The sequence below is a fragment of the Burkholderia sp. LK4 genome (assembly GCF_001043615.1).
Taxonomy (GTDB): domain Bacteria; phylum Pseudomonadota; class Gammaproteobacteria; order Burkholderiales; family Burkholderiaceae; genus Burkholderia; species Burkholderia cepacia.
In genome coordinates this window covers 1-93810 of sequence record NZ_LDUL01000043.1, presented here as the reverse complement: position 1 = coordinate 93810, position 93810 = coordinate 1, and the positions used below count along the sequence as shown (strand labels likewise).

91 protein-coding genes, 1 pseudogene and 2 riboswitches are annotated in these 93810 nt (G+C 65.9%); of the genes and pseudogenes, 34 read left to right on the top strand and 58 right to left on the bottom strand.

The window, feature by feature from the left end:
• The first annotated feature begins 226 nt into the window (after positions 1–226).
• Together VK92_RS22550 and VK92_RS22545 are read left to right on the top strand one after the other, a co-directional pair.
• On the top strand, positions 227–2338 hold the full coding sequence (locus tag VK92_RS22550) for a TonB-dependent receptor family protein (RefSeq protein ID WP_048024588.1): 2112 nt from the start codon (positions 227–229) through the stop codon (positions 2336–2338).
• Positions 2339–2388: 50 nt separating this feature from the next.
• The gene (locus VK92_RS22545) at positions 2389–4506 is read left to right on the top strand and encodes a TonB-dependent receptor (RefSeq protein WP_048024467.1); all 2118 of its coding nucleotides are present in this window, start codon (positions 2389–2391) and stop codon (positions 4504–4506) included.
• Between the two features lie 70 nt (positions 4507–4576).
• On the opposite strand, the gene VK92_RS22540 is transcribed toward VK92_RS22545, so the two are convergent.
• From VK92_RS22540 to VK92_RS22525, 4 genes are all read right to left on the bottom strand, one after another.
• Positions 4577–4942, bottom strand: coding sequence for a copper resistance CopC family protein (locus tag VK92_RS22540; RefSeq protein ID WP_048024469.1), 366 nt, complete (start codon positions 4940–4942; stop codon positions 4577–4579).
• A gap of 16 nt (positions 4943–4958) precedes the next feature.
• Entirely contained in the window at positions 4959–5876 is a 918-nt protein-coding gene (locus tag VK92_RS22535; protein WP_053076284.1) for a hypothetical protein, read from the bottom strand.
• Between the two features lie 108 nt (positions 5877–5984).
• Complete coding sequence (locus tag VK92_RS22530) at positions 5985–6368, bottom strand: DUF2946 domain-containing protein (RefSeq protein ID WP_048024471.1); 384 nt, start codon at positions 6366–6368, stop codon at positions 5985–5987.
• A gap of 193 nt (positions 6369–6561) precedes the next feature.
• A complete protein-coding gene (locus VK92_RS22525; RefSeq protein WP_048024473.1) occupies positions 6562–7806 on the bottom strand; it encodes an NADH:flavin oxidoreductase/NADH oxidase family protein in 1245 nt (414 codons plus the stop codon).
• 77 nt (positions 7807–7883) lie between these two features.
• Between VK92_RS22525 and VK92_RS22520 the strand changes: the two genes are divergently transcribed.
• The 3 genes from VK92_RS22520 (at position 7884) to VK92_RS22510 (ending at position 9683) form a co-directional block, all read left to right on the top strand.
• Positions 7884–8348 carry a MerR family transcriptional regulator gene (locus VK92_RS22520; RefSeq protein ID WP_048024475.1) on the top strand — a complete coding sequence of 155 codons (465 nt, stop codon included), beginning with the start codon at positions 7884–7886 and terminating at the stop codon, positions 8346–8348.
• Positions 8349–8451: 103 nt separating this feature from the next.
• Positions 8452–9150, top strand: coding sequence for a hypothetical protein (locus VK92_RS22515; protein ID WP_048024477.1), 699 nt, complete (start codon positions 8452–8454; stop codon positions 9148–9150).
• A gap of 212 nt (positions 9151–9362) precedes the next feature.
• Entirely contained in the window at positions 9363–9683 is a 321-nt protein-coding gene (locus tag VK92_RS22510; protein ID WP_048024479.1) for a DUF1330 domain-containing protein, read from the top strand.
• 28 nt (positions 9684–9711) lie between these two features.
• On the opposite strand, the gene VK92_RS22505 is transcribed toward VK92_RS22510, so the two are convergent.
• Positions 9712–10548 carry an NAD-dependent epimerase/dehydratase family protein gene (locus VK92_RS22505; protein WP_021160051.1) on the bottom strand — a complete coding sequence of 279 codons (837 nt, stop codon included), beginning with the start codon at positions 10546–10548 and terminating at the stop codon, positions 9712–9714.
• 82 nt (positions 10549–10630) lie between these two features.
• Between VK92_RS22505 and VK92_RS22500 the strand changes: the two genes are divergently transcribed.
• Positions 10631–11734, top strand: a complete 1104-nt coding sequence (locus VK92_RS22500; RefSeq protein WP_048024481.1) for a LacI family DNA-binding transcriptional regulator — start codon at positions 10631–10633, stop codon at positions 11732–11734.
• Between the two features lie 109 nt (positions 11735–11843).
• Here VK92_RS22500 and VK92_RS22495 read toward each other — a convergent pair whose 3' ends face one another.
• A complete protein-coding gene (locus VK92_RS22495) occupies positions 11844–13136 on the bottom strand; it encodes an MFS transporter (RefSeq protein WP_048024592.1) in 1293 nt (430 codons plus the stop codon).
• A 438-nt stretch (positions 13137–13574) separates the two neighbouring features.
• Between VK92_RS22495 and VK92_RS22490 the strand changes: the two genes are divergently transcribed.
• Positions 13575–14108: a methylated-DNA--[protein]-cysteine S-methyltransferase gene (locus VK92_RS22490; protein WP_048024484.1), complete on the top strand. Its 534-nt coding sequence runs from the start codon at positions 13575–13577 to the stop codon at positions 14106–14108.
• 19 nt (positions 14109–14127) lie between these two features.
• Here VK92_RS22490 and VK92_RS22485 read toward each other — a convergent pair whose 3' ends face one another.
• A complete protein-coding gene (locus VK92_RS22485; RefSeq protein ID WP_021160047.1) occupies positions 14128–14946 on the bottom strand; it encodes an AraC family transcriptional regulator in 819 nt (272 codons plus the stop codon).
• Between the two features lie 77 nt (positions 14947–15023).
• Between VK92_RS22485 and panB the strand changes: the two genes are divergently transcribed.
• Positions 15024–15881, top strand: a complete 858-nt coding sequence (panB, locus tag VK92_RS22480) for a 3-methyl-2-oxobutanoate hydroxymethyltransferase (protein ID WP_048024485.1) — start codon at positions 15024–15026, stop codon at positions 15879–15881.
• A gap of 47 nt (positions 15882–15928) precedes the next feature.
• Here panB and VK92_RS22475 read toward each other — a convergent pair whose 3' ends face one another.
• Complete coding sequence (locus tag VK92_RS22475) at positions 15929–16420, bottom strand: Lrp/AsnC family transcriptional regulator (protein ID WP_021160045.1); 492 nt, start codon at positions 16418–16420, stop codon at positions 15929–15931.
• A 156-nt stretch (positions 16421–16576) separates the two neighbouring features.
• Between VK92_RS22475 and glmS the strand changes: the two genes are divergently transcribed.
• Entirely contained in the window at positions 16577–18406 is a 1830-nt protein-coding gene (gene glmS, locus VK92_RS22470; protein WP_048024487.1) for a glutamine--fructose-6-phosphate transaminase (isomerizing), read from the top strand.
• Between the two features lie 196 nt (positions 18407–18602).
• Here the strand turns inward: glmS and VK92_RS22465 are convergent, their stop codons facing one another.
• The 8 genes from VK92_RS22465 to VK92_RS22430 all read right to left on the bottom strand — a co-directional run bounded on the left by VK92_RS22465 (position 18603) and on the right by VK92_RS22430 (position 26477).
• Positions 18603–19127, bottom strand: a complete 525-nt coding sequence (locus tag VK92_RS22465; RefSeq protein ID WP_053076285.1) for an SMI1/KNR4 family protein — start codon at positions 19125–19127, stop codon at positions 18603–18605.
• A gap of 164 nt (positions 19128–19291) precedes the next feature.
• Positions 19292–19720 carry an NTF2 fold immunity protein gene (locus tag VK92_RS22460; protein WP_082160876.1) on the bottom strand — a complete coding sequence of 143 codons (429 nt, stop codon included), beginning with the start codon at positions 19718–19720 and terminating at the stop codon, positions 19292–19294.
• A gap of 339 nt (positions 19721–20059) precedes the next feature.
• Positions 20060–20398: a hypothetical protein gene (locus tag VK92_RS41965; RefSeq protein WP_148668956.1), complete on the bottom strand. Its 339-nt coding sequence runs from the start codon at positions 20396–20398 to the stop codon at positions 20060–20062.
• 42 nt (positions 20399–20440) lie between these two features.
• Positions 20441–20544, bottom strand: a riboswitch (SAM-I-IV-variant riboswitch).
• A 312-nt stretch (positions 20545–20856) separates the two neighbouring features.
• Positions 20857–21639: a hypothetical protein gene (locus VK92_RS22450; protein WP_131723324.1), complete on the bottom strand. Its 783-nt coding sequence runs from the start codon at positions 21637–21639 to the stop codon at positions 20857–20859.
• A gap of 208 nt (positions 21640–21847) precedes the next feature.
• The gene (locus VK92_RS43070; RefSeq protein ID WP_053076286.1) at positions 21848–23338 is read right to left on the bottom strand and encodes a phenylacetate--CoA ligase family protein; all 1491 of its coding nucleotides are present in this window, start codon (positions 23336–23338) and stop codon (positions 21848–21850) included.
• Positions 23335–24474 (bottom strand): nitroreductase family protein, encoded by a 1140-nt coding sequence (locus VK92_RS22440; protein WP_269431961.1) that lies wholly within the window; start codon positions 24472–24474, stop codon positions 23335–23337. Before VK92_RS22440 ends, VK92_RS43070 begins: the two co-directional genes overlap by 4 nt.
• A 159-nt stretch (positions 24475–24633) precedes the next feature.
• Positions 24634–25446 carry a hypothetical protein gene (locus VK92_RS22435; RefSeq protein WP_048024595.1) on the bottom strand — a complete coding sequence of 271 codons (813 nt, stop codon included), beginning with the start codon at positions 25444–25446 and terminating at the stop codon, positions 24634–24636.
• 215 nt (positions 25447–25661) lie between these two features.
• On the bottom strand, positions 25662–26477 hold the full coding sequence (locus VK92_RS22430) for a DUF6597 domain-containing transcriptional factor (RefSeq protein WP_048024495.1): 816 nt from the start codon (positions 26475–26477) through the stop codon (positions 25662–25664).
• 123 nt (positions 26478–26600) lie between these two features.
• Between VK92_RS22430 and VK92_RS22425 the strand changes: the two genes are divergently transcribed.
• Positions 26601–27260, top strand: a complete 660-nt coding sequence (locus VK92_RS22425) for a glutathione S-transferase family protein (RefSeq protein WP_048024497.1) — start codon at positions 26601–26603, stop codon at positions 27258–27260.
• A 27-nt stretch (positions 27261–27287) separates the two neighbouring features.
• Here VK92_RS22425 and VK92_RS22420 read toward each other — a convergent pair whose 3' ends face one another.
• The 10 genes from VK92_RS22420 to VK92_RS22380 all read right to left on the bottom strand — a co-directional run bounded on the left by VK92_RS22420 (position 27288) and on the right by VK92_RS22380 (position 35984).
• Positions 27288–28376 (bottom strand): porin, encoded by a 1089-nt coding sequence (locus tag VK92_RS22420; protein ID WP_048024499.1) that lies wholly within the window; start codon positions 28374–28376, stop codon positions 27288–27290.
• 195 nt (positions 28377–28571) lie between these two features.
• Positions 28572–28907 (bottom strand): Rieske (2Fe-2S) protein, encoded by a 336-nt coding sequence (locus VK92_RS22415; protein WP_021160031.1) that lies wholly within the window; start codon positions 28905–28907, stop codon positions 28572–28574.
• 3 nt (positions 28908–28910) lie between these two features.
• On the bottom strand, positions 28911–29222 hold the full coding sequence (locus VK92_RS22410) for a YciI family protein (protein ID WP_021160030.1): 312 nt from the start codon (positions 29220–29222) through the stop codon (positions 28911–28913).
• A gap of 5 nt (positions 29223–29227) precedes the next feature.
• Positions 29228–29365: a hypothetical protein gene (locus VK92_RS41960; protein WP_156187230.1), complete on the bottom strand. Its 138-nt coding sequence runs from the start codon at positions 29363–29365 to the stop codon at positions 29228–29230.
• Between the two features lie 27 nt (positions 29366–29392).
• Positions 29393–30460 carry a maleylacetate reductase gene (locus VK92_RS22405; protein WP_048024501.1) on the bottom strand — a complete coding sequence of 356 codons (1068 nt, stop codon included), beginning with the start codon at positions 30458–30460 and terminating at the stop codon, positions 29393–29395.
• A gap of 8 nt (positions 30461–30468) precedes the next feature.
• Positions 30469–31935, bottom strand: a complete 1467-nt coding sequence (locus VK92_RS22400) for an aldehyde dehydrogenase family protein (RefSeq protein ID WP_048024503.1) — start codon at positions 31933–31935, stop codon at positions 30469–30471.
• 44 nt (positions 31936–31979) lie between these two features.
• On the bottom strand, positions 31980–32999 hold the full coding sequence (locus VK92_RS22395) for a hydroxyquinol 1,2-dioxygenase (protein ID WP_048024505.1): 1020 nt from the start codon (positions 32997–32999) through the stop codon (positions 31980–31982).
• Positions 33000–33037: 38 nt separating this feature from the next.
• Complete coding sequence (locus VK92_RS22390) at positions 33038–33532, bottom strand: hypothetical protein (RefSeq protein ID WP_048024507.1); 495 nt, start codon at positions 33530–33532, stop codon at positions 33038–33040.
• 115 nt (positions 33533–33647) lie between these two features.
• Positions 33648–34577 (bottom strand): LysR family transcriptional regulator, encoded by a 930-nt coding sequence (locus VK92_RS22385; RefSeq protein ID WP_048024508.1) that lies wholly within the window; start codon positions 34575–34577, stop codon positions 33648–33650.
• 153 nt (positions 34578–34730) lie between these two features.
• Entirely contained in the window at positions 34731–35984 is a 1254-nt protein-coding gene (locus VK92_RS22380; protein ID WP_048024510.1) for an MFS transporter, read from the bottom strand.
• Positions 35985–36926: 942 nt separating this feature from the next.
• Between VK92_RS22380 and VK92_RS22375 the strand changes: the two genes are divergently transcribed.
• From VK92_RS22375 to VK92_RS22355, 6 genes are all read left to right on the top strand, one after another.
• On the top strand, positions 36927–39695 hold the full coding sequence (locus tag VK92_RS22375; RefSeq protein ID WP_048024512.1) for a type VI secretion system Vgr family protein: 2769 nt from the start codon (positions 36927–36929) through the stop codon (positions 39693–39695).
• A gap of 142 nt (positions 39696–39837) precedes the next feature.
• Complete coding sequence (locus tag VK92_RS22370) at positions 39838–42012, top strand: T6SS effector phospholipase Tle3 domain-containing protein (RefSeq protein WP_048024514.1); 2175 nt, start codon at positions 39838–39840, stop codon at positions 42010–42012.
• Positions 42009–43490 carry a virulence factor gene (locus VK92_RS22365; RefSeq protein ID WP_197092546.1) on the top strand — a complete coding sequence of 494 codons (1482 nt, stop codon included), beginning with the start codon at positions 42009–42011 and terminating at the stop codon, positions 43488–43490. Before VK92_RS22370 ends, VK92_RS22365 begins: the two co-directional genes overlap by 4 nt.
• Before the next feature lie 68 nt (positions 43491–43558).
• Positions 43559–43816: a PAAR domain-containing protein gene (locus VK92_RS40465; RefSeq protein WP_081052751.1), complete on the top strand. Its 258-nt coding sequence runs from the start codon at positions 43559–43561 to the stop codon at positions 43814–43816.
• A gap of 18 nt (positions 43817–43834) precedes the next feature.
• A complete protein-coding gene (locus VK92_RS22360; RefSeq protein ID WP_048024517.1) occupies positions 43835–44140 on the top strand; it encodes a TrfB-related DNA-binding protein in 306 nt (101 codons plus the stop codon).
• A gap of 270 nt (positions 44141–44410) precedes the next feature.
• Positions 44411–45889, top strand: a complete 1479-nt coding sequence (locus tag VK92_RS22355) for an aminotransferase class V-fold PLP-dependent enzyme (RefSeq protein WP_048024519.1) — start codon at positions 44411–44413, stop codon at positions 45887–45889.
• Between the two features lie 97 nt (positions 45890–45986).
• Here VK92_RS22355 and VK92_RS22350 read toward each other — a convergent pair whose 3' ends face one another.
• Positions 45987–46778, bottom strand: coding sequence for a helix-turn-helix transcriptional regulator (locus VK92_RS22350; protein WP_048024521.1), 792 nt, complete (start codon positions 46776–46778; stop codon positions 45987–45989).
• Between the two features lie 109 nt (positions 46779–46887).
• Here VK92_RS22350 and VK92_RS22345 point away from each other — a divergent pair, with 109 nt between their 5' ends.
• Entirely contained in the window at positions 46888–47967 is a 1080-nt protein-coding gene (locus tag VK92_RS22345; protein WP_048024523.1) for an alcohol dehydrogenase catalytic domain-containing protein, read from the top strand.
• 138 nt (positions 47968–48105) lie between these two features.
• On the top strand, positions 48106–48525 hold the full coding sequence (locus VK92_RS22340; protein WP_048024525.1) for a hypothetical protein: 420 nt from the start codon (positions 48106–48108) through the stop codon (positions 48523–48525).
• Positions 48526–48542: 17 nt separating this feature from the next.
• On the opposite strand, the gene VK92_RS22335 is transcribed toward VK92_RS22340, so the two are convergent.
• The gene (locus VK92_RS22335; RefSeq protein WP_048024527.1) at positions 48543–49643 is read right to left on the bottom strand and encodes a DJ-1/PfpI family protein; all 1101 of its coding nucleotides are present in this window, start codon (positions 49641–49643) and stop codon (positions 48543–48545) included.
• A gap of 88 nt (positions 49644–49731) precedes the next feature.
• Between VK92_RS22335 and VK92_RS22330 the strand changes: the two genes are divergently transcribed.
• Together VK92_RS22330 and VK92_RS22325 are read left to right on the top strand one after the other, a co-directional pair.
• Complete coding sequence (locus VK92_RS22330; protein WP_048024529.1) at positions 49732–50742, top strand: GlxA family transcriptional regulator; 1011 nt, start codon at positions 49732–49734, stop codon at positions 50740–50742.
• A gap of 35 nt (positions 50743–50777) precedes the next feature.
• Entirely contained in the window at positions 50778–50981 is a 204-nt protein-coding gene (locus tag VK92_RS22325; RefSeq protein WP_048024531.1) for a helix-turn-helix domain-containing protein, read from the top strand.
• Between the two features lie 65 nt (positions 50982–51046).
• Here VK92_RS22325 and VK92_RS22320 read toward each other — a convergent pair whose 3' ends face one another.
• The 10 genes from VK92_RS22320 to VK92_RS22275 form a co-directional block, all read right to left on the bottom strand.
• Entirely contained in the window at positions 51047–51478 is a 432-nt protein-coding gene (locus tag VK92_RS22320; protein ID WP_048024532.1) for a hypothetical protein, read from the bottom strand.
• Positions 51479–51521: 43 nt separating this feature from the next.
• Positions 51522–53369, bottom strand: a complete 1848-nt coding sequence (locus VK92_RS22315) for a S10 family serine carboxypeptidase-like protein (protein ID WP_048024534.1) — start codon at positions 53367–53369, stop codon at positions 51522–51524.
• A gap of 732 nt (positions 53370–54101) precedes the next feature.
• Positions 54102–55916 (bottom strand): ExeM/NucH family extracellular endonuclease, encoded by a 1815-nt coding sequence (locus VK92_RS22310; protein ID WP_048024536.1) that lies wholly within the window; start codon positions 55914–55916, stop codon positions 54102–54104.
• A 212-nt stretch (positions 55917–56128) separates the two neighbouring features.
• A complete protein-coding gene (locus VK92_RS22305; RefSeq protein ID WP_048024538.1) occupies positions 56129–57070 on the bottom strand; it encodes a CopD family protein in 942 nt (313 codons plus the stop codon).
• Entirely contained in the window at positions 57067–57447 is a 381-nt protein-coding gene (gene copC, locus VK92_RS22300; protein ID WP_048024599.1) for a copper homeostasis periplasmic binding protein CopC, read from the bottom strand. The genes VK92_RS22305 and copC overlap by 4 nt, the downstream gene beginning before the upstream one ends.
• Before the next feature lie 14 nt (positions 57448–57461).
• Positions 57462–57809, bottom strand: a complete 348-nt coding sequence (locus VK92_RS22295) for a copper-binding protein (protein WP_048024600.1) — start codon at positions 57807–57809, stop codon at positions 57462–57464.
• A gap of 68 nt (positions 57810–57877) precedes the next feature.
• The gene (locus tag VK92_RS22290) at positions 57878–59173 is read right to left on the bottom strand and encodes a multicopper oxidase family protein (RefSeq protein WP_048024540.1); all 1296 of its coding nucleotides are present in this window, start codon (positions 59171–59173) and stop codon (positions 57878–57880) included.
• A gap of 1 nt (position 59174) precedes the next feature.
• The gene (locus VK92_RS22285; protein ID WP_048024542.1) at positions 59175–60671 is read right to left on the bottom strand and encodes a TolC family protein; all 1497 of its coding nucleotides are present in this window, start codon (positions 60669–60671) and stop codon (positions 59175–59177) included.
• Positions 60668–60946 (bottom strand): hypothetical protein, encoded by a 279-nt coding sequence (locus VK92_RS22280; RefSeq protein WP_048024544.1) that lies wholly within the window; start codon positions 60944–60946, stop codon positions 60668–60670. Before VK92_RS22280 ends, VK92_RS22285 begins: the two co-directional genes overlap by 4 nt.
• 90 nt (positions 60947–61036) lie before the next feature.
• Positions 61037–61393, bottom strand: a complete 357-nt coding sequence (locus VK92_RS22275) for a hypothetical protein (protein WP_048024546.1) — start codon at positions 61391–61393, stop codon at positions 61037–61039.
• A 266-nt stretch (positions 61394–61659) separates the two neighbouring features.
• Here VK92_RS22275 and VK92_RS22270 point away from each other — a divergent pair, with 266 nt between their 5' ends.
• Together VK92_RS22270 and VK92_RS22265 are read left to right on the top strand one after the other, a co-directional pair.
• Complete coding sequence (locus VK92_RS22270; protein ID WP_048024551.1) at positions 61660–62331, top strand: heavy metal response regulator transcription factor; 672 nt, start codon at positions 61660–61662, stop codon at positions 62329–62331.
• Positions 62328–63740 carry a heavy metal sensor histidine kinase gene (locus VK92_RS22265; RefSeq protein ID WP_048024553.1) on the top strand — a complete coding sequence of 471 codons (1413 nt, stop codon included), beginning with the start codon at positions 62328–62330 and terminating at the stop codon, positions 63738–63740. The genes VK92_RS22270 and VK92_RS22265 overlap by 4 nt, the downstream gene beginning before the upstream one ends.
• Positions 63741–63813: 73 nt before the next feature.
• Here VK92_RS22265 and VK92_RS22260 read toward each other — a convergent pair whose 3' ends face one another.
• The 4 genes from VK92_RS22260 to VK92_RS22245 all read right to left on the bottom strand — a co-directional run bounded on the left by VK92_RS22260 (position 63814) and on the right by VK92_RS22245 (position 66395).
• A complete protein-coding gene (locus VK92_RS22260) occupies positions 63814–63999 on the bottom strand; it encodes a DUF1289 domain-containing protein (RefSeq protein WP_021159996.1) in 186 nt (61 codons plus the stop codon).
• Between the two features lie 2 nt (positions 64000–64001).
• Positions 64002–65009 (bottom strand): CDF family Co(II)/Ni(II) efflux transporter DmeF, encoded by a 1008-nt coding sequence (gene dmeF, locus VK92_RS22255; RefSeq protein ID WP_048024555.1) that lies wholly within the window; start codon positions 65007–65009, stop codon positions 64002–64004.
• A 12-nt stretch (positions 65010–65021) separates the two neighbouring features.
• Positions 65022–65297 (bottom strand): metal/formaldehyde-sensitive transcriptional repressor, encoded by a 276-nt coding sequence (locus VK92_RS22250; protein WP_048024557.1) that lies wholly within the window; start codon positions 65295–65297, stop codon positions 65022–65024.
• A gap of 408 nt (positions 65298–65705) precedes the next feature.
• Entirely contained in the window at positions 65706–66395 is a 690-nt protein-coding gene (locus VK92_RS22245; protein ID WP_048024559.1) for a hypothetical protein, read from the bottom strand.
• A 687-nt stretch (positions 66396–67082) separates the two neighbouring features.
• A riboswitch (yybP-ykoY riboswitch) is annotated at positions 67083–67256 on the top strand.
• 77 nt (positions 67257–67333) lie between these two features.
• Between VK92_RS22245 and VK92_RS22240 the strand changes: the two genes are divergently transcribed.
• Positions 67334–68344 (top strand): sodium:calcium antiporter, encoded by a 1011-nt coding sequence (locus VK92_RS22240; RefSeq protein WP_048024560.1) that lies wholly within the window; start codon positions 67334–67336, stop codon positions 68342–68344.
• Between the two features lie 73 nt (positions 68345–68417).
• Here VK92_RS22240 and arsH read toward each other — a convergent pair whose 3' ends face one another.
• The 6 genes and pseudogenes from arsH to gstA form a co-directional block, all read right to left on the bottom strand.
• The gene (gene arsH / locus VK92_RS22235) at positions 68418–69155 is read right to left on the bottom strand and encodes an arsenical resistance protein ArsH (RefSeq protein ID WP_081065068.1); all 738 of its coding nucleotides are present in this window, start codon (positions 69153–69155) and stop codon (positions 68418–68420) included.
• Complete coding sequence (gene arsC, locus VK92_RS22230; protein WP_042975391.1) at positions 69133–69555, bottom strand: arsenate reductase (glutaredoxin); 423 nt, start codon at positions 69553–69555, stop codon at positions 69133–69135. Before arsC ends, arsH begins: the two co-directional genes overlap by 23 nt.
• Before the next feature lie 20 nt (positions 69556–69575).
• Positions 69576–70646, bottom strand: coding sequence for an ACR3 family arsenite efflux transporter (arsB, locus tag VK92_RS22225; RefSeq protein WP_048024601.1), 1071 nt, complete (start codon positions 70644–70646; stop codon positions 69576–69578).
• Positions 70643–70975, bottom strand: a complete 333-nt coding sequence (locus VK92_RS22220) for an ArsR/SmtB family transcription factor (RefSeq protein ID WP_042975389.1) — start codon at positions 70973–70975, stop codon at positions 70643–70645. The genes arsB and VK92_RS22220 overlap by 4 nt, the downstream gene beginning before the upstream one ends.
• A 112-nt stretch (positions 70976–71087) precedes the next feature.
• Positions 71088–71414, bottom strand: a pseudogene (locus VK92_RS22215) (copper-binding protein); the annotation flags it as partial.
• A 3-nt stretch (positions 71415–71417) separates the two neighbouring features.
• Positions 71418–72050: a glutathione transferase GstA gene (gene gstA, locus VK92_RS22210; RefSeq protein ID WP_048024564.1), complete on the bottom strand. Its 633-nt coding sequence runs from the start codon at positions 72048–72050 to the stop codon at positions 71418–71420.
• Positions 72051–72186: 136 nt separating this feature from the next.
• Here gstA and VK92_RS22205 point away from each other — a divergent pair, with 136 nt between their 5' ends.
• Together VK92_RS22205 and VK92_RS22200 are read left to right on the top strand one after the other, a co-directional pair.
• Positions 72187–72579 (top strand): winged helix-turn-helix transcriptional regulator, encoded by a 393-nt coding sequence (locus VK92_RS22205; RefSeq protein ID WP_048024567.1) that lies wholly within the window; start codon positions 72187–72189, stop codon positions 72577–72579.
• Between the two features lie 31 nt (positions 72580–72610).
• Positions 72611–72979 carry a hypothetical protein gene (locus VK92_RS22200; RefSeq protein ID WP_048024569.1) on the top strand — a complete coding sequence of 123 codons (369 nt, stop codon included), beginning with the start codon at positions 72611–72613 and terminating at the stop codon, positions 72977–72979.
• Here VK92_RS22200 and VK92_RS22195 read toward each other — a convergent pair.
• Complete coding sequence (locus VK92_RS22195) at positions 72976–73635, bottom strand: YbhB/YbcL family Raf kinase inhibitor-like protein (protein WP_230946752.1); 660 nt, start codon at positions 73633–73635, stop codon at positions 72976–72978. The two genes, VK92_RS22200 and VK92_RS22195, sit on opposite strands and share 4 nt — an antisense overlap.
• 107 nt (positions 73636–73742) lie before the next feature.
• Between VK92_RS22195 and VK92_RS22190 the strand changes: the two genes are divergently transcribed.
• Positions 73743–74603, top strand: coding sequence for an XAC2610-related protein (locus tag VK92_RS22190; protein WP_048024571.1), 861 nt, complete (start codon positions 73743–73745; stop codon positions 74601–74603).
• Between the two features lie 181 nt (positions 74604–74784).
• The gene (locus VK92_RS22185; protein WP_048024573.1) at positions 74785–76170 is read left to right on the top strand and encodes an MFS transporter; all 1386 of its coding nucleotides are present in this window, start codon (positions 74785–74787) and stop codon (positions 76168–76170) included.
• A 57-nt stretch (positions 76171–76227) separates the two neighbouring features.
• Here the strand turns inward: VK92_RS22185 and VK92_RS22180 are convergent, their stop codons facing one another.
• The 4 genes from VK92_RS22180 to VK92_RS22165 form a co-directional block, all read right to left on the bottom strand.
• Positions 76228–77304 (bottom strand): C45 family autoproteolytic acyltransferase/hydolase, encoded by a 1077-nt coding sequence (locus tag VK92_RS22180; RefSeq protein ID WP_048024574.1) that lies wholly within the window; start codon positions 77302–77304, stop codon positions 76228–76230.
• A gap of 116 nt (positions 77305–77420) precedes the next feature.
• A complete protein-coding gene (locus VK92_RS22175) occupies positions 77421–79016 on the bottom strand; it encodes a DUF3138 family protein (protein WP_048024575.1) in 1596 nt (531 codons plus the stop codon).
• A 97-nt stretch (positions 79017–79113) separates the two neighbouring features.
• Positions 79114–80229, bottom strand: a complete 1116-nt coding sequence (locus VK92_RS22170; RefSeq protein ID WP_048024576.1) for a polyamine ABC transporter substrate-binding protein — start codon at positions 80227–80229, stop codon at positions 79114–79116.
• 214 nt (positions 80230–80443) lie between these two features.
• Positions 80444–82168 (bottom strand): amidohydrolase, encoded by a 1725-nt coding sequence (locus VK92_RS22165; protein WP_048024577.1) that lies wholly within the window; start codon positions 82166–82168, stop codon positions 80444–80446.
• A gap of 238 nt (positions 82169–82406) precedes the next feature.
• On the opposite strand from VK92_RS22165, the gene VK92_RS22160 reads away from it, so the two are divergent.
• On the top strand, positions 82407–83237 hold the full coding sequence (locus VK92_RS22160; RefSeq protein WP_042975384.1) for a helix-turn-helix transcriptional regulator: 831 nt from the start codon (positions 82407–82409) through the stop codon (positions 83235–83237).
• Positions 83238–83252: 15 nt separating this feature from the next.
• Here the strand turns inward: VK92_RS22160 and VK92_RS22155 are convergent, their stop codons facing one another.
• The 4 genes from VK92_RS22155 to VK92_RS22140 all read right to left on the bottom strand — a co-directional run bounded on the left by VK92_RS22155 (position 83253) and on the right by VK92_RS22140 (position 87467).
• Positions 83253–84173, bottom strand: a complete 921-nt coding sequence (locus tag VK92_RS22155) for a LysR family transcriptional regulator (RefSeq protein WP_042975417.1) — start codon at positions 84171–84173, stop codon at positions 83253–83255.
• A gap of 129 nt (positions 84174–84302) precedes the next feature.
• Positions 84303–85493, bottom strand: a complete 1191-nt coding sequence (locus VK92_RS22150; protein ID WP_048024579.1) for an MFS transporter — start codon at positions 85491–85493, stop codon at positions 84303–84305.
• Positions 85494–85580: 87 nt separating this feature from the next.
• The gene (locus VK92_RS22145; protein WP_082160875.1) at positions 85581–87038 is read right to left on the bottom strand and encodes an NAD(P)/FAD-dependent oxidoreductase; all 1458 of its coding nucleotides are present in this window, start codon (positions 87036–87038) and stop codon (positions 85581–85583) included.
• An 84-nt stretch (positions 87039–87122) separates the two neighbouring features.
• The gene (locus tag VK92_RS22140; RefSeq protein ID WP_027789860.1) at positions 87123–87467 is read right to left on the bottom strand and encodes a cupin domain-containing protein; all 345 of its coding nucleotides are present in this window, start codon (positions 87465–87467) and stop codon (positions 87123–87125) included.
• Positions 87468–87665: 198 nt separating this feature from the next.
• Here VK92_RS22140 and VK92_RS22135 point away from each other — a divergent pair, with 198 nt between their 5' ends.
• The 3 genes from VK92_RS22135 (at position 87666) to VK92_RS22125 (ending at position 91218) form a co-directional block, all read left to right on the top strand.
• Positions 87666–88589 (top strand): helix-turn-helix transcriptional regulator, encoded by a 924-nt coding sequence (locus VK92_RS22135; RefSeq protein WP_048024582.1) that lies wholly within the window; start codon positions 87666–87668, stop codon positions 88587–88589.
• A gap of 168 nt (positions 88590–88757) precedes the next feature.
• The gene (gene speB / locus VK92_RS22130; RefSeq protein ID WP_048024584.1) at positions 88758–89708 is read left to right on the top strand and encodes an agmatinase; all 951 of its coding nucleotides are present in this window, start codon (positions 88758–88760) and stop codon (positions 89706–89708) included.
• 28 nt (positions 89709–89736) lie between these two features.
• Positions 89737–91218 (top strand): aldehyde dehydrogenase family protein, encoded by a 1482-nt coding sequence (locus VK92_RS22125; protein ID WP_048024604.1) that lies wholly within the window; start codon positions 89737–89739, stop codon positions 91216–91218.
• 141 nt (positions 91219–91359) lie between these two features.
• Here VK92_RS22125 and VK92_RS22120 read toward each other — a convergent pair whose 3' ends face one another.
• Positions 91360–92244, bottom strand: a complete 885-nt coding sequence (locus tag VK92_RS22120) for a patatin-like phospholipase family protein (RefSeq protein WP_021159964.1) — start codon at positions 92242–92244, stop codon at positions 91360–91362.
• Positions 92245–92316: 72 nt separating this feature from the next.
• Here VK92_RS22120 and VK92_RS41955 point away from each other — a divergent pair, with 72 nt between their 5' ends.
• The 3 genes from VK92_RS41955 to VK92_RS22110 form a co-directional block, all read left to right on the top strand.
• Entirely contained in the window at positions 92317–92481 is a 165-nt protein-coding gene (locus VK92_RS41955) for a hypothetical protein (protein WP_156187231.1), read from the top strand.
• A gap of 279 nt (positions 92482–92760) precedes the next feature.
• Positions 92761–93630, top strand: coding sequence for a flagellar motor stator protein MotA (gene motA, locus VK92_RS22115; RefSeq protein ID WP_048024585.1), 870 nt, complete (start codon positions 92761–92763; stop codon positions 93628–93630).
• Positions 93631–93640: 10 nt separating this feature from the next.
• Positions 93641–93810: flagellar motor protein MotB (locus VK92_RS22110; protein WP_048024587.1), on the top strand; the 170-nt coding region annotated here is incomplete at its 3' end.

Below are 93810 nucleotides of genomic sequence, written 5' to 3'. Positions count from 1 at the left end.
CTTCGAAGCGTTACGCGCTCGCCGCCCGCGGGCCACCCTCCGCCCGCGCCTGACGCACCTCGCGACCGCGTCGCCGCACATCGCGCGGCGCCGTCCGCTTCGCCTGCCCGCCTTGCCGCTGCCCGATGCCGAGCCCGCGCGCGTGACCACGCGCGGCGGCCGGCGCCGCGCATGGCGCGCATCGTGTCCGTTTCATCATCGTCATTCCAACCCTACGTACAACGACATGTTTCCCTCGACCCGTATTGCCGTCGCGCTGTCCGGCGCGATCTCCGTGCTCTCCGCGTCAGCCGCGTGTGCACAAGGCGCCGCGCCGGCCGACGCGCCGGCCGCATCGACGCTGCCCGCGATCAACGTCAACGCGACCCGCGCGGCAGACTCCCTGACGTCGAAATCGACCGTCGACCTGAAGCGCACGCTCGACCAGACGGTCGGCTCGGTCGGCTTCGTCGATGCCGACAGCTACCAGAACACCTACGCCTTCACGCTGCGCGACGTGCTGAAGGACGTGCCCGGCGTGTTCGTCGAGAACCGCTACGGCCAGGAGTTGCGCCTGTCGATCCGCGGCTCGGGGATTGCCCGCTCGTATCACACGCGCGGCCTCGAGATCCTGCAGGACGGCATCCCGACCAACCTCGCGGACGGCAGCGGCGACTACTACCAGATCGATCCGCTCGCGCTGCAGGCGGTGCAGGTCTACAAGGGCGGCAACGGCCTCGCGTACGGCGCATCGACCCTCGGCGGCGCGATCGACTTCGTCACGCCGACCGCCCACACCGCCGACGCGCCGAACATCGTGCGCGTGGAAGGCGGCAGCTACGGCACGGTGCGCACGAGCGCGCAGATCTCGCGCGTGATCGGCCCGTTCGACTTCCTCGCGAACTTCAGCGTCAATCATTCGGACGGTTATCGCGATCATTCGAAAGGGCAATACGAGCAGTTCAACGCGAACGTCGGCTACCGGTTCAGCCCGGCCGTCGAGACGCGCTTCTACGTCGGCGTGTACGTCGTCGACCAGCTGCTGCCGGGCACGCTGTCGCTGTCCGACGCACTGAACGATCCGACCAGGGCAGCGCCGAACGCGATATCGGGCGATCAGGCGCGCAACACGCGCACCGAGCGGATCGCCAACCGCACGACGGTGAAGCTCGATTCGGGCGAACTGCAATTCGACACGTGGGCGATTCACAAGAGCCTCTATCACCCGATCTTCCAGGCGCTCGACCAGGACGGCTGGACCTACGGTTTCGCGCCGCGCTACACCGGCCGCCTGACGCTCGGCGGGATGCGCAACGACCTGATCGTCGGCGCGCGCTTCTTCGGCGGCCGCACGCAGGCGAACCAGTACGTGAACGTCAACGGCAACAAGGGCGCGCAGACACTCGACTCGACGCAGACGGCGTTCAACTATGAAGCGTACGTCGAGAACCGGCTGTTCTTCATGCCGACCGTCGCGCTGATGACCGGCGTGAAGGCGCTGCATTCGGTGCGCGAGTACATCGACAACGGCGGGCTGCCGCGCAACCCGAACTACAAGTCGACGAACGCGAGCTACAGCGGCGTCAATCCGAAGCTCGGGCTGCTGTGGCAGCCGGACGCGAACACCCAGGCCTACGTCGACATCACGCGCAGCCAGGACGTGCCCGACTTCACCGACCTCACGCAGACCTTCTCGAACACGACGCGCTTCACGCCGCTCGCGGCGCAGCACGCATGGACGATCGAGTTCGGCACACGCGGCTCGCGCGAGCGCGTGAGCTGGGACGTGACCGCCTATCGCTCGCTCGTGCGCGACCAGTTGCTGCAGTACACGACGAACCCGGACGTGCCGGCGGCGACGTTCAATGCGAACAGGACGGTGCTGCAGGGGATCGAGGCCGGTGCGTCGGTCGAGCTGTTGCGCAACGTCACCGGCCGCGGTGTGGGCGACAAGATCACGCTGTGCGGCATCTGGAACCTGAACGACTTCCGCTTCAAGAACGACCCGCAGTACGGCAACAACCGGATCGCGGGCGTGCCGCTGAACGTGCTGCGCGCGACGCTGGGTTACGCGCGCCCGAGCGGCTTCCACATCGCGGCCACGCTCGACTGGGTGCCGTCGGGCGCATGGGCCGACGATGCGAACACGTTGCGCGTGCCGAGCTACACGCTGCTCGGGCTGCAGGCCGGCTACGACTTCCGCAATGGACTGTCGCTGTTCGTCGACGCGCGCAACCTGACCAACAAGCGCTACGTCAGCGACATCAGCACCGTCGCGAATGCGCGCACCGCGAACACCGCGATCTTCTATCCGGGCGAAGGACGCAGCGTGTTCGCCGGCATGCGGTACGCGTTCTGATGCGCCGCCTGCGGCATCGCTCGTTACACGGATTCAAAGGAAACCGAAACATGAAGTTCAGTTCGATGCTGCCCGCCGCCTTGCTCGCGGCCTTCGCGCCGGCCGGGCAGGCCCAGGAAAGCGACGCCGCGAACGCCGGCGCCACGCTTGCGCCGATTCGCGTCAACGCGCAGAAGGCAACGCCGCTCACGCAACCGCTGGATACCGGCAGCCGTCTCGGCCTGTCGTCGCTCGAAACGCCCGCGAGCGTCGAACAGATCGATCGCAAGACGCTCGACACGCGCGGCGACAGTTCGATCGTCGACGCCGTGAGCCGCGCCGCCGGCATCAGCGCATCGCCGCATCCCGGCAACGGCGGCTCGGAGCTCGGCGCGCGCGGCTTCGTCGGCGCGTCGTCGGTCACGCAGCTCTATGACGGCGTGCGCCCGTACGGTGCGATCGGCATCACCTTTCCGTTCGATACGTGGTCGGTCGACCATATCGACGTGCTGCGCGGCCCGGCTTCGGTGATCTACGGCGAAGGGGCGATCGGCGGTGTCGTCAACATCGTCCCGAAGAAGCCGACGCGCGGCCCGATCCGCAACGAGCTGCAGGCGGGCGGCGGCACCGAGGGCACCGCGCGGGTCGCGTTCGGCAGCGGCGGCGCGATCAACGACAAGCTGTCGTACCGCTTCGACATCAGCGGCAACCGCTCGTCGAACTGGGTGGACCGCGGCAACTCCCGCAACCTGTCGATCTCCGGTGCGCTGCGCTACGACGTGACGTCCGACCTGTACGTGACGGCGTCGTATGCGCAGGGCTTCCAGCATCCGATGCAGTATTTCGGCGTGCCGCTCGTCAACGGCGCGCGCGATCGCGCGCTCGACAAGAAAAACTACAACGTCGGCGACAGCGACATCGCGTTCCGCGACAGCTGGGCGACGGTATCGGCGAACTGGCAGCCGAGCGACAGCCTGAACGTGACGAGCACGCTGTACCGGATGAAAAGCAACCGTCACTGGAAGGATGCGGAGTACTACACGTACCTGCCGTCGACCGCGCAGGTCCGGCGCAGCAGCTACACGGAAATCTTCCACGACCAGGAGCAGTACGGGAACGTGACGGCGGCGACCGTGACCACCGCGCTGCTCGGCATGCGCAACACGTTCTCGACGGGTGTCGAGTTCAATCACACGACGTTCCAGCACGACAACAACTCGCCCTATTCGGGCACGTCGACGGTCGACCCGTTCAGCTTCGATCCGGGCAGCTTCATCAACACGGCCGGCACCTATCCGAAGTACCGCAGCCAGGCGAACCAGTACGCGCTGTTCGCCGAGAACCGGCTGGCCATCACGCCGCGCTGGTCGGTGATCGGCGGGCTGCGCTACGACCACGCGAGCGTGAATCGCGACGATCTCGTGAACGGCGGCGCGTTCACGAAGGTGTTCGCGAACACGGGCTGGCGCATCGGCACCGTGTACGACGTGCAGCCGGGCCTCGCCGTGTACGGCCAGTATTCGGTCGCGGCCGACCCGATCAGCTCGCTGCTGTCGCTGAATGCGTCGAAGGCGAACTTCACGCTCGCGACCGGCCGACAGATCGAAATCGGCGTGAAGCAGTCGTTCCTGGACGGCAAGGCGGAATGGACGCTCGCGGCATACCGGATCGTCAAGAGCAATCTGCTGACGGCCGATCCGCTGAACCCGAACCAGTCGATCCAGGTCGGCCGGCAGTCGTCGCGCGGGCTCGAGGCGACGGTCGGCGCGGAGATCGCGAAGGACTGGCGCGTCGACGCGAACGTGTCGATCCTGCGCGCGAAATACGACGACTTCCAGCAGACGTCCGGCGGCACGACGGTCTCGCGCGCGGGCAACGTGCCGGTGTCGGTGCCGCAGCGGCTCGCGAACCTGTGGGTGAGCTGGCGCTTCGCGCCGGACTGGACGGGCATCGCGGGCGTCAGGTACGTCGGCAAGCGCTTCGCCGATACCGCGAACCAGCTCGTGATGCCGTCGTATACCACCGTCGACCTCGGCCTCGCGTGGAAGCCGCGCAAGGACACGACGATCACGGCGCGCGCGTACAACGTGTTCAATCGCCGCTTCGTGCAGTCCGCGTACTACAACGAGACGCAGTACCTGCTCGGCAACGACCGGCGGCTCGAAGTGCTCGCGAGCTACCGGTTCTGACGCTGCACGAAGTGCTGCCATGCGCGCGCCGCCGGCCCATGCACGGCGGCGCGCGCGGGTGCGGCGGGCGTTACTTCACCGTGAACGCGTAGTGCCCCTGCGTGCGGTGGCCGTCGAGCGCGACGGCCACCCACGCCACCGTGTAGACGCCCGGCGTCAGCGGGTTCAGCGCGACGGACATGTGCTTGCGGTTCGACGCGTCGACTTCTGCCTTGCCGTTCGTGACGGCATGGCCCTGCGCATCGGTGACGGCGATCGAGCTGAACGCGGGCTCGAGCCCGTCGTCGAAATCGATCGCGACGCGCAGCGGCGACGCGGTCACGGCCTCGCCCGCGGACGGCACCTGATGCGTCGGGAACGCATGGGCATGCGCGAACTGCGCGCCGGCGAGGAACAGTGCGGCGGCGGCCGTGCGCAGTGTGGTCAGGACGTTCATGCGGTTTCTCCGTCGATCAGAACAGCGGCTTGCCGAGCGAGCCCGGGAACAGGTCGTCGAAATACAGGTGCGCGTCGAACAGCACGCCGACATGGTTTCCGCTCGCGCGATTGACCGGAATCTGCGCCTCGATGCCGAATTGCCCGTAGCGATTGAGCCACAGTACACCCGGGTTGATCGTGCCGGTCGTCTGGCCCGAGCACGCGCCCGCCGTGCAGGTGCTCATCGGCGCCTCGACGACGAAGACCATGTTGCTGAGCGGCTGCGGCAGGCCGAGGTTCTTCACCTGCTGCTGCAGGTACGGGATGCTGTATTGCAGCGTCATGCCCCAGCCGAGCGAATTCGGGCCCTGGTCGGACGAGGCCGTGGTCAGGTTCGGCCCGAGCTCGGCCGTAATCGCGAACGGGCGCAGATAGCCGAGCGACGCGGGCAGATCGCCGAAGCCCTTGCCGACGTACACGGCCGGCGTGAACGTCGAGTACGGATTCGCGATCGATTTCGCACCGGTGCCGCCGATCTCGGTCTTGAGGCCGACCGATGCCATGAATTCGTGCGCGGGATTCGTATAGGCAAGGTACTTCACGCCGAGCGTCACGTTGTCCCAGCCCTTCGCGGAGCCGCCGTCCGGCGCGTTCTGCGACACGTACTGGCTGGCGACGCTGAACGCGAGGTTCTTCGTGATCAGCTTGTCCCACTCGTACGACACGGTATTGACGTTGATGCCGTTGCCGTTGTCGTCGGTGGTCTTGATGTGACCGAACTGCGTATCGAATTCGTCGCCGACACCCGGGTCGTCGACGGTCATGGTCGCAGGAAAGACGCGATCGCCCACCACGGCGTGCGCGTTCGCGAATGCAGCGTGGGTCAGGCCGGCGACGGCGGCCAGCAGCGCGGCACAGGCGCGGGGCGCGTGCCGTTGATTGAAGCGGGGCATGTTGTGGGTTCTCCGGTTGTCGTTCGATGCCGTCGCGCACACGCGCGACGAACAGCCGCCCGCTCGATCGCGAAGCGTCGGCGGGTCAGCCAGCAAAATCAGACGGACTCAGGAGAACGCGGGAGGCGCGCGCGATTGCGCGACGGTATGGACGAGACGGATGCGGGCCGGGTTCGATGCCGACACGATCGGCCTTTGCGAATCCGGACGCGGAACGACGAATGCGACGGCATGGCCCGGCAGCGCAGCGGCGTGGCCAACGAAGCTGCAATACGGGCAGGCTTGCCAGTGCGCCTTGATGCCGTGCGCGGGCTTGCCGTCGGCGGGTGCGACCACCGCTTCGTCGACGCTCGCCGTGCAATAGACGGCCAGCGCATCGACGAGCCTGTAACGCGACGCCATCATCTGCGAGACCGCAGGGGCGAGCGCCATCATCAGGATTGCGATCAATCCGATCAGGCTGCCTGGCTTGCGGAAACGGGCGACGTGCATGACGCGCGACGAGGATGGATTGCGATGAGGGTGGTGAATTATGCCACGCTGAAATCGCGCTCAGGCGCCTGAATAATGCAGTAAACGGGCTCGATATTTCGGAAAGCAATCCGAAAGAATCGAACCTGAAAACGACCCGCCGGGCGGCGGGACGATCGGTGCGGGGCAGTCGGCGCAGCCCCGCCTGCGTACGTCATGCACGCGTGCCCGCCGCGCGCCCCGCCATCCACTTCCGGTAGCGCCGTGTCTGGCACTGCGCGGCCAGTTGCTGCCCGACCAGCGCGCGCAGCGGCGACACCTGCGGATGCGTGCGCCGGCCTTCGCTGAGCCGCGTCAGCTGGAACTTGACGACGGCCATGTTCGCCAGCGAGCCCAGCACCTTGTTCTTCCATCGGATCGGCTGCAGCACCGGCGCGCTGTCCTTGCCGGCCCGCCAGTCGCGCGGCAGGTTCGGGTCGATCGACAGCGCGGTCGCGATGCCGACCATCGCCACGCCGCTGTCGACCACCTGCTCGGCCACCGCGCGGCGCCGGATGCCGCCCGTGACCATCAGCGGCATCTGCGCGACCGCCGTGATGTCGCGCGCGAATTCGAGGAAATACGCTTCGCGGGCCAGCGTGCGCCCGTCGCGCGCCTCGCCCTGCATTGCCGGCACTTCATAGCTGCCGCCCGACAGCTCGACGAGATCGACGCCGAGCGGATTCAGCAGTTCGACCACGCGCTTCGCGTCGTCCGCGCTGAAGCCGCCGCGCTGGAAATCGGCCGAGTTCAGCTTGACCGCGACCGCAAATTCCGGCGACACCGTCGCACGCACGTCCCGCACGATATCGAGCAGCAGGCGTGCGCGATTCTCGATGCTGCCGCCCCACTGGTCCTGCCGGCGATTCGTCAGCGGCGACAGGAACTGGCTCAGCAGATAGCCGTGCGCCGCATGGATCTCCACGCCGGTGAAGCCGCTCTGCTGCGCAAGCTGCGCGGCGCGCACGAAGCGCCGCTGCACATCGTCGATATCGGCTTGCGTCATCTCCTTCGGCACCGGGAACTGCTTCGACAGCGCACCGAGCTCGAGCGGCACGGCCGACGGCGCGAGCGTCGTCTGGCCGAGCGCCGCCTGCATCTGGCGCCCCGGGTGATTGATCTGCATCCATATGTGCGCGCCGCCCGAGCGCGCCACCTCCGCCCAGCGACGGAAGCGGCCGAGATGCGCGTCGCTCTCGAGCACGACCCCGTTCGGCCCCGTCATCGCGCGGCCGTCCACCATCACGTTGCCGGTCAGGATCAGGCCGACCCCGCCGTCGGCCCACGCCTGGTACAGGCGCAGCAATGCGTCGGATGGCGCGTGGTTCGCATCGGCCATGTTCTCTTCCATCGCGGCCTTGGCCAGACGGTTCGGAATCACCGCCCCGTTGGGCAGTGTCAGCGGCGTAAACAGGTTCATGGAGGGCACCCTCGATTGACGATGCCCAACGATAACTTTAAAGTCAACTTCAAGGTCAAGCCCCCTCGGAGCACCGCATGAAAATCGGCGAACTGGCACGCATCAGCGGCATCGCGGCGTCGCGCATCCGCTTCTACGAAGCGAGCGGCCTGCTCGAACCGGCCCGACGGCAGGCAAACGGCTATCGGGAATACGGGCCGGAAGCGTTGACGCGGCTCGCGATCATCGACCGCGCGCAGGGCGCGGGCTTCTCGCTCGACGAGATCCGCGCGGTGCTGCCGCCGAATCTCGGTGCATGGCCGCGCGACGAACTGCTGGTCGCGCTGCGCCACAAGGTCGACGAAATCGTGCTGCTCGAACGGCGTCTCGCGCAGAACCGGCAACACCTCGAGACGCTGATCGACGAAATCGAGAACAAGCCGGCGAGCGAGGATTGCGCGGGCACCGCGCAACGGATGCTCGACCGGCTGTGCGCGGGCGCCGACGCACCGCCGGCGCCCGCGCCCGTGCCGGTCCCGAGGCCGACGCGCAAGCGCGCATGACCGGTTACCCTGCGCCCCCGACGAACGATCAACCCGCGCGGCGGCGAGACGAGTCGGCGCGTGTGCGCCGGCTTTCGCGGCGCGACCTCCAGACCCGATCCGCATGACGATCTCCCGCATCACAGGATGCCTCGTCGCCGCGCTGCTGACGTTCGGCATCGGCGGCACCTACGCCGCGACGTGCGGCGACACGCCTTCTGCAATCCGTTGCCCGGATACACCCGACCTTCCGGACGACATCGTCGCGCAGCTTCCCGCCGGCTACGAAGCGCTGGATGCCGCGTCGGGACGCCTGACCGACAGCTCCCGCATCGGCTACGTGGTCGTCGCGCACCAGCCCGGCGATTCGATGCGCAACGCATCGCCGCGTCCGCTGATGATCTTCCTGCCGGGCAAGGACGGGCACTACCGGCTCGCGGCGCGCAACGACACCGTGATCATGAAAGCCGACGAAGGCGGGATGGGCGACCCGTATCTCGATGGCGTCGCCGAGAATGCGCTCACGGTCGAACCCCGCACCTTCACGGTCGAACAGGGCGTATTCGCGGGGCCGAGCCACTGGCGCGACCGCGTGACGTTTCGCTACGACGCCGCGCACCGCACGTGGGTGTTCCATCGGGAGGTCATGCGGAACTGGCGGCTCAACGACGACCCGAACGGCGATGCGCTGAAAGCCGACCCGGTGCGCGTCACGCGCGCCGATGCGGCGAAAGCCGTCACGTTCGAAGCGTGGCGGCCGGGTTACTGGTGCGATTCGGCCGAGCGGCGCGGAGCCGATCCGGCTTGCAGCAAGCCGCATTGACGAATGCGTAGCTATACGAATGATGCTGCGTGCGGGCGTGCTTGCGGGCACGCGATATGCGTGGATGCTGCCCCACCACACGGGCGGCGTGCCTGCCGGCACGTGCCATCGTGAGCGGCCGTGCGGCTTTCCTTACGTCGCAGGTAATCGACGCGCGCCGCCCGCACCGTGATCATGGCTCCATCGACTCACCTCACGCCACGGAGCCCGCCATGACCGCCTACGCCATCGCCCACCTGCACGACGTCGAGATGTGCGACGACATCGTCGAGTATCTCGAACGCATCGACGGCACGCTCGCGCCGTATGACGGCCATTTCGTGATTCACGGCGCGCGGCCGGAGATACGCGAAGGCGCGTGGCGCGGCGACCTGATCGCGATCGCGTTCCCCGATCTCGCCACCGCGCGCGCATGGTACGAATCGGATGCGTACCGGCAGATCCAGCCGCTGCGCGCGCGTCACGCGAGCGGCCCGCTGATCCTGATCGACGGCGTCGACGCGCGGCACCGCGCGACCGACATCCTGCGCTGAACCGCCGCCGCCGCGACGCCGGCGGCGCTTACGACGCGTTGCGCTCCATCGGCTCGCCGACGACGAACCCGCCGCCCTGGAACCGCTGCGCGGGATCGTCGTAGTCGGCGGTCGGCGCCGCCACCGGGAACAACCCGGCGAACTGCTCCGAACTGTCGCGCGGGCGGAAGCCGAGGAAGCCGGCCTTCGTGTTGTCCCACCACTTCACCGGGTTGTCCGACGCGCCGTACACGATCGCATGCCCGACGCGGTTCGTCAGCAGCGAGCAGCGCACGAGCTCGATGAAGTCGCGGTAGCTGAGGAACGTCACCAGCATGCGCGGATTCTTCGGTACTTCGAACGAAGAGCCGATCCGCAGGCATACCGTCTCGATCCCGAAGCGGTCGAAGTAATAGCGCGACAGCGATTCGCCGAAGCACTTCGTCACGCCATACAGGCTGTCCGGGCGCAGCGGCGAATCGGCATCGAGCACTTCCGTGACCGGATGGAAACCGATCGCATGATTCGAGCTCGCGAACACGACGCGCTTCACGCCATGCTTGCGCGCGGCTTCGTACAGGTTGTACGTGCCGGTGATGTTCGCACCGACGAGGTCGTCGAACGGTGCATCGACCGAAATGCCGCCGAGGTGGACGATCGCGTCCACGCCGTCGACGAGCTGCATCACGGCCGGGCGATCGGCCAGGTCGACGACGCGGGTTTCTTCATGCGCGGCCGCGTCGCCGAGCGTCGCGATGTCGCTGACGCGCACGACGTCGGCCCAGTCGGCGAGCGCGCCGCGCAACTGGCGGCCGAGGTTGCCGGCCGCGCCCGTCAGCAGCAGGCGCCCGAACGGTTTGCGCGCGCCGGTGGATGAGGCGTTCATCGAATCTCCTTGAATCTGACCTGAAATCTGACTGGATCGGAAAACGTTTTCCAACTATACGCGGGAGCGCGGCCGAACGTCAATGGCCGAACCCGCTCGCAGCCATCCGCACTTTCCCGATATCGGCGCGTGGCCGCACGGCCCCGTTTTCTGCCACAATCCGGCGTTATCGAACGAAAACGTTACCCTCCGCATGAAAAAAGTTTCCCCGACGATCCGCGACGTGGCGGCGGAAGCCGGCGTGTCGGTCGCGACGGTATCGAAGTACGTGAACGGCACGCAGCGCTTTTCGCCGACCGTCGAGGCCCGGCTCAAGGAGGCGATCGAGCGGCTCGGCTACCGTTCGAACCCGCTCGCGCGCTCGATGATCACCGGCCGCACGCGCACCATCGGCCTCGTGATCCTCGACATCAGCAACCCGCACTTCACGAACGTGGTGAAGGGGGCGAACCGCGTCGCGCTGCAGCACGACTACACGCTGCTGCTCGTCGATACCGAGGAGAGCCAGGCACGCGAACGCTCGCTGATCGAGGCGCTCGCGCAGCGCGTCGACGGGCTGATCGTCAGCACGCGGATGCCCGACGACGAAGCCGGCTGGATGCTCGACCTCAACAAGCCGCTCGTGCTGCTGCGCCGCAGCCCCGGCCTGCCGATTCCGAGTGTCGGCATCGACAACCGGCTGTCGACCTACATGCTCGCGCGCCATCTGCTCAATCTCGGCCACACGCGCATCGCGTATCTCGGCTTCGGCACCGCGCGCGTGAACGACGAGCGGATCCAGGGCGCGCGCGACTGTCTCGCCGAAGCCGGGCTCACGCTCGACGTGCACGATGCGCATGCGCCGACCGCCGAGGCCGGCGAGCGCGCGTGTTCGCGCGTGATGCTCGGGCCGCAGCGTCCGCAAGCCGTGATCTGCTACAACGACCTGATCGCGCTCGGCTTCATGAAGGAAGCCGCGTCGCTCGGCTTCCGGCTGCCGCAGGACGTGTCGGTCGCGGGCATCGACAACGTGCCGTACGGCGAATACGCGGCGCCCGCGCTGACGACCGTCGACATCCAGAGCGAGAACATGGGCGAGCTCGCGATGCAGAAGCTGATCGACGCGCTCGCGGGACGCACCGATGCGAGTTATTCGACGTTCGAGCCGCGGCTGATCATGCGCGCGTCGACGGCCGCGGCCGGTTGAGTTCCCCGCCTCGAGCCACCAAACGAAACGCGCCGCCCAAGGGCGGCGCGTTCGTTTGCAGACATGCGATGACGTGACTACGTGATGACGTGACTACGCGATCACGCCTTCACGCGTCGAGTTGCGCCGGCTTCATCTTCGGCGTGAGCATGTGCATCACGGCCAGCGCGAGCAGGTAGGCCGACGCGCCGATCGCGAACAGCACCCAGTAGTGGCCCGTGCGCTGCAGCACCTGGCCGATCACTTCCGAGAACAGCACGCCGCCGATCGAACCGGCCATCCCGCCGATCCCGACCACCGAGGCAACCGCGCGGCGCGGAAACAGGTCGGACGCCGTCGTGAACAGGTTCGCCGACCAGCCCTGGTGCGCGGCGGCGGCGAGGCCGACGATCAGCACCGCGACCCACAGGCTCTGCACCTGCGACACGAACGCGATCGGCAGCACGCAGCACGCGCAGATCAGCATCGCCGTCTTGCGCGCGCGGTTCACGCTCCAGCCCGCGCGCAGCAGCATCGACGACAGCCAGCCGCCGCCGATGCTGCCGACCGTCGTCAACGCATAGATGCAGACGAGCGGCAAGCCGATGTGCTGCATGTCCATCCCGCGCGATTCGTTGAGCCACTTCGGCAGCCAGAACAGGTAGAACCACCACACCGGGTCGGTCAGGAACTTGCCGATCAGGAACGCCCACGTTTCGCGCCTGCGGATCAGTTCGCCCCAGCGCGGCGCGCCGGCGTTCGCGTTCGCCGCGTCGAGCGCTTCCGCTTCGTCGCGCGGCTCGTCGTATTCCGCGGCGAGCGCGCGCGTATCGGCCTGGCGATAGAGCACGAGCCACACCGCGAGCCACACGATGCCGATCGCGCCGATGATCACGAACGCCGCACGCCAGCCGTAGGCCACTGCGATGGCCGGGATGATCGCCGGCGCGAACACCGCGCCGATGTTCGCGCCCGAGTTGAAGATGCCGGTGGCGAGCGCACGTTCGCGGCGCGGAAACCATTCGGCCGTCGTCTTGATCGCGGCCGGGAAGTTGCCGCCCTCGCCGATCCCGAGCAGCGCACGCACGAACGCGAAACCCATGACCGAGCCGACCGCCGCGTGCAGCATCGCGGCGATGCTCCACACGAGCATCGCGACCGCGTACGAGACGCGCGTGCCGAGCCAGTCGACGATCCGACCGAAGCCGAGCAGGCCGAGGGCATAAAACGCGGAAAACGCCATCACGATCCGGCCGTACTGCACCTGGGTCCAGCCGATGTCGTGCTGGAGCATCGGTGCGAGCAGGCCGAGGATCTGCCGGTCCATGTAGTTGATCACGGTCGCGAAAAACAGCAGCGCACAGACGGTCCAGCGGTAGCGGCTGGCGGCCGCGCGCACGGCGCCGACGACGGCAGATTGCATGAATGTCTCCGATGCGCGGCCGCGCCCGTCGCGCCGCACGGTATTCGTTGACCGGCGACCGGCGCCGGGGCGGACGGCGGCGCGCTGTCGCGCACGGCCGAATCCGCCGATCAATCTGGAAAACGTTTTTCAAAGGATAGGTCGTCAGCCGGCGCCCTGTCAGTCGGGGATTTCGATGAGTCATCTCAAATTAGTCGCGGCAAAAGAGACGACTGTTTTGCAATGTGGCATTAACCGTTTTTCCGGGATTTTCCCGCCATCAGGGCGAGCGCACGGTCACGGATGCACATGTCCGAATCCGGCCAGGATCGGGGCCGGGATGGTTTACAGTCGCCCCATGCGCGTCGATTCCCCTCGCCTGCCGCGACGCATGCGGCGCGCCGGGCGCCGTGGTGCGCGTATGCCGCTCGTGCGGCCCCTTCACGGAGAAATGTTGCGTTGACTCCTGCTCACCTGATTCCGAGCCCGCTGGGCGACATCGCGGTACGTATCGAGGACGATGCGCTGACGGGCCTTTACTTCGTCGGCCAGAAATACTTCCCGCCGGTTGCGATCGTGACCGAAGCGGATGCGCTCGCGACGCCACCGATCGCGCGCAAGGTCGCGGAAGAAATCGCCGAGTATTTCACCGGCACGCGCGAAACGTTCTCGGTGCCGATTCAACTGCGCGGCACCGCGTTTCAGCGACGTGTATGGAAGGAACTGCTCGCGATTCCGTTCGGCGAACTCGTGACGTATGGCGACATCACCGAGCGCGTCGGATTGCCGATGAGCGGCGCGCGCGCGGTAGGCGGCGCGGTCGGGCGGAACCCGGTGTCGATCATGGTGCCGTGCCATCGCGTGGTCGGCGCATCGGGCAGCCTGACCGGTTATGCGGGCGGCATCGACCGCAAGCGTGCGCTGCTGTCGCTCGAAGGCGCGGGGTTCGAGCGCGGCGCCGGCCGTCCGGCGCAGCAGACGCTCGCGTTCTGAGCGAGGGCGGGCCGCCGCGTCACGCGCTCAGCACGGGCCGGCGCGCTTCACGCTTCGCATACGCGCCGGGCGTCACGCGGAATTTCGCCTGGAACAGCGCGATGAACGACGACGTCGAGTCGTAGCCCAGTTGCGCGGCCACCGCGCCGATCGGCTCGCCCGCCTCGAGCAGCGGCAGCGACGCCAGCAGCCGCACCGCCTGCCGCCATTCGGTGAACGACAGCCCCGTGTCCTGCCGGAACAGCCGCGACAGCGTCCGTCGCGTCGCACCGACCTGATGCCCCCATTCGTCGAGATTGCGCGTATCGCCCGGATACGCATGCAACGCACGCGCGATTTTCAGCAGACGCGGATCGCGCGGCAGCGGCACAGTCAGCGGCGCCGCCCGCATCCGTGCGATCCGGTCGGCGATCAGGCAGACGAGCGCGCCGTCCGGCCCCGTCTCGTCGTAGTTCACCGGCAATTCGGCCGTGGCGATCACCAGCTCGCGCAGCAGCGGCGTCATGCAGAGGATCGCGCAATCGTCATGCACGTCGTCACGCGCGATCGCCGCGTCGAGATACAGGCTGTGGAACGCGACACAATCGCGCGTCGACACCGCATGCGGCACGTGCGGCGGTATCCACATCGCATAGTGCGGCGGCAACAGTTGCCGGCCCGACGGCGTCGACACCTCGAGCACGCCGCTCGTCGCATACATCAGCTGCGCCCACGGATGACTGTGCGCGTCGACGCTCGCGTTGCCGGGAATCTCGAACGCACGCACATACAGCGGCCTCGGCAGGCGTGCCATCGGCGGCACCGCGTAAGGGTCACCCGATTGTCCCGCCAGCAACATAAGACGTCCTCCGAAGGTCATTGCACGAACGAGCGCGATGCTACCGTGGCGGCTCTTCTTTCACACGGCTTCAGCCCATGAGCGCTCATACCCGCACCACCCGCAAGACCGTCACCGCGATCCGTTCGACCAAGGGCGTCGGCAGCCTCGTCTCGCTGACCGCCTACTCCGCGCCGATGGCGAAACTCGTCGACGAAGTGGCCGACGTGATCATCGTCGGCGACTCCGTCGGCATGGTGTTGTACGGGATGCCCGATACGCTGCGTGTCACGCTCGACATGATGATTGCACACGGCGCGGCCGTCGTACGCGGCGCCGCGCAGGGATGCGTCGTCGTCGACCTGCCGTTCTCGACTTATCAGGAATCGCCGGCGCAAGCGTATCGCTCCGCCGCGCGCCTGCTCGCCGAAACCGGTGCGCAGGCCGTGAAGCTCGAAGGCGGCAGCGAGATGGCCGACACGATCCGCTTCCTGACCGAGCGCGGCATCCCGGTGATGGCGCACGTCGGCCTCATGCCGCAGCAGGCCAACGCGACGGGCGGCTTCCGCGCGCAGGGGATGGACCCGCGCTCGGCCGCGCAGGTGTTCGACGCCGCGTGCTCGGCCGAACGGGCCGGCGCGTTCAGCGTCGTCATCGAAGGCACCGCCGAAGCGCTCGCGCGCCACCTGACCGAAACGCTGACGATCCCGACGATCGGCATCGGCGCATCGCCGGCGTGCGACGGGCAGGTGCTCGTGACCGAGGACATGATCGGCGCTTTCGATGCGTACACGCCGCGCTTCGTGAAGCGTTACGCCGATGCGAACACCGTGATGCGCGACGCGATCCGCCAGTATGCGCACGACGTGCGGCAACACGTGTTTCCGGAGCCCGCGCATTGCTTCGGATATGGCAAGCCGCTGCAGCTGATCGAAGCGGCCGACGCGGCCGCGTAATCGAATCGCGAGCGCATCGCGCACGCCTCGCGAACCGTGCGATCGCTTCACGCGCGCTTGCGCATCGCATGCGTGACCCGCGCGTTCGCCTCGAATTTCGCGCGATGTGTCGAGAAGAACGTCCGCACGTTGCGGACGTTCGATGCGCCGGTGAACAGCCGGCGCGCGAATTCATCGTATTCGGCGACGTCGGCCAGATCGGCCACCACGACGAAATCGGGCCCCGGCGACACGCGGTAGCACTGCGTGACCGCCGGCTCCGCGCACACGTACGCTTCGAACGCGTCGTAGTCTTCCGCCGTCTGCCGGTCGAGACTGATCTCGATCAGCGCGGTGACGGCCGTGCCGATCGCCACCGGGTCGAGCACCGCGACCTGCCGGCGGATCACGCCCGCCTCCGTCAGCCGCCGCACGCGGCGCATGCAGGTGGGCGGCGACGACAGCGCGCGCTCGGCCAGTTGCAGGTTCGACACCGACGCGTCGTCCTGCAGGATCGCGAGAATGCGCAGGTCGAGATCGTCGAGGGTGATGCCGGCCATCGGCGGCTCCTTTCGGTCAGGGTGTGAAATTTAATTTCAACATGATAGACGATCAGCTATCCATTTCATTTGTTCGTATATTTTGAAATTTAATTCCATCCGACGCCCTCTACCATCGCTCTCACTGATCCAGACAGGACATTTACGGAGCGCGATATGTGTGGAATTGTCGGGGCGGTCGCCCAGCGGGACATCCTGCCGAACCTGGTCGACGGCCTGAAGCGGCTCGAATACCGCGGTTACGATTCATGCGGTGTGGTGGTCTACCGCGACCGGGCGCTGGCGCGCGCCCGCAGCGTCGACCGCGTCGCCAACCTGCAGCGCGAGATCGCCGAGCAGGCGCTGTCGGGCTACACCGGCATCGCGCACACGCGCTGGGCCACGCACGGCGCACCCGTCACGCTCAACGCGCATCCGCACTTTTCGCCGAGCGACGCGAACGCGCGCATCGCGCTGTCGCATAACGGGATCATCGAGAACTGCGATCAACTGCGCGCCGAACTGCAGGCGCAAGGCTACGTGTTCGCGAGCCAGACCGACAGCGAGGCGATCGCGCACCTGGTCGACCACCTGTATGACGGCGATCTGTTCGATGCGGTACGGCGCGCGGTCGCGCGACTGCGCGGCAGCTATGCGATCGCGGTGATGTGCCGCGACGAGCCGCACCGGATCGTCGGCGCGCGCGACGGGATGCCGCTCGTCGTCGGTGTCGGCGAGGGCGAGAATTTTCTGGCGTCCGACGCGATTGCGCTGTCGGGGATCACCGATCGGATCGCGTACCTCGAGAACGGCGACGTTGCCGATATCCAGCTGCATCGCTACTGGATCGTCGATGCGAACGGCCAGCGCGTCGAGCGCGCGGTGCAGCGGGTCGCCGCGCATAGCGGCGCGGCCGATCTCGGGTCGTATCGCTACTACATGCAGAAGGAGATCTTCGAGCAGCCGCAGGCGGTGGCCGATACGCTGCTCGATGTGTCTTCGATCATGCCGGAGCTGTTCGGCGATGGTGCGTGGCGAGTGTTCAACGACGTCGATTCGGTGTTGTTGCTCGCATGCGGCGGGAGTTATCACGCGGCGCTCACGGCGAAGTACTGGATCGAGAGCATCGCGAAGCTGCCGGCCAGCGTGGAAATTGCAAGCGAGTTTCGCTATCGCGACAGTGTGCCGAATCCGCGCACGCTCGTCGTCGCGGTGTCGCAAAGCGGCGAGACGGCCGACGTGCTCGGCGCCGTGCATGTCGCGAAGCAAAGCGGAATGATGCATACGCTCGCGATCTGCAACGTTGCGACGAGCGCGTTGATGCGGGAATGTGCGCTGCAGTTCGTCACGCGCGCGGGAGTCGAGATCGGGGTGGCTTCGACGAAGGCCTTTACGACGCAGCTCGTCGCGCTGTTCCTGCTCACGCTTTCGCTTGCGCAAGTGCGTGGACGGCTGAGCGACGACGCGGAGAAGGAACATCTGCGGGCGCTGCGGCATCTGCCCGATGCAATGTCGAAAGTGCTCGCGCTGGAACCGCAGATCATGGCGTGGTCGGAACTGCTCGCGAGGCGCGACAACATGCTGTTTCTCGGGCGCGGGATGCATTATCCGATCGCGCTCGAGGGCGCGCTGAAGATGAAGGAGATTTCTTATATTCATGCGGAGGCTTATCCGGCCGGGGAGCTGAAGCATGGGCCGCTGGCGCTCGTCAGTAACGAGATGCCGGTGATTGCGGTGGCGCCGAATGACATGCTGCTCGAGAAACTCAGGTCGAACATGCATGAGGTCAGTGCGCGAAACGGCCGGCTTTTTGTGTTCGCGGATGTGGACTGCGGGTTGGTGCCGGGGGATGGGATCGAAGTCATTCGGCTCAACGAATACTACGGGCCGCTTTCGCCGATTCTGCATACGGTGCCGATGCAACTGCTCGCGTATCACGCGGCGTTGGCGCGGGGGACGGATATCGATAAGCCGAGGAATCTGGCGAAGTCGGTGACGGTGGAGTGAGGGGAGACGACTAGGCGGGGGGGCGCGCTCAACTACAACCTCGTTTCGACAGAGCGCAAGCAACGCGCAAAGCAGGACACTCAATAATTGGTTTGCGCGCCCCGCCATCCGGTAATGCATACGCCGGAGGAGAATTCCCACGTCGTCGAACTCGACGGAAATCAACTGCGTTCCGGGAAGCCGATATGTTCGCCTTTTAGCCGGGCCAGTCATCGACGGGGATGAACTGCATGTGCTTCGTTCCGGCGACAACAGTATCCAGGAATGCCGGGAACCCATCTGCTACACAGTACAGGTTGCCACATTCGGCCACCTCTGCGATATCCGGCTTGGCGGTGTCGTCGGCATGCAGATTGGTTCTATCCCAATAAAGAACTTTTCGAGCGTCGCCGAACTTCGCAAGCGCATAGTAATTTCCACCCGGATCATCGCCGATCACAAAGAATTCACTCAGGAACCCGACCTCATCCCTGACGCGCTCATTCTGCTCAATCAGATCAAAATTATCATTACTTGCAGCGAGCCCGAACAACGACGAAAGAGAGATCACTCCATTATCGACGCCTGAGAAATCGAGATCGAGATAATCGGCGCCGCTGACGAACAAGCCGTTCCACTTCGCCAGAAAATTCGCATACGCGACCGGAATACCGAAACCAATCCGGGATTCCAGCTCAGCGAAAAACGGCGCCGCAGGCTTTACACCATACAGAACTGGCACATTTCCTCCTCAACACGACGGTCGATTTCACGATGGGGCAGCACCATACGCGATTGAAGCACCAACGGCCCTTGCAAGCAGTTTCTCATCCGATTCTCCCGCACCTCGGGAGGCGCGCCGGTTTGAACGACACCGAACCGGAACAGCAGGTCGGGTAGCGCTCGCTACAGCACTGACCGCTGCCACTTGTCCTTAAAATTGACAAATTCCTTTTTTCTCACCCTCCATTCGCCCGCGTCGTTCTTCATGGTGATTCGGAATATTGCCAGCATCCCGACCGTTTGACGAATGACGAAAACCACCTCTCCGCCGGTGGATTCCACGCCATCTTCAACGTCAGTTTCAGGATCGTAAGTCGGTGGATCCGAGCAACCCAAATCAATCAGACGACCTTGGTTTGCCTTATCCTGCAATGTCCACCTCTCGAAAATACCCGAAAGCGCCTTCCGAGCACAATCATCGACTTCCGATACGTCGAGCCCGCGCTCCAAGGCACTGCGCTTCTGCTTATAAAAATCCTTTTCCCAATGATTCATTTCCGACATGAATGATCTCAATGCCGTTCGCGCCCGCACAAAATCATCATCGGTCATCTTCAATCTCTCATGATTGAGAATATCGCCCACAACCAGCCAGGGAGCCGGCAGCAAATCCGTCGATATTTTACCGTGCAGGGTCGGCGGGCCTTTGAGTCGGTCGCATGCTTGCGGAATGGGAAGCGCGCAACGAGCAACAGGCGGTTCGACTTCGCTCCGCGCAAGTCTCTCGGAAATGTTCAGTGAATTGGCACTGGCCGCCGACGATCAAAGGAAGGCCGCGGGCAAAAATACCGCTGACGTTCAATGTACACGCGACGCAGAGCGCTTTCATTTGGCACCAACATCAGCCGAACGGCGACAACAATCAGGCATCGCCTGACGGCCACCCTCCGTTCAATTCCCGGACGCAGCCGAACCAGCACGAACGAAATGATGTTCCATCCTCGTGCGCAGCACGCCATCGAGGGCGGCAAGTCGATCGCGCAGTCGAACCGCTTGCCCTTCCGTCATTTCCCCGAGAACGATCTTCTGCTCGAGAACGTCGCCACAGCGGGCGATGGCCCACCGGTCGACCGTGGCGGTTTCGCCTTCGAGCACAGCAGCCGCTGTCGACACGATGCCCGGATTCAATCCCGAAACGAGATGAACCGTATGCGTGAGCGTGAAACCGGGAAGGAGGTGCGACCAATCTTCACAGACGGTCTGGCGGGAAGCAGCGGTATCCTGGCGCATGATTGCTCCGGTTGAGTGGTTATCGAACCGGTGCCAGCCATGCTGCTCCCGTTTCGTTGCCGTAAATCGGCCGCATCGCCTCAAGGGCGTCCACCTTGCCCGGGAGGGCAGGTTGGCGTCGGATAACCCGACTCTGGATGCTTGGTTTCTCTCGTTCGACATTCCGAACGATGGTTCATTATACCGAAAAGCGGGTGTCGGGCAAGAAGTGTCGGGTGAGCAGTACTTCTGCCGGGTGGGGCCATCGATCCGGCCCTTGTGCCGGGCGCGCGCGTGGGCGTTCAAGCTCACGCACGGCCGGCAGATGCGGGCGACCCACGATGGCGACCCGGCCTGAAAAGTCGGGAACACCGCCTGAATGCGTCAGGAATCTTTACGCACTTGCCACACGTCGCCTGAACAACCCGCCTCTGCACCCACACCCCGCATGAAATCAGACAGCGCGCAGTTTCGATCCATTAGTTCCTGCCCCAGCCACTAGCCTCCCCGGTCACATGCAGGAAGTAACGTAATCCAAGCGCGCGCAATACCGCGGGAAGCGGGACGACTTGCTGCCCGATCAGTTGATTCACGTCGGGATTCAATTCCCTCAGAATGCCCGCCGCCCCATCCGGATGCGTAACCGGCCGCCCGATCCTGCACGCGACGAGATCGTCAAGCGTCGATTTCAGATTTCGTCCAGGCGCCACGTTGCACACAATTGGCAGATCCGCCACGTGGTCCCATGCCGCGTTGAATGCAATCTGAGGCGCCGGCGGAACTGTAGCGGGTGGTGTTACGTAGTCGCGCGCGGCATGATGATCTACACACGCACTTCCATGAGCATCAAATACCGGCGGAACGAACGGAGCGACCGGGCTGTTCAATGACAGGAAAATTTCCACGATCGACACATGAGGATTTGCGGCGACAACGCCAGCCTGCCTCGCAATTTGATCACTGAAATGCGAATGATAAGACGGAGAAGCGGCGACTCCGTATTCAACCGCGGTATGTGCAATATTCTTGTGGTTCTTCAACACATCCATATTCAGCCGAATACGTTTTGCCTCGAATAGCAATATCTTGAATTGCTTCGTGACGGCATCCTCCACGACAATCGCGCCGTCACATCCGAGCAACTGCTCATAACCGGGCAAAAGCGTTACAAAAGCCATACTCGCCTGACCACCCAGCATGCGCCAGTTGTTGCGCAACGTCGTTAGCCAGGTGGAAACATAGTCACGCTCGCTGACAATCATCCCGGCTATCGCGTCATTCCGTGTTGCCACGTCGGCCGCGTACGCCATACCAGGAAGAACTGAAAGAGGTAGAGCCATATTACTTCCCCGTTGATTCTATTTTTCTAAAAAGATCACATTGAAACCACAATAACTACGCCTCACCGCAAATCCGGATTCCCGGAAACATCCGACCGTTCAAGTCAGCTCGCTCACCGAGGCCACATGCTCAAGCAATGTACCTGTTCTTGATCCGAATATCCCGCTCCTTGAACGGCCCCGTATCGTGCTCATGCACATGCACCACCACCTGTTTCGGATCGAACAACCTCGACACCTCACGAAAATCCTGGTTCACGCGCTTCATGCCCTCGACCATCTCGCCATGCAGCGCCGCATCGTCGAGCGGCATCGGCGCACTGCCCAACGCCCGTTCGAGATGGAGGTGCAGGAAACTCGTCAACTGCGCATCCTCGGTCGTCGCGAGCTGGAACGTGCTGATCGCGTCATGAAGCACCGGCGAAGCGGACAGAACCTGCTCGATGTCGGACGGGAACACTTTCGCGCCATAGAACGGCACGCTCGAATCGTTGCGGCCGTACACGAACAGGAACGGGAAATGGCTGGTCCGCGAGGCAAAATCCTGCAGGCGCATGCCATGTGCCGACAGACGCCTGTTCAGCTCGCGGAATCGATACGTCCCACCCGAATCGCGAATGTTGTACCGGATCTTCGGCGCGGCGCCCGACTGCCTTCCGATAGTCACCAGCAGTTCGCCATCGTCATTCGTTTCGATCACGTAATCGAGCGCGTTGTACTGGAAGATCATCGGCGGCGTATCGCGGCCGAACAGTTCGCGGCACAGCTCGGGCCGCGTGAGCAACGCACGCCGCAGGCCGATCGTCGTCGGCGTCTCGACGCCGATGTTGATTTCGAGGTCCGACGCGCCATACGACGAGATCACCGTGCTCGCCTTGCGCAGCAGATGGTCGCGCAACGCTTCCGACAACCCTTCCCCGCCGACGATGAAATCGATGTGGTACGCGCTCAGGTCGAGATCGCATTCGTCGACCACCGAGCGGATGAACGGCGGGTAGCCGAATATCAGGTACTGGTATTTCGGCCCGAACAGCTTCAGCGTGTTGATCAGCTTGGCCTTGTCGGGGCCGATCGACTTCATGATGCCGACGTCGACGAGCGACATCGACACGTTCATGCCGGTCGCCCACGGCCCGAGCGCAAAGCAGTTCAGCAGCATCTTGCCGGAGTCGCGGAACACCAGCTGATAGTTCAGTTGCAGGATGCGCTTGACGTCGCTGCGTTCGGCCGCGCTGCGCACCCAGTTGTTCGGCTGCCCCGTCGACCCCGACGATTCGTCGATGACGACACCCGACTTCGGAATGGCGCCACCGTAGCAGCGCTGCTCGATCGAGTAGCGCTTGATGTAATTCTCCTTGGTCATGGCGGGCAGGTCCGACAGCCGCCATGTGCCGCCGGCCTTGTAGCCTTCGGCCTTCAGGAACTCGATGTAGGCCGGGCACGACGTGCTCGCCTTGAGGAACGCGACGCGGGCGCGCATGCGGCCGACATAAGCCAGATAGGGCTGAAAAATCGGCGCGTTGAGGAACACATAGAGACGTCCGTCGACGCTGATCACGCGGCGAAGGAACCAGAGCGTCCAGAGAACGGCTTCGAGAAAAAGGCGAATGAGCGTGTTCATGCGGATCTCGGCGAGTGAGACGGAACCGGCGCATCGACGAGGATGTCGGCAAGCGCCCTGCGTTGGCTTTGCGGCGGCGTACGCGAGTAGCCGACCTTGAACACGAGCCATGCGCGGTCGACTCCGGCATGCCCGCTGAACCACGCGGCGGCGTCGGGGTTCGTGACCAGGTTGCCGTACGGATGCAGGTACAGGCCGAGGCTCGTCAGCGCCAGCCAGAAGCGCAGCAGGAAGCGGCCCGACTCGATCGCCTTCTCCGGATTGAAGAAATCGCCGCTCAACACGCCGATCGCCGGCACATGGCCGAGCTGCGACCGGTACCGGCGCTTGAAATAGAAGCGTGTCGGCTTGAACGTCAGGATCTTCGACAGGCGCGCGGACATCCAGAACTCGGCGCGCGACAGGTTCATGCAGCGCCAGTCGAGACCGTCGCGATGTCGGGCAGTCGAGCGTTCCGTGAACCGAAACCAGGCCGTGATTTCGTCGTGGTAATCCGCGACGTTCATGTCATGAAACACGGCGTCGATGTTCGCCGCGATGATCGGCTCGATCCGTTCCGCACCCGACAGGTGCGTATATCGATGCCCCCATTCGTCGGCCAGCGCCGCCAGTTGCGTGACGGCGGCATCCGGCACCGGTGTCGGGTCCATCGAAATGCGCGACGTGCGGCGGGCCAGCATCAGCGCAGACGGATCGTCGCGCGACGCATCCGCGTGGGTGTTGGCGACGAGCCGCAACGCAGCGAACGGAATCAGCCCCGGCGGCGTCGGCCGGGACAGGATGGCCGCGAACTCCCGCACCGGGCGATGCAGTTGCCATTCGACGCGCAAGCCATGCGGTGCCGCGAGCAGATCGATCGCGTCGATGAACATGCCCATCGCGGACAGCAGGAACGCGCCGGTCGTGTCTTCTTTCGGCAGCGTGCGCGCGCCGTCGACGAACAGCTCGGCGCAATCGTCCGAGATCAGTTGCACCCGCCATGGCTGAACATTGTGCGGCGACGGTGCGTGTCGAGCCACGGACAGGATCGTGTGCCAGACAGTAAAGGTTTCCGTGGGAATCCCCGGCATATCTCGTGGCTTCCTTGTTGTTGTGCGGCTGATTGCCGTTGTGGCGCGAGAACCGGCCCCTCTCAAGACCGGGTGAAGCTGTGCGCATCTTACATGAGGGCCGAGGCAGCCTCATGGATGCACGGGCGGCAGATCGGCGGCGACGCAACTGTCCGCGCCCCGCAGCATCGTCCGCCGTCACATGCGGAGCCTCGTGGCCGGTCGAAGCTCCGCTCGAGAAACCCGCTACTTCGACAAATGCAGCTTCTTCGACACGACGATGCCGCTCGACTGACTCACCAGCGAGATGTCACGGATATCCATGTGCAACGTGGAGATCCTCGTCGTGATGTCGGTCGGCTCGTCGATACTCGGATCGGCATGCTCGGTTTGTTCCGTCAGGTAAGGCCGAACCAGCCGCCCGGAGAAAACGAGTGCGAATTCGTCACCCGCTCGTGCGTGCTCGACGGGCGATAGCCGCATGCGGCTACGAATCGCGGTCTTTTTGCCTTGGCCGGAATCGAGTTCGATGATGTCGACGTGCTGGATGTACCCTTTCGCCTTCGCTTCGGGCGCAATCACGAGCCCGCGCCCTCGCGGCCCCGTCGTGACTTTTCCGAGCAGGATGCCCGCGCGGTCGTTGCGCTCTGCGTCGAACAGGTCGACGTCCAGCGTCAACAGGTGCCGGCGTGACGAGTACCTCAGCCCGTACCGCACCGGCACCACGAACGTCACGTCACGATCCAGATCGACGGACGCCAGGTCGGGATTCGGGCCATGCCGGTCGACCGCGCTGGAGACCAGGCCGCGAACCCGGTCGGGCAACGAAGGTGAGTGGGTATTGACGTGCAGCTTCTTCAGCGCATCCCGGATTGCAACCGGGTCGTCGCCGGTTATCGGTCGTGCCGGCGGCGTGTCTGAATGGACAGCCGACGCGATGCGCGCCGTGCCGTCCGCAGCCTCCGCCACTGCATGCGCCGCGACCGGCGCGAGCATCATCGTCAGGGCGACGACGCACGCGAAGTTCGAGCGACCCAATGTGGATTTCCGGTAAAACACGACGAACTCCCGAGTTTCTTGCAGATCGATCAACGACGTGCACTATAGGGTGGAATGATCGGCAACGCACCCGCCGTTCGACATTCACGGACGGGCGGCGCGCCCATCATAGGTTCGTCGTCGGTCCCGCGGCAGGTCAACGGACACACTACCGTGTTGCCTGGGCGACAACAACTGGCGGAAAACGCGCAGCGCCCCGTCAGGAATCCGCACACTCATCCCCGCCCGTCCTCGCGCCGATACTCCGCCGGCGCCTTCCCCACCAGCTTCCGGAAGTCGCGCGTGAAGTGCGCCTGATCGAAATACCCCAACGCCTGGGCCAGCTCCGCGAGATCGACCGCCTCGCCGCCCGCGAGCTTGTCCGCGGCTTCGTGCAGGCGATAACGACGGATCACCCATTTGGGCGTCACCCCGACATGGCTGGAAAAGAGCTGCTGCAACGTGCGTTCGCTCAACCCCGCGCGCTCGGCCAGGTCGCGCACCTGCGTGAGCCCGATGTCCTGCTGCAGCATCTGCAAGATGCGATGAATGCGCTCGACCTGCGGATCGGCCGGCGGCAGCACCCGCATCAGCAGCGCCTCGGCCGCAGCCACCATCCCGGCGTCATCCCCGGCACCGAGCACGGCCGCTTCCGCTTCAGCATCGCCGCAGTCGAGCAGCGTCGACACCGGTAGCACCTTGTCGGTCGTCAAATGCACCGGCTTGCCGAAAAACGCCCGGAACGCGCCCGGCCGGAACCGCATGCCGATCACCCTGCCGGCGCCCGCGAGCGTCGTCTCGAACGCCCCCGACACCACACCGAAGATCCCCGTCTGCCGCCGGTCGAACACCACATTCACGCACGGATACGGCAGTGTGCGCTGCACGTAAGGCGGCTGGCCGCGCAGATCCCATTCGACGATCCAGTGGTGATCCAGCACGCCGGCCAGTTCGGCTCGCGGGTAATAGCGATTGAGACGGAAGCGCTGATTGATCGCCTTCGGGCCGACCACGCCCTTGGGCGTGTCGGTCACGTTACGCAGGTCGGCCATGGTCGGGGAACCGGTGAGGTGAAGGCGCAATGATGCACCGCCACAGCGGGTTTTTCCAAGACGAGGGGGCGCAACCGTCCTACATTCGAATCCCTGCCGACGAACGCACCACCGGAGCCCGCCATGCCGCAAGACCGTCACCTGATCCTGTTCCACTCTCCGCGCAGCCGCTCGGCCGGCGTGCGGATGCTGCTCGAGGAACTGGGCGCCGCCCATGAATTACACGCGTTCGATCTCTCCACCGGAAAACACCGCGACGCCGAATACCTGCGCATCAATCCGCTGGGCAAGGTTCCCGCGCTGCGTCACGGCGACGTGATCGTCACCGAGCAGGCGGCCGTCTACATGTACGCGGCCGAACTGTATCCGGAAGCCGGCCTGTCGCCGGCGCCGGGCGATTCGCTGCGCGGCCCCTATCTGCGCTGGATGACGTTCTATGGTTCGTGTTTCGAGCCGGCCGTCGTCGACCGATCGATGAATCGTCCGCCCGCGGCCTACTCGACGTCGCCCTACGGCGACTTCGATACCGTCGTCGACACAATCGATGCGCAACTGGCGAAGGGGCCTTACCTGCTGGGCGAGCGCTTTACCGCCGTCGACGTGCTATGGGGCTCGGCGCTGAACTGGACCACGATGTTCAAGCTGGTGCCCGAGACGCCGCGCATTCGCGCCTACATCGACCGCGTGCTAACACGCCCGGCCATCCAGCGCGCGCAGGCGGCAGATGCCGCGCTGGCGGCGGAACAGGACAAGGCCAAAGAGGCGGCCGCAGCGGCGGGGTAATCCATTGGCGGGCCGACCTTGGCACCGTCAAAACACCGTATGCAGCCCCACCCTCGCCACCGTCTGGTTCGCCGAACCTGAAGCCCCGTTCGGATCGAGCACGCCATTGACCTGTGCATTCGCGCCGCTGTTCGCGCGTTGGTAGTCGGCCGACACATAAATCATCGTCCGTTTCGAAAACAGGTACTGAAGCGCCACACTGACCTGATGCGCGTGGTTGTCGTTCACCGCTTCGTTGCCCTTCATGTACATGTACTTCGCGCCCAGCACGACATCGGGCCTGATGTGCCACAGCCCGCCGGTCTCCGCCATCCACACGCCGGCATCGTTGAACGCGTTGTGCACGGTCGTCACCAGCGCACTCGCGGTCACGGCGCCGAAGTCGTAATGCATCCCGACACCCCAGTTGCGCACGCTGGTGGACGGCACGCCAGGCGCGGGACCGTACTTCTCGTTCGTGTAGGCCGCACCGACCCCGAACGCCCCCATCTCGTAGTTCACCCCGGCGCTGACCGCATTGTCCGCGCCGACCGAGCCGGCCACCCCGCCGAACGCGTACATCACGCCGCCGGAAAAACCCGCGACCGTCGGCGAACTGAATTTGACGGAATTTGCGATCGGCTTGCTGCCAGCCGTCCGATCCCAATCGAACGCACCGGTCGGATTGCCCGGCAGCGCCAGACGCTGGAACGGGCCGTTGCGAAAGCCGTACAGCCCCGAGATGTCCCGCGCGATCGCATTGCCCTTCGAAAAGAGCGAATCCACCATGAAGTCGTACTGGTTGCCCAGCGTGATGCTGCCGAACCGGTTGCTTTCGAGGCCCACATACGCGTTGCGTCCGAAAATCCCCGTCCCGACGATGCTGCCGTTCGCCATCGAGAACTGGTTCACGAGCGCGAACGTCGCGCGATACCCACCTCCGAGGTCTTCAGTTCCGCGAAAGCCGAAGAGATTGGGCGCGAATATGCCGTCGTCGAACTTGACGTTCTTTCCGCCGCCCTCGTTACTGACATAAGAAATGCCCGCGTCGATCAGACCGAACATCGTCACGCTGCTCTGCGCCGATGCACCGTGCGCCACGGCAAGCATCATCACTGCTCCAAACCTGAGTTTCATGTCGTCTCCGTCTTTTTTATGAAAATGCGGGGCCGCCACCCGCTACGTGGCGGGTGCTCGCCCGGTGCTTCAAAGGAACTTGCGCTCATTCAGGCGGAATCGAACAGCGCCTGAACCATGATTAGTTTTACTGATTGATCAACTCGATGACCACCACATCAATCGGCCCCACCCGTGCTCATCGAAACGCGTGAATCAGGCGCCCCGATGGATGATCCACGCGGTGGAATCCACCTCGACCGTCACGGCCTCCAGCGCCGAACCCGAGCAAGGCCCGTCGATACATACGCCATCGTCGAACCGGAACAGCGCGCTGTGATGGGCGCACATCAACACCTGCGACCGGTAACAGGAAACGCTACCCGGGACGAAATCGAGCGGCACCGAGAAGTGCGGGCAGCGATTCACATACGCCCACACCTGCCCGCCGCGTCTCACGACGATCACGGGGCGTCCGATGCAGGCCTCGTCGACGACCCGCGCGCCGCCGTCGGGCACATCGGAGAAACGGCAGAGTTGTCGGGCTTCCATGTCTCACACCCGCTGCTCGGGATTGCCGAGGCTCCAGTCCCACGGCCGCACTTCGACGTGCGAAAACAGCCCTTCCTTCACGTACGGATCGTTGCCGACGAACTGCATCACCGCGTGAATGTCGTCCGCCTCCACGACGAGCAGCGTGCCGTTCATCGCGTCGCCGTGCGGGTCCAGCGTCGGCCCGCCGAGCCGCACGACCACGCCGTGCTGGTCGGCCGAGCGCAGGTAGGTTCGATGAATCGGCCGCATGCGGTCGCGCACGTCGCGCATGCCCGGCTGGTCCGTCGCAAACACCGCAAAAAATCGCGCCATGTCGATCAACTCCGGTCGAGGACGAACGCGCGAATAGGCCATACGACGCACCGCACGCGCAAGCGCGCGCCTCGCGTGCCGTCGAAGCCGGCGGCGACCTGCCCGGTCAACCCGGCATCGCCGTCATGGTGGTCATCGCTCATGTCTGTCTCCATTGACGCGAGAGCCGCTCACCGCGGCGCGCGTCCTTCCCATGCATCCTGAAGCAGCGCGCGAATCGCCGCGCGTTCAATCGGCCGCGGGTTCGCATACGGATTGCGACAGGCGAGGTCGGCCGCTTCGTCGAGACCGCTCTCCGGCATCCCGAGATCGGCGAGCGCCGGTGCGATGCCGAGCCGCGCGTTCAGCGCGAACAGCAGCGGGCCGGCTTCGGCTGCGTCGTTCCCGCCCAGGGCGCGCGACACGCGGCGCAGCGCATCGGGCGCGGCGGCATGGTTGTAGTGCGCGGTATGCGGCAGCATCGCCGCATGCGTCTGCGCGTGCGGCAGGTTGAAGGTGCCGCCGAGCGTGTGACACAGCTTGTGGTGCAGCGCCATGCCGACCGCGCCCAGGCAGGTTCCGGCGAGCCACGCGCCGTACAACGCGCGGCTGCGCATCGCGCGATGTTCAGGATCGCACACGATCACGGGCAACGCTTCACCGAGCGCGCGGATCGACTCTTCCGCCATCAGGCTGATCACCGGGTTCGCGTCTTCCGCATAGAGCGCCTCGACGGCGTGCGCCATCGCATTGATGCCCGATGCCGCGGAAATGTCCGGTGGCAGCGACACCGTCAGCGACGGGTCGTAGATCACCGTACGCGGCAGCACGCGTGCGTCGCGCCCGGTACGCTTCAGTCGGCCCTCCGTGAGCCCGAAGATCGGCGTCATTTCCGAGCCGGCGTACGTCGTCGGCACGGCGAGGATCGGCAACACCGACTCGAGCGCAATGGCCTTGCCGAGCCCGATCGTCGAGCCGCCGCCGATCGCGACGCAGCAATCCGCGTCCAGCTCGGCGGCCATCTCGCGGGCGGCATGCGCGACCTCGACCGGCACGTGCATGACCGCCTGCGCACAGATGCCGGCCGCACGCTCGCCCAGGATCGCCTCCACGCGCTCGGCGAGCGGCCGCTGCTCGGGCGTGGACAAGACAAGCGCGCGGCGCGCGCCGAGCGTCGACAGCTCGTCCGGCAGCCTCGCGAGTGCGCCCCATTCGAACACCACGCGGGAAGGCGTGCCCTGATAGACGAAGCGATCCATGGAAAACCTCAGCGCTTGAAGTGCGGCGGCACGTTGCCGTCGACGTTGACCCACACCGATCGCGCTTCCGTGTAGTCGTGCATGGCCTCGAAGCCCATCTCGCGGCCATAACCCGACTTGCCGACGCCGCCGAACGGGCTGCCCGGATTGACGCGCTTGTAGCAGTTGATCCAGCACATGCCTGCGTTGATCCGCGATGCCATCCGGTGCGCGCGCGAGAGGTCCTTCGTCCAGAGGCCGCTGCCCAGCCCGTATTCCGTCGCGTTGGCGATGGCCAGCGCTTCGTCGTCGCTGCCGAAGCGCAGTACCGTGACGAACGGGCCGAACACTTCCTCCTGCGCGACGCGATCGGCCGCGCTCCTCGCTTCGATGACCGTCGGGCGCACGTAGTAGCCGCCGGCGAGCGCCGGGTCCTGCGGCCCGCTGCCGCCGGTGAGCACGCGGCCGCCCTGCTCGCGCGCGACGTCGACGTACGACAGCACGCGATCGAGGTGTTGCTTCGAGGTCAACGGTCCCATCTCGGTATCGGCGTCGAGCGGGTTGCCGATGCGGATCGACGACGCGAGCGCGACGAATCGCTCGAGGAATTCATCCGCGATGCGTTCGTGCAGCACGAGACGCGAACCCGCGATGCACGCCTGCCCCTGGTTGTGGAAGATCGCCCATGCGGCGCCGTTGATGGCCGCGTCGAGGTCGGCATCGTCGAAGACGAGGTTGGCGCCCTTGCCGCCCAGTTCGAGCTGCACGCGCTTCAGGTTGCCCTGCGACGCTTCGACGATCCGGCGGCCGGTGGCCGTCGATCCCGTGAACGCGATCTTGCCGACCCCCGGATGTTCGGCGAGGCGCTGGCCGGCCGTATGCCCGTAGCCGGGGACGATATTGACGACACCGGCGGGGAACCCGACCTCGGCCATCAGCTCGACGATGCGCAACGTCGACAGCGGCGTGATCTCCGACGGCTTGAGCACGACGGTGTTGCCGGCGGCAAGTGCCGGGCCCATCTTCCAGCTCGTGAACATCAGCGGAAAATTCCACGGCACGATCTGGCCGACCACGCCGATCGGCGCGCGCTGCACGTAGTTCAGGAAGCCGGTTTCGACCGGAATCACCGAGCCTTGCAGCTTGTCGGCCATGCCGCCGAAGTAGCGGAAGCAGGCCGCCGTGCGCGGCACGTCGAGCGCACGCGAATCGCGGATCGGGTGGCCGGTGTCCAGCGATTCGAGCTGAGCCAGCTCCTCCGCGTTGGCCTCGATGGCGTCGGCGAGGCGCAGCAGCAACCGGCCGCGTTCGGCGGCCGGCAGGGCCGACCATTTGGGAAACGCGCGCGTGGCGGCTTCGACGGCGAGATCGACATCCGCCGCGTCGGCTGCCGCGATCTTCGTGATGACGGAGCCGTCGTGCGGGTTCAGCACGTCGATCGTGCCGCGGTCGACGGCGTCAACGAAGCGCCCGTCGATGAAGAGTTGGGTTTGCATGAATCGTCCTCGGTATAAGGCTGAAGCGGAAGCGGCAGCGCGGCTCAGAACGCGATCGGATACGGTGCGAGCTCGCCGCTCTCGTAGCGCTGCGGCAGGTTCGGCGTCGCGTTTTCCCAGACGAGCAACATCGAGCGCTTCGTGGAATAACCCTGATGCCGGATGTCGGCGGGCATCGCGCAGATATCGCCGGCGCGCATCGTGACGCGTGCGCGCGGCGCACCGGTGTTCTTGTCGCCGATGTCCCACACGATTTCGTCGGACAGTTGCAGGAACCATTCGACGCGGTCGTTGCCATGAAACACCGGCAGGATGAATTCCTCGGTGGTCGGGCAGAACAGGCTGCGCCCGCACACCGACGTGACCGACGGATTCCACGTGACGTCCGAACGCGACAGGTACTTGAACAGGTTGAACGCGTGCAGTTCGCCTTCGAAGCCCGGCTCGGCATGCACTTCCGGTTCGTCCTGCGCGACGTCGAGGAACGCGCGGTTGACCGGCAGCTCGTCGCGCAGCGGCGAGTCGCCTTCGAGGCCCGGCATGCGGCGCGTCGCGATGCGCGTGCGCTCGATCGCCGAGCCGTTTTCGCCGTGCTTGCGCCCGAACGCCGTGCCCGTTTCCTCCGGCGCCGCGAACGGATCGAAGCCTTCGTTGGTCCAGTCGTGCAGCATCGCCTTGAAGGTCGCCATGATCGTGGGCGTTTCGAAGGTCTCGGTGTAGTCGACCCCGGCGTCCTTCAGGATGCCGTTGAAGGTGCCCGCATACATGTCCACCTTGCCGTAGTGATTGCGCGTGCCGAACACGTGATCGAAATTCACCCAGCCGTAGAAGAAGCCCCACGCCACGTCGCGCATCATCGCACGCAGGAACGCGTCCGCCGGCATCGCATGCGTGCGTGTCTGGCCTTTCGCGGGCCAGCTGATCTTCACGAAATATTCGTCGCGCTGGAATTCGAACGCGCCGAGCTGGAAGCGGCGGTAGCCGGTGACGGCATCGGCTTCGGTAGATCGCACCAGATCGGCGGCAAAGCCCGTGGAAGAGTCGAGGGTGTCGAGGGTGGCCATAACGTGTCTCCTGGGATAGTCGAATGAGGTCGGACGATTCAGTGCAGGCAGATGTCGGCCCACTTCTCCACGGACAGCTCGCCCAGGACGGTCTGCACGAGCGCGACGCCCGGCCGGCTCGCGGTGAAGCGGTATGCACAACCGGCCGGCAGCAGCGCCTGATGGCCCTTGCGCAGCACGACATACCCCATCTTGCGGCCGGCCGGCTGGGCGCCGGCGCTCGCGGTGCCGCGCCCCGGTTTCGGCGGCGAATCGAGCTTGATGAAGTCGATCCGGACTTCGCCGTCCATCTGGATCACGAACTCGTCGTGCGAGCACGCGAACCACGGCGACTGGCCGTCGGTCCGCAGCACTTCGATCACGTATTCGAGGTTCTTGCCGGCGACGACCTTTTCATACGGCGCCGATTTCGATGCGACCTCGAACACGTTCGAGAACGCGTAGTGCCGGGCGCTGCCGCTGGTGATTTCGATCTCGCCCTTCCGGTAATGGTCGAGCGAGCCAAAGACGGTGTGGAATGCCGTGTCGGTCATTGCTGTCTCCTGAGTTGAACTGCTTGTTGGATTCAACTCTAGGGGCAACGCACAGCAGCAACAAGGCAACGGACGGCGATTACGGCATTTGCGTTTCGCGAATAATCCGCACGGCTCAACGCACCCAGCCGCGCTCCATGAGGGGACGATCCCACGGGGATTCGTCGCCGATATATTCCGCGAGGAATTCGACCAGCGCCTTCACCTTCAGCGCCTGTCGCTGCGTTGCGGGATAAACGGCGGCAAAGTTCAGCGGCGCGAGCTGATAGTCGGTCAGGATCGGTACCAGGCGGCCCGCGACGAGCGCATCGCTCGCCACCAGAGTGGGCAGGCACACGACGCCACCGCCGGTCAGCGCGTATTCGCGCAACAGGTGGACGGAGTTCGAGCGAATCATGCCCGGCAGCTCCATTTCGACGACCTCGTCGCCGCGCGTCATCGTCCAGCGGTTGCGCGACGGATAACCCGAATACAGCGCGGTCGTGTGCTGCAGCAGGTCGCGCGGATGTTGTGGTGCACCATGCGCGTCGAGGTAAGCGGGCGACGCGCAAAAGAGGCGCCTGACGGTGAACAGGCGCCGTTCGATCAGCGACTCGGAGATCGGCGGAAAGATCTGGAACGCGATGTCGAACCCTTCTTCGACGGGGTCCACCACACGGTCGTTGACGATGACGTCGATCTGGATGCCCGGGTAGCGCCGGTTGAATTCCATCAGCGGCGCGCCGAAGTGATCGAGCGCGAAACCGGGCAGCATCTGGATGCGCAGCCGCCCGGTGGGCGTGGCGCGCAGCTCGCGCATCTGGTCCGTCAGCTCGTTGACGCGCCCCACGACCTCCGCGCACTCGCGATAAAACGCCTCGCCCACTTCCGACAGGCGCACGTGGCGGGTGCTGCGATGAAACAACGGCGCGTTGACGAACTTCTCGAGCTGCTGGATGCGGTTCGTCACGACCGAGCTGGTCACGCCGAGCTGCCGCGCCGCCTCGGCGAAGCTGCTCGCCTCCGCCACCCTGACGAATGCCTCGATGCTCAGAAACCGGTCCATGTCGCGCCCTTTTTCGACAGCGAAACCGGCAGTCTACCCGTGCGGATATCGGGTTGTGTCATGCGGGAGGCGTCACTGTGTCACCCAATCGATGTCAATCGCCGGCGGCGGCACCCGCCGCTCGCCGCATGCCCTGCCTTGTTCGCGCGGGCCTTACCGCGACTGCTCGCCGGCCGCCAGTTCCGGCTGCACGGCCACGCGGCGCTGCAGCACGGCCGGCGCGGTTTCCTTCAGCAGCAGGCTGACCAGGATGCCCAGCACGACCGCACACATCGGCAGCCACAGAATGTTCTGGATGCCAAAGTGTGCGGCGACGTAGCCGCCCAGCGCCGGCGCGATGCCGCCGCCGAAGATCTCGCCGACTCCCACCACCACGCCGATCGACGTCGACACGAGCCCGACGGGCGCGGCCTCCGTCGCCACCGGGCCGGACAGCAGCGACACCAGGCCGAGCGTGAAGAACGACGCGACGAACAGCACCTCGAACAATGCGAGCGGCTCCGGGCCGAGGCCGCGGAACAGATAGAGCATCACGGCCGTTCCCGCGAAGCCGACGATGCTCGCGAGACGGCGGCCGACCAGGTCGGACAGGCCCGGCAGCCCGAACTGCCCGAGAAAGCCGCCGAAGCCGATCGCCGACACGACGAGGCCCATCTTCTGCGTGCCGAGCGCCAGGTAGTCGGTCAGGTACAGCGGCAGCAGCGCACCGAGCACGAATACGCCCGTCATCGCGCAGCACAGTGCGGCCATCGCCACGAGGATGTTGCGGCTCCTGAGCACATGGCCGAGCGATGCCGGCGCATGTTCCGATGCGACTTCCTTCGCGACTTTCGGCTCGCGGATCACGAAGAACATGATCGCGCCGAGGATCAGGCCGGGAACCGCCACGAGCGCAAACACCCAACGCCACGACACGAAACCGAGCAGCTGCGTCGCGATGATCGGCGACAGCGCGAGCCCGAACAGTGCGAAGCCGCTTTGCTGCAGGCCGAGGTTCAGCCCGCGCCGCCGCGGATGCGACGCGTCGGCGGTCGCGGCAAAGCTCGTCGGGCAGAACGAGCCCTCCGCGACACCCATCAGGCCGCGAATCGCCATCAGCCCGAGCAGCCCGCCCGCGAGCCCAGAGAAACCCGACAGCAGCGAGAAGGCGATGATGGCCGGAATCAGCACCTTCCTGCGGCCGACCTTGTCGGAGATGCCGCCCATCAGCGCCGCGAAGATGCCCCACGACAGGCCGAGCACGCCGATGCAGTTGCCGACGTCCTGCGCGTTCAGGTTGAGGTCCTTCATGATCGAAGGGAACAGCGGTGCGATCAGCCAGCGGTCGAGGCCGACCAGCCCGAAGCCGAGCGCCAGAAGCGTGACCGCCTTCCACTCATAGGAGGTATCCCACTCGTTTGCTTTCATTTCCGTCTCCGTGGACACAGGTTCGCCTGCGCGCGACGGAGCGCCTGCGCATCAGCCAGGTCCGATGGTTTTTGTGTGCGATGTGAATCGCCGGGAAGCGCCGGCTTCCGCTCCGGTTCGACGTATCGAATCCGGCGAGCCGACGGCACAACGATAGGTGCAACGCCTGGGATCGGGTATCGAACGGGCGGCGAACGCGCCATTCGCGATATGCAAATAATCGGCGGCGGTGGGCGGAAATGACGGTGGGAAGGCGCGGAAGGAACGGCCGTGGGGGTGACGTGACGCGCGATTGTGCGTCACGGGGGAAATCCCTCATGGACATCCGGGTGACCGGGGGCTGGTTCGCTCACGCACGGCATGCACCCGATCCGGCGAGGCCGGACGAAACGTGCGGGCAACACATTTCGTATGACAAAAGATGCGTTTCGATCTTCTCGCTTACGCAGTTGCGCCATGACGAGCTGTGAAGGAACCCGCCTTCCACACTATCAAACCGAAAACGGCAAAACTGCTGTCAAGCAGACAGCGCATACCGGATGCACGAGCACGATCCTGCACACATCGATTTTTATATTTCAAATCCGCCTTATCCATACTCGAATTAAGACAAATCCAATTTCCAGTTAAAAACATCCAATCCGGTTCGGCATAGTTGCCCGCAACCTTCGCCTCCGAACCGTCCAGAAAGGGATAGCGACAAATACCACCCCTGACGAACCGATATAAGACTTTTCCAATTAAAACAAATGATCCAACCAAGCAATAAAAATGTCGAACACCGTTTCAGAGCGAATTGATTTTCATCTCAAAATACCAATAAACCTTTAAAAGCCCCATTGTTTGATATTCTGCGCAGCGAAATCACGATCACCGCTTCTTTACCGCACCGAGAATTCGACTCAAAAAAGATCAAGCCAGAAAAGCAACGAGATTGCCGTTATGTCGATAGCAACAGCATTACGAAACTTTGCGTCCGGCCTGGTCGACTGGAACAACCGGCCCGTCGCCTTGCACTTCGGGCAGGCGCAACACGCGATCGGCCATCTGCTGGCGCTTCATCACGCCGATATTCGCGAAGGACTGATGTCGGGAATCGACGGGCAGCTGACCTGCATCTCCACCCACGCTCATCTGGCGCCCACGCTGTTTCTCGGCCTGCCGGTGTCGGTCCGGCTGACGACCGACCGGGGCGACGTGCGGGCGATCAATGCGATCGTGCACGACGTGCAGGCCGGCCAATCCGACGGCGAGTTGACCGTGTACCAGTTGCGCATCTGCGATGCGCTGTCGTTGATGGACCGCCGCATCAATTCCCGCGTCTTCCGGTCGCGAAACGTCATCGACATCCTCGGCACGCTGCTGAACGAATGGCGGCAACGCAGCCCCGCGCTCGCGCGCGCGTTCGATTTCGACCTGTCGGGATTGCGAGCCGAACGTTATCCGGCGCGCGAACTGACGCGGCAGGTCAACGAGTCGGACGCCCGTTTCGTGCGCCGGCTGTTGCGACGCGAAGGCATCACCGTTTTTGCCAAGGCGTGGGCGGTCGACAACGCGCGTGGCTCCACCGACGAGCGGCCGATCCACACGCTCGTATTCTGCGACGACCCGCTGCGATTGCCGGAATCGCCTGCCGGTACCGTACGCCTGCATCCGCGCGATTCGGGAACCGCACAACGCGATACGGTGACGTTGTTTGCGCATCGTCAGCGCCTGTCCCCCGGCAAAGCCGGCCGTCCGTCGTGGGACTACAAGAAGGCGCGCATGGACGATTCCGCGATCGCGACGAGCATCGATCAGGGCGACGCCGGCAATGACCTGGCCCGGCTGCTGACCGATGTCGCGATCGACATTCCGCACGTCGGCGATTCCTGGAACGATCACGACCGCATCACGCACGACCGGATACTCGCCCACCAGTTCGCGGCGGAGCGCTACGACGGTATCGGCCACGTTCGCGACATGCCGGTCGGTTGCTGGTTCACGCTGACGGGCGACCCCGAACTCGACATGAAGCCGGCCGAGCAGCGGCAGTTCGTCGTGACGTCGGTACGGCACGATGTCCGGAACAACCTTCCCAAAGACCTGACGAGCCGCGTGACCATGCTGTACGCGGCCAGCCGGAACCTCGCGCAAGCCGACCCAACCACGCCGGGCGATGCGCCGGAACAGTCCGACACTCGCTATGAGAACCATTTCACGTGCGTGCGTCGCGGCGTGCCGCTCACGCCGTCCTACGATCCGAGAATCGACCTCCCACCGGCTCACCTGCTGACCGGCACGATCGTCGGCACGCAGGGTAAGGAAGTATTCTGCGACGCGGCCGGCCGCGTGCGCGTGCGGATTCATGGCTTCGATCCCGCCGATCACGAACACGCGCAAGGCGCCGGAACGAACGGATCGGCCGGCGACAGCGCACCGATACGCGTCGGCGCGAGTCTCGCGGGCGGAAACTTCGGCACGCTCTTTCTGCCCCGCGTCGGGATGGAAGTCTTGCTGGGCTGCCTGTCGGGCGATCCGGACCGTCTGGTCATCATCGGAGTGCTAAGCAACGGCGCGAACCCGCCCGCGACGTTCACGCATACCGGCGCGCTGCCGGGCAACCGCTACGTGTCCGGGATCAAGACGAAGGAAATCAAGGGCCATCGGTACAACCAGCTTCGCCTGGACGATACGCCGTCGCAAATATCCGCGCAGCTGGCGAGCGAGCATGCGCATACCCAGTTGAACCTGGGTTATCTGACGCAGCCCCGCAAGGATGGACACGGTGCCGATCGGGGCGAAGGCGCGGAGTTGCGTACCGATGCCGCGGCGGCCTTGCGCGCGGCCCAGGGCATCCTGTTCTCGACCTATGCGCGCACACGCGCGACCGGTGGTCAGCTCGATCGTGACGAACTGATTCAGCTGCTCGACCAGTGCATGACGCTGTTCAACTCGCTCGGCGACTATGCCGGCCAGCACGGCGGACGGGCCGCGGATACCGCCGGGCAGGAGAAGATCGTCGATGCGTTCCGTCACTGGAAGCCCGACCTTGCGGATACCGGTTCCGCTGGCGGCACGTCCGCCTTGATGGCGTTCGGCGCACAGGCGGGATCGCTGCACGTCACGCCCAGGACGCATGTCATGTATGCGGGCGAGAACATCGACCAGATTGCCCAGCGGCACGTGCAGGTCGCGAGCGGCGAGCGCATCAATCTGCACGCCGGCCATGGCGTCGCGATGTTCGCGCACAGCGGCGGCGTGTCGGCCATCGCGAATCGCGGGAAGGTGACGATCCAGTCACAGGACGACGACACGCAGGTGGATTCCGCGAAGAACATCCAGCTGACCGCGGCCGGCGGCAAGCTTGCCGGCATGGCGAACGATCAGGTCGTGTTCGTCACGTCGGGCGGGGCGTACCTGAAGCTGAACGGCGGCGACATCGAACTCGGGTGCCCCGGCACGTTCACGGTGAAGTCGGCAGGCCATGCGTGGGGCGGCCCGGCCAGCATGAGCACCGATATGCCGGCGTTCGACCACGCCCCGCTCGGCCGTGTACCGAAACTCGTTCGCTCGACCGACGGCGATGCGGTGGCAGGGTTCGACGGGCAAACGCAGAGGGGGGCCGGTGCGCCGTCGAACCTGACCACCGACGCGGCCGGTGAGCTGCCGGCGGTGCATGGCGATCGGTTCGACACGCTGTCGGTGCAGTTCATCAAGAAGGATGGTTGAGATCATGACCGATTCGATTCTCGATCCTCGGCCGGTAGCGAGTGCGCACGCCCATGCGCCGGTCACGAAGACTGATGCTCCCGACGCGACGGCATCGCGCTCTTTCCCACCGCCTATCGTCGTCGGCCGAACCCAAGGGCCGATGCTGTTCGACAAGGACAAGCGGCTCATCTGCGTCAAGCAACTGCCGTTGCCCGGCGTCGTCATCTTCGTCCACGGCGTCAACTCCGAGGGCGAATGGTACAAGGCGTCCGAAGAGGGACTGTGCAAAGGCCTGAATCGTCGGCTGGGACGGCTGGACGACCAGATGAAGTATCACGGGGTCGATGCCGGGCAGTTGACGCCTGCGAAGTACACCGAGAGCGTGACGCCGGAGGGGTTTCTGAATCCGGACTTGCTGCCGGACAATTACGTCATCCCCGATCCATCGTTCTCGCCCGTCATCCATTTTCGGTGGGGCTATCGCGCGACACTGGAAGAGCTGAAGGAATACGGCGACAAGATCTTTCTCAACGAGAAGGATTATTGGGGAGGCGGCCCGTTCACCAATGGCTGTTCGAGCTTGCCCGATCTCTGGCACGGCGGCCTCGACGACCGAGCCGTGGGGTGGATAACCGTGCAGGGGATCAACCCGACCAACCGGCCGCTGTATCGCGCGCCGCCGCGTGCCTATGGCGTGCTTGCCGCGTTGCGGCTTGCCAAACTGATCGAGTCGATCCGGAAGATGCGCGCTGACGTGCCGATCACCGTCGTGTGTCACAGCCAGGGGAATATCGTCGGCCTCACGGGCGCGTTCTTCGGTGACGCGTTACCGGAAGTGGAAGATCCGTGGGGGCGCAAGGGGCGATGCGTCGCGGATGCCTATGTGCTGGCGAATGCACCGTACAGCCTGGCGAACAGCGAAGGCCCGCACAAATCCGACACGTTCATGGACGCGTGGTCGCAACGTCTGACGAAGGACGCCACGGGCCGTCGCGGCCGACAGACCTACGCGGCGCGCACTCAGACGCTCCGCACCTTTTTGTCGATGATTGGCGATCGCGCTGCCCATGAACCGTCGCCAGACACGGTCGATGCAGACATGGCAAACAACCGGGTATCGCCGACGAGCAACAAGTCGTATACCGCACTGGCCGACCGCGCACGCCACGGCCTGAACGGATCGACGTACGGGCGCGTCACCGCGTATTGCTGCCCGCACGATCAGGTGATTTCGGCGATCACTGTGCAGGGCATCGGCTGGCGCGGCATCGACAGGCACGAACTGGCGGATATCGGCGTACACGGTGTCCTGACGCAACGCGTGTTTGCGTCCGGCTTCGATGTCGGTGTGCAGAAGCGCTATCGCTATTGGGAAGACGACTGGCGTTACGGCAAGAAAGGCACGAAGCGGGGCTTCTGGTATCCGCCGTCGCCGCCGGCGAAGTTCAATCTGGTTGGTGCGCTCAAGGGAAACGAGTCGATCTGGGGGATGGCGGCAACGCTGTTCTCGGCGCCGATCATGTTCGTCGCGACCGGGTTCAGTTCGGCAATGAACATGTTTCGCGTGAATGCCGATCCGCCGAAGGGTTGGGAGATCTGGGCGGACGCACCGGCGCTGGACGAGACGTTTACGCCACAGGCGTTGAGGTTCGACAAGCCGATTCTGACCGAGGATGGCGAAGCAACCAGTACCTTCAACGAAGGCAACGATCCGCCATCCGCATGGCGCGATGCGAGCAAGGCCGACGCGGACAAACGGGTCGACGATCCTTACGACCAGTACAAGGCGAAGAACAAGGACGGTGACGCGCACGGTACGGCCGCGAGTGAAGCCGGGCAACGTTACGAAGACCGCGCCCTGATGCGGATGGAAGCGCGCCGCACGTTGAACACGGAGTGGCTCGATAGCGACGGTCACGTCATCGGTGAAGACGGCAAAAGCGCTCTACCTGAAGGCTACAAGGAATGGCGAGACAAACAGATCGTGGATTGGCTTGATCGCGGTACGACGAACAGCCCGACGAACCACTCGACGACGATGACCAACCCGGAGCATGCGGAAAAGGCGCTTGCGTATGACGTGGCGATCGGTCTGTGTTATCTGACGCCTGATCAGATGTACGACTTGCGAATTGAAGCAGATTGGCGGATGGGTGAAGGTATTCCTGAAGAAAATCCGAACCGGAAATACTACGACTACTTTATGTCCGGGATGCTCGATCGAATGGCGATGCATGAATGGGTTCATGGAGACGATTGTGAGGGCAACATGCCCGCCAAAATCGTAGACGAGCGCGAAGGTCAGTTCTACCTGATGGCTGGAGGGCCGCTATGAAAGCTCTGATCGCCACTCGCTTCCGACGCATTGCTATCGCTCTTATGGTCTGGTTAATCGCGATCCCCCTGATGGCCACGTTAATGGCACATGTAGAACAACCGGACCCGGCGCACCTGGAAATTGGAGATTGGATGAAAAGATTCGTAGTTGTGCCCAGCTTACTAGCGCTCGTGGTCTTTCTATTCACCACAGCCATGTCGCGCCCAGCGCAAGCCGAGACAAGCCCCAATCCGGTCACTCGCGCAGTTCCTCAAATGGAAGAACCCGCCAAGCCTTTCGTTGCGCAGGTCGTCGGTCTGATCTGGTTGAATCCATTGCAACGTATGGACTACCCGACAGAGTGGCAGTTGTTGTGGGCACAAGGACTTGTTACTCCGAACTTGAACGACGATATGGTGCGAACGAAGCCTGAAAAATTCTCTTCACTTCGGTCAATTGGCGCACTTGTGTATGGCAATCGTGGGACAGAGACGTTCAAGGGCTTCTACGCCAAGTACGTTGATAAAGCCATACTGCTGCTTCGAACGCGCTACGGGATGAATTCAAAGTACTTCTACACAGTGGGCTCCAAGAATCAGAAGGACTGGCGCGAACTCGCGGGCATACGCGTTGAAATTGCCATTCCTTCTCGTCTCGACGCAACGTTCGCTCGATCGCGCCTGGTCGATCGAATGATGACATTCTATGAAATCGGCCCGCCGTCCCCCAAAACTCTGTGGAGCCGCGACACGCCTCCTGATGTGCAGATCACGCAAGGCGGTGCAAACGCCGGCTTCACATCACTGAACAACGCGCTGGACTATCTGCAAGCGAACCCCGACAAGAGCGTGTGGGTGATGAATTGGGACGCGCCGAATTTCCCGCCCACCGACGCCCAGATCAACGAGAACCTCGTCGTGCTCTTCCTCGCCGGCCCGACCTTCAACACCGAGCGCGAACCACTCGCGTGGATCGGCAAGGCCGCGACCGGCAACGCCGACGCGTTTCCGAAAAAGTCCGGCACGACACGAACGGTGCAAGCGTGGAAGGCAACCATCGATCAGGCGGCGCGCAACGCAGGGATCGCGATTCCAGATATCAGATACATCGTTCACGACGCCGGCACCGGTAGCGACGCCGCCTCGGCGCGACTTGTCGGCCTATCGCAGACACTCACCGAAATCCTGCCGGAGTACGACCACAAGAATCAGGCGTTCAACACCGCGACCTTGCTCGGCGACATGGGAACCGGTAGCGCATTGACCGACGTTGCACTGGCGATCGGCCGGACCAATCACTACGGCGGCAACGCGCTCGTCGCGGGCACGACCGACCCGAAACACCCCGCAGCCGTCGTGGTCATGCCACCGGCCAATCTCACGCCAATCGATCCGAACGAAGACTGGTTCCGTGCGCGTGGTGGAAACAACGCCTACCTGCCATGGTGGGGGCGTCGTCACGACACCAACTACGGGATGCAGGGCTATTCATGGTGATGCAAGCCGACGCGGCGCGTTGAGCACGAACGCGCCCGCCACACCAAATCACACTGGGAATGGGTTATATGCGAGGAATCATTCGAGTAGGCGACCAGCACACTCACGGCGGCAAGGTCGAATCCGGAGCGGCGACGAGCAAGGTGATGGGACGCGCGGTCGCCCGTGTCGGCGATGCATGTTCGTGCCCGCTTCACGGCGCCTGCGTGATTGCTGAAGGAGACGAGGCGTTCAATGTCGAAGGTCGCCCCGCGGCATTCCACGATCACAAGACGTCCTGCGGCGCGGCCTTGATATCTACCCTGCAAACTTCCGGGCGCATCTGAATGGCACCGATTCGACGCATGACGGCCGAACAGTTTCAGTTGTTGAGGCTGCACGATACGCGGATCAAGCCGGTGAACCGGTGGGCGTTGTTTGAAATCTTCGTCAAGGGCCGGTCGCAGCGCAAGCTCGCCGCCGAACTCGGCATCACCAATTCCGCCATGTCGCAGCTGGTACGGAGAGCGTGGCAGCGATATCTGGCATTGCCGGGCAACGACACGCGCCTGACCACCCTGACGATCACGATCCCTGCCCGGTACGAAAGCGCCTTGCGTGCATGGGTGCGCGACACTCACCGACGGGCCACGCTACTCGATCCGCTGTGACCACCCGGTCGAGCCGGGGGAAACGCCGCGCCCCCTTCCCCGTTTCGCAGACGTCGCGGAACGGTGCCACGTATCCATCGTTTCCACCGCAACCCTGAGACGGGGCCATCTCACGCGACGGCATCGATCAAGAAATAAATTCCCCCAACCTCCACAAAAACAAAACCACATTCCACGACAAGCCCAAACACCAACCCATTTTGGATCCTTTTTCCCTTCTGTCCCCCGTATCATTTCTCCCATTCTGAAAGAACAGAGCAAGAGACGGACATGAGCGAACCCACCACGCTGCACTACCTCGACTACGCAGCCACGACGCCCGCCGATCCCCGCGTGATCGAAGCGATGACGGCCTGCCTCGGCTTCGACGGCATCTTCGGCAACCCCGCATCGAGCTCGCACGCCGCCGGCCGGCTCGCGAAAGACAAGGTCGAGCAGGCCCGCGCGCAAGTCGCCGCGTTGATCGGCGCGGATGCCGACGAGATCGTCTGGACGTCCGGCGCCACCGAATCGAACAACCTCGCGCTGAAGGGTTACGCGGAAAACGCGACCGACAAGCGCCACCTGATCACGAGCCGCATCGAGCACAAGGCCATCCTCGACACGATGGCGAACCTGTCGAAGCACGGCATGTCGGTCACGTTCGTCGCGCCGACGCGCGACGGCGAAATCACCGCCGACGCGGTCGCTGCCGCCATCGGCCCCGATACGGGCCTCGTGTCGCTGATGCTGGTGAACAACGAACTCGGCACGCTGACCGACATTGCCGCGATCTCCCGCATCGTGCACGCGGCTGGCGCGCTGCTCCACGTCGACGCCGCGCAGGCGCTCGGCAAGACGCCGATCGACGTGCGCGCGCTCGGCATCGACATGCTGTCGATGTCCGCGCACAAGGTGTACGGCCCGAAGGGTATCGGCGCGCTGTTCGTGCGCCGCGACATCGCCAACCGGATCGCCCCGCAAATCCACGGCGGCGGGCACGAGCGCGGCCTGCGCTCGGGCACGCTCGCGACGCATCAGATCGTCGGCATGGGCGTCGCATGCGAACTGGCCGCGGAAAAACTCGACGGTGAAGCCGCGCGGATCGCGGCGCTCGGCGCGCGCCTGACGAACGCGCTCGCCGCGCTCGGCGACGTCACGCAGAACGCGGCCACGGCACGCCGCATCCCGCACACGCTGAGCCTGACGGTGAACGCGCCCGGCTTCTTCCCGTTCATGCTCGACGAAGCGCTTGCCGTGTCGTCGACCTCCGCGTGCAACTCGGCCAGCGGCGCACCGTCGCACGTGCTCACCGCGATCGGCCTCGACGCGGAGACGGCAGGCCGCACCGTGCGCGTGAGCTTCGGCCGCTTTACGACGGAGCAGGACGTCGATTTCGCGATCGCCTGTTTCCGCCGCGCGATCGAGCAGTGTCGTGCGACGGCCGCGAACGGGTTTTCCGCTTCGCGGCAGATCACGCCGGCCGACCTGAAGGCGATCCGCAACGCCGGCTTCCGCTCGGTGATCTGCAACCGGCCCGACGGCGAAGGCGCCGACCAGCCCGCATTCGACGAGATCGCCGCGGCGGCCCGCGAACTGGGCCTCGACGCGCGCTACCTGCCGGTCGAGCGCGACCGCATCGGCGAGGCGGACATCGACGCATTCGGCGCGCTGGTCGACACGCTGCCGAAACCGGTGCTCGCATACTGCGGAAGCGGCAACCGGGCCGGCATGCTGTGGAATCGCCTGTCGGCACGACGCACGGCCTGAGCCGGCACACTTCCGTCGTTACACCGCAACGTCCGCGTTCACGCGCGAAGCCGACGCTTCGCTGCCTGAACGCGCGGTGACGCCGGCCTACTCGGCCTCACGTCCCTTCATCGCCGTCCATCGGCGTATAGATCGCCAGCTTCAGCGCGGGATCGTCGTTCGCCTGGAACGTCGCATACTCGTAGCGCTGCGTGCCGCGTTGCGCGTGGACGAGCACCTTCTCGCCCGACACGCCGCTGCGCACGTCGTGCTCGTCCCACCATTGCGCGAACTCGACGCTGCCGGCGCGCAGGCGTTCCACCAGCGCGACGAATGCCGGCTCGCTCGCGTAGAGATCGTGGTTCGTGCGAAACAGCGCGATCATCCGGCGCGCCTCGTCGGCCCAGCTCGCGGCGAAGAGCGCACGCGCGTGCGGCTCGACGAACATGTAGACAAGGATGTTGCGATCGGCTTCCGCCAGCCGGTCGAAGCCGAGCAGTTCGGCCGCGGCGGCATTCCACGCGAGGATGTCCCAGCGCCGCCCGGTCACGTATGCAGGCTGCTGAAGATGGGCAACGAGCCGCGCGATCGCGGGCGGCACACGCTCCGGCACGAACGCACGCGCCTCGTCGCGCCGTGCGAGCGTGCGCAGATGGGCAGCCTCGGCCTTGTCCAGCCGCAATGCGCGTGCCAGCGCGTCGAGCGTCGCATCCGACGGGCTGACGTCGCGCCCCTGCTCGAGCCGCACGTACCAGTCGACGCCGATGCCGGCCAGTTCCGCCACTTCCTCGCGCCGCAGGCCGGGCGTACGCCGGCGTGAACCGCCGTGCAGGCCGACGGCATCCGGCCGCAGCTTCTTGCGCCGCGAGCGCAGGAAATCGCCGAACGGCGTTCGCGTGGTGACGGTCATCGGGTTCGCTCCATGCAGGGTGGTATTGGCCGATCCTGGGCTCGTGCCGAGCCTTGTTGCGGATTCTAAGCCTGCCAGAATCGATGGGCCCCCTCCATCAGGAGCCCTCATGAAAGCTGCGATTCTGAAGTCGCTCGGCCTGCCGCTTGCTATCGAGACGATACCCGACCCCGTGCTCGGCACCGGCGAGGCCATCGTGGATGTCGTCGCGACACCGGTTCTGCCCTACGCGCGCGAAGTGTTCAACGGCGAGCGTCGTTATCCGCTCGAACTGCCGATGGTGCCCGGCTGCGGCGCGATCGGCCGGGTCCGTCAAACCGGCCCCGACGCGACGCAGTTGCATCCGGGCGACTGGGTGTTCTGCGATCCGACCGTGCGCTCGCGCGACGATGCGCGGATGCCCGACATCGTGCTGCAGGGCTGGAGCGCGCGCGGCGAAGGCGGCAAGCAGTTGCAGCGCTACTTTCACGATGGTCCGTTCGCCGAGCGGCTGCGCGTGCCGACCGAGAACGCGGTACGCATCGGCGATATCGCCTCGGCCGACACCGCGCGCTGGTGCGCGCTCAATACGCTGCTCGTGCCGTACGGCGGGCTGCTCGCGTCCGACCTGCGCGCGGGCGAGATCCTGCTCGTCAGCGGTGCGACCGGCAACTTCGGCAGCGCATGCGTCGCGGTGGCGCTGGCAATGGGCGCGCGGTGCGTGGTCGCGCCAGGCCGCAATGCGCGCGTACTTGCCGACCTCGAACGCCGCTTCGGCGACCGCGTGCGCACGGTCGAGCTGACCGGCGATGAAACCGCTGATCGCGCCCGCATGCAGCGGGCAGCGCCGGGGCCGATCGACTGCGTGATCGACCTGATGCCGCCTTCGGTGCCGGCGACGACGGTGCGTGCCGCCGTGATGGCCGTGCGCCCCTACGGGCGCATGGTGCTGATGGGCGGCGTCGGCATGCTCGGCGGGGCGGGGCTCGAGTTGCCGTATCCATGGATCATGCGCAACGACATCACGCTGCGCGGCAAGTGGATGTATCCAACGGAAGCGGTGACGCTGATGGCGGGGCTGATTCACGGCGGGCTGCTCGATCTCGGGCAATTCGACGTGACGACGTTCGCGCTCGACGACGCGAACGATGCGGTCGCGCATGCAGCCGCGAACGGCGGGCCGTTCAAGGTGACGGTGATCGCGCCCTGACCTCGGCACGCGGCGATCGTGGCGGAGCGCGATCCGGTGGAAAGCGCGCGCGAAACACTGCGCGAGTGTCCACCGGCCAAGCCCGGGCGCCAGTGAATTCCGGCACAATGCCCGTCGTGTCCGTCACCCGAAACCCGCATGCCCTGCCCGTCAAACTCCCGCGCGCGGAAGCGCGCCGACGCCGGCGCCCCTTCCTCCGACAGCTCGAGCAACCGGCGGCGTGCCGGCCGGGCCGCCGCGCTGCTGCTTGCCGTGAGCCTCGCCGCGTGCGACGCGACGCCCGTCCCTGACCGGCTCTCGGACTTCGATGCGACCTACGCGATGCAGGAGCGGTTCGGCCTCGGCGACGTGTTGGTATTTCTCGGGTCCTGCATCGGCGCCAAAAACCCGACGTATCCGGGCCAGGCCGCCTGCACCGCTGTCATCTACTCGAACGGCCACGGGACGGAAACGCAGGCCGATTTCCACTGGAACGGGAAGAAATGGGCGGCCGAGCCCACCCAGTCGCAGGATCTCCTGCCTTACCCCGATCCCAGGCTCGCAAAGTGGGTGAAGTAAGCGCGCGCGACGCGCCGCTACTTCGGATACTCCAGTTGCAGCGCGACCCAGCCCGATGTCGCGTCTCCGTAGCGTGCCGCGATGTCTCCGAGCACTCCCGGAAGCACCGATTCGCCACGCCGTCCGGCCGGCATCGCCACGCGCGCGTGCCCGGCATTCGCCGGCTGCGCCAGCAACCGCAGCCCGTGCCTCGACTCGATCACACGCGCGCCCGCCGTCGCGACGACGTCGCTGCGCCAGGTCCGCGCCCACGCGTCGGCGGTCAATGCAACCGGAAGCTCGTCGAACCCGTCTTCGACCGGAAGATCGAACGTCTCGTGCCGCCAGAACGCGAGGCGGTTCGTCAATGCGACCGTCACTGCCGGCGCGCTCAACACGAACCGGCTGCCGTCATGAACGTCGCTCCATGCCTGCGCGCCGACGCGCCGTGCAGTCTCGCGCGCCGCGGCCGGCCCGGCCAGCGCACTCACCAATGCCAGCGAAGCGGGAATCGACGCCGACACGCCGGTCGTCGTCATGACGTTGCCGTCCATCACATAGCGGCGATCGTCGACCCACGTCGTCCCGGTAAAGCGGCGACGCAGGCGATCGCGCGAATACCAGTGCGACGTCGCCGTGCGCTGCTGGAGCAGGCCCGCATTCGCGAGGACTTCCGCGCCATCGCAGATCGCCACCATCGTCGCGCCGCCAACGGCCTGCTTGCGCAACCACGCCAGCACCGCCGGCCGGTCGGCACCGTGCAACGCGGGAACGATCACGACATCCGCCCCGGCCGGAACGGTCGCGTCGAACCGGTCGAACGTGGTGTCGGCCAGCATGCGCAACGCGGGCATCAGTTCGACCTCGCCTTCGTCGGCCGATACGGCGACGACATCGGCCGCACCGGACGTCTTCAGAATCGCGTACGGAACGATGAAATCGGTCGTCTCCGTTCCTGCATTGTCCGCGACGATCGCCACGAGCGGTCGCACACGGCCCGCCTTCGGCGCGCCGACCGCAAGCGCTCGTGCGACCGGCGGTGTGTCCTCCGCGCTCACCGGTGCCGCCAGCCCCGCCGCACACGCGCCCAGCATCGCGCACACGAGCAGCACTGCTCCGCCTGTCTTCCCTGACCGCATCGTCCATCCGTATTCGTCGATTGCACGTCCGGAAAATTACAAGGATCATGCTCGCGGTCACAAGGACAACTCCACCGCACTTTCCGCCATGTCCCAGTCAACCTGTTCGGCACGCGACATCGTTGTCGTCGGCTTCGAAGGCGTCCAGTCGCTCGACATCACGGGCCCGATGGAAGTGTTCGCGGTCGCGAACCGTCATCTTCCCGACCATGCGCGGCCGTACCGGCTCACGCTCGCGTCGCAACACGGCGACGACATCGTCACGCACGCGGGCCTGCGCCTCGCCGGTACGGCCGCGCTGGCGGCACTGCCGGGGCAGATCGACACGATCGTCGTCGCCGGCGGCAATGAAGCGGCGCTGCGACACGCGGCGTCGGAAGCCGGCGTGCTGCCGTGGCTGCGCACGCGGATCGCGGACACGCGGCGAATCGCGAGCATCTGCACGGGTGCGTTCGTGCTCGCCGCGGGCGGATGGCTGGACGGCAAGCGCGCGACCACGCACTGGAACCAGTGTGCGACGCTGCAGGCGCTGTGCCCCGACGCGCGAATCGAACCGGACGCGATCTACGTGAGCGATCCGCCGTTTCATACGTCGGCCGGCGTGACGGCCGGCATCGACCTGTGTCTCGCATTCGTCGAGGCGGACTGCGGCGCGCCGACCGCGCTCGCGGTCGCGCGCGAACTCGTGCTGTTCGTGCATCGTCCCGGCGGGCAGGCGCAGTTCAGCGTCGGGCTCGACATCCAGGCCAACGCGACGCCGCGCATGCGGACGCTGCTCACCGGGATCGCCGACGATCCGACCGGCGACCTCGGCGTCGCCGCGCTGGCCGCACGGATGCACATGAGCGAACGCACGTTTGCGCGCAACTTCCTCAAGGAAACCGGGCGATCGCCCGCGCAGTTCGTCCTTGCGGCACGCGTCGAGCGCGCGAAGGCGCTGCTGGAGCGGGCCGACTGGCCGCTCGAGCGGGTCGCCGAGCAGTCGGGATTCGGCAGCGTCGACGCGTTGCAGCGCGCATTCGCGAAGCAGGTCGGCGTCTCGCCGCGCGACTATCGCGCCCGCTTCGGCGCGAGGCGCGACCGGCAGCGGATCGCGTAAGCCGGCGCACCGCGCAATACGCGTTCCAGGATACGTTGAACCTGAACCCCATCACGTACCTGCGGGACGTGACGCTGATTCACGTACGCCGCGAGCTCCGGCTCGGCGATTCCGTAACGTCCGCAGCCCCCAAATGGGGCTTCCGGCACCAGAGCAGTTTCGCGCGGGACCATCGCGCGATGTTCGGCGAGTCGCCGTCGGCCACCATCGCGAAGCGCCATGCGCGCCACGCAACCTGAACGCCTGTCACCTTCCGGCGGCCGGTGCGAACGATCCCGCACCGGCCGCCGCCCTGCCTGCTACGTCACTCGTCCTGCTGATCCTGCTGCGCCTGCACCTGCCGCTGCTGGATGAACTGCCGCACATCGCTCATCGTCACGCGGCCGGTGTGCTTCGCATCGATCTCGTCGAAGTGCTTCGACACGAAGCCGAGCCCGCTGCTCTGCGCCTGCGCCTTCGTCACGGCCGCGCCGTTGCTCAACACCGTATTGGCGCCGAGCCGCGCATCGACACGCTGCTGCGCCTGCTGCTGCAACGTCGCGCCGGTCGACGGCAGCACCGGCGCCGCCCGCGTGGCAGGAAAGAACGGACCGTCGACACCGTGCCCGCCGTGCGGCAGCTTCACCGGCGCCACCGACTGCGGCGGCAACGCGTGGGCACTGCTCATCACGGCACCGAGGACGATCAACGGGGACATACGCCGCATCAAATTGATTAGGGACATGATCACTCGCATTCAATGGATGAATAGAGGGTTCCTTTGACAAGGAGTCCGTCGCTCACGGGGCCGCCGCCAGCGTCGTCGCGGCCGTCGCGCCCGGGACGCTGCCGGTCGGCACGCTCGGCGGGTTTTCATCCGGCCACGGCGGCGGCAGCGTATGCAGCGTCAGTGCCGTCGGAATCCGCGCGCCCTTGTAGAACGTCTTCAGGTCCCGCTTCATCTGCGGACGGGCGACGTCGTCCAGGTAGATCATGTGGCCGCCCTGGAAGAAGTTCACCTGCAGCTTCGGATTCAGGCCCTTCACCGTCTGCAGCCGCGCGAGTTGCTTCTCGGTGTTGAAGAACGGCGTCGCGAGATCGTGGAAACCGTTCTCCGCGAGCACGCGAAGCTTCGGGTTGAGCTGCAGCGCACCGAGCAGATCGGGGATCGTGTCGGGCATCGGCTGGCCGTCGTGCGAGAAGTCCCAGACGCCGATGATGTTGTCGTTCAGCGGCAGGTACGTCGCGTTCGGGGCGGTGTAGCCGAGGTAATCCGGCATCTGCGTCGCGAGCGCGTTCGTGAACGGCTGCGAAATCAGGATGTCGGACGGGTCGCCGTCGTTCTGCAGCCGCGGATCGGAGTTCGGCAACGACACGCGTCCGTCATACCGGCCGATCGTCGTCCCGGGCAGCAGGCTCGTGCCGAACGGATTCGCGTTGAAGTAACCGCGCAGCGCCTGTTGCGTGAGGCTCGACGGGATCGACCACAGCTTGAGCGTCGCGTCGCTCGGGAACACCGGCGTGCCGAGCGCATCCGGAATGCCCAGCTGGCTCAACACCCACGACTGCGAATACTTCTGCAGCTGGTTGTAGATCAGCGTCGTGAACAGTTCCGTCTGCAGTGCGTACAGATCCTGGTTCACCGGTGCCGGCGAAACCTGGTTGAAGTACGCCGCGACCGCCGCATAACCGGGCAGGTAACCGGCCACGGTATCGGTTTCGAGCAGCAGCCCCTCCGTCGACTGCGTGATCGCCACGGCTTCCACCGCATCCGCGAAGTAGTTCAGGATTGCAGACTGCAGCACGATGCCCGTCAGGTGCACGCCGGCCGATTCGAGCGCCAGCGCGAGCATGTCGGTACGCGGCGTGCCGTACGATTCGCCGTACAGGTAGATCGGCGACGTGCTGCGGCTGTTGACGTTCAGGTAGCGCTGGATGAAGTCGCGCATGATGTTCACGTCCGCATCGGAACCCCAGTACTTCTGGTTGGTGTTCGGCAACACGGCTTCCGACAGCCCGGTGCCGGGCGGGTCGATGAACACGAGGTCGGTGGTGTCGATCAGGCTGTCGGCGTTGTCGACGAGCGGATAGTTCGGCCAGTTGCTGCCGAACCCCGGATCGGGCGTGGCCACGCGGGTCGGCGCGAACGAGCCGAGACGCAGCCAGATCGACGACGAGCCTGGGCCGCCGTTATAGACGAACGTGACGGGGCGCGGCTTGCCGTTCTTGCTCGGCGCGGTGTACGCGACATACGACATCGACGCTTCCGCATTGCCGTTCGCGTCCTGCGCGGTCAGGTGGCCGGTGGTCGTCGTGTAGTTGACGGTCGTGCCGCCGTTTTTCCACTGGTAATGCATGACGGCCGCTTTCTCGGACACCTGCGCGGGGGCGAGGCCGTCGGTCGCGTTCATCGAATAGGCGACCGGGTCGACGTAAGGCTGGTTGGCCGCAGGCGCCTGACTGCTGGCCGCTTGCGCGCTGGCCTGCTGGCTGGCCGTTGTCTGCGCGAGACTCGATGCGCCGACGGACGACGAATCGTCGCCGCCGCACGCCGCGAGCGCCAGTGTCATCGCGGTCAATGCGCCTAGCCCGGCCATCCGGCCGCGACGGCCATGGCGGCTGCCGGTACTGCTCCTGTCTGGTTTCATCTCGTTCCTTGTGGCTGGTTCGGATACCGCTTCACAAAGGCCGCCCTCACTGGCGAGACGCGCAGCAACACCCGCCACTCGCGCAAAGGCGGTTGGGATCGGACTGCTTCAAGAGACTGAACGTGATACAGACACAGCAAACTGCTGGCGAGAATCGTGCTTGAACCGCCCCCTGCAGTTTGGACTTCTTTTCTGATTACCGAAATTTACGACATCGACAAAATAGGCGGTGCTGCGCCGCGTTGTCAAAGATCATTCCGATATTAAAAATCCCGTAATGATGCGAAGGGCCGCCAGTGTCTGGCATTTGAAAGAAAACGGGATTATTCGTGCAAGGTGCGTCTTCTCGGCAATGCCGCGCCGAATATTTTACTTTTCGCGCACAACGACGAAGCCTTTACTGCATTGATGCAGCACGCTCAATACCTTCAGATCGACAGGATTTTTCTTTCATTTTTATTATCGCCAATCGATTAATGCATTGCGGCGAAATGCAGGCTCGATTCGAGGATTCGATTCACTTCAATCATTCTTCAATCCCGGGCTTATGCATCCCCGCCATCCATAAAATACCGATCTCGCGGAATTGCATCGGTTCCAGTGGAATTATTTACCCGATATCCGGCCGGGTTTGTCGATGCGCGAGCGGCGTGCGATTCATCCGCCGCCGCCCGCGCGACGACGTGCGCACGTTCCGCACGTCGTCCATCGCGAAGCCGGTTCAACCCGAGCTCAATGCCCGCCGCCCGGCAGCGCGATATCGATCAGCACCGGGTCGTGATCCGACGAACGATACGCGTCCGGCGCGTAGAACGTCTTCTGCTGCTCCGCCGATTTGTAGGCGAGCGTGTACTGCAGCGCGAGCGGCTCGTCCGCGTTGATGTGCCATTCGTGCACGGCCTTCACGTGCGACGCGAGCGGCAGCGTGGCGAGCGCGTGATCGAGATAACCGGCTTCGCCGTTATACACATAGCTGTACGCATTCGGGCCGATCCAGCGCGCGACGAGGTTGCGGTAGCCGCGCGATTCGAGCGTGCGGATCGGGTCTTCGTACGTGTAGCTGTTGAAGTCGCCGATCAGCAGCACGCCCTGGCCCGCGACGCCCGTCGGGTTGCCGGCGAGCCAGTCGGCCACCTTCGACGCCGCGCGCGTGCGCGTCGGGTTCCAGCAACCCTGGCCGTCACCCTGGTCGAGATCGTCGTTCGCGGCGTCCGGGCAGTTCTTCGACTTCAGGTGGTTGACCGCGACCGTCAGCGACTGCTTGTTGCCGCCGACCAGCCGGAACGACTGCGCGAGCGGCTGGCGGTTCTTGTCGTCGATCGCGAGCGTGGCCGCGCGGCCGACCGGCTCGACCTTGCGGCTGTCGTAGATCATCGCGACCGTGATCGCATCGCCGCCGAGGCGCGACACGCCCGGATCGACCACGCGCCAGTGGTTGCCGAGCTTCGCCGCGAGCTGGCGCACCGCGCTCAGTTCGCCGTAGCCGTTGTTCTGGATTTCCATCAGGCCGATCACGTCGGCATCGATCGCCTTCAGCGCGCTGACGATCTTCGCTTCCTGGCGCTGGAATTCCTGGAAGTTCTTCGCACCGCGGTTGTTCGGATCGTCGAAGCCGCCGCCGAGACCGTTGCCGTTGAAGTAGTTGAGGACGTTGAACGACGCGACGCGCAGGTTCGATTTCGGATCGCGCGCGGGCGCGTTGGTGCGCGGGTTCGTGCGGGCTTCGAATGCCGGCACGGCCGCGCCGGGCAGCGGCTGCACGCGCCATGCGCCGTAACGCACTTCGAGCACGCCTTCGACGTCGCGCACCGTGTAGCCCGCACGCAGCGTGTTCGCGGCCGACAGGCCCGGCGCCGGATACGGCACGGTCGCGGGGTTCTGCTTGTTCGAGCCGTCGTCGAGGATCAGGCGGTTGCGCGCGTTCGCATCGATCTGCGTCTGTGCCTGCGCGGGCGGCACGACGCTCGTCGGCGTGCGCAGGCGACCGTTGCTGAGCATCACGCTGCCGTAACGGCCGAGTTCGTAGTTGTCGGTGACGTTCAGCGTCTGCGGCAGGCGCACCAGCATCCCTTCATACGCGGCGAATGCGTTCGGGCTGTCGACCGGCAGCGTGAGCGTCGCGGGCGTGACGGTCTGGCCGTTCGCGCACACCGCGATCGCGCCCGACTGCGTGAGCTGCGTCTGCCCGTACTTCTCCTCGACCTTGCCCGTCACATGCACGAGGTCGCCGGCCTTCGCGCGCACTTTCGGCGCATAGACGAACAGGCCCTCGGACACGCCCGGCTGGTTGCGGCGCTGCGCGTCGGCCTGCTGGACGAAGAAGCCGCCGAAGCCGTCCGTGCCGCCGAAATCGGCGGTGACGACGGCTTCGATCGACACGTTCTGGCCGGCGAGCGGCGACGGCGCGCCCGGCCCCTGGATATCGGCGATCGGCGTCGTGCTGCCGCCGCAGTTCGGGCTGACGGGCGCGGCGGTGGCGGCGAAAACCGGCGCGGCGAGCGTCGGGAGCAGCAATAGCGGGGTGAAGAGGCGGATTGTCGAGCGCATGACAGGGAATCCCGGTTGTGAGGGTGGCGAAAGCTTAGCGGCGCTCAATGACAGTTTTTGGTAATCGAAAGACAGGCCGATGTAATTGTCGTCATCACGCCGCGATCGCCATCGTTCGCATGTCCGGGCCCGAAAATGCGGGGGAAATCGTCCGACAAAAAATTCGTGCTCGCGACGATTCCCCCGCGTGCCTTCGCTCATGATCCGCCGCGCTAAACCGTCCCCGGCAACGCGCTCGACACCAGCACGGCCGCCACCATCAGCACGCCGCCGAGCACGACCGCCTCGACCCGCAGCACCGCACCGAATTGCCGCAGCGGGCCGGCCGGCATCGCGGCGGCCGGGTCCTTCAGCGCGGCCAACAGCTTCGGCATCCCGAAGAAGCGGTTGTGTCCGCCGAGCGCCGCGGCAATCAGCACCAGCGCGAGCTTCAGCAGCAGGATCTGCCCGTACGTCGACGCGAGCAGGTTGGCGGGCGTATCGACGCCGCGCCAGCCGTTGTACGCGCCGGTCGCGAACAACACGATCAGCGCATATGTCGATGCATCGGACAGCGACTGCACGAACGATGCGCCCGTCGTGCGTTCGCTCGCGGGCAGGCCGGTGAGCCGCGGCATCACGCCGAACGCCGTCACGAGCACGAGCCCGACCCACGCGCTGATGGCCAGCAGATGCAGCCAGTCGATCCACACCGGCACGCTGAACAGCCCCGCGTCGACCGGATGCCCGCCGTTGCTGCGCGCGAGCGCGACACCGGCGAGCGCGGCCCAGATCGCGAACGGAAAGCGCGAATCGCGCGCTCGCCTGACGAACGACAGCAGCACGACGACGAGCATGAATACGGCGCCGGCCAGCCACGCATGACCGAACCCCGTGCCCGCGAGCATCGCGCGGACGGGCGGCCCTGCTTCGAGCATCGACACGTCGCTCATCAGTGCGCAGTGCGCCCAGAACGCGGTGATGCTGGCAAGCAGCGATACGACGGACGCGATGCGCAGCGTCGCGACGAGCCGCCGCCCGATGCCGTGCTGCCACGCCGACGCGCCGCGCGCGAGCCAGTGGCTGCCGAGCAGCGCGCCGACGACGACGGCGAACCCGGCATTCTGGATCGCCACCGACACGAGCCGCAGGAGACCGACGAAGCCGTCGTTCACCCTTTCACCCGGAACGTATAGGCGCCCTTGGTGCGATGCGCATCGGCCGTCATCGCGACCCACTGCACCGTGTACGCGCCCGGCGCGAGCTTCGGCATCGCAATGGTCATCACGCGCGGGTTCGAAGCATCGATCTTCGCCTTTTCCTGCGTGACGGTGTTGCCGTTCGCGTCCGACACCTTCACCGAACTGAACGTCGGTTCGAGGTCTTCGTTGAAGGTGAGCCGCAACGTGTCGGGCGCCGTGTCGACCGTGCTGCCCGTCGCCGGTGCGGCGCTTTCCAGCTTGCCGTGCGCCGACGCGGCGACCGGCGCGGCCGCGACGATCGCGCCGGCCACGGCGATGGCGGCCAGCCGCCTGAGAGTCGTGATCTTCATGTTCATGCCTCGCGTCACGGCTTCTTCAGCTCGACGACGGTCAGCGCGCCGTTCACGTCTTCCGCGACGAAGTCGATCTTGTCGCCCGCCTTCACCTGCGACAGCATCGCCGGGTCCTTCACCTTGAACACCATCGTCATCGCATCCATCCCGAGGTTCTCGAGCGGGCCGTGCTTGATCGTCAGCCTGGCCGCAGCCATGTCGACCTTGCGGATTTCGCCGTGCGACATGCTCCGCTTTGCCGCGGCTTCCTGCTTCGCGCCACCGCTCATGTCCATCCCGGCCATGTCGCCTGCCGCGTACGACGCGGCGGAAAACGCCAGCGCCCAACCCGTTGCCATCAAAACCAGTCCCTGCTTCATCATGTCGACTCCCGTGTGAGTGAATGGAAACCGGCGGCCGCATCGGTACGGCCGCCGCATGCTGCTGCTCAACCGTCCGGCAGTTCGCCGGTGTACTCGTACGCGACGGTGCCCTTCGGATGCCTGAACCAGCCCGGATCGCGATAGTCGTTGCGGCCGAGGCCCTGCCGCACCTTGCAGACCGTGAACATGCCGCCCATCTCCAGCGGCCCGAACGGGCCCGTGCCCGTCATCATCGGCAGCGTGTTGTCGGGCAGCGGCATCTCCATGCTGCCCATCGCGCCGCCCGTGCTGCCCATCGCCATGTAGTCGGGCACGAGCTTGCCGATGCGCTTCGCGAGATCCTGCTGCGGCACGCCGATCAAATTCGGCACCTGATGCCCCATCGCATTCATCGTGTGATGCGACTTGTGGCAGTGGAACGCCCAGTCGCCCGGGCGATCGGCGGTGAACTCGATCGCGCGCATCTGCCCCACCGCGACATCGGCCGTCACTTCCGGCCAGCGCGCCGCCGGCGGAATCCAGCCGCCGTCGGTGCCCGCGACCTCGAAGCTGTAGCCGTGCAGGTGGATCGGATGATTCGTCATCGTCAGGTTGCCGAAACGAATCCGCACGCGGTCGCCCGCGCGCACCGGCAGCGGATCGATGCCCGGGAACACGCGCGAGTTGAAGGTCCACATGTTGAAGTCGGTCATCTCGTTCACGCGCGGCGTATAGCTGCCCGGATCGATGTCGTACGCGGCGAGCAGGAACACGAAGTCGCGATCGACCGGCATCGTGCCGCGATCCTTCGGGTGCACGATGAACATGCCCATCATCCCCATCGCCATCTGCACCATCTCGTCGGCGTGCGGGTGATACATGAACGTGCCGTGCGCCTCGAGCTGGAACTCGTAGACGAAGGTCTTGCCGGGCGGGATATGCGGCTGCGTGAGGCCGCCGACGCCGTCCATCCCGTTCGGCAGCCGCAGCCCGTGCCAGTGGATCGTCGTGTGCTCGGGCAGCCGGTTGGTCACGAAGATGCGCACCTTGTCGCCTTCGACGGCCTCGATCGTCGGGCCGGGCGACTGGCCGTTGTAGCCCCACAGGTTCGCGTTCATGCCGGGCGCCATCTCGCGCACGACGGGCTCGGCCGTCAGGTGGAACTCCTTCCAGCCGTTCTTCATCCGCCACGGCAGCGTCCAGCCGTTCAGCGTCGCGACGGGCGTGTACGGCCGGCCGTTCGGCGGCACGAGCGGCGGCTGCGTGCCGGTTTTCGTCATCGTGGGCGCTTCGGGCAACGACGCGGCGCCGGCCTTGCTGACCATCGCCGCACCGAGCAGCGCGGCGCCCGAGTGGCTGAGAAATTGTCGACGGGACACCATGTCAATGACCTTCAGGATGCGTTTGCGTCGCGGGCGCCGGTTGCGCCGCGGGGGTGGAAGCCGGCTGCGGCGCAGCGTCGGCACTGGAAGCGGGTTCCGGCCGGGCAGATGGCGTCGGACGCGACACGTCGCCCGGCGTCGGCAGCCGGCCCCCGACGGCCATCTGCAGATCGGTTTCGGCGAGCCAGTAGTCCTTCAGCGCATCGATGTAGCCGTTCACCGCGCCGACCTGTTCGCGTGCATCGGCCAGCAGCTCGAACACGCTCGCGAGCATCCCGTTGTAGCGCAGCAGCAGCTCGTCCGAGATCGTCTTGCGCAGCGGCACGACTTCGTCGCGGTAATGGGTGGCGACGTCGTAGCTCGTCACGTAGGCCGCATACGATTCGCGCACTTCGGAACGCGCGTCGATGGCCGTTTTCGCGAGCCGGTTCGCCGACTGCATGTAGATGGCCTCGGCCCGCGCGACCTTCGCGCCGCCCCAGTCGAACAGCGGAATCTCGACGCTGATCTCGAAGCCGTGCTCGTGACCCTTGCCGGTCTCGTAGTCGTTCACGTAGCCGAGATCCACCGCATTGACGAAGCGCGTGGCCTTGCTCAGGCCGAGCGACGACGCGACACCCTGCGTCTGCAGCTTCGCGGCCTGGATGTCGAGGCGGTTGCGCATCGCGAAACGTTCGAGATCGGGCAGGTCCGGCCGCGCTTTCGGCAGGTCGGGCAAGCGCTCGGGCAGCGCGTATCGCGTGCGTTCGCCCCACAGCCCCATCGCGCGCGTGAGCTTCTCGCGCGCGGCCACGGCCTGCTGGCGCGCCTTCGCGTGCTGCGCGGCCGCATCGGCGTGGAACGCCTGTTCCCGCGCGTAATCGAGGCGGCTGAAGTTGCCGGCCTGCCGCATGCGCTGCGCCAGTTCGGCGGCCGCACTCGCGGCATCGCGCACCTGCCCTGCATAGTTCGCGGCCTGTTCGGCCGCGACGGCCTCGACATACGCGCGGCGCGCGTCGGCGGCCACCTTCAGCATCGCGTCGGCGGTTTCGAGCTTGGTCTGCTCGAAGCGACGGCGTTCGATGTTCGTCGCGAGCGGCAGGGTCAGCAGCGCGAACACGTTCGCCGAGAACGTGCGGCCGAGCGTCAGCTCGCCGTCGCCGGCGCGGGTGCGGCTGAACGCGAAACGCGGGTTCGGCAGCCGGCCGGCCTGGACGAGATCGGCCTCCGACAGCCCCAGTTCCGCGTACGACGCCTGCAGGCCGCGGTTGTTCAGCAGCGCGACCTGTACCGCATCGTCGATCGACAGCGGCCTGGCGAGCAGTTCCTTCGTGCGCGTGTCGACGGCTTCACGGTCGGCGTCGGTCCTGACCACGACCGCGTCCTTGCCGATGCGCTCCGACGCGACGGACGACACCGCGTCGAAACCGCCGTCCTTCGAAAACGTCGTGCAGCCGGCGAGGAAGGCCAGCGCGGCCGCGGCCGCGCCGATCCTCGGCGAGATCGACAGCATCGTCATCGCGCGGCCTCCTCGTGCATCGAACGGGTAGCGCCGCCAGTCGCACGACCGGTCGTGCGCCCCTTCGCGGGCCGTTCCGTCACGTCGCGGTTCAGCTGTTTCCAGCCCGGGCCTTCGTCGTCCCGATACGGCCGGTAGCCGTCGAATGCGGACGTCACGGTGACGTCGGGCACCGCCGCGGCGGCGTCCGCCGGATCGGGCAGCGGGGTTTGCGCAGGCGCGAGCGACGGCACGATGGCCGCCGCGCCAAGCAGCGCCGCAGTAATCAATCGCATGAATGGGTCTCGTCGTGTGTCGTGCGGCGGACGCGATGCCGCCGCCGGAGCGGATTGCGGAGCACGGCCGGTCTGGGCCGCGGGCATGGTCTAGACGAGAAGCCGGCGCGGCGGCCTGTCGATGCCGCCGGTCAGGAACGACACGACCCCGGCCGCGGGCGGTGGCGAGACGATCGCCGCGCGAACGCCGGCCGCGACGGGGACGGCGGGCGCGCCCGACATGCCGGCGCCGACGCAGCAGGACACGCACGCGGAACACGCCGGCGCATGCCGGGCGTGGCTGTCGGCGTCGTGATGGCCGTCCTGCGCGCCCGGCATCGTGTGCGACGCCGCTTCCATCGGCGCGACGGCAACGCGTTCGCACTGCATCGAAACAGTCGCGAACGACTGGATCGGCAGGCTCAGCGCCAGCAGCACGACGAGGAGGAATTTGCGCCAGTACGACATGGATGCGGAATCAGGCAGGCAACGACCGGATGGGCCGGCGCGGCGCCGTGACAGCGCGTGCCGGGGGACAAGACGGCCGCAGCTTAGCGCCGTCGCGGTGACGACGACATGGCCGAAACATGACCGGATTTTCATGAAACGCGGGCGACGCGGCGCAAGCGCTTCATGACCATTCCGTCATCCGGCGGTCATTCTTCGCGCACGCTCGGCGCCCTATGCTCACGCGTTACACTGACCGGCTGGAATCACGGACAGCCTGCCTCACCATGCGGATACTGATAGTCGAAGACGAACCCAAGATGGCGTCGTACCTCCGGAAAGGGCTGATGGAGGCGAGCTACACGGTCGACATTGCGGAAACCGGCAAGGACGGGCTGTTCCTTGCGCTGCACGAGGATTTCGATCTCGTCGTGCTCGACGTGATGCTGCCGGAAATGGATGGCTTCGAGGTGCTCCGGCGCCTGCGCGCGCAGAAGCAGACGCCGGTGCTGCTGCTCACAGCGCGCGAGGCGATCGAGGACAAGGTCGCCGGGCTCGAGCTGGGTGCCGACGACTACCTGCTCAAGCCGTTCGCGTATGCCGAGTTTCTCGCGCGCATCCGCTCGCTGCTGCGACGCGCGCCGCGCAACGTGCGCGACATCCTGCATGTCGCCGATCTCGAAGTCGACCTGATCCGCCGCCGCGTGCGGCGCGCCGACACGCGCATCGACCTGACCGCGCAGGAATTCGCGCTGCTGCAGTTGCTCGCCGAACGCGAAGGCGAAGTGCTGACGCGCACCTTCATCACGTCGCAGATCTGGGACATGAATTTCGACAGCGACACGAACGTCGTCGATGCCGCGATCAAGCGCCTGCGCGCGAAAATCGACAACGCCTATGAGAAGAAGCTGATCCACACGATCCGCGGGATGGGCTACGTGCTCGAGGATCGTTCGTGACGCGCAGCAGCCCGGCCTCGTATTCGCTGCTGCGGCGCCTGACGCTGGCGTTCGCCGTCGTCGCCGCGCTCGTGTTCGCGCTGACCGGCGCGTACCTGTATCGCTCGCTGTCCGCCGAGCTGACGCGGCGCGACGACATCGAGATCTCCGGCAAGCTCAACCAGTTCCTGCAGCTTGCGCACGCGAGCGGTTCGGCTGCCGCGCTGCGCGCCGATCCGGCCGTGTTTCATGAAGTGCTGCTGTCACATCCGGGCGTCTATCTCGGCATCTACGACGCGCGGAACCGCGCGCTCGTCGAGCATTCCGACGAAGCCGGCCACACGCTGGCGTCGGTGATCGCCGCGCCCCATCCGGCCAGCGCAACCGGCACGCCGTTCACGTGCGCGCCGCCCGGCATCGGCACGTCGCGCTGCGTGTATGCGCGCGCCACGCTGCCGTCCGGCGATGCGATCCAGGTTGCGCTTGCACGCACGGCGACCGATCGCCAGTCGTTGCTCGAAAGCTATCGCGTCGACATCTGGCTCGCGGCGGCCGCGGGCGCGCTGCTGGTCGGCGCGCTCGGTTACGCGGTCGCGTCGCGCGGCCTGCGCCCGGTCGAGAGCCTCGGTCGCCAGACGTCACGCATCGAGGCGCACAACCTGAACGCGCGGCTCGACGCGCGTGGCGGCCCGGTCGAGCTGCGTGAACTCGCGACGTCGGTCAACCGGATGCTCGATCGCCTCGAACGCGCGTTCGTGCGGCTCTCCCAGTTCTCGTCCGATCTCGCGCACGACATGCGCACGCCGCTCGCCAACGTGATCAGTTCGTCGCAGGTCACGCTGTCGCGCGCGCGCACGACCGAGGAATACGAAGCGCTGATCGATTCGAACATCGAGGAATGCGAACGGCTGCAGCGGATGATCGAGAACATGCTGTTTCTCGCGCGCACCGACAATGCGCGCCAGCACTTGAAGACCGCCGAACTTGACGCGGGCGGCGAGTTGCGCCGGCTCGCGTCGTATTTCCAGGCGCTTGCCGATGAAACCGGCGTGCGCATCGACGTGCAAGGCGAAGCGACCGTCGTCGCCGATGCGACGCTGTTCCGGCGCGCCGTCAGCAATCTCGCGTCGAACGCGCTCGAACACGCGCAAGCCGGGTCGACGATCGAGCTGGCGGTGTCCACGCAAGGCGGCTATGCGGTCGTCGAAGTCACCAATCGCGGCGCCGCAATTCCGCCCGAACAGGTCGAACGGATCTTCGAGCGTTTCTACCGCATCGATTCGTCGCGGCACGGCGCGGCGCGCAACGCGGGCCTCGGGCTCGCGATCGTGAAATCGATCATGGAGCTGCATCGCGGCAAGGTCGAGGTCGCAAGCCGTGACGGGCGCACGACGTTTGCGCTTCATTTTCCGCGCGGCGCCGAACGGTAAGGCGTTTCCGGCGCGTGTCGCATCGGCATGACGGCCGCCGCGCCACCAGGCGAAGCACGACGACGACGCCCCTTCACTCCCCAGGTTCGCGCCGGATTTTCGCCTGGCGGCGATTGCGGTCGTTCAGTATCTGGTGCCGGCGATGGTCGGTCAGCTTCTTCCAGTCACGCGCCTCGTCGCGCGTGCGCAGGCAGCCGACGCAAAAGCCCGTCCGGCCGTCGAACGCGCACAGCTCGATGCACGGTGATTTCACGGCCACGGTCAGGCCGCCTTCGCAGGCGTCATCACTTCGACGGTCACGTGCGACACGCCGTCGAAACCCTCGATCAGCGCATGGTAGAAACGCGCGTCGCGCACCGTCTCGACGGTTTCGACCGACACGATCGCACTCATGTGGCCCGGCCCGACACGCCACACGTGAAGATCGTTGACCTTGTCGCCCAGCGCCTCGATCGCATCACGTATGCGCGCCGCCAGCTTGCGATCGACGTTGACGTCGAGCAGGATGCCGCCGGTATCGCGCATCAGCCCATACGACCAGTTCGCGATCACGAGCGCGCCGACAATGCCCGCAACGGGGTCCATCCAGACCCAGCCGAATGCACGTGCGAGCAGCAGGCCGACGATGGCCAGCACCGACACGGCCGCGTCGGCGATCACGTGAACGTAGGCCGACCGGATGTTGTGGTCGCGATGGGCCGCCGTGTGCGAACCGTGATCGTGATGCGCATGAGGGTCATCGTCGTGATCATGGTTGTGGTCGTGCCCATGATGATGACCGTGCCCATGGCCATGCCCGTGGTGATGGCCGCCGCTCAGCAGCCACACGCTGGCGAGGTTCACCGCGAGCCCCAGCACGGCAATCGGAATCGCTTCGCTGAAGTGAATGGGCACGGGCGCCAGCAGACGCGCAACCGCCTCGTAGCCGATCAGGATCGCGATCATCGCGAGCACGATCGCGCTCGTGAACCCGGCCAGGTCGCCCAGCTTGCCGGTGCCGAACACGAAGCGCGGATCGTCCGCATGCTTGCGCGCATAGGTATAGGCCAGCGCGGCGATCAGCATCGCGCCAGCGTGCGTCGACATGTGCAACCCGTCGGCGACGAGCGCGAGCGACCCGAACAGCGTGCCGCCGACGATCTCGGCCACCATCATTGCCGAGCACAGGCCGATGACCATCCACGTCCTGCGTTCGTTCTGCTCGTGCGCCGCACCGAGAAAGATATGGTCGTGCCCGGCGCCGAATGCGTCATCCTGGAAAGCGTTCATGTCCTGCCCCGATTACTTGAAATAGCTGTGCACCACGTCAATCAGCTGCTCGGTCGCGCTGCCTTCGTGTGCGTCAGGTTCGTGCGCATCGACCAGATGCTCGCGAATGTGGTCTTCCAGCACGACGGCCAGCAGCCCGTTCATCGCGCCGCGACAACTCGTGATCAATTGCAGGACCTCGTTGCAGCCGTGCTCCTCCCCGAGCGCACGCTCGATGGCCTCGACCTGGCCCTTGATCCGGCGCACGCGGTTCAGCAGCTTCTGTTTTTCACGAACGGTATGGCTCATCGACGACGGGCTCCTAGATAGGGAGGGGGAGTATATATCCGGAAGGGTTCCCGTATAGGGGAGAGGGGTATATTTTTTTGGGATGAAGGCTTGTCGAAAGGTATCCGCTCGGCTAGATGCGAAGCGTCAAGGCTGTTTCTCGGCGCGGGAAGTCTGGTCGTCGGCGCATCGACGCCGATGGCACCACGAGCACGATGATTGCCGGCGAACACACACGGCTCGACGCACGGCGATTTCACGGCCACGATCAGGCCGCCTTCGCAGGCGCCATTACTTCGGCGATCACATCGGAAACATCGTCGAATCGCACGTCACGCGCTGCATCGGCAGTCTCGACCGACACGATCGGGCATACGTGGCTCGTGCCGACGCGTGGCACAGGGACTGCGACGGGTTTCAGCACCCGGATCAGCGCAGCGAAATCGGAATTCTCGCCGCGACCCAATCTATCGTGGTCGGCGGCATCGAGATCGTCCGCGTGCTGTCGTACGCATCCGATGCGTCGAAGTAGATCAGCTTGCCGTCGTGGATCTCGATCGGATCGTTTCCAGGCCGGCCGCCCCAGAAGACGAAAAACAGCCGGGTAGCAAGTGTCGACCCGTGCTCATCGGCCACCACGATTTTGATCTGTTCGTTTTGATCAGCAAAGAGGACGTTGCCGCGTTGGCCACTTCCGCAGATGTTGACGATATAGGTTGTGCCATCGACCTGCTTGATGCCGCCGTTCAGTTTCGCGTTGTAGTTGTATCGCTGGCAGTCGGTTTCGTCGGTCGTGATCCCGCGAACGCTGACGAGATAGAAGAATGCCAGGAAGCCCAGCGTGACGATGGCCAGTCCTGCGCGCCTCGTTCTGCTGAAATGGCCGATATTTCTGACAAGCCGGTAGAAGTAGAGCACGAAGATGATCGACGTGATGGCGAAGATCGTGCTCTTCGCATGCTTGAGCGAGAAAAGCACGATCGCATTCCTGACGTCCACTGGCACGAACATCCATGCAATGGCGACAACCACGCATGTGACGACAACGGTCGAGACCGCTTTGAGAATGACGGCGGTCGCCTTCAGCTGGTAATACGGGACTTTTTTGACGTCGGGCATAGCGCTTGAATGACGATTCGCGAGAGAACCGGTCTCAGCGTAATCAAAACCCCGGCATTTCCAACGTCGATAACGAAGACAACTTGTCAGATCCAGCCGAACCTACGTAGGACATAGCGGTACGGGCAGTCTTCCGACGGCACGACTGTTACAGAAGGTTTCGTCGCCACACGGCTCAACATCTCGTCCTCGAGTTCCGCAGCCCCCTCGTCTGCCAATAAGGCGACCGTGTCAGCCTCCACGGGGGCTGGGCGCGTGGAGTGAACAGATTCGCGTCGACGGGCCGCAGTGGTATGTGTCCCGCATCCCGCCACGAACCTCCTCGACGAAATCGCCCCCCCGATCACACGAAGATGGTCACCAACCGCCCATCGATACCGCCGCAGATTGTCGGTCCATGCCAGTCGCTCCGGCACGGTTAGTCTGCCGGCCCTCAAAGGGCATTTGCAGCACGTCACCGACGAGATGCGCGTGTACTGCAGCGACGGGTTCTGCCGGACGGTCAACCTCGTCTTTGACAACGAGCACTTCCGCCTCTTTTGTGACCACTTCCGTCGGCCCGCGATCGACACATCACATCGGCCAGGTCATTGCGTGCCCAGTCATTCAGCGTCTCCCCATACCCACCGACCCGACAATGCCGTACGAAATGAATGCTTGTCGAAAGCAACCCGCTCGGCTAGACTGCCCTTCGTCTTTGGGGAGTAGCCTGCTTTCCGTCTCCGGAAAGCGAACGCGTCAACACACTCGGCCTGCGGCCGTGGCGCGTTCAGCCTGATCGGCCTGGCGAGACCATCGGCACATCGCGTCGTTCCTGGTCGGACGTCGGCGGATGTGTGCCATGGTTCGTCAACGTCCGACCACGGAGTCCCCATGTTCCCCGCCGCCCTCTCCCCGCGTTTCGCCGCCGTCCGCACGCATGCCTGCGGAGGTGCCGCATGACGTTCATGTTCGTCGAACTGGCGGTCATGCTGATCGTCATCCTCGTCGCCGCCGAGGTCTTCACCAATGCGCTCGAACATCTCGGCGAACGCCTGAAGATTTCCGAAGGCGTCACCGGTTCACTGTTCGCCGCCGTCGGCACCGCGCTGCCCGAAACGATGGTGCCGCTGCTCGCGCTCGCCGGCGGCACGGCGAACCCGGCCGTGAACGAGGAGATCGGTGTCGGCGCGATTCTCGGCGCGCCGCTGATGCTCGCCACGCTCACCACGTTCCTGATGACGCTCGCGGTGATCCGCTCGCGCGGGCCGCGCGGCACGATCACGCCCGAACGGACGGGTTTCGTGCGCGACCTGAACTACTTCCTCGCCGCGTTCTCACTGGCCACCGCCGCGATGTTCGTCCCGCATCACAACGGCGCCGTGCGCGCGCTGCTCGCCGCGATGCTGGTCGGGATCTACGTGATGTATGTCGTGATGACGTTCCGTGCGTCGAACCGGCTCGTCGATGCCGGGCATGGCACCGAGGCGCCGCACAAGATGTTCCTGTCGCGCGTGGGCTTGCCGACCAACCTGGCAACCATCGCGCTGCAGTTGCTCATCGGCGTCGCGCTGCTGGTCGGCGGGGCGAAGGGTTTCATTCACGGCGTGGAAGGCGTGTCGCACGTGCTCGGCGTCTCGGCTCTGCTGCTGTCGCTGATCATCGTGCCGATCGCGACGGAGTTGCCCGAGAAGGTCAACAGCGTGCTGTGGATCCGCCGCGGGAAGGACACGCTCGCGTTCGGCAACATCACCGGCGCGATGGTGTTCCAGGGCACGCTGCTGCCGGCGATCGGCATCATGCTGACGCCGTGGGAGCCGCGCCTCGAAGTGCTGACCGGCGTGATCGTCACGCTCGCGGCGGCCGCATGGCTGCGCGTCAATGCGCGCACGCGCGGGCTCGCGATCTGGGCGTTGCTGGCGAACGGCGCGGGTTACGCAGCCTATCTGTTCCTGACACTGGCCCGGTAACCCGGCTCACGCGGCACGGGCACGCTGCCGCGGTGCGAACGATGCACCGCCGCGCCGCGTGCCCGCAAGCGTGTCAGATGCGCTCCTGGTTCACACGCTGCGACAGCTGCTCGGCGCTTTCCTTGCGCTCGCTGTACCGGTCCGTCAGGTACGCGCCGACATCGCGCGTGAGCAGCGTGAACTTGACCAGTTCCTCCATGACGTCGACGACCCGGTCGAAATACGCGGACGGCTTCATCCTGTCGTCGTCGCCGAACTCCATGAACGCCTTCGCGACGGACGACTGGTTCGGAATGGTCAGCATGCGCATCCAGCGTCCGAGCACCCGCATCTGGTTGACCGCGTTGAACGATTGCGATCCGCCGCTGACCTGCATGACCGCCAGCGTCTTGCCCTGCGTCGGCCGTACCGCGCCGACCGACAGCGGAATCCAGTCGATCTGCGCTTTCATCACGCCGGTCATCGCGCCGTGCCGCTCGGGAGAGCACCACACCATGCCCTCCGACCATTGCACGAGCTCGCGCAACTCCGCCACCTTCGGGTGATGCTCGGGTGCATCGTCGGGCAACGGCAATCCGGCCGGATTGAAGATCCTGACATCGGCGCCCATGGCCGTCAGCAGCCGCGCCGCCTCCTCGACCAGCAGCCGGCTGAACGAACGCGCGCGCAACGACCCGTAGAGCAGCACGATGCGTGGCGGATGCGTCGACGGGCGCGCGGGTTGCAGCAGGCTCGCGTCCGGCACGCGAAACAGCGCGGCGTCGAGTTGCGGCAGATCGTTCAGGCGGTCAGACACGCTTGCCCTCCGCATCGATCACGATTTCGCCGTCTTCCTTCGCAAACGGCCCGTTCTGCGGATCGGGCAGGATATCGAGCACCCGTTCGGACGGGCGGCACAGCCGCGTGCCGAGCGGGGTGACGACGATCGGGCGATTGATCAGGAGCGGATGCGCGACCATGAAGCCGATCAGGTCGTCGTCGCTCCATTTCGGATTGTCGAGATCGAGCGCGTCATACGGTGTGCCCTTGCGACGCAGCACGTCGCGAACGGGGATGCCCATCGCCGCGATCAGCGCGCGCAACGCCTCTTTCCCGGGCGGCGTGTCGAGGTACAGCACGACACGCGGTTCGACGCCGCTGTTGCGTATCATCGCCAGCGTGTTGCGCGACGTACCGCAATCGGGGTTGTGATAGATCGTGATGTCGGTCATTTCCGGAATCCTGATTGATTTCACTTGCGCTCGTACCAGCCCTTCGAACGGTTGACCACGCGCACGACGAGCAGCATGACCGGCACCTCGATGAGCACGCCGACGACGGTCGCGAGCGCCGCGCCCGAGTGGAAGCCGAACAGGCTGATGGCCGCCGCCACGGCCAGCTCGAAAAAGTTGGACGCGCCGATCAGCGCCGACGGGCACGCGATGCTGTGTTTCTCGCCGACGATGCGATTGAGCCCATAGGCGAGCGCTGCGTTGAAGAACACCTGGATCAGGATCGGCACCGCGAACAGCGCGATCACCAGCGGCTGCTTCAGGATCGCCTCGCCCTGGAACGCGAACAGCAGCACCAGCGTGGCCAGCAGCGCGGCGATGGACCAGGGGCCGATCTTCGCCATCGCGCGGTCGAACGCCGCCTGCCCCCTGGCGAGCAACAGCCTGCGCCACGCTTGCGCGAGGATCACCGGGATGACGATGTAGAGCACGACCGACGTGAGCAGCGTCGCCCATGGCACCGTGATGGCGGACATCCCCAGCAGCAGGCCGACGAGCGGCGCGAAAGCGATCACCATGATGCTGTCGTTCAGCGCGACCTGCGACAGCGTGAACAGCGGATCGCCGCCGGTCAGCCGGCTCCACACGAACACCATCGCCGTGCACGGCGCGGCGGCCAGCAGGATCAGGCCGGCGATATAACTGTCGATCTGGTCGGCCGGCAGCATCGGCGCGAACAGCTGCCGGATGAACAGCCAGCCGAGCAAGGCCATCGAGAACGGCTTGACAAGCCAGTTCACGACGAGCGTGACGCCGATCCCCCGCACGTGCTGGCGAACCTCATGCAACGCGCCGAAGTCGACCTTGACGAGCATCGGCACGATCATCACCCAGATCAACAACCCGACGGGCAGGTTGACCTGCGCGTATTCCAGGCGGCCGATGCGCTGAAAGAGCCCCGGCAGTGCCAGGCCCAGCGCGATGCCGAGCACGATGCACAGCGCCACCCAGACGGTCAGGTAGCGTTCGAAAAATCCGATGGCGGGCCGGGCCGCCGCGGCTCGCGACGGGGCCGCGTGCGAGCCGCTCATGTGCGATCCCCGCAGCAGGCCGGCGCCGCCGGCACGCCGCACGCAGCGCCGGCGCAGCAGTTTTCGGTCAGGAACCCGATGAGGCCGCTCATCGATTCGAAGTTCGCCGCGTAATAGATGAACCGGCCGTCCTGACGCGCGGTGACCAGCTCCGCATGCGACAAATCCTTCAGATGGAACGACAGGCTCGATGGCGACAGCCCGATCTGCTGGGCGATCGCACCGGCCGGCAGCCCTTGCGGCCCGGCGACGACCAGCGCGCGAAAGATGGCCAGGCGCGCTTCATGAGCAAGCGCGCCCAGGGCGCGCACGACGAGATTGGAGTCCATGGCGCGAAGGATAGCGCCTTCATTTCCATATTTCAAGAATTGTTGAAATAAAGGTGTCCATCTCCTGCCGAACGGCATAACCGGGCGGGCGAGGCACCGGCATGCCGTCAGGTCAGGACGCCTTCACGAGCTTGACGATCGTCAGCGTGCCGTCGACCTTCTCGATCCGCACCTTGACCTTGTCGCCCGCATGCGCGTGCTCGAGCATCGCCGCGTCCTTCGCCTTGAACGCCATCGTCATCGGCGGCATCCCGACGTTGTCGAGCGCGCCGTGCTTCAGCGTGATCCGGCCGCTCGCGGCATCGACCTTCTTCACTTCGGCATCGGTCAGCGCGGCGTTCGACTCGGCCGCACCGCCCGACGACATCTTCATGCCCGACATGTCCATGCCGGCCATGTCGCCGGCGGCGAAGGCCGGCGCGGTGAAAGCGCCGCTCGCACGCTACCGCGCCAGCGCGTCGGCCTCCAGCACGGCGCGCACCGCCGGCCGCGCACGCACCCGCTCGTACCACGCACGCAGATGCCCATACCGGGTCAGGTCGATATCCGCGTTGTACACCGACCGCATCCAGTCGGCCTTGCCCCAGCCGGTCAGCGCGAACAGGTAGGCATCGGCAACGGTGAACGTGTCGCCGGTCAAGTATGCGTTGCCGTCGAGCTGGCGGTCGATCCATGCAAAACGGCTGTCGAGCTTCGTTCTCGCCGGATCGACGTATTTCCCCGCCTGTACCGCATACAGCAGCGGAATGAACCCCTTGTGGATCTCGGTGCCGAGAAAATTGAGCCATTCCATCAACCGGTAGCGCGCGAGCGTCCCGTACTTGGGCGCAAGCGCGGCTTCCGGGCACAGATCCGCGAGATACTGCGCGATCACCGGGCCTTCGCGCAGCAGCGTGCCGTCGTCGAGTTCGAGCAGCGGCACGTAGCCGAGTTCGTTCACATCGTAGTAATTGCGCCCGTCTTCAATGACGTGCTTGCGTGCGTCGACCTTGATGATCTCCGCGTCGATGCCGCCTTCGCGCAGCACGATGCAGATGGCCTGCGAACAGCTTCCAGGTGCGTGATAGAGCTTCATGCGTTTCCTTCGTGGGTTGTCCATGTATCGATTCGCCGCGACGCGGGCGCTAATATCTCGCATCGGCGCATCGCCGGGAAGACGGCAGTCGTTTGTGCCGTAGTCACAAAAAATTTACCGACCAGGATTCAGCACGATGAAAACGAGTGCGACCGGATGTTCCGTTGAAGAAGCGATGCGCCTGCTCGGCGGCCGCTGGCGGCTGCTACTCGTGTCGTATCTGCTCGACGGGCCGCGACGCTTCAGCGACCTGCGCCGCGACATGCCCGGCATCTCGCAGCGCATGCTGACGCTCGACCTGCGCGCACTCGAAGATGCCGGGCTCGTGCGGCGCACCGTCTATCCGGAGGTGCCGGTGCGGGTCGAGTACGACCTGAGCGCCGACGGCGACCGGCTGCGGCCCGTCGTCGAGGTCATGCGCGAATTCGGGCTATGGCTGAAGGCGCGCGATGCCGATGCGACGTGCGATACCGGCGTGACGCCCGGCGCGGCAGCAGCGGCCGGAACCGCCCTTCATTCGAACCGATAACCCCTACCATCCTTACGCAGGAACCCCGTTCATGGAACTTCACGCTACCGTCGGCGCGGCGACGTCCGACCTCGACGACGACGAAAGCTTCGCCAACATCTACTGTCACGACGCCGAGCAGGACTATTGCTTCGCGCTGTCGCGCTTTCCGGACGACACGCTGATCGAAGTGATGGTGCGCGACCAGATCATCTGGCGCGTCAAGGATCTGTCGGTGACGCTGACGGACGACACGATCGACATCGAGATCGAACCCGGCATCGCCGCGCGACTCGACGGCCAGACGCGTTACGTGATCCATCTCGCGCCCGGCCAGTACGATCCGGCCACGCTGCACGCCGCGCTGAAGGAGATCTTCGCGGGGAAAAGCGGGTTTCAGGACGACAGCACGCGCGGTTAACGGCTCAACCGCACCGTCATCGTCGCCTTCGCGAGGGCCTGGTAGTGAGCGGTGTAGCCGACGACCGCTGGCGTCGCGTCAGGTTCGACCGGCAGCTTCGCCACCTTGAGCGCGGTCAGCGTAATGACGTAGCGATGGGTGTCGCCCTGCGGCGGGCACGGGCCAAGATAGCCGACATGGCCGGTGTCGTTCTTCATCGGGACGGCCCCCGCCGGCAGTCCGGCAACGTCATTGCCCGAACCGGGCGCGATGCCATGCGCCGACGCCGGTATGTCGGCGACGACCCAGTGCCAGAATCCGGAGCCCGTCGGTGCGTCGGCATCGAACATCGTCAGCAGGTAGCTTTGCGTGCCTTCCGGAACACCGCTCCACCGTATGGATGGCGAAATGTTTTGACCGTGACAGCCGAAGCTGTCCGATACCTGCGCGCGACCGAACGCGCCGCCGGCAAGCTCCGCGCTTTCGATCGAGAAATCGCCCGCCCGTGCCGTACCGGCAGCGAGCATCGCCACGCAAAGGGCGAAACCGGGCTTGACTATCGTCATCGTCACCTCACCAGCAAGCAGGAATGGAACGGACATTCTTGCAATCGCGCCGGCCCCGAACAAGACAAGCAAAGGTACCGGTATCGCGACTACCCGGTAATGTCCGGCCATGCCGGCCCCGCTCGCGGAACGAGCCGGATGCCGATACATTGGCGGCAAACGGAAGTCTTGGCCGGCCGCTTCCATCCTCATTCACGCCCTTCATGCCTGATCCGACCATGACGCGCCCTTCACGACTGCGTTCGCTGCTCCACGGCTCCATGCTGTTCGTCGCCTGCGCATCGATCGCGCCCGCCGCGCAAGCGGCCAAACCGCTGCTCACGTTCAAGGTCGACGACACCGTCACGGCCCGCGTCGAACGGGCGGACAGCGAGCACGTTACCGTGCGCCTCCTGCCGAGCGGCAAGACGCAGACGCTCGACGTGAGCGCCGCCGACGAAGAAGGCCGCTATCACCTCGCGTCGGACGACTACAACTTCGACGGCCACCGCGATCTTGCGATGCATGCCACGCTCGGCATGGTGAACGATGGCTACGGCATCTACCTGTACGACACCGCGCGCCAGCAGTTCGAGCCGTTGCGGATGCCCGCGAGCGACATGCCGCACGGCAATTGCGACGGGCTGGTCAACGTCCAGGCGAAGCCGAAGGAGCGCACGCTGTACAGCTCGTGCCGCGGCGGCCCGATCTGGTACACCGATGCGTATCGCTTCGACGGCAGCGGCAGGATGTACCTGTACCAGTCGAGCGAAGCGATACCGGACGACCTGCGCGACCTGCTCGACACCGACCACGGCCCGTCGTCGATGCTGCTGACCTCCGACGCGCAAGGCAAGCGTGTCGCGCGTCGCCCCGACGCCTATGGCGGCGGCACCGTCACGTTCAAGGTGCGCCCGGCACGCCTGCCGCTGCACGATGCGATGTCCGATGCACCCACGCGCCGTTATGTCGTCGCGGGCGACACGGTGGAGGTGATCGACGCGAGCGCCGATTTCCAGTGGCTGAAGGTGCGGTATCGCAACCCACATGCGGGCGCGGTGCAGGGCTGGGTCAGTGCGAAGGAGGCGATGGGCAACTGATGCAAGCGGTCGCGTATTCGCCACGCTTCCCACATATTGAACGCCGAACATCCCATTAATAGGGATACCTGCCCAAATGTTGACGCGCTTCCCGCCGCGACTCTAACGTTCTCCCCTACGCCATTCGATTCGGCCGCCCCGCTCGCGGGCGACGGCCGGGCATGGAACACAGGAGACAACCGTGGCTCAATCCGCGTCGCGCACCCACGCGAACCCGCCGGATCGATTGCCCGCCCACGCCGGCATCGCATCCGATTCAACCGCCCGCGCGGCCGCCGCGCAGGCAGCACCGCCCAGCCGCAAGCGCCTGCTGATCCTCGCGCTGCTGTTCATCACGGTCGTGATCAACTATCTCGACCGCAGCAACCTGTCGATCGCCGCGCCCGCGCTGTTCAAGGCACTGAACATCGATCCCGTGCGCGCGGGCCTCGTGTTTTCCGCGTTCGGCTGGACCTACGCGCTGATGCAAGTGCCGGGCGGCTGGCTCGTCGACAAGGTGTCGCCGCGCGTGCTGTATGCGGGCGCGCTCGCGCTGTGGTCGGCCGCGACGTTGCTGCTCGGTTTCGCCGGTTCGTTCGTCGGGCTGGTCGTGCTGCGTCTCGCGGTGGGCGCGCTCGAGGCGCCGGCCTACCCGATCAACAACCGCGTGGTGACGACGTGGTTCCCGACCCGCGAGCGCGCGAGCGCGATCGGCGGCTACACGTCGGGCCAGTTCGTCGGCCTCGCGTTCCTCACGCCGGTGCTCGCATGGCTGCAGGTGCATCTGGGCTGGCACATGGTGTTCGTCACGACCGGCCTCGCCGGCATCGCATGGGCCGCGATCTGGTATGCGGTGTATCGCGAGCCGCGCGCGTTTCGCGGCGTCAATGCGGCCGAGATCGCGCTGATCCGCGACGGCGGTGGCCTCGTCGATCTCGAAGACCGCATCGCGGCGCGCACCGAACGCGCACCGTCGACGTGGCGCGACCTTGGCGTCGTGCTCGGCCGGCGCAAACTGTGGGGCATCTACCTCGGCCAGTTCGCGCTGAACTCGACGCTGTGGTTCTTCCTCACGTGGTTCCCGACCTACCTCGTCAAGTACCGCGGAATGGACTTCATCAAGTCGGGCTTCCTCGCGTCGCTACCGTTCCTCGCCGCGTTCGTCGGCGTGCTGTGCTCGGGCGTGCTGTCGGACTGGCTGATGCGTCGCGGCGCGTCGCAGGGCTTCGCGCGCAAGCTGCCGATCATCTCGGGGCTGCTGATCTCGACCTGCATCATCGGCGCGAACTACGTCACGTCGACCGGCTGGGTGATCGCGTTCATGACGATCGCGTTCTTCGGCAACGGCTTCGCGTCGATCACGTGGTCGCTCGTGTCGGGGCTCGCGCCCGCGCGGCTGATCGGCCTCACGGGCGGCGTGTTCAACCTTATCGGCAACCTGTCCGCGATCGCGACGCCGATCGTGATCGGGCTGCTCGTGAACGGCGCAGACTTCTCGCGCGCGATCACCTACATCGCCGCGATGGCACTCGCGGGCAGCCTGTCATACGGTTTGCTCGTCGGCAAGGTCGAACGCATCGACGCATGAGCCTCGCGAGGGCGGCACACGCGTGCCGCCCTGCCTTGCCGCCGCCCGCGTACCGCGTCAGAACCGCTGAAACCCGTCGCGCGCGAGATCGTGCGGATTGCCCGCCACGTAGTCGAGTGCGCACGCGTCGGTATCGATGCCGACGGTCAGCAGCGTCTCCCAGCGCTCGGTGTCGGGCATCGACGGATCGGCGTGGAAACACACGACGGCCTGATCGCCGGCCGCACCGCACATTGCCGCCGCGCGCTCGCGCACATCGGCGCTCGTCATCCCGTTCACGACTTCGTTCAGGTGCGCGAAGCGTTCGCGCGTGGTCGAGCTGTCGGGCATGCACTCGCCGCCGCTCAGCGCGCGATCGAGGAAGTGGTTCGTATGCAGCAGCCAGCCGTCCGGACGCGGCACCACCACGGCGACACCCGACGGGCTCAGCTCGATGCTCGCCGCGCGCGGGTTCGCGTCATGCCGCGTGAACACGGTCAGCACCGTGGACGCGCTCACGCGCGCGGTGCGCGCGAGTTCGATCGCCTCCTGCACCGTCGCCGCATCTTCCAGCAGGCGCCGCGCGATCGCATGCACGGGCACACCGGCGCTGTCGTTGTCGCTCGCGTGATGCAGGATGTTGAAGTGCAGCCCGAGCCCCGCGCTGTTCACGCCGAGCTTCGCGAGCATCCCGAACTCGGAGAACAGCTTGACGGTGCGGCCGTGCGGCGTCGCGAACCGCATCAGCAGCCCCTGCGGCGCGAGGCTGTCGTGCCAGTCCCACGTCTGCAGCGTGCGCGGCGCGTGCGGGCCGGCCGGCGCGTAGACGGTCGTCGAGCACTCGCCTTCGGCCGACGCAGGCGCGGTCGCGAGAATCTCGGTGCGCGCGTTCAGGCACGCGAGCTGCCAGCGCGGCAGGTCGACGCCGTCGGCGATCGCGTCGACTTCGGCGGCCAGCCGCGGGCACCACGCACCGAGCGCGGCAAGGCTCGCTTCGCCGATCTCTCGCGCGCGCTGCGGCTCGATGCCGAGCTTCGGGAAGAACGCGAGGTAAAGCGCGACCGTCTCGCGAATCTCGGCGGCGAAACGCGCGCCGATCAGGCGGCCGCGCTCGTGCGGATCGGTGAGGTCGGTCACGAAGGTGTGCAGCTTCAAGGTCAAATCTCCTGGGTTGAATGCGTTCCGGGCAAGCGCGGCCCGGAACGTGATGCATGGCGCAGCCGGTCGACCGGCATGCGGGCCGGCCGGAACGGCGAGACCCGTCAGAACGGTCAGAACGAATAGATGAACTGCATCCCGGCCAGGTCGTTGCTGCGCGCGTACGTGCCGTTGCTCTTCAGGAACACCGGATGGTTCGCCGCGTCGTGGCGATACTCGAGCTTCACGGTGATCTGCTGCGTCGGATAGAACAGCAGGTCGGCCGTGATCGCGTAACGCTGCGCGCCCTTGCACTCGGTGCCGTTCGTCGACGAACCCTGGAAGCACGCCGGATCGATGCCGAAGCCGCTCGACCCGTTCACCGACGGATTGCCGCCCGCGAGCCCGTACTGGATGTTCGTGCCGCCGCCGCCGTTCGACGTGTTGTTCAGGTAGTCGAAACGCAGCGTCGCGCCCATGCGGCCGACCCACGCCTGCGTCCACTTCGTATGGCCGAGCAGCGACATCCCGTACCAGCGTGCGGTACCGCCGTTCCACGCACCCTTCTGCAGCTCGCCGTAGTCGACCTGCGCGTTGACCTGCGTCTTGTCGTGCGTATAGGTCACGTCGGCTTCCACGTACTTGTAGAGGCCGGTCGGCGACGAGCCGTTGCACTGGTAGCCGTAACCGCCCGCCGTCGCGCACGGCGAGAACAGCGACTGCCGGCCGAGCATCGCGGAAATGCCGAAGTCGAAGGCGGTCGACGTCGCGTTGTCGAACCGCGCGGTGATCGTCGGCGTCCAGTTGGTCTTCGTCGTGTTGTTCGCCGCGTTCGCGATCGCGCCGGCGGTGCGCAGCACCTCGTTGCCGATCACGACCTGCCAGAAGCGCGTCATCGCCGCGTTGGAGCCCTTCAGGCCGACGCCGATCAGGTTGCCCGGTTCGCTGAAGTCGTACAGCAGCCCGTGCGTGAGCGTCAGCATCTGGGTCGACGGCTGCACCTCGTAGCCGGCGAGGCTCGGCATCATCCCGATCTCGAAGGTGCGCGTCGTGCTGAGGGGCACGGTCACCACGGCCTGCGTGACGATGTTGTTGCCGACGCCGCCGTGCGAATTGCTGAACACGTTGCCGAAGCCCCGGTTCGGCTGGATCACGACCTCCGCCGACGGTGCCATCGGGCCGACGCCGAAGGTCTTCTTGATGTCGAGGTAGACGTCGCCGATCGTGCTGTTGAAGTAGTCGTACGCGCCCGGATCGTGGTTCAGGAACTGGAACCCGGACGTGCGCTGTGCGCGGTTGAACAGGTACACGGGATCGACGTAGCCGGTGATGCTCAGGCCCGCGAGCGGGCCGGTCGTCGCGGCTTCCTGCAGCGAGTCGACCTTCAGCGACGCGTTCGCGATCTGCTCGCGCATCTGCTGCAGGTCGTCGTTCGTGAACGCCGGTGCGGAATCGGCGGCCGGCGCGGCGGCGGCCGTGTTGATCGAACCGATCCTTGCGCCGCTCGATGTTGCGGTGGCGGCGCCGGCTGCGTTGGCGGCCGTCGCGGTGCCGGGCGCCTGCGCGGCCAGCATGCTCGCGCGCAACTCGTTCACCTGCTGCTGCAGCGCGGTGACCTGCGCCTGCAGCGCCTTCATCCTGCTCGCATCGGTCGCCTGCGGCGTGTGCGCGAATGCCGTGGCCGCGTCGAACGCAAGCAGGCACAGCGCCGTCATGTGTTTGAGTTTCATGTTCTGGGTGGTCGTCGGGACGAGCGCGCCCCCGCCCGCCGCGATCAGCGGCGGGGCGCGCTAAAGGTGTGCGGGAATCGGGGAAGCGGCGGCCGGCTTACTCGGTCTTCAGCTTCGTCCAGAGACGGTTCTGCAGACGCATCAGCTCAGGCGGAACCGGCTTGCTGAGGCTCAGCTTGCGGATCACGTCGGCGGGCGGGAACACGGCCGGATCGCTCGTCACTTCGGCGCGCACGAGGCGCTTCGACGACGGCACGGCCGACGGGTACGACGTGTCGTTGGTCAGGTTCGCGCTCTCCTTCTCCGACAGCACGAAGTTGACGAACTTCAGCGCGGCGTCCGGGTGCGGTGCATCCTTCGGCACGGCCATCATGTCGAACCACATCGCGCTGCCCTCGGTCGGGATCACGTACTTGATGTGATACGGCTTCTTCGCGGAAGCGGCCGCGATCCGCGCGGAGTTCACGTCGCCCGACCAGCCGAGCGCGAGGCAGATGTCGCCGCCCGCGAGATCGTTGATGTAGCTGCTCGAATTGAACTGCGTGATGTACGGGCGCACCGACTTCAGCAGCTCGTACGCGGCCTGGTAGTCGGCCGGGTTCGTCGTGTTCGGGTCCTTCTTCAGGTAGACGAACGCCATCCCGAACGCATCGACCGGCGAATCGAGCACCGACACGCCGCAGTGCTTCAGCTTCTGCGCATACTTCGGATCGAACAGCAGCGCCCAGCTGTCGAGCGGCGCGTCGTTGCCGAGCGCGGCCTTCACCTTCTCGACGTTCATCCCGAGCCCGTCGGTGCCCCAGGTCCACGGAATGCCGTACTGGTTGCCCGGATCGTCCTTCGCGAGCGCCTTCAGGATTTCCGGGTCGAGCAGCCCGTAGTTCGGCACCTGGCTCTTGTCGATCTTGCGGAAGATGCCCGCCTGCAGCTGCCGCGCCCAGAAGATGTCGGACGGCACGACGACGTCGTAACCCGACGTGCCCGACAGCAGCTTCGCCTGCAACGTCTCGTTCGAATCGAACTCCTGGTAGACGACCTTGATGCCGGTCGCCTTCTCGAAGTTCGCGATCGTCGCCTTGCCGATCGAGTTGCCCCAGTTGTACACGTTGACGACGTCCGCCGCGTGCGCAACCGGCGCGCCTGCCCCCAGCACGCCGCCCAGCGCGAGCGCCGCGCATGCCGTTCCCAGATGCCTGCTCCAATCCCCTGCCATGGTTTCCTCCGTCGATATCATGGTCCGTTCTCGATGAACGGGTGTGTGCTTCGGTCCGGAAAAATGTAGCCAGAGGAAATTGGCCGGTCTGCCCTGCCAATAGGGGGACACGCCGCACAATCGGCGCACCCGGTTCCGGCCGGATGCGCCGAGCCGCAAAAAACGAAAGCATACCGAAATATTAAGTCACCGCTTCGTCAGCCGGGATGCGCGTTCAGCATGCCTGCATACCCGTGCGCGCGCCGAAATCGTCGCCCACGTGCGTGATGCGGCCGCCCATCATCGTCAGCCCGACGTCGATGCGGCCGATGTCGTACTGGCCGACCTCGAACAGGTCGTTCTCGAGCACGACGAGATCCGCGCGCTTGCCGGGCGTCAGCGAGCCGACCTCGTGCTCCATCCCGAGCTGGTACGCGCCGTGGATCGTGTACGCGGCGATCAGTTGCGGAATGCTCAGGCGCTCGGCGATGTCCGGGAACACCGGCGCATCGGGCTCGCCCGCGAGCTGGCGCGTATGGCCCGACTCGATGTGTTCTAGCGGCTTGTGCTGGCAGCGGCACTGGCATGCGAGGCCGTCCATGCCGATCGACACCGTCACGCCTTCGTCGAGGAACGTGCGGAACTTGTACATGCTGCTCCAGCGCTCGTGGCCGTAGTGGTCGCGCAGCTGCTCGGTGTACGCGTCGACCACACCCCATTGCAGCTGCGTGTTCGCCATCACGCCCGCGCGGCGAAAGCGCGGGATGTCGTCCGGATGCGTGAGGAATGCGTGCGTGATCACGTGGCGGCGGTCGCGCGGCGGGTTCGTGCGGTTCACCGCGTCGAAGCCGTCGAGCGCCATCCGCACGGCGGCGTCGCCGACGCAATGGACCATCACGTTCGCGTTCGCGCGATCTGCTTCGAGCAGGTAACGGTTGAACGTGTCGGCCGGCATCGTCGGTGCTCCACAGGTGTCCGGGCGGTCCGCGTACGGTTCGAGCAGGTACGCGGTGTGGTTCGCCTCGGTGCCGTCGAGGAACAGCTTCAATGCGCGCGCCTTCACGAGCGGCGAATCGTACTGCTCGCGATACCGGACGAGCGTGCCGACCGGATCGTCGATCTCGCCGATCACCGCGACGCTGCCGACCACCCGCAGCTTCAGGTCGCCCGCGCGCTCCATCGTCTGCAGCGTCTCGTACAGCAGCGACTGGTCGCCGCTCGCGTCGAAGAAGCCCGCGTCGAACACGGTCGTCACGCCGGCCGCGCACAGCTTCTTCTGCCACGGCGGGATCGATTTCAGGTACAGGTCGATGCCGGTCGGCAGCAGGCCGGCCGCGCTGATCCGCTGCATCAGCAACGAATACGCGGCGCCGTCGACGATCAGGCCGGTCGGCTCGCCGGTCGCCGCGTCCTTCTCGAACCAGCTCGCGCCTTCCTGCACGGGCGGCGTCGACGCGTCGATGCCGGCGATCTCCAGCGCCTTCGAGTTCACCCACATCGTATGGAAATCGGTCGACAGAAGGCACACGGGGCGATCCGCACAGATCGCGTCGAGCGTCTCCTTGCGCAGCAGCGCGGGCGGAATCGTCGCCTGCACCCAGCCCATTCCGGTGATCGCCGGCTCATCCGGATGCGATTCGACATACGCGCGCAGCGCGCCGAGCACCTTCTGCGGATCCTCGTAATTCACGAACGCCTGGAACGCGAACGCGGTCGTCTCGAAGTGCCAGTGCGATTCGACGAAGCCCGGCAGCACGAGCCGGCCGGCCGCGTCGACGACCTTCGTCTGCGCGCCGACGTACGCCTGCACGGCCGCGGTGTCGCCAACGTAAACGATCCGGCCGTCGCGCACGGCGACGGCCTGCGCCCAAGGCTTGTGCGGATCGACGGTATAGACCTTCGCGTGGGTCAGAACGAAATCCGCCGGCGTCGTGGCGGCGTGCGTCGGTTGCATCTGCATGGCCTGTCCTTTCTGGTCATCAGGTTTTCGAAGTGCTTTCACTATAGGCAGACGATTCGCGCCGGTATGCCCCCCCGCCGCCGGGGCTTCCGCGAATTCCGGCCGCCGCACGCACGGTCTTGTCGTCGTTTTGGGGACAACGCACGAAATCCGTGGGGGTGATCCGGTGAATTCCCGGCTGACGCGTGCACGGCGTTCGCGTAACGTCGCGCTGTCCCCTGACCGCCTTCGTCCGACCATGCGACTTCTCCAGCCCGACCCTGCCGCTCGCGGCCACTACCTGATCGGCGTGCGTCCCGATTCACTCGGCGCGACGCTGCGCGCGGTCGGCACGCCGGATTTCGTCGGCGCGGTCACGGAGTTCGTCAACGACAGCATCGATGCCGACGCCGTGCACCTCGAGCGCTGGCGCGCCGACACGGGCAGCACGTCGGGTTTCGTCGTCGAATGGCTCGGCAGCGGCAGCCTGCGCTTCGCGGCCGATACGCTGCGCGTGATGGACATCTACTACCAGGACTACTGCCAGGCCGATCCGCTGGTCGCGCCGCTGCGCGGCAAGCCCGGCACGCTGCTCGTGCAGCGCCATGTCGACGGCATCGCGCAGGGCGAGTTCCGCCGCCGGATCTTCGACGAGCCCGGCATCGGGCAGGAATGCCTGCTCGTGCACGGCAACGCGCACCTGCAGTACGCGCTCGGGCTCGCGCGCACGGTCGGGCGCGCCGCGTTCACCACGGACGAGCTGTTTCACTTCCGGCAGATGGTCGACCTGCTGTTCCCGATGTTCGAGCTGCATGCGCGCACCTGTGCGGCACGGCGCGTGGCGGCGGTGTCGGTGAATGCCGCGTCGCAGGCGGGCTTCGATGCGCGCCTCGAACGGCAGGACGTGCAGCTGTCGCGCCGCGAGCACGAGATCTGCCGGCTGATGCTGTGCGGGCGCTCGGTGCCCGAGGCCGCGCAGCAGCTCGACGTGAAGCTGTCGACGGCCGAGTCGTACGTGAAGCGCGCGTTCGCGAAGCTCGGCGTGCGCACGCGCCGCGAGCTGTTCGACTGGGTACTGGTCGACTGCTGAACGCGCGGCCTGGATTTACGCGGCCAGCGCGGCCGCCTTGATGTTGAAGGCGCGCAGCAGGTCCTCGCAGAACGCGTCGACGATCGGCTTGTCGCTCGTGCTGCGCTTCATCGCGAGATGCAGCGGCACGTCGAAGCTGAACGTCGCGCGGCCGACGGCCTTCACGAGCCCGCGCTGCTCGAACGGCTCCGCGTAGTGCGCGGGCAGGTAGCCGAGATGGCCGCCCGACAGGATCAGGATCGTCGCGGCCTCGATGCTGTCCGCGCTCGCGGTCACGCGTCGCTCGGGCAGCGGATACTGCTCCTCCGGCACCGGATAGGTGCGCCACACCCAGTCGTGCAGTTGCAGGTCGTCCGCCGTCACGGGCCGCGACGCATGGAACAGCGGATGCCCGCGCCCGCAGTAGATCACCTGCTGCTCGGTGAACAGCGGCGTGTAGAGCAGCCCGGGCACGCGATGCCAGAAATACCCGATCGCGAGATCGAGCTGGTTGTTGACGAGGCTTTCCTCGAGTTCCTGCGGCGACGCGACCTTCATCGCGAACGTGACGGCCTGGTCGCGCTTGCGGAATGCACCGATCGCGTCGGCCACGCGCGCGTTCTCGACGAGCGGCGCCTGGCCGATCAGGCCGATCGACAGCGTGCCGACCAGCTTGCGGTCGATGTCGCGCACGCGCGCGACGAATTCGGAGGTCGCCGCGACGAGCGTGCGCGCGGTGGCCGCGAAGCGTTCGCCCTTCGACGTCAGGCGAAAGCCGCCGCGCCCGCGATCGCACAGCTTGAAGCCGACGCGCGCTTCGAGCGCCGACAGCTGCGTGCTGATGGTCGACTGGCGCACGCCGAGCGACGCCTCGGCGGCCGTGATGCCGCGTGCGTCGACGACGGCCAGAAAGACCCGGATGAGCCGGAGATCGAGATCGGAAGTATTCGAGAACATGCCTGAAGCCACTGCGCGTGTGCGCGTTGCCCGGCCGGCACGACGCGCATCACGCGTCACGCCCGCCGCCTTCGCCGATGAACCGGACCGGACGCGCGCCGCCATCGGCAGCGGCGCGCGTCGAAACCGTCATTCAGGTGCCACCGCGAGCGCGCGTTCCATGCCGAACACGGCCGGCCGCAGCCGCCGGTAGCACAGGAACGCCACCGCGCACAGCACGATCGCCGCGATCAGCGCCGACTGCGTGCCTGCGCGCTCGATCAGCGAGCCGCCCGCGACCGAGCCGACGCCATAGCCGAGCGCGACGCAGCCCGGCGACAGCGCGGCCGACTTGCCGACCAGGTCGTACTGCGGAATCGTCGCGTAGATCAGCAGCGCGCCGCCGGTCCAGCAGCCGATGAACACGACCGCGCCGAGCGTGAACGTCATGGCCGATGCCGGCATCGCGAGCAGCACGGCCGCGACCGCGCAGCCGCCGAGGTTGACGAGCGCCCAGCGGCGCAGGCCCGCGCCCGCGCCGAGCTTCGGCATCGCCGCGCAGATCACGAGGCTCGCGATGTTCGCGATGCCGAGCACGAGCGACACCGACCTGCCGCTCAGGCCCGCCGCGGTGCCGATCTTCTCGAGGAAGGTCCACACGACGCCGACGCCGCCGTACAGCGCGAGCTGCGCGCACAGCACGAGCATTGCGCCCCGGCGGTCGATGCGGCCGGCGACGCCGGCCGGTGCCGGGGCGGCCAGCGTCTCGCCCCGGCGAAACAGCGGCGTCGCGAGCACGAATACGCCGAGCACGCATGCGACGAAACCGAACACGCCGTGCGCGCCCCATGCGTCGCTCAGCATCGGGAAGATGTAGGCCAGCAGCACCATGCTCCACGTCACCTGCCCCATCAGCATGATCCCGAGATTGCGTTCCGGCGCGCGCGAGTACGACAGGTAGCGCAGCGCGATCCCGTTCAGCCCGCCCGAGCCGACGCCCGCGATGAACTGCAACGCGGAATAGGCAAAGAGCCCGTGCGTCGCGAGCGTGCCGAGGTTCGCGCCGGCCGCGAGCGTCACCGCGCCCGCGAGCACCCACCGCACCGGCTGGCGGCCGAGCACGAACGCGACGAGCAGCGTGCCCGTCGATTCGCCGAGCACCTCGATGAAGCTCGACAGCCCGAGCGCCGCTTCGCCGAAGCCCCAATGGCGTTCGACCTGCCCGACGATCGCGGGCAGGCCGAGGAAGACCGTCGGCCCGAGGATGCCGAGCAGCAGCATCACGACGACGAACGGCGCGCTTTCCTGTCGCGCTTCGTCCTGCAGGTTCACTACGTTCATTCGGTGTCTCTCTCCGTGTCCGCGGCGCGGACCGTCTCCTCGAGGGAGCGGGGTATGGCGACGGCCCGGCCCGGGCCGCCGTGTCGCTTACATCGGGAAGCCCATCGCCTTGATGCCGCTGATCCACGCGCGCTTCCAGCCGCCTTCCGCATCCGCGCCGTCGAACGCATGGAACGTGATCTTCGCGGCGACCCAGCGCATCGGCTCGGGCGGGATGTAGCTCGGGCTCTGGTTCGCGATGTCGAGCTTGCGCTCGGGGCTGTCGCGATCGAACAGGATGTTCAGCCCCATGAACGCGCCGAACCGGCTCGCCGCGACGCCGAAACCCGTATAGCCGGCGACGAACACGGCCTTGTCGCCGAGATAGCGCTTCGCGAACACCGAGCCGCGCGAGCAGTAGTCGATCGGCCCGCCCCACGCATGCGAGAAGCGCACGTCGCTCAATTGCGGGAAGGTGCGGTAGAACGCTTCCGCGAGCCGGTAATAGGTCTCGCGCTGGCCGTCCTGATGCGGTTCCGGATCGCCGTCGAAGTGATAGCTCACCAGGCCGCCGAAGATGATGTTGTTGTGCTTCGTCAGGCGGAAATAGTTGAGCTGCGTGCGCGTGTCGTACACGCCCTGGCGATTCTTCCAGCCGATCCGCGCGAGCTGTTCGTCGGTGAGCGGCTCGGTGGCGAGCACGTGGTCGCGCACCTGCATCACGCGGCGGTTGATGTCGGGAATCCCGACCTTCGCGGTGCCGCTGCCGAACACGACGCGCGGCGCGCGCACGCTGCCCTTCGGCGTCTTCACGAACACGGTGCTGCCTTCGTCGGTCACGGTCACGAGCGGCGTGTGCTCGTACAGCTTCACGCCGAGCGACAGCGCCGCGCGCTTCAGCCCCCACGCGAGCTTCGCCGGATGCACGATGCCGCTGCGGTTACGCGACCACAGCGCGCCCGCGAACAGCGGTGAATTCAGTTGTTCGAGCGTTTCGTCGCGGTTCAGCAGCACGACGTCGTGGCCGTACTCGCGATGCAGGTCGTAATCGCCCTTCAGGTGCGCGATGTGCCCGGGATCGACCGCGACCGTCATCTCGCCGTTCCATTCGATGTCGGCGTCGATGTCGTAACGCTTCAGCGTTTCCTCGAAGCCGTCGAGGTTGTGATGGCCGAACGCCTCGAGCTGCGCGATGTCGTTCGGGAACACGCGCACCGCATTCGGCAGCCCGTGCATCACCGACGTCGAGATGATCCCGCCCGCGCGGCCCGATGCGCCGTGCGCAACCTTGCCGGCCTCGATCAGCACCACGTTCAGGTGCGGCATCTGTTCCTTCGCCTGCACGGCCGACCACAGCCCCGTGAAGCCGCCGCCGACGATCAGCAGGTCGGCCGTCACGTCGCCGACAAGTTCCGGCTCGGTGGCCGGCGCGGCCGGGTTGTCGAGCCAGTATGGGAACAGCTTCGTATTTTCGAGCGCCGCCTCGACGCCCAATGCGACCGGCGCGCCACGCAATGCGTGCGCCTGCGCCGGTGCAGTCTCTCTTGCCTTGACTTCCATTTCCATGATCCCTGCCATCACACGCGGAAACGAAACCGCCGCCGGGCGCGCGTCACACGGACGACGACACCACGGCGGCGGCTTCGGCCATCACGACTTCTCGAGCAGCACGTAGAACTTCTTCGCGTCCTCGATCGTCTCCCAGCGGCCCGCGAAGCCGGCCGGCAGCAGGTAGCCCTGGCCCGGCGTGAATTCCTTGCGGTTGCCTTCGACGTCGGTCAGCGCGATCCGGCCCTCGACGAGCCACACCGCTTCGTCGGCCGCGGTTTCCGGAAACTCCACCGAGCCGACCTTGCCTTCCCACCAGCCGATGAGGTAGTTGCCGCTCTTGCCTTCCGCCGCGCGCCAGTCGCTTTCGTCCATCCCGAAGTCGAGCTTCGTGAATTCGCCGATGCCTGCGCCGAGCGGCAGGATGTCCTTGATCAGTTTGGTCATCTGAGTCTTTCGTCTCTTGATTGAAAAAAGCAGAGACAAAGTTACTCATTTACACTGCCCAGGTATGCCCCCCTCCGGGGGGGACAAGCGGTGTTTTCCGGGGCCGGGCAGGTCGCCGGGACACCCGCCGGGATTTCCCCCTAATGACGTTTTGCGTGGCCGACGCTACAATCCGCCGGCTTTTCACCGGGGAACCGCATGCTGCTCAACGTGAACCCCTTCCACCGCGACAACGACCGCTTCAACGTGTCGTTCAAGGCGCTGGGCGAGCTGATCGAGACGGTCGGCACGCCGCACTTCGTGCCGCGCCTCACGCAACTGCTCAATGAAGTGGTGCCGCTCGACGTCGCGCACGTCGAACGCTCGCGCGTCGACGGCTCGATGCCCACCGGCTACCGATGCGAATGGATCGGCAGCAGCGGCATCGGCGCGGCGAGCGCCGACGTCTCCGACGTGATGACGCTCTACTACGAGCGTTTTCTCGACAGCGACCCGCTGTTCGCGGGGCTGCGCGGCAAGACGGGCACGATGCTCGTCGTGCGCGACATCGCGGCGATCCCGCCCGGCGAATTCCGCCAGCGGCTGTTCGACGACGTGCAGATCGGCCACGAATGCGTGCTCGCACGCGGCACGCGTTATTCGCAGCATTCGATCGCGCTGGAGCGCGGCCGCGACCGGCCGCCGTTCACGCTCGCCGAGATGAACCGCTTTCGCAGCATCAGCGACGTGCTGTTCCCGCTGCTCGAACTGCACGCGTCGACCACGGCCGCGCGGCGCATTGCGCACCCGACGCCCGAAGTCCACCCGCTCGCGCAGTTCGACGCGCGCATCGCGGCCGACGGCGTGAAGCTGTCGAAGCGCGAATACGAAACCTGCAAGCACCTGCTTTCCGGCAAGACCGTGCCGGAAACGGCGGAGATCCTCGGCGTGCGCGTCGCGTCGGCCGAGTCATACGTGAAGCGCGCGTTCGCGAAGCTCGGCGTGCGCACGAAGCGCGAACTCGCCGCATGGGGTTCGGCGACCACCGCGTTCCCTTCCGCCGGTCCGCACGACGGTGCCGCGCCGCCGGCCCTCTCGCGCCGGCCCTCTCGCGCCGACCTGATCCGACCTGATCCGACCTGATCCGGCCTGACCTGGCCGCGCGGCCGCGTTCGGTTGCGCCGCGTCGATGCGGCGGTGCCACTTGCATCGAGCCCCGTCGATGTAAACGTTGCGACTTCAAAATCTTCGCGCGGGCGTTCTCCTCTACCATCGGCCGATCGCTTGACCTCAGATAAAGGAGACGGCCCCATGCCCCGCGAACTCAATCAACCGATGGGCGGCAACGAGATGCCGCGCTTCGGCGGCATCGCCACGATGATGCGCCTGCCGCAAGCCGAGACGACCGACGGCCTCGACGTGTGCTTCGTCGGCGTGCCGCTCGACCTCGGCACGTCGAACCGCTCGGGCTCGCGCTTCGGCCCGCGCCAGATCCGCACCGAATCCGTGCTGCTGCGCCCGTACAACATGGCCACCCGCGCCGCACCGTTCGATTCGCTGCAGGTGGCCGACATCGGCGACGTCGCGACCAACCCGTACGACCTGAAGGACTCGGTGCGCCGCATCGAAGAGGCATACGACGAGATCGTCGCGAACGGCTGCCGGCCGATCACGCTCGGCGGCGACCACACGATCGCGTGGCCGATCCTGCGCGCGCTGCATAAGAAGTACGGCAAGGTCGCCGTCGTCCACGTCGACGCGCACGCGGACGTGAACGACACGATGTTCGGCGAGAAGATCGCGCACGGCACGCCGTTCCGCCGCGCGGTGGAAGACGGGCTGCTGCAATGCGACAAGGTCACGCAGATCGGCCTGCGCGGCACCGGCTACCACGCGGACGATTTCGACTGGTGCCGCCAGCAGGGCTTCACCGTCGTGCAGGCGGAGGAGTGCTGGAACAAGTCGCTCGCGCCGCTGATGGCGCAGGTGCGCGAACGCGTCGGCGACACGCCGGTGTATCTCAGCTTCGACATCGACGGCCTCGACCCGTCGTTCGCGCCCGGCACCGGCACGCCGGAAATCGGCGGCCTCACCGTGCAGCAGGGCCTGGAAATCATCCGCGGCATGAAGGGCCTGAACATCGTCGGCGCGGATCTCGTCGAAGTCGCGCCGCCGTACGATCCGACCGGCACCACCGCGCTCACCGGCGCGAACCTCGCGTTCGAGATGCTCTGCGTGATGCCGGGCGTCGCCTACCGCTAACCCGACCGACCTCGACAGGATGAACCTCATGTCTACCGCCGAGCTTTCCCCTTCCGCCGCGACGTTCGTGCTGCCCGCCGCGCGCATCGCCGGGCAGTCCGTGCACACGCATTCCGACCAGGCCGGCGCGCCGATCTTCAACGCGTCGACCGGCGACGCGATCGGCTGGCAGGAATTCGCGACGGCCGCGCACGTCGACGCCGCGGTGCGTGCCGCGCGCGACGCATTCGCCGGCTGGCGCGACACGCCGCCGGCCGAACGCGGCCGGATGCTCGCGACGATCGCCGAACGCGTCGAGGCATCGCGCGACCGCCTGGCGGCGCTGCAGATGCAGGTGAGCGGCAAGCCGCCGTTCGAGGCCGAGGCCGATGTCGGCGACGTTGCCGCCACGTTCGCGTACTACGCGAAGCTGTGCGAAGACCCGGCGCTGTTCGCGGCCGAACCGGTCGCGCTGCCGAGCGACGCCGTCACGGCCGAACGCTTTTACGACGCGGTCGGCGTCGCGGTGCTCGTCATGCCGTGGAACTTCCCGATGGTCACGACCGCGTGGAAGCTCGCGCCCGCGCTCGCGGCCGGCTGCGCGGTCGTGCTGAAGCCGTCCGAACTCACGTCGCCGACCGAGCACGCGCTGCTCGAGATCGTCGAGCAGGCGGGGCTGCCGGCCGGCGTCGTCAACGTCGTGAACGGCGGCGCCGAGGTCGGCGCGGCGCTGACCGCGCATCCGCTGATCGACAAGATTTCGTTTACCGGCAGCACGGCGGCCGGCCGCAAGGTCATGCAGGCCGCGGCCGTCGACATGAAGCGCGTGACGCTCGAACTCGGCGGCAAGTCGTCGCTGATCGTGCGCGACGACGCCGATCTCGACGTCGCGGTGTCGCTCGCGGTTGCGGGCGCGTTCACGAACGCGGGCCAGATGTGCTCGGCCACCGCGCGCATCCTCGTGCACGACAGCGTGTACCGCAGCTTCATGGCTGCGTTCGAGACGGCCGTGCGTGCGCTCGTCGTCGCGCCGCCCGCCGCGGAACAGGTCGCGATGGGGCCGCTGATCTCGGCCGCGCAGCGCACGCGCGTCGAAACGATGCTCCAGCACGGCATCGATGCGGGCGCACGCGTCGCCTTCAGCGGCCGGGTGACGGATGCCGGCGGTGCGGGCTTCTTCATGGCGCCCGTCGTGATCGCCGAGCCGGCCGCCGACAACCCGCTGTGGACCGACGAAGTGTTCGGCCCCGTCGCGTGCGTGAAATCGTTCCGCACCGACGACGAAGCGATTGCGCTCGCGAACGACACGCGCTACGGGCTCGTCGCGACCGTCGTGACGCGCGATGCCGGTATCGCGAAGCAGTTCCAGCAGCGCGTACGCGCGGGGCTCGTGTGGATCAACGCACCGCAGCTGATCTATCCGCACGTGTGCTGGGGCGGGTTCGGGCTCAGCGGAATCGGCCGCGAACTCGGCGTCGCGGGGCTGCGCAGCTATCAGGAACTGCGCCACGCGATGCGCGCGATCGACTGACCAGTGCGGCCGTTCAGGCCGTTGGCGGCACCGTGTCTCGTGCACGGTGCCGTTTTTTTTCGTTCTTCGCGGATTTTCGGGGAGAGCGCCGGGGTGTTCGGCATGCGCCGATCACGAGATTTCAAGGCGCGTGAGCCACCCTCAATGCGACAGCACGGCGGCATGGTCGTGCTCGCGCAGCTGGCCGGGAATCTCGCACTGCGCGAGGCCGCCCGCGTCGATCCACGCACGCGTGCGTTCCGCGGCCTTGTCGATCAGTTGCGCGCACTGCGAGTAATCGTATGACGACACGTCGAGCGGACAGAGCGGCGGCACGACGTGGATTTGCGCGCGTGCCCCGTACAACTCCAGATCGCGCACCAGTTGCCGTGCGATCACGAGTGTCAGCGCGTGCGTCGCATGCGCGATCGCGCTGCGCGGCGGTACGCGCAACGCGCAGGCGAACCCGGCCGGCAGCACGACGATCCGCTTGACGCCGAGCGCGATCGCAACGGAGATCGGCGTATTGTTCGCGACGCCGCCGTCGACGAGTTCCACGCCGCCGATGCTGACCGACGGAAACACGCCGGGAATCGCCGCGCTGGCCTGCACGGCATCCACGACCGGGCCGGCGGACAGCACGACTTCCCGGCCGTTCAGCACGTCGGTCGCGACGATATGGAGCGGCAACGCGGCCTGCTCGATCCGCCGGTACGGCAGGTTCCTTTCCAGCAGCAGGCGCAGCGCATCGGCCTCGACCAGATGCGGCCGGTTGCGCAGCAGCATCGCGACGAGGCTGCGCATCGAGAACGGCATGATGTCCTGGCGGCGGATCCGGCACCACAGCGCGGCGAGCATCGCGACGCCGTCCTCGTCCGGCCGGCCGGCGAAATAGGCGGCGTTGATCGCGCCCGCCGACGCGCCGACGACGCAATCGGGCCGTTCGCCGCTCGCGACCAGCTCGCGAAGCATGCCGACCTCGATCGCGCCGAGACTGCCGCCGCCGGCGAACACGAAGGCGGTCGATGAAGTGGGATCGGACGTCACGGTGCGCCCTCCTGCGGTTGGCTGCGACGGTGCTTTCTCCATGATGGATCGTGCGGCGCCCCGGATGTCCTGATGAAAACCCTGCCGCCGCGCGAACCCGGCCGGCCGGGGAACGCGCCGCGCGCCGCATTCCCCGGCATTCCGCGCGGCGCCTTCCGTCGCGATGGGTGTGTCATCCGCCACCGTGTTCCGGGCCGCATCCAGATGGAAATTCACGCGAAGGCACGCAATTTTTGACTTCGATCAAGAAAATCGCGCATACCGCCGCTCGCAAACGTGTGCCACGCGTGAATCACGCGCGCTACGTGGAATCACGGGTTCAGTCGCCCCGGCGACCGCCGTTATTGCATCAACACCCGCCGACCCGCGTCGCGCCGCGATACATCGGGACGGCCGCCGGAATCGCATTCGACACGCAACGATCCGGCGCCGTCGCGGGCATGGAGCGGGATGGCCGGACGTCCCGCCCGGTTTTCGACAACAGATGCAGCCGCGCGAGCCGCGCAAGAGGTAATCATGTTTGTAGCCATCGGGTGGATCGTCGTGATCGGATCGGTGATCGGCAGTTTTGTCGGCGTGGGCGGCCACTTGCCGGCCTTGCTGCAACCGTTCGAACTGCTGTGCATTTTCGGCGCCGCGCTCGGTGCGTTCGTCGTCAGCAATCCGGTCGCGACGCTGAAGAAGACGATCAAGAGCCTGCCGACCTGTTTCAAGGGCGGCGGCTATACGAAACAGCAGTACGTCGAACTGATCGCGCTGCTGTACGAGCTGCTGCAGAAGGCGCGCAAGGACGGCATGATGGCGCTCGAGGCCGACGTCGACGCGCCCGAACAAAGCCCGCTGTTCCAGAAGTATTCGCACGTGCTCGAAGACCATCACCTGCTCGACTTCATCGTCGACTATCTGCGGATGATGTCGGGCGGCAACGTGAATGCGCTGGAGATGCAGGACCTGATGGACGAAGAACTGCATACGCACCATGCGGAGGCGTCCGTCGCGGCGAATGCGATCCAGAAGATGGCAGACGGCCTGCCGGCGTTCGGCATCGTCGCGGCGGTGATGGGCGTCGTGCATACGATGGGCTCGGTCGGTGCGCCGCCCGCCGTGCTCGGCAAGATGATCGCGGGCGCGCTCGTCGGCACGTTCCTCGGCATCCTGCTCGCATACGGCTTCGTCGGCCCGCTCGCGGACCTGCTCAATGCGAAGGGCCGTGCCGCGGCCAAGCCGTTCCAGTGCGTGAAGGCCGTGCTGCTCGCGTCGATGAGCGGCTACGCACCGGCGGTGGCGGTGGAGTTCGGCCGCAAGGTGCTGTTCACGGCCGATCGCCCGAGCTTCAAGGAGCTCGACGAGGCCGTCCGCGCGACGAAGTCGCCCAGGCCGGCATAACGGAGGCGCCATGGCCGACAATCGCTCCAACCCGTCGAAACAGTCCGCCTCGGCACCGCTCGTCGTCGTGCGCCGCAAGAAAGGCGAGGACCACGACGCCCACCACGGCGGCGCCTGGAAAATCGCCTACGCCGATTTCGTCACGGCGATGATGGCGTTCTTCCTGCTGATGTGGCTGCT

What these genes read in the sequence shown, in the direction of transcription:
- VK92_RS22550 (WP_048024588.1), top strand. Translation starts at nt 227, where the DNA reads ATGTTTCCCTCGACCCGTATTGCCGTCGCGCTGTCCGGCGCGATCTCC.
- VK92_RS22545 (WP_048024467.1), top strand. Translation starts at nt 2,389, where the DNA reads ATGAAGTTCAGTTCGATGCTGCCCGCCGCCTTGCTCGCGGCCTTCGCG.
- VK92_RS22540 (WP_048024469.1), bottom strand. Translation starts at nt 4,942, where the DNA reads ATGAACGTCCTGACCACACTGCGCACGGCCGCCGCCGCACTGTTCCTC.
- VK92_RS22535 (WP_053076284.1), bottom strand. Translation starts at nt 5,876, where the DNA reads ATGCCCCGCTTCAATCAACGGCACGCGCCCCGCGCCTGTGCCGCGCTG.
- VK92_RS22530 (WP_048024471.1), bottom strand. Translation starts at nt 6,368, where the DNA reads ATGCACGTCGCCCGTTTCCGCAAGCCAGGCAGCCTGATCGGATTGATC.
- VK92_RS22525 (WP_048024473.1), bottom strand. Translation starts at nt 7,806, where the DNA reads ATGAACCTGTTTACGCCGCTGACACTGCCCAACGGGGCGGTGATTCCG.
- VK92_RS22520 (WP_048024475.1), top strand. Translation starts at nt 7,884, where the DNA reads ATGAAAATCGGCGAACTGGCACGCATCAGCGGCATCGCGGCGTCGCGC.
- VK92_RS22515 (WP_048024477.1), top strand. Translation starts at nt 8,452, where the DNA reads ATGACGATCTCCCGCATCACAGGATGCCTCGTCGCCGCGCTGCTGACG.
- VK92_RS22510 (WP_048024479.1), top strand. Translation starts at nt 9,363, where the DNA reads ATGACCGCCTACGCCATCGCCCACCTGCACGACGTCGAGATGTGCGAC.
- VK92_RS22505 (WP_021160051.1), bottom strand. Translation starts at nt 10,548, where the DNA reads ATGAACGCCTCATCCACCGGCGCGCGCAAACCGTTCGGGCGCCTGCTG.
- VK92_RS22500 (WP_048024481.1), top strand. Translation starts at nt 10,631, where the DNA reads ATGGCCGAACCCGCTCGCAGCCATCCGCACTTTCCCGATATCGGCGCG.
- VK92_RS22495 (WP_048024592.1), bottom strand. Translation starts at nt 13,136, where the DNA reads ATGCAATCTGCCGTCGTCGGCGCCGTGCGCGCGGCCGCCAGCCGCTAC.
- VK92_RS22485 (WP_021160047.1), bottom strand. Translation starts at nt 14,946, where the DNA reads ATGTTGCTGGCGGGACAATCGGGTGACCCTTACGCGGTGCCGCCGATG.
- panB (WP_048024485.1), top strand. Translation starts at nt 15,024, where the DNA reads ATGAGCGCTCATACCCGCACCACCCGCAAGACCGTCACCGCGATCCGT.
- VK92_RS22475 (WP_021160045.1), bottom strand. Translation starts at nt 16,420, where the DNA reads ATGGCCGGCATCACCCTCGACGATCTCGACCTGCGCATTCTCGCGATC.
- glmS (WP_048024487.1), top strand. Translation starts at nt 16,577, where the DNA reads ATGTGTGGAATTGTCGGGGCGGTCGCCCAGCGGGACATCCTGCCGAAC.
- VK92_RS22460 (WP_082160876.1), bottom strand. Translation starts at nt 19,720, where the DNA reads ATGACCGATGATGATTTTGTGCGGGCGCGAACGGCATTGAGATCATTC.
- VK92_RS41965 (WP_148668956.1), bottom strand. Translation starts at nt 20,398, where the DNA reads ATGCGCCAGGATACCGCTGCTTCCCGCCAGACCGTCTGTGAAGATTGG.
- VK92_RS22450 (WP_131723324.1), bottom strand. Translation starts at nt 21,639, where the DNA reads ATGATTGTCAGCGAGCGTGACTATGTTTCCACCTGGCTAACGACGTTG.
- VK92_RS43070 (WP_053076286.1), bottom strand. Translation starts at nt 23,338, where the DNA reads ATGAACACGCTCATTCGCCTTTTTCTCGAAGCCGTTCTCTGGACGCTC.
- VK92_RS22430 (WP_048024495.1), bottom strand. Translation starts at nt 26,477, where the DNA reads ATGGCCGACCTGCGTAACGTGACCGACACGCCCAAGGGCGTGGTCGGC.
- VK92_RS22425 (WP_048024497.1), top strand. Translation starts at nt 26,601, where the DNA reads ATGCCGCAAGACCGTCACCTGATCCTGTTCCACTCTCCGCGCAGCCGC.
- VK92_RS22420 (WP_048024499.1), bottom strand. Translation starts at nt 28,376, where the DNA reads ATGAAACTCAGGTTTGGAGCAGTGATGATGCTTGCCGTGGCGCACGGT.
- VK92_RS22415 (WP_021160031.1), bottom strand. Translation starts at nt 28,907, where the DNA reads ATGGAAGCCCGACAACTCTGCCGTTTCTCCGATGTGCCCGACGGCGGC.
- VK92_RS22410 (WP_021160030.1), bottom strand. Translation starts at nt 29,222, where the DNA reads ATGGCGCGATTTTTTGCGGTGTTTGCGACGGACCAGCCGGGCATGCGC.
- VK92_RS41960 (WP_156187230.1), bottom strand. Translation starts at nt 29,365, where the DNA reads ATGAGCGATGACCACCATGACGGCGATGCCGGGTTGACCGGGCAGGTC.
- VK92_RS22405 (WP_048024501.1), bottom strand. Translation starts at nt 30,460, where the DNA reads ATGGATCGCTTCGTCTATCAGGGCACGCCTTCCCGCGTGGTGTTCGAA.
- VK92_RS22400 (WP_048024503.1), bottom strand. Translation starts at nt 31,935, where the DNA reads ATGCAAACCCAACTCTTCATCGACGGGCGCTTCGTTGACGCCGTCGAC.
- VK92_RS22395 (WP_048024505.1), bottom strand. Translation starts at nt 32,999, where the DNA reads ATGGCCACCCTCGACACCCTCGACTCTTCCACGGGCTTTGCCGCCGAT.
- VK92_RS22390 (WP_048024507.1), bottom strand. Translation starts at nt 33,532, where the DNA reads ATGACCGACACGGCATTCCACACCGTCTTTGGCTCGCTCGACCATTAC.
- VK92_RS22385 (WP_048024508.1), bottom strand. Translation starts at nt 34,577, where the DNA reads ATGGACCGGTTTCTGAGCATCGAGGCATTCGTCAGGGTGGCGGAGGCG.
- VK92_RS22380 (WP_048024510.1), bottom strand. Translation starts at nt 35,984, where the DNA reads ATGAAAGCAAACGAGTGGGATACCTCCTATGAGTGGAAGGCGGTCACG.
- VK92_RS22375 (WP_048024512.1), top strand. Translation starts at nt 36,927, where the DNA reads ATGTCGATAGCAACAGCATTACGAAACTTTGCGTCCGGCCTGGTCGAC.
- VK92_RS22370 (WP_048024514.1), top strand. Translation starts at nt 39,838, where the DNA reads ATGCTGTTCGACAAGGACAAGCGGCTCATCTGCGTCAAGCAACTGCCG.
- VK92_RS22365 (WP_197092546.1), top strand. Translation starts at nt 42,009, where the DNA reads ATGAAAGCTCTGATCGCCACTCGCTTCCGACGCATTGCTATCGCTCTT.
- VK92_RS40465 (WP_081052751.1), top strand. Translation starts at nt 43,559, where the DNA reads ATGCGAGGAATCATTCGAGTAGGCGACCAGCACACTCACGGCGGCAAG.
- VK92_RS22360 (WP_048024517.1), top strand. Translation starts at nt 43,835, where the DNA reads ATGACGGCCGAACAGTTTCAGTTGTTGAGGCTGCACGATACGCGGATC.
- VK92_RS22355 (WP_048024519.1), top strand. Translation starts at nt 44,411, where the DNA reads ATGAGCGAACCCACCACGCTGCACTACCTCGACTACGCAGCCACGACG.
- VK92_RS22350 (WP_048024521.1), bottom strand. Translation starts at nt 46,778, where the DNA reads ATGACCGTCACCACGCGAACGCCGTTCGGCGATTTCCTGCGCTCGCGG.
- VK92_RS22345 (WP_048024523.1), top strand. Translation starts at nt 46,888, where the DNA reads ATGAAAGCTGCGATTCTGAAGTCGCTCGGCCTGCCGCTTGCTATCGAG.
- VK92_RS22340 (WP_048024525.1), top strand. Translation starts at nt 48,106, where the DNA reads ATGCCCTGCCCGTCAAACTCCCGCGCGCGGAAGCGCGCCGACGCCGGC.
- VK92_RS22335 (WP_048024527.1), bottom strand. Translation starts at nt 49,643, where the DNA reads ATGCGGTCAGGGAAGACAGGCGGAGCAGTGCTGCTCGTGTGCGCGATG.
- VK92_RS22330 (WP_048024529.1), top strand. Translation starts at nt 49,732, where the DNA reads ATGTCCCAGTCAACCTGTTCGGCACGCGACATCGTTGTCGTCGGCTTC.
- VK92_RS22320 (WP_048024532.1), bottom strand. Translation starts at nt 51,478, where the DNA reads ATGCGAGTGATCATGTCCCTAATCAATTTGATGCGGCGTATGTCCCCG.
- VK92_RS22315 (WP_048024534.1), bottom strand. Translation starts at nt 53,369, where the DNA reads ATGAAACCAGACAGGAGCAGTACCGGCAGCCGCCATGGCCGTCGCGGC.
- VK92_RS22310 (WP_048024536.1), bottom strand. Translation starts at nt 55,916, where the DNA reads ATGCGCTCGACAATCCGCCTCTTCACCCCGCTATTGCTGCTCCCGACG.
- copC (WP_048024599.1), bottom strand. Translation starts at nt 57,447, where the DNA reads ATGAAGATCACGACTCTCAGGCGGCTGGCCGCCATCGCCGTGGCCGGC.
- VK92_RS22295 (WP_048024600.1), bottom strand. Translation starts at nt 57,809, where the DNA reads ATGAAGCAGGGACTGGTTTTGATGGCAACGGGTTGGGCGCTGGCGTTT.
- VK92_RS22290 (WP_048024540.1), bottom strand. Translation starts at nt 59,173, where the DNA reads ATGGTGTCCCGTCGACAATTTCTCAGCCACTCGGGCGCCGCGCTGCTC.
- VK92_RS22285 (WP_048024542.1), bottom strand. Translation starts at nt 60,671, where the DNA reads ATGACGATGCTGTCGATCTCGCCGAGGATCGGCGCGGCCGCGGCCGCG.
- VK92_RS22280 (WP_048024544.1), bottom strand. Translation starts at nt 60,946, where the DNA reads ATGCGATTGATTACTGCGGCGCTGCTTGGCGCGGCGGCCATCGTGCCG.
- VK92_RS22275 (WP_048024546.1), bottom strand. Translation starts at nt 61,393, where the DNA reads ATGTCGTACTGGCGCAAATTCCTCCTCGTCGTGCTGCTGGCGCTGAGC.
- VK92_RS22270 (WP_048024551.1), top strand. Translation starts at nt 61,660, where the DNA reads ATGCGGATACTGATAGTCGAAGACGAACCCAAGATGGCGTCGTACCTC.
- dmeF (WP_048024555.1), bottom strand. Translation starts at nt 65,009, where the DNA reads ATGAACGCTTTCCAGGATGACGCATTCGGCGCCGGGCACGACCATATC.
- VK92_RS22250 (WP_048024557.1), bottom strand. Translation starts at nt 65,297, where the DNA reads ATGAGCCATACCGTTCGTGAAAAACAGAAGCTGCTGAACCGCGTGCGC.
- VK92_RS22245 (WP_048024559.1), bottom strand. Translation starts at nt 66,395, where the DNA reads ATGCCCGACGTCAAAAAAGTCCCGTATTACCAGCTGAAGGCGACCGCC.
- VK92_RS22240 (WP_048024560.1), top strand. Translation starts at nt 67,334, where the DNA reads ATGACGTTCATGTTCGTCGAACTGGCGGTCATGCTGATCGTCATCCTC.
- arsH (WP_081065068.1), bottom strand. Translation starts at nt 69,155, where the DNA reads ATGCGGAGGGCAAGCGTGTCTGACCGCCTGAACGATCTGCCGCAACTC.
- arsC (WP_042975391.1), bottom strand. Translation starts at nt 69,555, where the DNA reads ATGACCGACATCACGATCTATCACAACCCCGATTGCGGTACGTCGCGC.
- arsB (WP_048024601.1), bottom strand. Translation starts at nt 70,646, where the DNA reads ATGAGCGGCTCGCACGCGGCCCCGTCGCGAGCCGCGGCGGCCCGGCCC.
- VK92_RS22220 (WP_042975389.1), bottom strand. Translation starts at nt 70,975, where the DNA reads ATGGACTCCAATCTCGTCGTGCGCGCCCTGGGCGCGCTTGCTCATGAA.
- gstA (WP_048024564.1), bottom strand. Translation starts at nt 72,050, where the DNA reads ATGAAGCTCTATCACGCACCTGGAAGCTGTTCGCAGGCCATCTGCATC.
- VK92_RS22205 (WP_048024567.1), top strand. Translation starts at nt 72,187, where the DNA reads ATGAAAACGAGTGCGACCGGATGTTCCGTTGAAGAAGCGATGCGCCTG.
- VK92_RS22200 (WP_048024569.1), top strand. Translation starts at nt 72,611, where the DNA reads ATGGAACTTCACGCTACCGTCGGCGCGGCGACGTCCGACCTCGACGAC.
- VK92_RS22195 (WP_230946752.1), bottom strand. Translation starts at nt 73,635, where the DNA reads ATGGCCGGACATTACCGGGTAGTCGCGATACCGGTACCTTTGCTTGTC.
- VK92_RS22190 (WP_048024571.1), top strand. Translation starts at nt 73,743, where the DNA reads ATGACGCGCCCTTCACGACTGCGTTCGCTGCTCCACGGCTCCATGCTG.
- VK92_RS22175 (WP_048024575.1), bottom strand. Translation starts at nt 79,016, where the DNA reads ATGAAACTCAAACACATGACGGCGCTGTGCCTGCTTGCGTTCGACGCG.
- VK92_RS22170 (WP_048024576.1), bottom strand. Translation starts at nt 80,229, where the DNA reads ATGGCAGGGGATTGGAGCAGGCATCTGGGAACGGCATGCGCGGCGCTC.
- VK92_RS22165 (WP_048024577.1), bottom strand. Translation starts at nt 82,168, where the DNA reads ATGCAGATGCAACCGACGCACGCCGCCACGACGCCGGCGGATTTCGTT.
- VK92_RS22160 (WP_042975384.1), top strand. Translation starts at nt 82,407, where the DNA reads ATGCGACTTCTCCAGCCCGACCCTGCCGCTCGCGGCCACTACCTGATC.
- VK92_RS22155 (WP_042975417.1), bottom strand. Translation starts at nt 84,173, where the DNA reads ATGTTCTCGAATACTTCCGATCTCGATCTCCGGCTCATCCGGGTCTTT.
- VK92_RS22150 (WP_048024579.1), bottom strand. Translation starts at nt 85,493, where the DNA reads ATGAACGTAGTGAACCTGCAGGACGAAGCGCGACAGGAAAGCGCGCCG.
- VK92_RS22145 (WP_082160875.1), bottom strand. Translation starts at nt 87,038, where the DNA reads ATGGAAATGGAAGTCAAGGCAAGAGAGACTGCACCGGCGCAGGCGCAC.
- VK92_RS22140 (WP_027789860.1), bottom strand. Translation starts at nt 87,467, where the DNA reads ATGACCAAACTGATCAAGGACATCCTGCCGCTCGGCGCAGGCATCGGC.
- VK92_RS22135 (WP_048024582.1), top strand. Translation starts at nt 87,666, where the DNA reads ATGCTGCTCAACGTGAACCCCTTCCACCGCGACAACGACCGCTTCAAC.
- speB (WP_048024584.1), top strand. Translation starts at nt 88,758, where the DNA reads ATGCCCCGCGAACTCAATCAACCGATGGGCGGCAACGAGATGCCGCGC.
- VK92_RS22125 (WP_048024604.1), top strand. Translation starts at nt 89,737, where the DNA reads ATGTCTACCGCCGAGCTTTCCCCTTCCGCCGCGACGTTCGTGCTGCCC.
- VK92_RS41955 (WP_156187231.1), top strand. Translation starts at nt 92,317, where the DNA reads ATGAAAACCCTGCCGCCGCGCGAACCCGGCCGGCCGGGGAACGCGCCG.
- motA (WP_048024585.1), top strand. Translation starts at nt 92,761, where the DNA reads ATGTTTGTAGCCATCGGGTGGATCGTCGTGATCGGATCGGTGATCGGC.